This window comes from Christensenella intestinihominis, from assembly GCF_001678845.1.
GTDB classification, from domain to species: domain Bacteria; phylum Bacillota; class Clostridia; order Christensenellales; family Christensenellaceae; genus Christensenella; species Christensenella intestinihominis.
Genome location: NZ_MAIQ01000005.1, coordinates 120,267 through 228,849, shown reverse-complemented (window position 1 = coordinate 228,849; position 108,583 = coordinate 120,267). Strand labels below are relative to the sequence as shown.

Genomic DNA, 108,583 nt, shown 5'->3' with positions numbered 1-108,583 from the left:
TTCTCTATTCTACATCCCAACAGAGGTTTACACAATCCTTGAAACGGTCTCTAGAATATAACCGCTGCAGCCTTTTCTATGTTCCTGCTTTTACTTTTGGAGCGCTTTTGTGATTTCTGCGATATACAGCGTATGGTAATCCTTTTCAGGATACCATTTTCCATCCGATTCCCGGTCGATGAAACAGTCCGGGTCGTATTTCTGGGCATATAGCTTGCGGCATACAAGCACAAGGTCCGCCTCTTCAAAATACGGCGTTTTTCCGTCGTGCAGCACGGTCAGGCCGGAGGCCTTGATCTTGTCCTCATCCCGTCCCGAAACCGTTCCAAAATAATTCAGCGTCTTACGGTAGCTTTCATCCAGAAACGCAAGTGAAAATGTATCTGCCGCATCAACGAATTCCTTCGTATACCGGGTGGGACGAATGACGACAAACGTCACATTCTTTCCCCACATCACGCCCATGCCTCCCCACGAGGCTGTCATTGCGTTTACCTTTCCTTCCTTTTCACCTGTGACAAGCATCCAGTCCTTCCCAATCATCGTAAAAGGATTTCCTTCAAGCTTCATAAGCTCCACTTCTTTAAATTCCGGCATCTTCCTGTCCTCCTGTCAGCCAATTTTCCGCCGCGTGGGACCTTTTTTCGGTTCCGGCGGCAATTCGTCCATTACGTCGTCTATCACATCCTGCGGGGTAACCTCGGACTCTTCAAAAATTTCCTCCCGCTTTTCCTTACGCCGGAACAAGGGGCTTTTCTCTCTTTCCTGCGTTTTTCCAAGAAGCCTGCGCTGCGAGCGCGTCATTGGCTCTTCCGGCTCATCCGCATACTTTTCAAGGAAATCCATGGAAGGCTCAAGCGGCCTGCGTTCTTCTTCCATCGGCGCAACCACACGCGTTGGTTCCTCCTCCGCCCCCATTTCTTCCGGCGCTTCCCCATATGCCAACGGCCCGGAAACCGGCTCCGGTTCTTCGGCACGCCATAATTCTTCCCCGGCGTCCTCTTCCGTTTCCGGCACCTCCGGTTCTTCTTCGGCAACCGGTTCCGGCTTCGGCTGCGAATTTCCAAACACCGGCGTTTCGATCTGTTCCGTAACGACCTCAACCATTTTCCGCGGAAGCCTGCGCGGGATATCCGCTTCGCCGCCGCTTCCGTGCGCGGTATCGGCGGCAATATAGTCGACAACCATCGCATTCATTGCCTGGCCGATATGGTTTACGGTATCCATTGGCGTCATGGAGTATTCCCCCTCCTGCTGCGCCGCAAGCTCCCCTGCCATCCCGGCAATATAGACGCCGGTAAGCGCCGCCTCGTAAACGTCCTTGCCCTGCGCGAGCAGCCCGCCGATTACACCGGTGAGCACATCGCCGCTGCCGCCCTTGGCCATGCCCGGCGTGCCCACGCACAGGAGCGACGCATTCCCAAACTGGTCTGCGACGATCGTCGTGCTTCCTTTCAGGACAAGCGTTACGCCATACTCAACCGCAAAATTCACCGCGGCTTTTACCGGGTCTTTGAGGATTTCTTCTGTCGGCAGCCCCGAGAGCCGTGAAAACTCCTTTGGATGAGGGGTAAGGATTACCTCTCCCTGTTTATTTTCCAACAGGTCCAGATGCCCCGCAAGCGCGTTGAGGCCGTCTGCATCCACCACCTTGGGCAAACCGCATTCCATAATAAGGTTTCCCACCACTGCGGTCACGTCTTCATTTACGCCCAGGCCCGGGCCGACCGCAATTGCCGTTTTTCCCTGTACAAGCTTTTCCAGGGAAGGAATTGCTTCCTTTGTCAAAACGCCGTTTTCACCTGCGATTTCAAAGCATGTCGCTTCCGGCACATTCTGCTGCAGGACGCCGATCACATCCCCGCAGGACGCCGCCGTTACCAGGCCCGCACCCGCGCGGGACGCGGCGCGCGCGCTCAGCACTGCGGCGCCCGCCATGCCGTAGCTCCCCGCCACCAAAAGCAGTTTTCCATAGCTTCCCTTATTGGAATCGAGCGGCCGTTCCCCGAGGCACATATCCGGATCGTCACTTTCATATGCGCACACCGTAGATTGCAGCGGGATATCACAGCCGTCGTCGACGCCGATCCTGACGACCCGCAGCTCTCCCGCATATTCGCGGCCCGGATAGAGGAAATGGCCGATTTTCGGATATTGGAAGGTCACCGTGATATCCGCGCGGACCGCCGCCCCCATGACGGCCCCCGTTTCCGCGCTGATTCCCGACGGAATGTCTACGCTCACCACAAGCGCATCCTGTTCGCTTAGGAACTCTACCGCGCTGCGGTAAATTCCCTCCACATCCCGTGAAAGCCCCGTTCCGAAGATTGCGTCCACATAAATTTCCGCTTCGGGCAGCGCTTCAAATTCCTCTTTATTGGTGACAACCGTATAATATTCCTTTGTTTCCTTAAAAAACGCAAAATTTTCCGCCGCATCCCCCTGCAGGGAGGACGGATTCCCCATCAGCACAACCGTTACGTCATAGCCGTTTGCGAGCAGGATACGCGCGACCGCAAAGCCATCCCCCCCGTTGTTTCCGGTACCGCAGAACACCTGCACGCTGCACGGCTCCGTTTCTTCACGAATTGCTTCATATACGCTGTGCGCGGCGTTCTCCATGAGCAGGATTCCCGGAATTTTCATCCGTTCTATCATATAGCGGTCTACCGCCCCCATTTGTTTTGGTGTAAGCACTGTTCTCATTTTGCCTGTTTCTCCTTTTCCAGTATAGCGATTGCGCTGGCCGTTTCTTCCGTGTGCGTGATGCTGATATGCATGGACGCTTCCATCGCAAGCGAACCGTGCAGCACGGCATAGGGCGCGCCGTTTTCCTGATGCAAAATTTCGATATCTGTAAGTTTTGCGTCTATGATGCCAAGCGAGAGGGCCTTTAAAACCGCTTCCTTCGCACAGAACATTCCCGCCGCGCTTTGGGCGGCAAGCCTTTTTCCATCCAGGTAACGCCTTTCGTTTTCAGTAAATACCCGATTCAAAAAAGCCTCCCGCTTCATCGCATTTTCCATGCGCGCAATGCGGAGGCTGTCGATCCCTACGCCAACAATCATAACGTTTCCTCCACCGCAAGGACGCTGTTGATAACCGCCCGCCTTGTCGCTTCGATTGCGGCGGTAATCAATATATTCATATCCGCGGCCCGGCTTCCATAGGAAAGCGAGAATATTGTATCTCCATCCACCATGGTATGGATCGGATCAATCGATTTGGCAAGGCCGTCATGCGCAACCTGCGCGAGCTTTGCCGCCTCGTCCTTCGTCAGTTTTGCATTGGTTGCAACCACGCCGATCGTCGTATTGCGCCCCTTCATGAATTCCGTTTCCACTTTATTCTCAAGCATATATTTTGCCGTATTGATATGCGTGCCGTTTTTTTGCGCCCCGGCAAGCACCCTGCCATTTTCGATTACGTCGCCAAAGGCGTTTACCCCCACGAGCGCCGCAACAATTACCCCGCCGGGTAGCTGCAGGCTGGCGGTGCCTACGCCGCTTTTCTGCGCATGCTTCATGCCCAGGACCTTGCCCACCGTAGCGCCCATCCCGACGCCGACGCTGCCCTGGGGCACCTTGGTGCAGGCGTTGATGCACGCCGCATAGCCCATACCGGCATTCGGGCGGATATCGCTCCGGCCATAGCCAAGGTCATAAATGACAGCCGCCGGAATAATCGGCACGACTGCGTCTTCCGTCCGTACGCCCATCCCCTGCTGTTCGCAATAAATCATTACGCCGTCTGCCGCGGCAAGGCCAAAAGCGCTTCCCCCCGCAAGCAATACCGCATAGCATTCCTGTACAGCCTTGCCCTGGGACATAAACGCGGTTTCCCGCGTCCCCGGCGCGCTTCCGCGCACATCCACGCCGCATACCGCCCCATTGGGCGCAAGGATCACGGTGATCCCGGTATGCCCCGCGGTATCCTGCGCATGGCCGGCCAGAAGGCCCTGAATATTTGTAATACTTCCGCTGTACATAAAAAATCTCCGTTAAATATATTGTTCCATGCCGCGAACGGAAACCTCGCCCGCCATAAAAGCCTGCGTTTTCCCGTCAATATCAAGGAGCAGCTCTCCCTGCTTTGAAAAACCGCTGCAGACGCCCGTAACGGTTTTATTCCCGCTTAGAACTTTAATTTCTTTTCCTATTATAACACTATTTGCGCAATATTCATCAAAAATCGCGTCGATTCCCTGTAAAATATACCGTTCGCAATATGCGCGCACATCGTCGGCCATTGCGGCGGCAAGCCTTACCCGGTCCTGCTTTTTCCCCGACGCCATTCGCAGGGATATCGCTTTTTCCGCGACCTCCCCGTCAAACTCCCGCTGGTTGACATTGAGGCCCATACCGCAGACGATGTATTCCACACGGTCCATATCCGACGACATCTCCGTTAAAATCCCGCACAGCTTTTTCCCGCCGAACACAACGTCGTTCGGCCACTTGATTTTCGCCTCGATGCCGCAGGTCCGCCGGATCGCGCTGACCACGCCGAGCGCGGCGGCAAAGGTGACCGCGGGGGCTTTCGGCGGCTCAAATTCCGGGCGAAGAAGCATGCTCATCTGGATTGCGTCTCCCGGACAGGAGACCCAGCCCCGGCTGAGCCTGCCTTTTCCTTTTGTTTGCAGCTCCGCGATATAAATACTTCCATGCGGCGCGCCTTCCCGCGCCATTCGTTTGGCATACTCGTTTGTGGAATCCACTTCGCGGAGCCAGACAATATCGGCCGCCCGCTGCGTAAAAAAGCCGACATAATCCGGCTTCAGCAAATCCGGGAGCGCCACAAGGCGGTAACCCCGTTTGGTGTGCGCCTCGATTATGCCGCCTTCATCCTTAATCGCCTTGATATGCTTCCATACGGCGGCCCGTGAAATACCCAGGGTTTCGCTGATTTGTTCCCCGGACAAAAAATCATCCGCAGTAAACAGCAGTTTTAAAATTTCTTTTCTCATTCCTCTTCACACCTTTGGAGCGCGCGCCTGACTTCTTCGTATTCAAAGCCCCTGGCCATCAGTGCGCGTATCATTTTCTGTTTCGCTTTTCCCGGTTCTTCATTGCGGTACTTTTGTTTCAGCCTGGCGACATATCCGTCAAGCACCGACGCTTCCTGCCCGGCCCCTTTTGCCGCCTCTTCCGCGATATCGCGCGGGATTCCTTTTTGCATAAGCTTCTGCACCGCAACGCGCTGTCCGTATTTCCCGAGAAGTTCCTGCGCGTACAGCTCCGCAAATTCCCGGTCGTTGAGGTAGCCGATTTCTTTCAGCTTTTCTACCGCCCCTTCAATGCAGTCCTGCGGAACCTCTTTTTCGCGGAGCTTATCGCGCAGCTCCTTTTCCGTCCGCATCCGGTAGGAAAGGAATTTCATCGCGCACGCAAGCGCATATTTCGCCCCGTCTTCGCGCAGGATGCGCTCACGCTCTTCCCCGGAAATATCCGCGCCTATTTTGAGGTGGTTCGCAAGGGCCGTATCAATATAAACGGCAAACGCAAATTCATCGTCCACATAAATATTGATGCGGTCTTGATTGCGCTTTCCTTTTTGCATATCCGTAATTTTACCCATAGATTTATTATACTGGAAAGCCCCGGAATTTGAAACAAATTTGCATTTTTTCCCATTATTTTGTAAAATAGCGGTATGAAAAAATGGATTGGAATTTTACTCCTCGCCTGCTTTGTAATCACCCTTCCGGTTATTGCGGCGGCAGAAGGGGATTCGGCAATTAAACAGCACGCAACGGGCGACGAGGTGGCGCTGGTGCAGATGCGGCTGCGCGATCTTGGGTACCTGAACTACCGCCCTACCGGGAAGTTCAGCGACATGACGGTGGAGGCCGTTAAACGGTTCCAGACGCAAAGCGGCATTGCCCCGGACGGCCAGGTTGGCGACGCAACCTACCAGGCTTTGTTTTCCAGCGACGCAAAACGCGCGCCGATCAGTTCTTCCATAAAAAAGGTGTCCGGGCCCGCCTATACGGGTACGGTGCAAACAAAGGGAGAGCTTCTTTCCTGGGAAAACATCGATCCGCTGATTCCGGTAGAAACACAATTTTCCGTACAGGATTTCAATACCGGCAAGACCTTCCAGCTGATCCGTACGGGCGGGGTTAATTGCGCTTATGTGGCGACGCCTTCTCCGGCGGATTACGATACGTACCGCGCCATATTCGGAGGAGGCGATACATGGGAGCACCGTTCCGTTCTCGTCAGTGTGGACGGGCATACCTATGCGGCGTCCCTGTTTGGTATGCCTACAGGTGGAGACGACCTTTACGGAAGCGGAATGCAGGGGCATACGTTCCTGTATTTCAACAACAGCAAGACGGATGTTTCCGCACTCCCGGATGAAGAGCATATCCAGGCGGTGGTCCGCGCCGGGCAGTAGGCATGGGAAACAAGCAAGGACGGCCATAAAGGCCGTCCTTTTTTTACGCATTGCTGCTTTTCTTTTTTATTGCCGCAGCACCGGCGCCCAGACCGATACGCTGCCGTCCCCTGATGAAAAGGCGGCGTTTCCGTCTTCGCCGACGGTAACGACTCCCTTGCGGTTTCCAAGGACATCGTAAAACGTCCTGCCCGCAAACCGTTCCCCCACATACATCGTCTTTTCACCGCCGACCTCGTTGCTCATGACCACGGCAAGGCCCGAACCCGGATGGGCTTCGTCCCCTTCCCGCGTCCAGCCCACAAGGTGCGGGTCGTCAAAATAATCGTGCTGGGCTCCATACGCCAGCAGTTCCCGCGCCTTAACCATCGGGCGGAGCCATTGCCGTTTGGGCGCAATGCCGTGCGTCGGGATTCCGTAATAATCCCCGTAAAATACGCAGGGATATCCATCCTCCCGCAGCAAAATCAACGCATATGCCAGCGGCTTGAACCAATCCTGCACCCACGACTCCAGGGACTGCCCGGGCTGCGTATCGTGGTTATCCACGAACGGCACCGCCAGCAGCGGATTTTCCCGCACCAGCGTACGGTCAAAAACCGTGCGCATATCAAAGGCGCTCCCGGAATCCGCCGCATCGCGGAAACGGAAATGGAGCGGCACATCGAACAGGGAAAGGGTCCCCCCGGTAATATCGATATAATTAGAAAGCTTCCCTACGTCCCCGTTCCAGTATTCCCCGACCGCAAACAGCTCCCGGCCCGCCTCCTTGCGGAGCTCCGCAAGCCAATGGCTGTAAAAGGTAAACCGCATATGCTTTACCGCGTCGATCCGAAAGCCGTCGAGGGGAACTTCGCGGAGATACCATTTTCCCCATTCCGTAAGCTCCCGGACCACCTCTTCATTGCTCAGGTCGATGCTTGCGCCCATCAAATATTCAAAATTCCCGAATTCCTTATCGACTTCATCCTGCCACTGTTTTCCGCGAAACTGGAAAATGGAGGACCGTCCCGTTTTTTCGTCACGGTCAATTGCCGCAAAATGTTCGCTGTTCCACCTGAAACCGGAATAGGCTCCGTTCCTTCCCGGAAAATCAAATTTCGTCCACGCGGAAATCATTTCTTCCCCGCTGACCTGCTCATACCGGTTTTCCTGGGCGAACTCGCATGCGGAAACCTCCTCGAGGCCGTCCGCACCCATTTTATGGTCAAGTACAATATCGGCGTAAACCTGCAGGCCCGCCGCATGAAGCGCGTCTACCGCGCGCAGGTATTCTTCTTTGGTTCCGTATTTTGTGGCAACGGAGCCCTTTTGGTCGAACTCGCCAAGATCGTACAGGTCGTAGACGGCATAGCCGACGTCGTTCGCCCCGCCGCTGCCCTTGTAGGCGGGCGGAAGCCATACTGCGGTAATGCCGTCGTCCGCAAGCTCCCCGGCTTTTTCAGCCGCCTGTTTCCACAGGATTCCGGCGGGAAGCTCCCACTCGAAATACTGCATCATGGTTCCGTTTTTTTCGGTGTTCATACAAAAGTCCCTTCATACAAATCCCACCCGGTTATCTTTCTGATAAACAAAAACGGCGCATTGCTAACTTTTCTTATAGTACCACTCGTTCACCTGCGCAAATACCTGTCCCTGGCGCGGATTTTTAATATCCGTCAGGAGCTCGCTGCACACAATGGAATTCATCCGGTAGTAAAGGCCGATCTGCGGGACGCGTTCCGTAAGCAGCCTTTGCAGCTCGCTGTAATTGGCTTTGATATCCTCTTCCCTGAACGCGCCGCGCGCCGCATCGATCGCGGCTGTGATCTCGGCGCTGTCCACCCCGCCGTAATTTGCGGAACCGCCCGGCTTGAACATAAAGCCGACATCCGGGTCCTCATCCAGATAAAAGCTGCACAGCGCGAGGTCGAAGTTCTTGGCCTGCAGGCGGTCGTAATACTCCTGCTGGTTCAGTTCCTCCACCGTAACCTCGACGCCTACCTCTTCAAGCTGCTTTCTAATTGCTTTTGCAGCCTCTACCCTATAGTATATCTCCCGGTCGTCGGGCACGATGAGCGAAAGCTGGAGGATATTTCCCTCGCCCTCCATGCTGCTCCGGTACCCTGCTTCTTCAAGCAGGGCGCGCGCCGTTTTCAGGTTTTCATCCTGGTTATATTTGGAATCATACGCATAAAAATCCGGAGAAATGGGCATATTTGCCGGCACGCCATGACCCATGAGCACCGTTGAAATCAGCTCGCGCCTGTCAATTGCGTAGGAAAGCGCCTGCCGCACCCCCGTAATTCCCAGCGCCGGATTGCCGAGATTGGGCACCAGGCAGTCGTAGTAATTCGTCATATAATCGATTACCTGCGTTTTCCCCGCAATTTTATATTTCCCTGCGTACAGGACGTCCGTCGTGACGAAATCCAGGACGCTGGTCGATACCGCTTCCAGCTTTGCCGTACTGCCGGTCATCGGCTTTGCCACGATCGTCGGGATATTGGGCCTGCCGCCCCACCATGCTTCATTTGCCGTAAGCACCATTTCTGTGCTTGAATCGAAAGAATCGATCCGGTAGGGACCCGTTCCGGCCGTTTGCCCGTCGTCCCGGAGGAATTCGTTCATAACGGGAAACGACATGAAATAAAGCGCTTCCACGCCCGGCTTTGTCATCGTCAGCCTGACCGTGGCGCTGTCCACCATTTCGATGCTCTCGACCAGGGAATTATACTGCGCATAGCGGTTGGTCTGCGGGATTTCCACGACCGGCGATTCCTCCGGGCTTCCCGACGCGTCCGGCGAACCGGTGGGGCTGGCTTCGGGGGTGGGCGCCGTTCCATCCGGCTCGTTCGTTCCTTCCGGGTTGTCCGGCGCCTGCGTTCCCTCCGGGTTTGGTTCCTCTGGAACGGGAGCGTCAAACTGCGTGCCCGTAAGCCCGCCGACCTGCCCGGCGCTGTATACAATATCTTCAGCCGTGAGGGGCGTATTTCCGTCCGTAAACATAACGTTCTGGCGCACCTTGAAAGTATATACCCGGCCGCTTTCGTCCACCTCCCACGACTCGATCAGGCAGGCTTCCGGCTGCCCCTCCGCGCTGATGCGTATCGCCGGTTCATAGATCAGCGAGAGCAGGTTCACGAGGTCCTCGTCCGTCGCGGTAAGCGGATCGAGCGAGCCGGTGTCCGCCGGCATGGCAATAAAAAGGTCGCCGCCGGATTGCTGGCCTGCGCCCAGGACGGCGGAAGGAGCAGCGGACGACGACGCCTCTTCTTCCTTTGTTCCATTCGCCAAATTTCCGCACGCGCACAATGCAAGCGCCATGCAAACGAGCAGGAGCGCGATAAACTTCTTACCCAAGCTCGTACAGTTCCTTGTATTTCTCATATGCTTTCGTCACCTTTTTGACATAGTTGTCCGTTTCCCCATAGGGAATATTTGTCAGGTTCGTTCCGTCATCCGAATACCGGGGGTCCGCAAGCCATTCCTTGACCTTGTTGTGGCCCGCGTTATAGGCCGCCATTATGACCGGAAGCGTATCAAAACGTTCCTGCAAAAACTGAAGATACCAGCAGCCCATCTCTATATTTGTTTCCGGGTTCAAAAGGTCGTTCGCTGTAAAATTCTCCAGTCCGAGCTTCCCGGCGATCCATTCGCCTGTTTCCGGGACCACCTGCATCAGGCCCATAGCGCCCGCACCCGACACCGCTTCCGGATCAAAGCCGCTTTCCGTATGGATAATTGCGGCGACAAAATAGGGATCGAGCCCATACCGGTCCGAATATTTCTCAATCAGGTCCGCATATTCCAGCTTATATTGGTTCCGCTCAATTTGCGGCATCAGCACAAAGATGCAGGCCAGAACCACCACGGCCGCGACGGCGATACAGATGACGGCGACGACCGCTTTGTTCACGCCTTTGCGGCGCTTATAATCCATTCTTCCCATAAAAATATTCCTCAACCTGTTTTCTTAATTGTTCCAGTGTCCCGTCGTTTACCAGCACAACATCCGCATGCGCCAGCAATTCCTCTTCCCGGGACTGGCTTTTGAGGCGGTTTCCCGCATGCGTTTCGTCAATGCCGTCCCTGCTGCGGATGCGCTCCAGCTTTTGCGCATCCCCCGCGCGCACAAGCCAGATTTCATCGGCGTCACGCGAAAGCCCCGCGTCGACCAGCAGGGCGCAGTCGATCACCACCGTGTCTTTTTCGGACTCCCGCCTGCGCCGCCGCACCTCCTCGAGCACAAGCGGATGCAGAATCCCGTTCAGGCGCATGAGCTCTGCATGGTCGGCAAACACATGGGCCCCAAGTTTATGCCTGTCAAGCGCGCCGTCTTCCCGGAAAAACTCCGGTCCGAACGCTTTCCTGACCGCAAGGTAGCCCGCCTGCCCGGGATCGCATATCTCCCGCGAAATTTGATCCGCATCAATGACCTCTGCCCCGAGCTCCTTCAAATATTCCGCAACCGTGCTTTTCCCCGCGCCGCTGTTTCCCGTAAGGCCTATGGTACGTTTCATTTCGCTTCCGCCCACGTCTTTCCCTGCGCCACATTCACCCGGAGCGGTACGCTCAGTTCCATTGCATTCTCCATACAATCCCGCAGCAGCCCGGTGACGGCTTCCGCTTCGCTGTCCTTTGCGTAAAGGATCAGTTCGTCGTGTACCTGCAATACGAGTTTCGATTCATATTTTTGTTCTTTCAGCGCTTTTTCCACCCGGTTCATGGCAATCTTGATAATATCCGCGGCGCTTCCCTGGATGGGCGTATTGAGCGCCGCCCGCTCGCCAAAGGAACGAATATTGTAATTTCCCGAGGAAAGCTCCGGGATATACCGGATGCGTCCGCACAGCGTGCGCACAAAGCCATCCTCGTGCGCACGGGCAATGATTTCGTCCATGTATTTTCGGACCCCGCTGAATTCTTCAAAATACCGCGCGATGTAGTCCGCCGCCTGTTTGCGCGTAATGCCGAGGTTGCGCGCCAGGCCGAAATCGCTGATGCCGTATACGATGCCAAAATTAACCGCCTTGGCGCTTGCGCGTTCCGCGGGGGTCACCTCTTCAATTTCCTTGCCAAGCACCTCGGCCGCCGTCCGCGCGTGAATGTCCTGCCCCTTCATAAACGCGTCCTTCAGGTGCTTATCGTCCGCAATTGCGGCAAGGATGCGCAGCTCGATCTGGGAATAGTCCGCCGATACGATCTTATAGCCGTCCGGCGCCACAAACGCGCTGCGGATATCGTTTGCCATCGCGGATTTGATTGGGATGTTCTGCAGATTGGGTTCCGCGCTCGACAGCCTGCCCGTTGCGGTCGCCGTCTGTAAGAAGGTCGTGTGGATGACCCCGCCCCGGATCATGCCGATCAGGCCGTCGATATACGTGCCCTTAAGCTTGGTGAGCGCCCGGTATTCCACAATATAGGGAATGATCGGATGCTTGTTCTCCAGCTTTTCCAACACCTCGATATCCGTTGAGTAACCCGTTTTTGTCTTTTTCACAACGGGCAGCCCGAGTTTCTCAAACAAAATTTCCGCAAGCTGTTTGGTGGAACTGATGTTGAATTCCTGCCCCGCAAGCTCAAAAATTTTCGCGGTAAGCCCGCTGATTTCTTTATCGTATTTTTCCCCAAGCTTCGCAAGCTCGTCCCCGCTGACGCGGAAGCCTTCTTCCTCCATGTCGTAAAGCACCCGGAGAAGCGGTTCTTCAATTTCGTACATGACGTTTTCAAGCTCCGTGCGCTCGATCTCGTCCCGCTGGCGTTCCGAAAGCGCGAACAGCCCCGCCGCATTCTCTTCCATCTCCGCCCGCTTCATGACGCTGGCAAGATCGTATTTGGAATAAGAAGGATTTAACACCCACGCGCCGAGCATGGTGTCGTAAAATTCATGGAACAGGCTTCCCCATTCGTGCATCAGCGCCTTCACATCGTGCGCAATTACTTTTTTGTCCGCCAAAAAGGGCTTTAACCCACGCAGGACGTCGTTTAAGTCATATCCCTCGTCGAGCAGGGTTTGCTTTAAAGGAATTACATATTCCGTTTCCCCGTCGATCGCGAGGCGCACGCCGTCTTTTACGAGGAAAGCAAATTCATAGGCGTCGTCCAGGAGGCTCAATTCCTGCGGGGAAATTGTTTCCGTTTTTACCGTTTTTATTTTTTCGCTCCCGAGGTCAAACCGTTTCAGGAACGAAGTAAACCGGTATTGCTCGCTCACCGAACGGAGGCCGTCCATATTGAAACCGGCGAAGCGGAAATCATCGAGGCTTTTTTTAAGCGGCATATCCGTTTCAATCGTTGCCAGGTCCTTCGACATAAACGCGGACTCTTTTCCTTGGACAAGCTTTTCGTGCAGCTTGTTTTTGGGGAGTTCGTCGATGTTCCCGTAGAGCGCTTCAATGGTCGGATATTCGCGCAGCAGCTTCAGGGCCGTTTTTTCGCCGATTCCGGCAATCCCGGGGATATTATCCGAAGCATCCCCCATCAGCGCTTTCAGGTCCGGTATCTGCGCGGGCGTAAGGCCCATTTCCTCCATCAACGTTTCTTTCGTCATCAGCTTGGTTTCCGTAACGCCTTTTTTGGTGAGCACTACGCTGATATGGTCGTCAATCAGTTGAAGCTGGTCCTTATCCGCAGTAAAAATATAGGAAGGGATGTTCCTTCCTTCCGCCTGTACGGACAGCGCGCCGATAATATCGTCCGCTTCATAGCCTGCCTGGTCCACCCAAGGCACCCCTACGCGCCCGAGCGCGTCCTGGAGCATGGGAATTTGCGCAAGCAGCTCGTCCGGCGTTTTGCGCCTTCCCGCCTTATAATCCTCATATTTTTTATGCCGGAACGTTTTCTCGCTTCGGTCAAAGGCAACCGCAACATAAGTCGGGCGGTATTCCTCCACCACGTGGAAGAGCATTGTAAAAAAGCCGTACATTGCGTTCGTCGGCCTTCCCTCTTTATCCTGCATCGCCAATGGCAGCGCCCAATAGGCCCTGAAAACAAGGCTGTTCCCGTCAATTGCAAGCAATGTATCCGCCATGAAAATCCTCCTTAAATGCCGCATTGCGGCGCTAATATTCTATCATGTTCCAGGTCTAAAATCAAACTGCGCCCGGCCGTTTACGCCGGATATGCGCCATGATCCTGTAAAAACTTTTTAAACTTTTTCCATCTTTTGCTTCCATAAAAAAATGCCGCCTCTTCCATAGCTTTGGAAAGGGCGGCGGATATCCCCTTCGGGTTACATGATAATCATGGCGAAAAGAACCGTTAAAATCCCGGAAACGCCAATGGCAATGCCGCTCATGGCGCCCTCAACCTCCCCGATTTCGAGCGCCTTTGTGGTGCCGAGCGCATGGCTGCAGGTTCCGATGGCAACGCCCGCCGCGATGGAATTATCCACACGGAACAGCTTAATGAACGTCGGCGCGAGGATCGCCCCGACGATTCCCGTTACCACGACCGCCGCAACCGTAATGGAGGGTTCCCCGCCCAGTTGAATGGAAACATCCATTGCAATCGGCGTGGTGACCGATTTGGGGATCAGGGAATGCGTAAGCACTTCGTCAAGCCGGAAGAGGCTGCACAGCCCGTATACGCTTCCCATCGATACAAGCGAACCGACTGCGCTGCCTATGATGATGGGAAGGAAATTCCGTTTCAGCAGCCACACCTGCCGGTAAATGGACAGGGCGAGCGCCGCGGTTGCCGGAATCAGGAAAAACGCGATGAAATCCCCGCCCTTATTAAACGCTTCAAGCGGGATATGGAAGGCAAGCAATATTACAATAATGAGCGCAATCGCGATCATCAGCGGATTTGCAATGGGGGATTTCGTTTTGCGATTGATCCAGAGGCCTACCGCATAGGTCCCGACGCACAGCACGATGCCAAAGAAGGGAGAGCTTATGAGTTCATTCATACCGCTTGCCCTCCCGGATTTTTTTCTGCACCGCCATAACCGCCTTGACCGTATAGGCCGTTGCAAGGAAAGTAAGGACCGTCGTCACAAAGCAAATCAGCAAAAACGGCAGCAGGTAATTTTTCAGGAGGTCGAATTGCTCCATGATTGCCACTCCTGCAGGAATAAAGAAAAATGCCATGTTTTTCAGCAGGAAATCACCAAACCGTTCGATATGGCGGGGTTTGATACACTTCGTAAGCAGTAAGGCAAGCAGCAGGATCATGCTGATGACGCTTGTTGGAATTGCAATCGGGATCACTTCCGAGATCAACTCGCCCGCAAGGCAGACCGCGAGCACAATCCCTACCTGAAATAAACTTTTCACTGGCTTCCTCCCATGTTGCTAAAATAATCCCTATGGCATTATAGTCCTCTTTTACCCGGGGAACAACCCTTTTTTGGCGAAGTTTCCCCAAGGCGGAAACGGCAAAAAAATATCCCGCATATAAATGCGGGATATTTTCCTTTGCTATTTGATAATATAGGTTCCCGTAACCGTTGCGGAAACTTCAATTTCCTGCGGGCTGACAGGCGTCGCGCCGCCGGCCCTGGAGCCCGTATCCATTGCGGCGGCTTCCGCCGTCATATACGGCTCCGCGCTGTATCCGGCGCTGCCTTCCGTGATGGAAGCCGGACGGACAATGGCATAGCCGCCCGCCTGCGCTACCGCATTGGCCTTGTTTCCCACATTTTCCATCGCCTTGGCCAGTGCCTCCATATAAACGGAATCCCTGTCCGCAAGGTCGAACGAAAGCGAATAGGTGGAATTCGCGCCTGCCGCAACCGCAGCGTCGATTACCGCGCCTACGGTATCAATATCGCGTATTGTCACGCGATAGGTGTTTTCCACCACCGTCTGCTGCGGATTCTCATAATCTTCATAGACGTTCAGGCTTTGCGTTTCAAGGTCGTCTTCCGCCACTCCCTGTGCTTTCACCGCGCCAAGGAACGACTGTGTGATCCGCGCATTTTCTTCCTGCGCCGCCTGTGCCGTAGCGCCCGTCGTGCGCACGCCGATGCTGACATAGGCGATATCCGGCATTTTTTTTACGGATTCCGTCGCGCTGACCGTCAATGTGCTGTCAGTTGCTGCCGCGGCAGCGGACGCCGTATCCGTCATTGCCGGGGATTCGCTCGCAATATCCGGCGTTTCCGTGACCGCCGGAGCGGCGCTTTGTGTCGCCGCAGGCGTGGGCGTGGGTTCCGCGCCCGGCGTGACCGCGCTGCTGTCGCAGCCGGCTAAAACAAGGGCGCCTGTTAAAACCACCAGAACAACCAGTATCCATTGCTTTTTCATTGGCATTTAACCATCCTTTCCCGTGAGCCGCATTACCTGTTCGATTTCTTTTTTTGAACCGGCCATAATATAGAAACCGGCGCGGGTCGAGCTGTCTTCCACACTGGAAAGATTCTCCCGCTTTACCGGGCTTTCCTCAATGATACCCCGGGGACAATGCGCTTTAACAGCTTTTAGGGCCTCCACATCCTCCTGCGAAAACAAGAACCTGATTGCCGCCGCTTCATAATGCGGCCCTGCCGTCATATCAAGCGGTTTTCCAGCCGCGGCATCAATTACCATTCCAAGAAAGTCATATCCTGTCGAAAGGGGCACCAGGTGGGAACCGATACAGTCTCCGCCCATACGCGCCCCGATCTCAATGATATGCGCATCGCCGTCTTCGGATAACCGGAACTCCGCATGCGACGCACCCGTTGTAATCCGAAGCGCATCCAGCGCCTGGAAAATTTTCTCCCGGATTCCGTCCTGCCATTCAGGCGGAATATCCGCCGGCTCGGTATGCCCCGTCTCGATAAAATGCGGCGGCCCCGTCGTTTCCTTTTGGGTGAACGCCAGGAAGTGATGCTTTCCCCCCTCGGAAATACATTCACAGCTGTATTCCGGCCCGGAAATCAGTTCCTCCGCAATCGCTTTTTTTTCAAACGAATATTCAATTGCCGCGCGCGCCGCTTCCCTGGCCTGTGCTTCGGTATGTACCTCTGCAATTCCGCGGCTTCCGGAGCGGTCTGTCGGCTTTATAATAAAAGGAAACTCTAAATCAAGGCCAACGACGCTCTCCGGCGTTTCCAGCAGCGCGAATTCCGGTGTTTGCACGCCCGCTTTTTTCAGCGCTTTCCGCATTTGGTATTTGTTCGTGGAACATTCCGTGCATTTTTCGTCATTGCAGGGCAATCCAAGCTTTTGCGCGACATAGTTCACCGTATGCGTCGCCAGGTCGGAAGCAATGGTTACGACGGCATCCGGCGCGATATTCCGGCACTGCCGAAAAATGGCCTCTTTGTCCACAATGCTGACCGGATAGAAAAAATCCGCGGTACGTTCCCCGATATCTCCGCTTTTCCACGCAAATACATGCGTTTCATATCCCATTTCCTTCGCGCGCATAATCAGCGGATTTTGGAATTCCCCCGCGCCAATAACCACAATTTTTTTCATACAAGGGTCTCCCGGTTCCTGTAAAACTCGCGTATGGCGGAAACGACATAGTCAACATCGTCTTCCTGCAATTCGTAGTACATCGGAAGGCGCAGCAGCCGTTCGCTTTCGCGGGTCGTATACCGGTCTTCCCCGGCAAACACGCCGAACCGTTTCCCCGCCGGGGCGTTATGCAGGGGAATATAGTGGAAAGCCGTTTCTATATACCTGCTTTTCAGGAAGGAAATAAGCTCCGTACGTTCCTCAAGGTCTTTCGCCTTGATATAAAACATGTGGGCGTTGTGCGTGCAGCCTTCCGGGATCACCGGGAGCTCGATCAATCCTTCCTCCGCCAGCGGGAGCAGGCCGTTATAGTAACGCTCCCAGCTTTTCATGCGGTCGAGGAGGATTACGTCGGAAATTTCAAGCTGCCCCAGCAGAAAGGCGGCGTTGATGTCGCTGGGCAGGTAGGAGGACCCGCAGTCCATCCACGTATACTTATCAACCTGTCCGCGAAAAAATTTGCTGCGGTTTGTGCCTTTTTCACGGATGATTTCCGCCCGCTCCGTATACCGGGAGCCGTGGCACAGAAGCGCGCCGCCTTCACCCATACTGTAATTTTTTGTTTCATGGAAGCTGAAACACCCGAAATCCCCCAACGTTCCCAGCGGCTTCCCGTGGTATGTGGATTTTACGCCCTGTGCGGCGTCTTCCACAACCATGAGGTTATGGCGCCTGGCAATATCCGTAATAGCCTCCATTTCGCAGGCTACTCCCGCATAATGTACGGGCACGACGGCCTTCGTTTTTTCGGTAATCGCCTGTTCAACCAGCGTTTCATCAAGGTTCATGGTATCCGGCCGGATATCCACAAACACAATTTTCGCGCCGTGCAGTACGAATGCATTCGCGGTGGAAACAAAGGTATAGGCCGGCATAATCACCTCGTCGCCCGCTTCGATTCCGCACAGCATGGCCGCCATTTCAAGCGCGTGCGTGCACGAGGTCGTCAGGAATGCATTGGATATCTCACAATTAAGCTTGATCCACTGGCTGCACCGTTGGGTAAACTCCCCGTCGCCGCACGTATGCCTCCGGAACACGGCTTCCTTGATATACCTGAAACTATTGGGCCCGCACGGCGGGACATTGAAGCTTATCATTTCAAATTCCTTTCAATTTATGGATAAAGCGGCAGGTAAACGCCGATGAAGACGTAAAGCGTAATCGCCGTAAGCCCGGCTGCGAGGAAAATGGCCGGCACCGCCGCGCCCTTGCCCTTGAAAATCCATTTCAGTATTGTTTCAATCCCGATGGCAGTAAACAGCATCAGCGGAATCAGCATCGACATAACATACCTGCCCTGCGGCTGGAAATCGCTCGTATAGGAATAATATATGCTGAGCGCCACCGGGACGATCATGGTAAGAAGCATGCAAATACCCGCCAGCAATTTTTTCCCTCTGTTCGCATCACGTTTTCTCAGGACCTGGATAAAACGCGCGACACATCCAACCAATCCTGCCAGAAAGATAACTGCGTACACCTTATAAATCCATCCCGGAATCAATACGCTCATTGAGCCGAAAACGCCGATAAAGCTGTAATAGGTGGTCGCCGCCCATTCCATATTCCAAAGCATGCCGATCAGGGGAATCCCCTTCTCCTGAATGGTCAGCGCAGTGGATGGCTTCAGCTCGTCTATCGCATACAGTTCTTTGTAATGCTCCGTGATATTCAGTCCCAGGAAATCGCCGTTGTAAATGATATAGCTGCGAATAAACCACCATGCGGCGATGGCTGCAAACAGGCCCGCAACCACGTAAATTTTCGTGCGGAAACGACGGTCCCTCCATCGCGCGCGGTCCATCGCAAGATTGGAAATAAAAAACAAAACGACGCTTGCGAGAAGCCAGCCGTAGGCATTATAGTACGACATTGCGCACAGGCCCATGCCGACCCCGAGCAGGATGCAGCTTTTCATCGGCCATTTATATTTCAGCCCCAGCACCCACGCGTAGAACATAATCGCCGTTGAAAATACCGCAAAGCAGTCGTTGTTAATATAGCTGCCCAGGAACACAAACTGCGGAAGAAAGGCAACCAACGCCACAAACAGCCACCGGATCGCTCCCTTTAACAGTTCCCGGGAAATTTTTATGGAAATCCATACTGTTGCCGTCGCACTCAGCACGCTCACCATTCGGGCCGCCATGAGAAGTGCAAATTCGTTGGTTGTAAACAGGCTGGCGATCTTCATGAAGCCCGCGCCGATTATTTGCGGCAAAATTGGTGTGAAGCCATAAGAAATGCCCCACAGCGGGTCCCGAACCAAAGGGTCCGCGCCATGCGGCAATGTTCCGTATTGGTATATAAAAGCCGGGATTTTATAGCGCATTGTTTCATCCGGCGCCACATTTGGCGGTAAAACCAGGCTCCACAAATAATAGAACACGAAAACAAGCGCAATAAAAATCAAGTGCTCCTGCCTGACCACATCCCCAAACGAACGCTTCCGTGACGCCAGCTCATTCATGCCGCTTCACCTTTTCAACGATGAACACCGGCCGGTTCCGTGCCGCGTCAAAGGTACGCCACAGGTATCCGCCCAGGATTGCCATCGCCAGCATGGCCATGCCAAACAGCAGGAATAACAGCAGGATAACCACCGCAAGGCTTCCGGGCGGCGTTTTCGTAGCAAGGCTGTAAATCAAATAGCAAACCAGCCATACAAGCGAGACCGCAAACGATATGCCGCCCACAACGCTGATTGCCTTCAGCGGAACGGTCGAGAAACCCAGCAGGGAATCCGCCGTCAGCTTTACCTTTTTGGAAAAACTCCACCGGGACTTCCCTGCTTTACGCTCGAGCCGCGTATAACCCACCTGGGCGGTTTTAAACCCGCTCCACAATATCTGGCTCATCAACGACGTATTGAGCTCGTCCATGGAAACCAGGACATCGATCACCTTGCGGTCGATCAGGAAGCTGTCAAAACCGCCTTCCGGCATGCCCGGCAGCGCATATTTGCGCATCATGGACGCATACCGGTTGGAAAAAAAGCGCTGCATGGCAGGCTCGTTCCGGTCTTCCCGAACGGCCAGTACCACGTCGTTTCCTTCGTTATACTTTTCCAGCAGGCTAAGGATCAATTCCGCAGGCTCCTGCGCATCCGCCGATTTTTTGACGGCGCAATCCCCGGTGCACAGGTTAAGCCCGGCCAGAAGCGCCGCATGCTCGCCGAAATTCCGCGAAAGCTTTACAAGCGTGATACGGCTATCCTGCGCGGCAAGCTCTTCCATAATACCGTATGAGCCGTCCCCCGAGCCGTCGTCAACCATAACAATTTCGTATTCACAAGGCAGGATGCCAAGCACTTTTTCCTTCATGCCCGCATACATGTCCTTCAAATTTTCTTCATTGTAATAAACCGGAATAATTATCGATAATTTTTTCATAAAATATTCATTTGCTTTTCCGGGCAACAGAAAAAGCCCAAACTTCCCCCGTTTCGCATTAATCTTAAGACACATTTTTCTGCCGGGCCTTGTTTCAATCCCCTTGCCCTGTTTCTATTCTACCGCATTTTGGTGACAAAAAGCACCCCTATAATCTACTTTAATAAAAATTTAACAAATAGGGCCCGTTTGCTTTTTATTGGGTATTACCCCGCCTGTATTGTCCTGAAACCGGAGTTCGAAATTCCGGAACCAAAAAAGGCCGGGAAGAGGATTCTCCTGCCGGCCTTTTGAGCTTATTTCCCGGTGACCGCGCGGGTGATCTGGTCGTACACCCACTCCTTTTCCTTGCTTTGGATCGGGAGCTGTTCCCAATACTTATCGATCATGGAATAAAATGTATTCACAGACAGGAATTCATCCGTCAGTACGCGAACCGCCGTGTCGGCTGCCTGTGAGAAATAGGCGATGGCATTTTCCTTGACCCACAGGTTGACCTCCGGAAGGAAGGCCGTCGTGCCATAGGGCAGCAGCGCCACCTCCACGGTGGGGTTATTTTTAATTTCATCCATAAAAATTTTGATTTCCCGCGCAATATATTTGCTCGATATCTCCGCTTTCCTTCCAAGCAGGGACGAAAAAACCGGCGTTTCAACCTTATGCGACGGAAGCAGGGAATGGATATATTCCATGCTGAAAATAATACGGCTGAAATGGTTCTCCGACAGGAACTTCTTCGAATTTGCATTGCAGGTCCGGTAAAAACGCATTACCTTTCGTTCTTCCGCAGGCGTAAGCTCGAGCTCAAAAATAACGTTTTCAATCGTCTCTTTGCTGATTGTGATGAAGGGCGACGACGCGACATTGACATATTGGTTCATATCTTTTTTTAGGAACTCGGCTATTTCATTCTCCTTAAAATCATCACACAAATCCTTATGGCTGAGCTGTTTCATCAGCGGCTTAAAGCTCTTCAGGTGATTTTCCAGATAGAAATCAAACTGTGCCACCGTCATGGGATCGTCATACACCGCGGTATACATATCCGCCGTGTTGTCATTGTGATTGGTTCCCACCAGGGCGAGTTTTCCCTTGATTGCATAGATGTAGCAATAAAAAGGAACTTCTGTGTCGTACGTATAATATGCCTCCATCTGCGGCGATAACAACATGGGAAGCCAATAGGCCGACATATTGTAAATTTGCTCTGCCGGACGGTTCATATAGAACATTGTCTTGAGCTTATGTCCCTTCTTCTGCGCGTCCAGGAACAGCTTTTGGGAGGTTGAAGAATGATGCGAACCGGAGTAAAAGATATGCGAATCCGCATCATAGCCCCAGATGGTTTCGCCGCCCGGAAGGGAATCCGCCACCTTCAACAGGTACAGGATTGCCTCCCGCTTGCCCGAGGGACCCTTGTAAATTTTATAGGAAGCGTTATACAGGCTGTTCCCGTTATCCGGTTCCTTGAATTTTTTTTCAAAGTCTTTTGATACAAGCCAACGGGCAACATATTCGTACAGTTCATCCCTGCTGTTGATTTCCACATCGTCAATAGAGGAAAAAAAGCGCTCTAACGTTTTAATTCCCTGCTGTTCGTTGATATCCAGAATGGCATCCACAATGTCGCTGAAATACTGCGATTTCATATTGAGCTCTGTGCGCCCGTTTTTCCATCTGCTGATAATCGTCCGGTCTACATGGACAGCCTTTGCAAGTTGGGTTCCCTGGATATACAGCATATCCATTAAATACGCAAGTGGTGTTACCAGTTGTTTTGTCATGTTTGTTATTCCCTCTTTTAAAATTCACCTTTTCATTAATATATAAACCGGACTCCCGCAGTGAAATATTAAAAAATGAAAAAAGCGAAAAAAAACTCGTTTTATTATTGGCGGAACCGTGCTATTCGATCACTCCGAGCGATAATTTCCAGCACAATACGCGCCCTGCCGCCTCATCGATCCGCTCCCCGCTGATCGAGCCGTCTCCAAGCGCATCCAGCACCGCCTGGTACTGTTCCTCAAACTGCGAGCTTAAAATGAGGTCGTTTCCCGCCCGTACGGCCAGCACCGCCGCTTCGCCGACGCCATATTCGTCCCGGATGGCATCCATATAAAGGTCGTCTGTCATAATGACCCCCGAAAACCCGAGGTCGGAACGCAAAATATCGTGCGCCTTTTCCGACAGCGACGCCGGATATTCCCCGTCAATACATTCTACAATATTATGGCATACGAGTATACTGCCGGCATTTTCTTCAATACCCGCGGCAAAAGGCAGGAAATCGCTTTCCAGGAAGGAGCCGTAATCCCGCGTGTCGTGCGCGATGCCCGTATGGGTATCCGTATTGGAGCCATAGCCCGGAAAATGCTTGAGCGTACAGCCAATCCCGCTTTCATTCATCTGCCGGACAACCGCCGTCACATAGCCCGCGGTCTCTTCGGCATCTTTCCCGAAAGCCCGCTTATAGATAAAATCATCAGGATTTACGGATACGTCGCATACCGGGGCAAGGTTTACATTGATGCCGAGCCCTTTCAGCACCTCGGCCTTCCCGGCCGTGTCGCTGACGATGCGCTCCATTCCTCCCTCGCTGTAAAGCTCCTGGGGGGATAAAAACGGATCGCTGCACAATTCCTCATATTTACTGACGCGGTTTACCGTTCCGCCCTCTTCATCGACGCCGATCAGCATTCCAAGCCTGGAAACCTGCTGGCAGCTTTCGATGCTCCCGATTACCTCATCCCTGGATTTTCCTTTGAAATCGCGGTCGAACAGGATATATCCCGCCGGTTGGTATTCTTCGGCAACCGCGGCCGCATCCCCTTCCGGACAGCGGGCAAAAAACATCTGCCCCACCTTTTCCTCCGTGGTCATGCCCTGCAAAATTTCTTCCGCGCGGCCTGCGTATAAATTAAAAGGCGGGTTGGGCGCGTCCTGCGTAACCTCAACGTCCCGCACAATAGGCTTTGCGCCGCTTTCCATGTACGTTACCCGGACGGTATCCCCCGGCTTAACCGTACGTACCAGGGGCACGCCGGAATCCTCCCCGCTGAAGGAAAAGGACTGCCGCGCCCCGTTGTCATTTTCCAATGAAAACCCGGTATCATCCGCGGCCAGCACCGTTCCGGCAGCCGTCTTCGTTTCCGGCTCCTGTGGTTCCGGGGAAGGAGAAGGACCGGAGACGCTGTCCACGGGCGCGGAAACCACCGTTGGCGCCGCCGTTTCCTCTGCCTCCTGTACCGCACATCCCGCCATGATAAAAAGTCCGCACAGAAACACAGCCGTGATTGTCTTTTTCATTTCATATCCCCCACAAGTATGTGAATGCAAAAAAGCACATATTGCCTTACGAAATAACCGCCAAAGAGCCGCTCCCTCCGTGTCGTCCCGGCACGCCGTGGCGCGTTGGTGAGGACAACACAATAAATCGAAGGCACAGGGCCGGAAAGGCCGCCGGATGTTTTCCGTTTACCGGAAAACAAGAAGAAGCGGACTTTCCCCCGCCGCGGCCCCTTAAGGTTCAACAGATTCAGGCGGAACGGGGCCCCTGCAAGCCCGAATGGTTTGCCCATGGAAAAGAACAGCGGCGCCACAAAACAAACGGGCCATGCGTTTGCATGACCGTTGTTAACGCCGCTTGCCGCGCCCCCCGCCGAACTCGAATGGAGCGTTGGCGAAATAAGTTTAGCGGGAAAGAGGATGCCTGACGCTCTAAACGAGAAGCGTTTAGCAAGCGGAAGGTATGCACAGCAGGAGCAGCGCAGCAGACAAAAACCCCGCGCATTTGCGCGGGGTTTCGTCCGCGGAGCTTACTCCGACGTGGTGCCGAAGGTGGGAATCGAACCCACACGGTATTGCTACCACAGGATTTTGAGTCCAGCGCGTCTGCCAGTTCCACCACTTCGGCATGGAAAGTCGACCTACAAATAATAGCATGGCAAATGAAAAAAGTCAATTGGTCCGGCGGGCGATCTGTCCAAAACTTTTAGTCCTTCGTCACATGGACTTCATGCCGTTTTCACATAAAACTTCCATACTCAGAATATCGCAATAATGAAAAATCCAGGAGGCTTTCATGGGCACGAAAGAGAAAACAAGAAAAATGACGAAAAAGAAATGGATCATTGTGGCGGCTGTCGTTACTGCCGGCGTTTTGCTGGCGGTTTTCTTATTGCCGCAGTTCCTTTCCCGCGCGAATATGCAGTCAATAGCAGCCGCGGTGCGTACCGCAGCCGTGGAAAAAGGAACGATTGAAACCACCGTAGTCGGCTCGGGCAACCTTGCCGCGGACGACGCCGTAAGCATAAAGCTTCCCTCCGGCGTTACGGTGGAGTCCGTATTGGCGGAGGCCGGCGACACCGTAGCCGTGGGGGATACCCTCGCGACGTTAAACGCCGCTTCCCTCCAAAATGCAATCGTGAATGTCCAGGATAAGCTTTCTTCCCTCGACACGGAAATCGATGACGCCAAGGATGATACGGAATCCGAAACCATCACTTCCTCCGTCAGCGGACGCGTCAAGCAAATTTTTGCAGCGGAGGGCGGCAATACGGGCAGCATAATCGATGAGAACGGCTCGCTGGCCGTAATTTCCATCGACGGGAAAATGAAGGTTACATTTGTTCCTTCTTCCATGGACGGCCTCGGCGTGGGCACAGAGGTAGAGGTCACTCTGCCCGACGGCGGTACGGAAACAGGAACCGTGAGTTCCCTTTCCGCGGAATCCTGCACCGTTACCCTGACGGATAACGGCCCTGCCTACGGCGACAGCGTCACCGTATCCCTGGAGGACGTACCGCTCGGTTCGGGAACGCTGGAAATCAACGCGCCGATCACGGTCCTCGGCGGCTCCGGCACCGTGGAAAGCGTAGACGTTTCCCTCAATGAAAGCGTTGACAGCGGCGATACGCTGTTTACGCTCACGGAGGCTGCGGCAACCCGCGAATATCAAGCGCTGCTTACGGAACGCACGGAATATGAAGAAGCCCTGCGCATATTGCTTAAGTATGCGCAAACCAATTCCATCATAGCTGAAAACGCCGGGACGATCGGCGAGGTGTCCGTGAGCGCCTCCGGCGTTTCGTCGTCCCAGTCCTCCACAGGCACGCAATCCACCGCATCCGCCGCAAAGGCCGTATCCGCCCTTTCCGGGGATACGGACGGCTCTATACAGCTTCTTTCCGCCGCGCTTGCCGGGACAGATGATACTGTTCCCGCAAATTCGGGAACTGCTGCCGAACTTGGAGGAAGCATTGAAATTTTCATCAACAACCCGGTTATCGGCAGCACGCCGCAGAGCACAATCATGCCGGGAAGCGGGTATACCGGCACGATCTCCTGGGAACCTGCGGGGGCAAAATTTGAAGCGGGTACGGCCTATACGGCAAACGTAACGCTCACGGCCGCCTCCGGCTATCATTTTGCACCGGACGCCGCCGTAAACGTTACGGGCGCGGCCGTCGAAAACCTTAGTGTCAGTGCGGAAGCCGAGGGGAATACGCTCTCCTTCCGCGCAATATTTGCCGCAACGGAAGCGGCGGATGTGCAGCAGGAACAGCCGTCCGCCGCAGGCAGTGCCGTGCAGGACAATACCGGGCAGGAAGCTGTCGGCGGCAGTATGCCGTCCGGCTCTTCCTCCGGCGGCGCATCCACCGGCGTGTCCGGCTCCGGGACGGCGGCGGTGTCCACCGCTTCCTCAGCCGATTCGTCTTCCTCGGACAGTGAGGAAACGCTTCTCCAGACCGCGTTCACGATCCAGACCGGCGACGCCAATTCCCTCACCGTCAATGTGGACGAGCTCGATATCCTTACGATTACACCCGGACAGGAAGCGACGGTTGTTTTGGATGCGCTCCCGGATAATTCCTTCCACGGAACGGTAACCAAGGTTTCAACCGCGGGAACCGCGCAGTCGGGCGTGACCACCTATCCGGTGACGATCACGCTTGACGACATTTCCGGGTCCGGGGCGCTTGCGGGGATGAACGCGACCGCAACCATTTCCATCGCCACCAGTGAAGACGTACTGCTGATTCCCCTTGACGCGCTTCAGGAAATGGGCAGCGAGCAATTTGTATACATCGCCGGGGACGGCGAAGAGGGGCTTGGCGAACGGCGCGTGGTGGAAACCGGACTTTCCGACGGCACCAATGTTGAGATTACCTCCGGGCTTTCCGAGGGCGAGCAGGTGGTTTACACGGAAAACACCTCCGACGAATCCGCCCAGACGATGATGCAGGGCATGGGCGGAATGGGCGGCGCAATGCCGGACGGCGGCATGGGCGGCGGTATGCCTCCGGATGGCGGCGGAATGGGCATGGGCGGCGGACCCATGGGCTGAGGAAAGGAGGCTTTCATGATCCAGATGAAAAACGTTTCAAAAATATACACCATTGGAAATGAAGAGCTCTACGCGCTGAACCATGCGACTTTGACCATCCGCGACGGCGAGTTTGTAGCGATTATCGGCCCCTCGGGCAGCGGAAAATCCACATTGATGAACATCATTGGCTGCCTTGATACGGCGGACGGCGGGGAATATCTCCTCGACGGGCAGGCCATCGAGGATTATACGGAGGATGAATTGACGCGGGTACGCAATTTTAAAATCGGCTTCGTATTCCAGAATTTCAATTTACTGCCCAAAAATACGGCGCTCGAAAATGTGGAGCTGCCCCTGGTTTACCAGGGCGTTCCCCGGAAGGAATGCCGGGAACGCGCTGAAAAAGCGCTGATCCGCATGGGCCTTGCCGAGCGCATGGATCACCGCCCGTCCGAACTTTCGGGCGGGCAGCAACAGCGCGTGGCCATCGCGCGTGCCATCGTCACCGCTCCTTCGCTCATCCTCGCGGACGAGCCGACGGGAAACCTTGACCATAAAACAGGCGCGGAGATATTGGATTTATTCCATGAGCTGCACGCAAACGGCAACACTATTGTGCTCATCACCCACGACGACGGGATCGCCCGGAAGGCCGGGCGCCGCCTGCGCATCCTTGACGGACAGGTAATGGAGGACACCGCATCATGATCTTACAATCATTCCGCATGGCATTTGCCTCTATTGCGGCAAACAAAATGCGTTCCTTTCTTACGATGCTTGGCATTATCATCGGTATTATGGCCGTAGTGGTATTGGTGTCCATCGTTTCGAGCGCCACAAATTCCGTCCAGGGAGAGCTCGAGAGCCTGGGCGCGGAAACGCTTTCCGTTACCGTTACAAGCTCGCGTTACCAGCCGCTTTCCGTGGGCGATATCACAGGTCTTCCGGATGAATATGAAAGCATTGGCTATGCCGCGCCCACGGCAACGCAGAACGCCACGCTGAAAGCCGGCGACACAAGCACCACCGCCGCGGTCGTCGGGACCACTTCGGCCTATGCGGACATCAATGACCTGTCCCTCCAGTCCGGGCGTTTCATCAAGTCCCCGGATGTGAGCAACAATTCCGCAGTCGCCGTCGTGGGAAGCGATGTGGCGGAGGACCTTTTCGGGCGGACGGATGTTACGGGCGAAACGATTTCCGTAGACGGCCGCAGCTTCCTTGTCGTCGGTGTGCTTGCGGACGCGGGGGAGTCGCTGATGGGCAGTGAAAACAGCAACATCATCATTCCCTACACCACGGCGCAGCGCATGTTCTACATTTCCGGCGTGACCTCCTTTACAGCCGCCGCGCAGTCGAGCGAGCTGGTGAACACGGCGGAAGCAGACCTTACAAAAGAGCTTATGTCCCGGTTCAAGGACGAGGATGCGTTTTCTGTGATGAACCAATCCACTATCCTCGAATCCATGGATTCCATTACAAACACCATGGCCATGATGTTCGGTGGGATTGCCGGAATATCGCTGCTGGTCGGCGGGATCGGAATCATGAACATCATGCTGGTATCCGTAGCGGAGCGTACGCGGGAAATTGGTATCCGCAAGGCCATCGGCGCGGGTCGGAAGCGTATCCTGCTCCAGTTCCTGATCGAGGCGCTGGTTGTGAGCACACTCGGCGGCCTGGTTGGCCTCGGGCTTTCGTGGCTCCTGCTTTCCATCCTTTCCGCCGCGATGGATACGGCTTATACGATGTCCGCGGGCGTCGCCCTGCTCGCCGTTTTCTTCTCCATGGCAATCGGCGTGATCTTCGGTATCAACCCCGCGAACAAGGCCGCGAAAATGCCGCCGATTGAAGCGCTGCGGACCGAATAACGCCGCAACGCATTTCGACCCGGCTCCGTCAGGCCCGTACGGGGCCCTAAGAAGGGCTGCAGCGCACCTCGCTGCCACATGTAATATGAAAGGGGCCGGAATCCTGTTCCGGCCCCTTTGCTGTCTTATTCATCATACAAAATAGTAATTGGTATCCCACGCGGGAATACAGGGGAAATGCCTCAGGTATACTTGATAATCCGGCCGCAATGCGGTTACCAGCAGCGGAATGCGAAATATATCTTCATTCCTGTGATACGCGGAAACGAGCAGCTTCGGCTTTTGTTCCCGGATGATACGCTCCGTGCCTTTGAGGGCCGCTTCCTCCTCTCCCTCCACATCATACTTGATATAGGTGACGCGCTGCCCCGCAAGAAGGTTATCAAGGCTGTTCGCGGGAACGGCCCTCCCTTTCCCCGAAGCCGCGGAATTTCGCCCGCCGCGCTGGGCAAACAGGAGTTCGCCCTCTTTTTCATGGGCCGCCACATTCAGGCAGGTAACGCCTCCAATGCCCTCCGTCGCATTCCTGAGCCTGGCAAAATTCTTCGCGTCCGGTTCGATTGCAAAAATCTTTTCATAGCCGTCCACGGCCTCCAAAAAATCGCGTACCGTATCGCCCGTATAGGCCCCTGCGTCGACATAGCACTCGTCATCCCCCAGTTTCAGGATGGTTTCATATGCTTCACCGGGGCTGCTTTCGCAGCGGTACAGGTATTCCGGCTTTCCGCTCAGCTTATAATCGATCATATCCCGGAAAACTGCCCGGGAAGGATCGTCGGCCAGCATATCATAAACCTGTTGCAGCTCCCTTTCGTGTTCCCCATAATAGCGCATATCGAATACGCCGCCGCCATAAACGGGCACATCCGGCACATAGAGCTCCTGCTCCCGCGCGATTCTCCCGATCCTGTCCATTACCTCCGGAAGCTGCGTCCCGAAGGCGATAAGCACGACCATTTGGCCAAACCTGGCGCGCGCCTGTTCATAATTGACGACCGGGAAGCCGCGGAATACCTGCCCCCGGCAAAACCCGTCGCTCGCAAAAACACCCGCCGCTTTTATCCCGCGCCGCGTAAGCTCGTCCAGTATTTTGTCCGCACCGTTTCCCATGCCATAGAGCACAACCGGTTTTCCTGTCCGCTTAAGCCGCTCCCACAGGGAAATATTTTCTCTTAAATCCATAACTGCCTTCTGTGAAATTAATATGTCTATTTTACCATATTTCCCGGTTTTATGGTATAATGGACGGACTTGGGCAAAAAAGGAGCAAGCAATGATTACGGTTACAAATTTAAGTTTGAATTTCAGTGGAACGAACCTGTTTTCCGGGGTAAACCTCAAATTCACACCCGGAAACTGTTATGGAATTATCGGGGCGAACGGCGCGGGCAAATCTACTTTCCTGCGCATCCTGTCCGGCGACCTCGATTCCACCACGGGCGACGTGCATATCCAGGAGGGCGCGCGCATGTCCGTTTTGAAGCAGGACCACTTCGCATATAACGATCTTACGGTATTGGACACCATCGTCATGGGAAATCCGCGCCTGGCGGAGATTACCAAAGAAAAGGATGCGCTTTATGCGAAGCCGGATTTTTCCGAAGAGGACGGCATCCGCGCGGGCGAGCTTGAAGCGGAATTTGCGGAGCTCGACGGATGGGAAGCGGAAACCAATGCATCCAAGCTGATCCAGGGGCTGGGACTCTCCGAGGATATCCTTTACCAAACGATGTCTTCCCTGCCCGATAATGAGAAAATCAAGGTGCTGCTCGCGCAGTCTTTGTTTGGCAAACCTGATATTATACTGCTCGACGAGCCGACCAACCACCTCGATGTGGCAAGCGTGCATTGGCTGGAGGACTTCCTGCTCGATTATGAAGGGACGCTTATCATCGTATCGCACGACCGGCATTTTCTCAATACGGTATGTACGCATATGGTGGATATCGATTATGGAAAAATCAAAATGTATGTGGGCAATTACGAATTCTGGTACGAATCAAGCCAGCTGATCCAGAAAATGCTGCGCGAACAGAATAAGAAGAGCGAAGAAAAAGCCAAGGAGCTGCAAAGCTTTATCCAGCGTTTTTCGGCCAACAAATCAAAATCACGCCAGGCAACCTCGCGTAAAAAGCTGCTCGAAAAGCTGGAATTTGAAGAAATGCCCGCCTCTTCCCGCCGGTATCCGTTCGTAGGCTTTGCCCCGGACCGGGAGATTGGCAAGGAAGTGCTGGTTGTGGAGGGCCTGTCCAAGACAATCGACGGGGAAAAGGTATTGAACAATGTTTCCTTCCGCATGAACCGGGAGGATAAGATTGCGTTTCTCGGCGATACGGAAATTGCCGCAACCACGCTGTTCCAGATTTTGATGGGGGAAATGGAGCCGGACGAGGGCGCCTTCAAGTGGGGCGGCACCACCTCGCAATCTTATTTTCCAAAGGACAATTCGGCATTTTTTGACGGCTGTGACCTGAATATCCTCGATTGGCTCCGCCAGTATTCGAAGGATACGACGGAAACTTACCTGCGCGGCTTCTGTGGCCGGATGTTGTTTTCGGGCGAGGACGTCTTCAAGCGGGTGGATGTGCTTTCGGGAGGAGAACGCGTACGCTGTATGCTTTCGCGTATGATGATGTTTGGCTCGAACGTGCTTGTGCTGGACCAGCCGACCAACCACCTTGACCTCGAATCCATCACCGCGGTAAACAACGGCCTTACGGATTTCAAAGGCGCGGTGCTGTTTGCTTCGCACGATCATGAGTTTATAAACACCATTGCCAACCGTATTATCCGGTTCACGCCGGATGGGCTGATTGACCGGCTGGGAACTTATGATGAATTTATCGAGGAATACGGCGGCGGCGATATTTATTAAATTTCGGGCAAAAAAACAGACTCCCTCAAAATAAATGAGGGAGTCTTATTTTTCCGTACAATCAAGGGCTTTCCGCCTGCCTGCTTATCTTATTTTGCCATTCCTGCCACTTTCTTAATCGAAACCGCGGCGCCTGCAATTCCGAGGGCCATGATGATAAGGAGAAGCCCCTCACCTGCGCCGTTATCCGCTGTTTTAGGTGATTTCTGCGCCTGCTCCTGGGCCAGTTCCGCCGCTTCCTCCGGGGCTACGCCGCGCTGGATCAACGCCACATAATAAGAGAAGTAACCGATATCGTCGACCCAGATGTTCCACGAGCCGTCACTTTCATCGTAGGCCGCATCATACATATTGTACCATCCGCCGTCTTCGTCTTCCCAGGTCTGCATGATCTGTACGAGATCATAGGAATTAATGCTGTCATCCCAGAAGGTGAAATAGCCGCCGCCCGTATAGGTTTCCCAGCCAACCATCTCGCCGTTCTCGTCATACGTTCCAAGCCCGGCTTCCACGCCCACGACCGGTTTGATTTCGTCGGGTTCATCCACATCTTCATCTGCCTCTACAACGCCTTCCGCAATGCTGGTAAGCGCTTCGTCCGCCTCCGGCGTCAGTTCCTCATAGAAAACATCCAGGTTCGTTTCATCCGCGGGAATCGCAACATCCGGATTATCCGGGTCGGGAACATAAATGTCGAAGCTCGACCCATTCTCCAAATCCACAGGCTCTGCAAGAGCCGGTACTGCAAAAGCGAGAACCATTACCAAAACCAACATAATTCCTACAATTTTTTTCATTTCTTCTTCCCCTTTATTATTTCCGTTTACACGGAATTGATACGTATTTAATTATCCCCTGCGCCTTCCGGCGCTATGAACACCGCCTGGATGACAAAGCGGTTTTCATCTTCCCCGCGCACGCAGGTGGAAAGCGTCAAAAGCGAATCCCGGATCGATATGCCTGTCATATCAACCTGCGCGTCCGGCCCTTCCTTGGCCGCAATTTCATCCAGGAACTCCTGGTACAGCGTCGGGTTCCTGAGATTTCTCCCGCTTAAAAGGTGGCCGTCGTCATTTTTATACACTGCAAAAATCCGGTAATCCATTTCGCCTTCCGGCGTATAGACTTTGATAAGCGAATGTTCCTTTAGGAATTCTGGATCGCTGAATTTGTGCAGGTCCGCAAACATGGTGCCGTCCTTCATATTATGCCCGTAAAAAATACTGACAGGGTCCTCAAAGTTCAAATCGCAGGACACATCCATATAGATTGCCCCATGCTCACTTTTTTTCCCCAGAAAATCATAATGAAGATAATGGTCGTTGTCTGTTGTTGTCACAACCGGATAATCGATATTCGTTCCGGGGACCTCCAGCCATGCAACCGTATCAGGATTCTGCTCCGACAGCTCTGTGAAATTAATTTCACGTTCATTTTCTTTTTTTTGTTTTCCATAATAAATGGTCTTTTTGGACGGCGTGGAAGTCGCTGAGGCAGAGGCTTCGGGTTCCCCGGTCTTAGCCGACTTTGGCCGGACGGAGGACGGCGCCTCCCCCGCAAGTTCTTTTACCTGCTCATTCCGCTGCCTTTCCCGGCCTGCCTGCCCAAGCTGAAAACCGCACGCCACAATAACGGTAATACAAATTACCGCGATTACAATCCAAACAAAAAATTTTTTCTTTTTGGGAGCGCCCGGGGGCTGCGGTGTTTCGCTATGGGGCTCGGCATTCGAATTGGTGCTGCTGATTTGCTTGGCCATCTCTTCCTCAAATTCACGAATTTTCACGAATAACACTGCTGAATAATAGAAACCATCATACTGGTAATTCGATAATATGCAAAACCTTACTGGGATACATTTATTTTATTCCGGTAAAAAACGAAAGTCAAGGGTTACATATATTTCCAAGACTCTGTATGGAAATTTTTTATTTTACCTGCTCGAACTGGCTGTTATAAAGATTGGCGTAGAAGCCGTTTTGCATCATGAGTTCTTTATGGGTTCCCTGCTCCACAATATTGCCCTCGTTCATCACAAGGATGCAATCCGCCTCGCGGATGGTGGACAGGCGGTGCGCCACCACAAAGCTGGTGCGCCCCTTCATCAGCTTGCTAAACGCGCTCTGGATCATCATTTCCGTGCGCGTATCAATGCTGCTGGTCGCCTCGTCGAGAATCAGCATCGGCGGCCGCGTCAGCATGACGCGCGCGATGCACAGGAGCTGTTTTTGCCCCTGGGAAATGCCGCCGTCTTCGGCGATAATCGTATCATACCCATCCGGGAGCCTGCGGATAAAGCCATGCGCATGCGCCGCCTTTGCAGCCGCAATAATTTCTTCCTCTGTCGCGTCCGGCTTCCCGTACGCGATATTATCCCGGATGCTGCCTGCAAACAGCCACGTCTCCTGCAAAACCATGCCGTACAGGGCGCGCATTGAATTACGCGTTATCAGGCGGATATCCGTTCCGTCAACACGGATTGTTCCCTTATCCACATCATAAAAGCGCATCAGCAGGTTGATGATCGTCGTCTTTCCGCTGCCCGTCGGCCCCACAATGGCAATCCGCTGCCCCGGCTGTGCATAAACGTTAAGCCCCTCGATCAGCTTCCGGTCCGGCACATAGGAAAATGACACGTCCTCGATTTCTACCCTGCCGCCGCTGCTTTCCATTACGGCGGCACCCGGCGCATCCGGCGTTTCTGACGGTTCGTCCAAAACCTCGAATACCCGCCGGGCGGACGCAAACGCCGTCTGCAGCTCCGTTACCACGCCGGAAATCTCATTGAACGGCTTGGTGTATTGGTTTGCATAAATCAGGAAGCTCGAAAGCTGCCCGATCGTAATTCCCCCGCTGATTGCGGTAAGCGCACCCACGATTCCAACCGTCGCATATACGATTGCGTTCACAAAGCGCGTGCATGGATTCGTAAGCGAGGAAGCAAATTGTGATTTGACGCCGCTCGTTTGCAGCCTTTCGTTGATTTCTTCAAATTTCTTCTGCGCCTCTTTTTCATAGCCAAAGGCTTTTACTACCTTTTGGTTCCCCACCATTTCTTCCACATATCCGCTGAGCTCGCCGCGCACCGCGGCCTGTTCGCGGAACAGGTGGAAAGATTTTTTTGCGATGAATGCCGCCATCCCCAGGGATAACGGCGTGATGAGGACGACCACAAGCGTGATGTTTACGTTAATCGAAAGCATAAAAAGCAGCGTTCCCACAATGGTGACCACGCCGGTAAAAAGCTGTGCAAAGCCTTGCAGCAGGCCGTCCGATATCTGGTCGATATCGTTTACAACACGGCTGATGAGATCGCCGTGCGCATGGGAATCAACATATTTCAGGTGAACTGTTTTAAGCTTTTCAAATACGCGCACGCGCAGGTCGCGCACCGCGAAATAGGTTACATGGTTGGTGCACCGCGTCATAAGCCACTGGAATAATGCGGACAGCCCAATGGCCGCGCCGATTTTTATGAGGATCGACACAATCCCGGGAAAATCCACATTTCCCGGTCCGACGATGAGGTCTACGGCGCCGCCGATCAGCACCGGCGCCCACAGCGACATTGCAACGCTGATTACCGCGGAAGCAAGGGCGAGCACCAGGTAGCCGTAATATGGTTTAAGGAACCCGGCGAGGCGTTTTATCACGTTTTTATCCATGCCGCACCTCTCCTTCCGAAAGCTGGGAAAGACAAATTTCGCGGTAAACCGCGTTTGTCTCAAAAAGCTCTTCGTGCGTCCCCACGCCCACCACTTGCCCGTCGTCAAATACAATGATTTTATCCGCATTTTTAAGGGTAGTCGCCCGCTGGGACACCATAATGACGGTAATTTCCCTGCCGTATTCCCGGAGCGCTTCCCGCAGCGCTGCGTCGGTTGCGAAATCGAGCGCGGAGGCGCTGTCGTCAAGAATCAGTATCTCCGGCCTGCCCACGAGAGCGCGCGCAATGGTAAGGCGCTGGCGCTGCCCGCCGGAAAGATTTTTACCGCCCTGCAAAACAGGCGTATCCAGTTTTTGCGGGAATTTTTCAATAAACCCGCAGGCCTGCGCAGTCCGCAGCGCCGCCCAGATTTCGTCGTCCGTCGCGGAATCGTCCCGCCAGCGCATGTTCTCCCGTACCGTTCCCGAAAAGAGCACCGCTTGCTGGGGCACCATGCCGATCTGCCCGCGCAGCACGGAAAAGGGATATTCGCGTACGTCTTCGCCGTCGACGAGTATGCGTCCTTTGCTTGCATCGTAAAAACGCGGGATCAGGTTTACAAAGGTCGATTTTCCGGAACCCGTGCCCCCGATTACGCCGATGGTCTGCCCGCGCATAATTTTTACGGAAACATTTTCGAGGTCCATTTCATCCCCGCCGTAAGAAAACGATACGTTTTGAAACTCGATTTTGGGGATGTCCGCGCCTTTATCCGCATTTTCCGGGGCATTTTTCCCGTCTGCCACGCTCGCCTGCGTTTCGAGCACTTCGTTTACACGCGCGGCGGATGCGGAAGCCTTCGTGAAAATGACGACCAGGTTTGCAACGACAATCAGCGCAAGCAGTATCTGCGTCATATACTGCACGAGCGCGACAATCTGGCCTTGCTCGAGCGCGCCCGTATTGACCGCCCCGCCGCCGAACCAGATGATCGCAATAATGCCGGCATTAACGATCAGGTAGGTAAACGGATTCAGCAGGGCGGAAATTTTTCCCACGCGCACCGACGCCTTTTTCAGTTCGTCCGTTCCCTCGTCAAAACGCTCCTGCTCCTTTTCCTGTTTGGAAAATGCGCGGATGACCCGCACCCCCGCCAAATTTTCCCGCGTAACCAGCGAAATACGGTCCAGCAGCTTCTGGATCGCCCGGTAAAACGGCACGGACCGCGACATAACCAGGTACAGCACTACGGCAATCCCGGCCGCGGCGGCGACAAAGATAAGCGACATCTGGAAATCAATCATCATGGCCATCACGGTGGCGCCGATCACGAGGAAGGGCGCACGGATTACAAGGCGGATCAGCATTGCCACCGCCACCTGCAGCTGGTTCACGTCATTGGTGATGCGCGTAATCAGCGACGGCGTGCCCAGGGTATCGATTTCCGCATGCGAAAGCGAAGCAATATGGGAAAACATCTCGTTGCGCAGATTAGTGCCGAAGCCCTGCGACGCTTTGGCCGCGAAATATTGGCATATGAGCGCGCAGCAAAGCCCGACCGCTGCAATCAGGATCATCAGCCCGCCCATCCGCAGGATATAATCCGAATCGGAATTCCTGATTCCCACATCGATAATATTTGCCATAATAAGGGGCGCGATCAATTCCAGGATGGCCTCCGTAAGCTTAAAGGCCGGTCCCAGAATCACTTCTTTTTTGTAATGTTTCAGATATTTGGCAAGCTTCCACATAGGCATTTCCTTACTTTTTTCAAACAATACTATATTAGCACAAAATGCATACCTTGTAACATTTTTCTTCCGCTTCCGCTTTTTACCATATTAAATATAACCAATGCGCAACGCCCTGTTTGAGGTCTGCAAAACAAAGATTGATATTTATTTAACAAATAGTACAATGAAAATTGTGAGAAAAATGTATTCCGTGGTTACCAATACCACGGTAAGAATTTACAAAGTATAGAAAGGAAGTAATTTATTATGGCAAGATTTACACTCCCACGCGACCTTTATTTTGGACCCGACGCAATAAGCGAGCTTTCCTGCCTTAAGGGCTGCAAGAAGGCGATTATCGTAACGGGGGGAAGCTCGATGCAAAAATTCGGGTTTCTCGATAAGCTGCAAGACATCCTGCACGACACCGGACTCAAGACAAAGCTCTTTGAGGGCGTCGAGCCCGATCCGTCCGTAGAAACCGTTTACCGCGGCGCGGAAGCGATGCGGGAATTCGAGCCGGATGTAATTGTCGCCATCGGCGGCGGCTCCCCCATCGACGCGGCAAAGGCAATGTGGGTGTTCTATGAGCATCCGGAAAAAACGTTTGACGATATTAAGGACCCGTTCACAATGCCCAAGCTGCGCCAAAAGGCAATTTTCGTCGCCATCCCTTCCACCTCGGGCACTGCGACGGAGGTGACCGCGTTCTCCGTCATTACGGATTATAAAACATTAATTAAATATCCCCTGGCGGATTTTGAGATTACGCCGGATATCGCCATCCTCGACAGCAGCATCCCGCTCACCATGCCGAAATCATTGACGGCCGATACGGGCATGGATGCGCTTACGCACGCAATCGAGGCTTATGTCGCCGCGCTGCACAGCCCCATTTCCGACGCTCTGGCTTTAAAGGCGATCCAGATGATTTATGAAAACATTATTTCATCTGTAAACGGCGACGAGGAGGCCCGCGGTGAAATGCATATTGCGCAATGCATGGCCGGTATGGCGTTCTCGAACGCGCTTCTGGGAATTTGTCATTCCCTTGCCCATAAAACGGGCGCGCAATTTGAAATCCCGCACGGCCGCTGCAATGCAATCCTGCTGCCTTTCGTAATCGAATATAACGCAAAGGCTGTTCCGGAACGCTTTGCGGACATCGCAAGGGCGCTCGGCCTGCCGGGAGCAACGGACCGCCAGCTTATCAATTCCCTCGTGGACGCAATCAAAGCCCTGAATGCAAAGCTGGGAATCAGGCAGTCGTACCAGGAGAACGGAGTGACCGAGGAGGACTACAGGAAGGTCGCGGACTTTATTGCCGAAAACGCAACGACCGACCCGTGCACGGGCAGCAACCCGCGCGAAACGGACGTCGCCGCAATGCGCAAGGTTCTCGACTGCGCTTTCTATGGAAACGACGTGGAATTCTAAAAAAGAGAAATACCCTGCCGGATTATGGCAGGGTATTTTTTCACTTGTCCGGCTGAAAAAACGCCCCTTAAAGGGGCGTTTTTGATTATCTCCTGTTATCCGGCGGAATCTGCGGCGGATTCTGCCCCCCGCCGTAAGGCGGCTGCATGTTGCCGTTTTGCTGCGTAAAATTGGTATACGGGTCGCCATAGGTCCGCTGCATTTGCTGCGAATCCTTCCCGTCGCATACATTTTTGGCGTTTACGTAAACCTCGAACATATACGGGGTAGTGAAGGTTTGCAGGAAAATCCCGAGAACTGTAATCAGCAGCGTATAAAGCGGCATTATTGCCGTCAGCAGCGTGCTTGCATACGTAATATCCGAAAGCGTCGCACCCGGGGCCAGAATGGCCGAAAAATAAGGAATATAGAACGGCAGGATAACCGCCATTTCAATTCCTACGGTAATCAGCCCGATGATAAGCGTATGCCCGAGGTTCTTCCAGAAATTCCCCCGGAAAATATAACGGAAGGACTTAAACACCGCCTGGAAGCCGCTGGGGAATTCCATGCCGGGGATAAACTGGACAAAGCTGAGGCAGAACGTGTAGAACAGGATCAGCACAACCATTACGACCAGTGCGGGCATCATGGCCGAAAGCACCATAAGGGGGGCCATAGAACTGCCGTAAAAGTTTCCCGCGGATGAAAACACGGAGCCGACAATTGCAACGGACGAAATGAGCGCAATGATTAAAATCGCCGCGAACGAGATGACCACGGTCGCGAGCAGGGTCGTCATGTACCGCCCGTAATTGGCCTTTGCCGCCGCCCACGCGGTAGGCATTTTGGCGGGCGTACCCGTAAGGTGCCATGTGCGCAGGACGGATGTGATATATCCCATATAAAGCGGGGAAATAAAAATCACATACAAAAGCACGCATAGTTCCAGCCCCACCGCAAGGCCCGCGCCGGCCGCCACCGGCGGGAGCGACGTCGCAATCAGCGACAGCACCATCGTCGGAACCGTATAAACCAGAATTCCCACAAGCAGCGGTACAAAATTATTTTTTGTTGTGCTCCACGCCGAGCGGAACACTTCTCCTAACGATTTGTTCATGGTTTCCCCTTTTCAAGATCAGCCAAGCAGCGAGGCAAGATAAATATTCAAAATATCGCCTTTTGTGATCGGCTTTGTATTCTTTTTCCCGATTGCAGCCTGTGCGGAAATATCGGTATATTGTTCGAGCTCTTCCCTGCTGATTTCCAGTTTTCCGGGCAGCAGGCCGCGTATCATTTCCTGGAAGCCCTCTACTCCATTGACTTTGAGAAGCGTGCACATCCGGTCGATCTTCTCTTTTTTCGTATCGTAAGAAAACGCCACATACTCCCCGAGCGTAAACGCGCAGGCACGGCCATGCGGGATGCCCTTCCGGACGGTAAGCGGATAGCCGATGGTATGGACGGCGGACGTACCCGCCATGCTGATGACGATGCCGCCGAGCGTCGCCGTGAAAAGCATCAGCTCGAGTTCGTCCCCGGAGAAGGCACGTTTGTAAAGCGCGTCTTTGTAAGCTGCAAAATTGGCGAACGCACGTTCCGCGAACAGCTCCGTCGCCCAGGAATCCTGGATCAGGTAGCCCTCCACGCAATGCGAAAGCGCATCAAGCGCCGTATCTACCGCGACTTGCGCGGGCAGTGTTTCTAAATATTTCGCATCGAGCAAAGCCGCCGCAGGAAACAGGTCGGGGCTGAGGAAGGATTTCTTGGTATCGCCAACCTCGAGCACGGATATCGCCGTAACCTCGCTTCCCGTGCCGCATGTTGTGGGAACCGCAACAACCGGGAGCGGCTTTACCGCATAGCTTTTATCAAACAGGCCCATAGGCGGGAGGTCGTTTACCGCAAGGACGGCCACCCCTTTTGCCGCATCCATCGCGCTGCCCCCGCCGACCGCTATGATAAAATCAAAGCCCGGCGCATAGCCAAGCAGCGCCGCGACATCCTCCGGCGAAGGATTCGGCGGCACGTTACCGCACACATGGTAGGAAATTCCTTGTCCTTCGAGCGCCTTTACAACATCACTCAGCGCGCCGTTTTTTCCCGCCGATCCCGACTTGATAATTGCCGCACGTTTTCCAAACGACGAAAACAAAGCGCCATTCCTGCCGACGCAATCCTTTCCCACGATCACTTTTGTAGGAACCTGCAATTGGAATTCCATTACGCTTTCCTCCCTGCCGGACTTATTTGAATATCACGCCTTTTTTCAAAATAATATTTGAATACCCCTCGTATTCGCCCGTTGCGACGATTGCATAGCATTCCTTGGCGCGGTCGTAAAAATCAAAGCGCTCCATTTTTTCAAATCCGTGCTTAAAACCGCCTGCAAAATCGTTTTCGCGAATAATTTTTTCATATTTTCCCCATACCGCCGGTTCGTTCCCGACCGGGGCGTCCATCAGCACGCACGGCTTCTGCACAAAGGCATCCAGCGGAAAAAGCTGCAGCACCGCGTCCAGCAGCTCCGTGATTTTATGGCCGTCCGCGCGGATGACCCGCTGGCCCATGGAATCTGCCGGGAAATTTGCATCGCCAAAACAGATTTCATCGCCGTGACCCATACTCATGAGCGCATACATAAGCTCTGGTGAAATAATATCCGGAATATTCTTCAACATGATAACAACACTCCTTTTTTAATTTTCTTTATTTTGAGGTAAATGTTTCATTTTCCTGCGAACAGGTCGGTGGAAAGATAGCGTTCCCCGGTATCCGGAAGGATGACCACAATCTTCTTTCCCGCATTTTCCGGGCGTCCGGCAAGCCTTATTGCCGCGGCGAGCGCCGCGCCCGATGATACGCCGCACAGCACGCCTTCCTTTTTGGCAAGCATACGGGCCGTTTCATACGCCTCTTCCGCGCTTACCTGCATTACTTCGTCAATCAGCTCGCGCTTCAGGATTTTGGGGACAAAGCCCGCGCCAATTCCCTGGATTTTATGGGGCGCGGCCTTCCCACCGGAAAGCACGGGGCTTTCCGCCGGTTCAACCGCCACAATTTTTACATCCGACAGTTTTTCCTTAAATACTTCCGCGCAGCCCGTAATCGTCCCGCCGGTACCGACGCCCGCTACAAAAATATCGACGTCGTCCACCAGGTCGCGCATAATTTCGACAGCCGTGGTTTCGCGGTGCGCCTGCGGGTTGGCCGGGTTCTCGAACTGGCCGACCATATAGCCGTTTTCTTTTTCGCAAATTTCCCTGGCTTTTTTGATCGCGCCGCGCATTCCTTCCGCGGCGGGCGTAAGCACGAGCTCCGCACCCAGCGCCGCAAGCAGGTTCCTGCGCTCTACGCTCATGGATTCGGGCATGGTGATAATCAGCCGCAGGCCCATGCACGTGCAGATATACGCAAGCGCAATGCCCGTGTTTCCGCTCGTGGATTCCACAATTACCGTATCTTCCCGGATCAGCCCTTTTTCCATTCCGTCTTTTATCATATAATAGGCGGCGCGGTCTTTCACGCTTCCCTGCGGGTTGAAAGCTTCAAGCTTTGCCCAGATCGCCGGGTTGACATGATTCAGCTGCAAAAGCGGCGTATCCCCAATCAGTTCTGTGAGTTGTTTTGCCAATTTCATGTGTAATCACTCCTCGTTTTGAATTGCCTGGAGATCATATGGCGTCTCCTGATATACATAATAATTCAGCCAATTATTGAACAGCAGGTTGGCGTGCCCGCGCCAGCGCACAAGCGGCGGCTTTTTCGGGTCGTTGTCCGTGAAATAGTTGGCGGGCATGGGGACATCCAGGCCTTTTGCCAGGTCGCGCACATATTCCGTCTTCAGCGTATTCGCGTCGTATTCCGGATGCCCGGTCACAAAAATCTGCCGCCCCTTCCTGGCGGAAACAAGATAAAGCCCGTTTTCCCCGAATTCACATAATATGCTCAGCTCGGGATGCTCTTTTACATTTGACATCTTCACGTAGCTGTGGCGGGAATGCGGCGCCCAGAACACATCGTCAAACCCGCGCATGAGCGGGCTGTTGTTGTCCGTCCGCTTATGCAGGTAAATCCCCGAAAGCTTTTGCTCGAGGGGATGCTTCGGTATTCCGTAATAATAGTAGAGGCCGGCCTGCGCCGCCCAGCAGATATGCATTGTGGAATAAACGTTTTTGCGGCTCCAGTCCATGATTTCCTTGAGCTCGTCCCAATAGGTTACCTGTTCAAACGGAATTTGCTCCACCGGGGCCCCGGTGATAATCAGGCCGTCGAATTTCTGGTCCTTTACATCCTCAAACGTTTGGTAGAACGCATTCATATGTTCGATCGGCGTATTTTTGGGCACATGGGTCGCCGGGTGCAGCAGCACCACCTCAATCTGCAGCGGCGAATTCGCAAGCAGGCGCATCAGCTGCGTCTCCGTTTGTTCCTTGGTGGGCATAATGTTCAGGATCGCAATCCTCAGCGGACGAATGTCCTGTGTTTCCGCACGTTCGAAGGGCATCGTGAATATGCCCTCCTGCGCCAATATTTTTGCCGCGGGCAGCTGACTATTGATATTAATAGGCATATCCGCATACCTCCTTCTTTACGGTTTGGAAAAGTCTTTTGACATCTATTATACAACACCTTATACTATAAATACACTTTTTTATGAAAATGTAATCTCTTTTGCCGATGCCGGAAGGCCCGGTGTTCCACATATGGAGGGGAAAATGCTCAAGGACTTAAACGAACTGGCCGCGGGAGAGCTTGCCCGCGAAATCATTTCCATCAATGCGCACAACATTACCGGGGAAACGATCAGCGGATTCGGGATGAAACAAAAGGTCGCGGCGTTTATCAAGCTCACGCGCAGCGCAATGTTTCCCAATATTTACGACAATATGATTGTGAAGGAAGCGGACCTTGAAAAAATTGTGGAAAAGCGGCTCCAAGAGGCGGCGGTCCTCCTCGACTGCATTGTGGCGGAGGTTATGGTCAACCAGTGCCACCTGCAAAAGCGCGAACGCACGGATTGCGACAAATGCAGGGAGAACGCCCGCAGGATTACCCTTCATTTTATGAAACAGCTTCCGGATATTGCCTGCCTCCTGAACACAGATATCGAGGCGGCTTATTGCGGGGACCCGGCGGCAGTTTCCAACGAGGAAATCCTTCTATCTTACCCCGGGTTTGAGGCGGTGAGCATTTACCGGCTGGCGCACGCGTTATACGAGAGGCATATCCCGCTCTTGCCCCGCATTATGACGGAGCAGGCGCACAGCGCCACGGGCATCGACATCCATCCGGGCGCGCACATCGGCGAATATTTTTTCATCGACCACGGCACAGGCGTAGTGATCGGGGAGACGTGCACCATCGGCAAGCACGTGAAAATCTACCAGGGTGTGACGCTGGGCGCAAAGAGCTTTGAGCTGGACGACAACGGGAACCCCATAAAGGGCGTGAAGCGCCATCCCGATATCGGGGATAACGTCGTCATTTATTCGGGGGCGACGATTCTTGGCGGCGATACCGTGGTCGGCGAGGGCTCGGTAATCGGCGGAAATGTATGGCTTACCCATTCCATAGAACCGCATACCACGGTCTATAACTCCACGCCTTCGCCGATTATTTCAAAGTAGACAAAATTGAACGCGGACGCTGCGGTGAAAACAGCGTCCGCTTTTTTTGATTTTATTTCTTCCGCGCCGTAATTCCGACCGTAGCAAAATAATTTCCGTTTTCGATCCGCATCATTTCCACATCGTGCTTCGCATGGGGTTCGTCGCACGCCAGCCAGTCTGCCCATGCCGCGGCATGGGACTCCAGGGAAAAGCTGCGAACGTCCTTTACCATGTTTGATTTCTGCCACAATGATTTCCACCATGCACAGTCGTGGAAATTCATATCGCCCGTCCAGAACGGTTCCATTTCCTCCGGCACGGTTTCCAGTTCATGCCGGAGTCCGGGGACCGCAATCGCAAGCGTCCCCCCTTCCTTTACCAGCGGTGCGATATGCGCATCGAGGAATCCTTCTCCCGCCCCAAAATAATGGTAGGAATCGACGCTGACAACCGCGTCGAAAAAGCCGTCCGCATACGGCAGGGCGACGGCGTCCGCATGGATGGGAACCACCTTCTCCCCGAGCCCGCACGCGCGAAAGCGTTCAAAATTATCCGTAGCGGAAATCCACAGGTCGGTGGCGAACACCTGCACGTCGAATGTCTGCGCGAGATACATTGACGTAAGCCCCATTCCGCATCCAAGGTCGAGCACACGGCTGCCGGGTTCAAGCCGGAGCGTCGCGCCAAGCTCCGCAAGTATCCTGACTGCGTTCGGCCCCATCATCGCGCCCCTGAAAAATTCACTGTTATAATCAAATTCCATTTTTTATCCTTTCCCTCAAGACCAATCCCCCGCGGAAATTACCTTTTTGCTTACAAAAAAGCAGACTGCGCAAAAACGCAATCTGCCGGACCAGCCCAAGTCCGGTATCTGTCCGGCGTTTTCCGCAAGGCAAACCAAAACATACGGCATATGTTGCCGCACACTCCATACCTTACAGGACAATCGCCAAAAAGACACCACCTTCCGTTTTATTACAATGATTATAACAGGAAACGCGGCCTTGTCAACCGCAATGGGTTTCCACAGCGCTTTTTTCCCGTCCGTACCCTTCCGCCATTTTGAGGAAATAGCGGTGAATCCGTTCATCCCGGGAAAGCTCGGGGTGGAACGCCGTTACCAGCATATTTCCCTGCCGCGCCGCGACGATATGCCCGTCCACGCGGGCAAGGACCCGCACGTTCTTCCCTGCGCTTTCGATATACGGCCCGCGGACAAACACCATCGGAACCGTTCCGAGCCCGGCAAACGGCGCCTCCGTTTCAAAGCTGCCGAGCTGCCGCCCGTAGGCGTTCCGTTTGGCCGTAATATCCATGCAGGCGAAGCACGGCCTGCCGCCTTCCACCCTCCCGGCGAGCAGGATCAGCCCCGCGCACGTTCCCAGCACGGGAAGGCCGCCTGTAATTTCCCTGCGCAAAGGTTCAAACAATTTAAGGCCATGCAGCAGCTTGGTCATCACCGTGCTTTCGCCGCCGGGAACCACAAGTCCGTCCATCTCCTGCCCGTCGAGATCGGCCACTTTGCGTATCTCAAAGCACTCTGCTCCAATTCTTTGCAGCATTGCCGCATGTTCCGCAAACGCGCCCTGCAATGCCAGGATTCCGATCCTCATTTTCCCCGCTCCGCCATCAAAAGTTCTATTTCCTGTTCGTTGACGCCCACCATTGCTTCCCCAAGGTCCTCCGAAAGTTCGGCAAGAAGCTGTGCATCGTTATAGTTGGTTACGGCCTGCACGATCGCCGCAGCGCGTTTTGCCGGGTTGCCGGATTTGAAAATTCCGGAGCCAACAAACACCCCCTCCGCGCCAAGCTGCATCATAAGCGCGGCATCGGCAGGCGTTGCCACCCCGCCCGCCGCGAAATTCACCACGGGAAGCCGTCCGTTTTCGTGCACATATTCCAGCAGGCCGAGCGGCACCCGCATTTGCTTTGCCGCCTCGTAGAGCTCGTCCCCGGCGAGGCCCGCGACCCTGCGCATCTCGCTTGCCATCATCCGCATATGGCGCACGGCTTGCACGACGTCCCCCGTGCCCGGTTCGCCCTTCGTGCGGATCATGGAAGCGCCTTCGCCGATTCGCCGCAGCGCTTCCCCGAGGTCTTTGGCGCCGCAGACAAAGGGAACGTCAAATTTTGTTTTATCGATATGGTAAACGTCGTCCGCCGGGGACAGCACCTCGCTTTCATCGATATAATCGATTTCGATTGCCTGCAAAATCTGCGCTTCCGCAAAATGGCCGATCCGTACCTTGGCCATGACGGGAATACTCACCGCCTGCTGGATTCCGCGAATCATCTTAGGGTCGCTCATGCGCGATACGCCGCCCGCCGCGCGGATATCCGCCGGAATCCGTTCAAGCGCCATGACTGCGCATGCGCCCGCGCCCTCCGCAATTTTCGCCTGCTCGGGGGTGGTGACATCCATGATGACTCCGCCCTTGAGCATCTGCGCCAGGTTTTTGTTCAATTCATATCTTTCCTGTGTCATTTTCAAACCTTCCTTTCATTGACAGCCACTTGAATTACAGATATGATTATAAACAAAACTGATCTTGTTTCAACGGCCAGTTTTCGCTTTTTTAACAATGCCAGTTTAGCCTTGGAGGAAAAAATGCTTACGCCGATTTTAGATACAAACAGCAAAGCCCCTATTTATGAACAGCTCTACCGGTATCTTCGCACGGAAATCGAAACGGGCAGGCTGTCCGAAGGAATCCGCCTGCCATCCAAGCGGAAATTTTCCGCACACCTGAAAATCAGCCAGGGAACGGTGGAAACCGCCTATTCCCAGCTTTTGGCGGAGGGCTATATCTATTCCATGGAAAAACGGGGTTATTATGTAAACGCCGTGGAGCAGGGCTCCCTGCTCCACCGTGAAAAAAAGGCTGTTTCGGCGGTTCCCGCCCCCATGGAAAACGATTTTCGGTTCATCCTTTCGACCGGGCGTGTGGATACGGAGCATTTCCCGTTTTCAACGTGGGCGAAGCTCATGCGCGAGGTGTTGAGCATGGAGAGCGGCCACCTGCTGCGTCCGGTGGACCCGCAGGGCGATCCTTCCCTGCGCGCGGGCATTGTCCGTTACCTGCACGATTTCCGCGGAATCGAAGCGGAGCCGGAGCAAATTGTTCTGGGCGCGGGCTCGGAATACCTGCTCAGCCTTATTACGCAGCTCCTGCCCCGGGAGGGCCTGTATGCCCTCGAAGACCCCGGCTACCGGAAGACGGAGCATATCCTCCACGCAAACGGCATCCGCACCGTTCCCGTGCCGCTCAACGCCGCCGGCATGGACGCGGACGCTTTGGAAGCGTCGTGCGCGGATGTGGCGCACGTTACGCCCTCCCACCACTTTCCCCTCGGTATCGTAATGCCCGTTGGCAGGCGGCAAACGCTGCTTTCGTGGGCGGCGCGCGGAAACCGCTACATCATTGAAGACGACTACGACAGTGAATTCCGTTTTTCGGGAAGGCCGATTCCCGCCCTGCAAAGCCTCGATATGCGGGAACGGGTAATTTACCTGAATACATTTGCCAAGACGCTCGCTCCTTCCCTGCGGATCAGCTATATGGTCCTGCCCCCGCACCTGCTTCAAAGGTACCGGGAGACCCTGCTCTTCTATTCCTGTACGATCCCGAGCTTTGAGCAGCACACCCTTGCCCTGTTTCTCGGCCGCGGGCATTTTGAGCGCCACCTGCACCGCATGCGGAAAATTTACAAATCACGGCGCGACGCTTTTATAGACGGATTCCGCAGCCACCTCGATAAACTGGAAATTTCGGGAATCGATTCCGGTCCCCATCTTTTGCTGACCGTAAAAAACGGCATGCCCGAACGGGATTTGATTCGGGCGGCGGAGAAAAAAAGCGTGCGGCTTACCCCGCTTTCCTCTTACTATACGAATGGCAGGGCACCTTCCGCGGCTGTGGTTGCGGGCTATTCCGGATATCACGCGGAAGAGCTGCGCGAAGCCGCCGGACTGCTTTGCTCTGCGTGGTTTTAATGCTTGACAATAAAAAAAGCCTCTGTTAAACTGTACAATATTGTACTAATTGGTACGACATTGTACCATTTATGTGAGGTGTGAAATGCAGGGGAATCCCAGTGAAAACCAGTTCCTGCGGTACGTGCTTCCGTCTATGCTGGCGATGCTTTTAAGCGGTTTTTACGCAATTGTCGACGGTTTTTTCGTAGGCCATACCCTCGGCGACACGGGGCTTGCGGCGATTAACATCGCATGGCCCATCGCCTCTTTCCTGCTGGCTTCCGGAACGGGAATCGGCGCGGGAGGGTCTGTGGTGATGACCACGCGCCTCGGGGAGGGAAAGCCCGGAAAATCCCGGCAGGCGCTCGGCAACACGCTTTTTGTCCTGATTGTTTTCAGCGCCGTCATGACGGTTTGCCTTCTCTTATTTTACAGGCCAATCCTGCAATTCCTTGGCGCGGAAGGCGAGCTTCTTTCGGCGGCCGCCGAATACACTCGGATTGTGGCCCTTGGAAGCGCCTGCCAGATTCTCGGAACGGGTCTTGTTCCCCTGCTGCGCAACAAGGGGAGAACGATTTCCGCCATGGCGGCCATGGTATGCGGCCTCGTGACCAACATTATCCTGGACGCCCTGTTTATGATGGTATTCCATTGGGGAATGTTCGGCGCGGCATTCGCAACCGTAACGGCACAGGCGCTGGTTGCTGTTTTAAGCCTTTTCATGCTGTTCCGCAAAAAGGAGGACCGCCTCGGCAGGCGAGACCTCTTGCCCCATGGCAAAACCATTGCCAGGCTCGTGAAAATCGGCCTGTCGCCTTTTGGTATGACGTTTGCGCCGTCTGTTATCATTATCCTCGCCAATTGGCAATGCCTTGCATACGGCGGAAACCGCGTGGTGGCTGCTTACGCAGTCCTGATGTATTTCGTTGCGTCCGTACAGCTGCTCCTCCAGGGCGTCGGCGAGGGCGTCCAGCCGCTTTTGAGCTATTTCAGCGGCGCCGGGAAGCCCGGGAGCGTTCACCGCCTGCTGCGGAAATCATTTGTCCTCGTGCTTGCCCTCAGCGGAATTTTATGCGCGGCCGCAATCGTTTTCCGCGATACGATTCCCGCAATTTTCGGCTCGTCCGGCGAGACCGCCGCGCTTGTTTCCGGCGCGCTCCTGATTGCCGCATTTTCTTTTCCCATGACGGGAATCACGCGGCTTGCGTCTTCCTTTTTCTATGCGGTGCAAAAAACGCGCGATTCCGCTTTTATCATTTATGCCGACCCGCTCGTTCTTACGCCGCTGTTCCTGTACCTGCTTCCCCTTAACTTCGGCGTAACGGGCATATGGCTTTCCATTCCTGCCGCGCAGGGCGTATTGGCGGGGGCGGCGGGAATCCTGCTGGCAGTTTATTTCCGCAGGCACCGCAAAATGGTTCCGGACGATCAACACAACGGAGGTATAATCGGATGAAAGAAGATATCACGGCAGTTAAAAAGGATATCGACGCCTACTACGAAAGCTGGTTCCGTATTAACCAGGCTTACTCCGTATGGGCCCAGCAGCGCGGGACAACGGAGAATATTATTTTTGCCTTGTATGAAATTGATTCTTCGGAGGGGGGATGCACCCAGCAACAGCTCTGCCGGAAGCTTTTCCTTCCCAAGCAGACGGTCTCCTTCCTTCTTGCCAAGCTGGAAAAACAGGGCTATATCCGGCGCGGTGAAAGCCCGGGGGACCGGCGCAACAAGCTGGTATCTTTTACGGAAGAAGGCCGGGAATACGCGCAGGCGCTTCTCGCGGAGCTTAGCCATGCGGAGGCCCGCGCCTTCCTTGGCATGACGGCCGAAGAGCGGCGCAGCGTCACCGAGGGGCTTCGTTCGTTTGCGGAAGCAATTTCAAAAAGTTTTTCCGGGGATGCGAACGGGCCGTAAGGAAATTCCTACGGCCCGTTCGGTTTAGAAAACAAAGGAAAGAAGATTACTATTTTTTATAATATCTTCCGTATGTGACAGGAATGTGACAGGATTCTATTGCTTTCCTGAATTTTCCGGCTTTGGTTTGGCTTCCGTTTTGGAAACAAGCGCCCATTCCACCCGCCTGTCTTCCAGCTTTTCAACGCGGATATGGAGTCCGTACGCCTCCACCACGGGATGGCTGCCATCCACGGGAATCGTGCTCAAACGGCTGTATACAAGGCCGCCCAGCGTATCGAAATCTTCATCCTCCGGCAGCTTTACATCGAGCGCCTCCGCAATGCGGTCGATCTCCGCCGCGCCGGAGATGCGCCACAATCCGGGTTTTGCTTCGGTAATGTCCTGCTCGTCCTGCGGGTCAAACTCGTCGTAAATATTCCCGACGATCTCCTCCAGGAGGTCTTCCATCGTTACGATACCGCTCATCCCGCCGTATTCATCCACCACGACGGCAATATGGATTTTCTGCCGCTGCATCTCGCGGAACAGCACGTCCGTATGGACCGATTCGGGCACGCAATAGGCCGGATAGATGATTTCCTCGAGCGGCTTTGGCCGGTCGCTCTTTTCATTGAGCAGATAGGCGCGCGTAGACAGTATGCCGACGATATCGTCTATATCTTCGCCGTAGACCGGGAAGCGGGATAACCCGCTTTCACGGATCACTTTCAGGATTTCCTCCGGCGTTTCGTCTTTCCTGATCGCCGTCACATTCGTGCGGTGCATCATCACGTCCCTGGCCGTGGTATTGTTAAATTCAAAGATATTTTCGATCATTTCCTTTTCCGCAGGCTCGATCGCTCCTTTCTCCTCGCCGATGTCTACCATCAACCGGATTTCCTCTTCCGTAACAGCTTCCTCTTCTTCGTTCGGATTCATGCGCAAAAGGCGCATGACACCATTAGTCGAGGCTGAAAGCAGCCAGATAACCGGCCTCATGACGATGGAAAGAACCGTTATGACTCCCGCGGACGCACGCGCCACCTTGTCCGGTTTCTGCATGGCGATACGCTTTGGCACCAACTCCCCGAACACAAGGGTGAAGTAGGACAGGATCAGGGTAATCAGGATAACCGCAATGGTATTGAGCGTATCCGGCGGGATCGTAACCTTCTGTACGTTGACCATCCAGTCGGTCAGCCTGCCGGCAAAGTTATCCGCCGCAAACGCGCTCCCGAGGAAACCGGCGAGCGTAATGCCAACCTGTATCGTGGAGAGGAAGCCCGCGGGCACCTCCACCATCTTCAGCATCTGCTTCGCTTTTTTATCCCCTTCCTCCGCCATGCGGCGCACCTTGTTTGCGTTAAGGGAAATTACCGCGATTTCGGTGGACGCGAAAAAGGCGTTGACCGCAATCAAAACCACCTGCAAAAGAAGCTGCCATATTAAAGGGTCGTCCAAAGAAAACATCCTCCTTATCAAGAAAACATTGATTTATAATTAACGATATTATACCACAAGTCCTGCTTCTTCATATAAACACTTTCTAAACAAAAAAACCGGGGCACAGGGCGCCCCGGTTCCAAAACCGTACAGCTTAATACAGGTCGTCGTCCTCCGTATGCACGACTTCCTCGCGCCGGATATCCGCCCCCAGCTTCCGCATTTTGTCCTCGATGTGGTCGTAACCGCGGTCAATATACTTTACATTCTGGATTTCCGTCGTCCCGTCCGCCATCAGCCCGGCGACGATAAGGGCCGCCCCCGCACGTAGATCGGAAGCGCTTACCGGCGCGCCGGTAAGGCGTTCCACGCCTTCCACAACCGCGACGCGGTCTTCCGTCGTGATCTGCGCGCCCATGCGGCGGATTTCTTTGATGTGCTTAAAGCGCGATTCAAAAATGGTTTCCGTAATCATGCTGGTGCCCTTGGCCGTGGAAAGAAGCACCGTCGCAGGCTGCTGCAGGTCCGTCGGGAACCCCGGGTACGGCATCGTATTGATTTTAACCGCCTTTGGCCTCTTGTCGCAGGTTACGCGGATAAAATCCGCGCCTTCCTGGATGGTGACGCCCATTTCCTCAAGCTTGGCCGTGAGGGCCTCCATATGTGTCGGGATCACGTTCTTGATCGTCACGTCGCCGCGCGTCGCCGCAGCCGCAATCATGAAGGTTCCCGTCTCAATCTGGTCGGGAATGATCGAATAGTTGCACCCATGCAATTTTTCCACGCCGGTAATGCGGATTACATCCGTGCCCGCGCCCTTGATTTTCGCGCCCATGCACACCAGGAAGTTGGCCACATCCACAACATGCGGCTCTTTTGCCGCGTTGATGATGGACGTCTGCCCCTCCGCGCATACTGCCGCAAGCATCACATTGATCGTAGCGCCCACGGAAACCTTATCCATATAGATATCGCAACCGTGAAGCCCGTCCGGAGCAGTCGCGATTACCCGCCCGTATTCCGTTTTGACGTTTGCGCCAAGCGCCTGCATTCCTTTGATATGCAGGTCTATCGGACGTTCGCCGATGGTGCAGCCGCCCGGCAGGTTGATTTCCGCGTCGTTGAAACGCGAAAGCAGCGCGCCCAGCAGGTAGTAGGAGGCGCGCATTTTCTTAACAAGGTTCATCGTTACCTTGCTGGTATTGATATTGGTGGTGTCCACCGTCATTGTCCCGTTTTCAAACTCTACTTCCGCGCCGATTTCCGCCAGGATACGCTTGATAATCAGCACGTCCGCAATATTTGGAAGATTCTCGATCACGCACATCCCGCGCGCAAGAATCGTGGCAGGCAGAATCGCTACCGCTGCGTTTTTGGCACCCGTTACTTCAATCGTGCCTTTAAGCGGTACCCCGCCGTTGATCACAATTTTCTCTGTCATAAAATTGGATACTTCCTTTATTTCACAATTTCTGATTGCTGTTTTTGTTTTCCATTTTACCATCCGGCGCCGATTTTTTCAAGCAGGCTTTCCGGCATTGGGACGCGGCCTTCGTGATTCGCTGTGCATAGCTGTTCCCGCAAACAAAAGGCGCAGCCGGGAAGCCCCGCGGCTGCGCGAAATTTTATTTTTCGCCTGCTAAAACATCTTCTTCCTCCATAAAAACCAGGTCGCCACGCCCGTTCCGCCGAGCGCGATGACCGTTACCCACAGGAAACCAAACGGATTGTCGGCAAACGGAATTCCCCCGACGTTCATTCCCCACAGGCTTGCAAATACCGTCGGGATAGCAAGTATGATTGTCAGTGAGGTCAGGATTTTCATGACAATATTCAGGTTGTTCGAGATCACGCTGGCAAACGCGTCCATCGTTCCCGAAAGGATGTCCCTGTAGATCGTTCCCATTTCAATCGCCTGTTTATTTTCGATAATTACGTCCTCGAGCAGGTCGAGGTCGTCCGGGTAGCGCTGGATTACTTTTGATTTCAGCATCTTTTCCAGCACAATTTCATTCGATTTCAGGGAAGTTGAAAAATAAACGAGCGACTTCTCAAGCCGGAGCATCTGGATGAGCTCGCTGTTTTTCATCGATTTGTGCAGCGCATTTTCCACCTGCGTGGAGGCCTTGTCGATCTGTTTCAGGTATTGCAAATATTTCCCCGCGTTTTTATACAGGATTTGCAGCAGGAAGCGGGTTTTTTTGCAGGTGTCAAACCCTCCCCGCACATTTTTGTTCCAGAAGTCCTCCAGGATCGAGGTTTCTTCCAGGCAGACCGTGACAATATTATCCGCCGTAATGATGATGCCCATCGGGAGCGTCGTATACATAAACGAATTGCGCTCCGCACTGACAACCGGGATATCCACCAGCACCAGCGTCTGGTCGTCTTCCGCGTCGATACGCACCGTTTCTTCCTCGTCCAGCGCGGCACGAATAAACTCGTCTTCAATGTGCAGGGTGTCCCGCACCTGTACGAGTTCTTCCTCCGTGGGGTCAAGAAGATGCACCCACGCGCCGGGCTCCAGTTTGTCGATCTCTTTAAAATTATTGTTTTCCGCAGAGCTGAAAATTCTAATCAAATGCTTCACCTACTTCCAAAAGCAGGCAGCGGTTAACGGCGTAGAAATACTGCACGCATCCCGCTGTCCGTGTATTTTAAGTTCGTTCGTTTAGGGTCTGCGTCCACTTATTTCTCACCTCCTGTGAGTTGATAACACTAACCGTCCGTTTATCATTATAGCCCTTGCCAGCGGCTTGTGCAAGCCTCATTTTGCAGACTTTGTATGAAATTCCTCTAGGATTTTCCCCCGCCGTATAGTATAATAGATTGGATTGAGAATGGAACGGACCGGTATGGCAAAATGGCGGAGAAAATTTCGTGCGGCGATATTGTCGTCATGCAGAAAAAACATCCTTGCGGAAGCGACAGGTGGCAGGTTTTGCGGACCGGCGCCGATATCAAATTGAAATGCCTTGGCTGCGGGCATATTGTGATGCTCGATTACGCGGCATTTATAAAACGAGTGAAAAAGGTTTTAATAGATGAACAATAACAAAGACTATAACGGGCCGCGCCGGGTGGGGCAGCGGAATATTCCGCATGCGGACGCTCCTAGAAAATATGGGCGCAAGCTCAGCAATCCCTATGCGGAGCCCCGCGAATACGAATCCGATTCCGATGCGCTGGCTTCGGGAACGGGCCGTCATATTTTCCATCCCCATACAAACGCACAGCCGCAGTATGAAGACGAGCTCCAGGAGCCCTTAAGCGCCCATTTCGAGCCTGAGGCGCCCTTTGAAGAGCCTTATTATGAAGACGATTCGATACCGGAGCCATATGACGAACCGGAAGAATATTTTAATCCCAATAAGGCGCGCCGGAATCCGTTCCCGGAAATCGAGCCTTTGGACGACGACCTTGTGACCTATGACGAATTCGGGCGCAAGCGCAAGAAAAAGCGTATCCACGAAGAAAAACTGATGACAAAATCCCGCGCCATCTGGGGCTGGGTTATTTCCATCATTGCGGCGGTGGCCATCGCTTTTATCGTCCGCACCTTCTTTTTTGAAATTATCATGGTGGACGGCGAATCCATGCTCCCGACCCTGCAATCGGATGAAAAGCTGGCGGTGGAAAAGGTCAGCCGTTATTTTAACCTGCCCGAGCACGGGGATATCATTATTGTGCATTACCCCAACATGAGCGGGACCTATGTGAAGCGTGTCATTGCCCTGCCGGGCGAAACCGTTGAAGTAAAGGACAGCACCGTTTACCTGAACGGCGAGCCTTTATCCGAGCCGTATATCAACAGCGAAGAACCCTATATCGATATGGCCCCCGTAACGGTTCCCGAGGACACCGTCTTTGTAATGGGGGATAATCGTGCGCATTCCCTGGACAGCCGTACGTCCTATATCGGGCCGATTGCCCGGTCTGAAATCGTCGGGCACGCGACATATGTAATCTGGCCGCTGGATAACATTCATTCCGTGCAATAAGGGCGGATTGCGGCGGCATAAAAAAGCGCGGCCTGCTTTTCGGGTACCACGCTTTTTTATTTGAACCCGCGTTCATTTTTTTGGATTGGAGAGGCCATGAAAGCAATTTTATTCGATTTTAACGGCACCATGTTCTTCGACTCGGACAAGCATGACCGGGCATGGCAGACGTTTTTGCCAAAATTCGGCAGGAGCGACGTTTCGCTGGAAGCATTATTGGAATATAACCCGCACGGACGCAGCAACGAATCGATCATCAGGCACTATTTGGGCGACGGCCTTTCCGCGCAAAGGCTGTATGAGTTGTCCGAGGAAAAGGAAAGGATTTACCGCGGACTCTGCCTTGCCGACCGCGATTCCTTCCACTTTGTGGACGGCCTCACCGATTTTCTTGACCGCTTGAAGGAGCGTGAAATCCCGCGGAATATTGCGACTGCTTCCGAATGGTCCAACCTCGATTTTTATATCCGCGAATTTCACCTTGCCAATTGGTTTGACGTAGATAAAATTACATATATCGACGGAACGGTGCGCGGCAAGCCCGCGCCGGACCTCTACCTGAAGGCCGCGCAAAATATAGGCGTTGCCCCCGGGGACTGCATTGTGGTCGAGGACTCGCCCCTTGGCGCGGAATCCGCAAAAAGGGCGGGCGTCCCTGAGGTGTTCGCCATCGAAAAAACACCGGGAGCCTTCGGCGACCTTACCTATGCCGACCATGTGATCCCGGATTTTTATCCGATGCTTTCCCTGTTTTAAAAACTAAAAAAACAGAAGCACGGGAAAAGGTTTATCTCTGCCCATGCTTCCGTTTTCGTTTTCGCAGCCTTATTTGCTGTAATAGGAAAACCGGACCTGTGTTTCCCTGCGTTCCCCTGCGCCGATCACGAGGGTCTGCCCGGCCTCTTGCGCAGCCTTGAAATCCCCGGGCAGGCTGGACCACGGCTCCACCGCAAGGGTATATGCCCTGCCGAACCACGGCGCGCTTTGATGGCCGCCGTACATTCCCCATATCCACAGGTAAGGAAAAACCTCTTTATCCCAGTTCATACGGACCCCGATATTTTTCCGCGGGTTGAATATCCTGTATTCGCCCTCGGCAAGCCCGCTGGCCACACACTCAAAATATACCTTTTCCTGCATCCCTGCCGCCCTGCTCACATCCACCGGTTCCCCGTTTTTTCCGGCGAGCAGCGGCCATTTACCGCTTACCGCCCTGTCGAACGGGCAGTTTTCGCCAATCGTCTCCTGCGGCACGCTTACATCCGGCGTTCCCGCAAGCTCAACCGTGACGCCTTTTTCAATGAACGGAAACCCGAAGGCCGGATGATGCCCCCACATGAATTCGAGCGGCAGCGACCCGGTGTTGGTCACGCTTTGGCTGATCGAAAAACCATAGGAATCCATCTCGAGGGAAAAAATCTTTTCCAGGCGAAACGGCGAGCGCATCATTTCCGCCGTGCAGACGATGCTGACCTTCCGCACGCTGTCTTCCAGTACGCTGCACTCCCACGGATAGATGCACGCCTCTCCGTGGATGCCGATCTGCGCCCCGTAGTAATCCGCGGGCGCACCGTAGGTCGGGAAAAGCTCCTGCCAGCCCCCCGCATAGGCGTCGATAAAGCTTCCGCCTTCCGCCGCCTTCGTTTTCGGATATCCCGCGGGCCGCAGCTCGTTGAAGGAATGCCACATGCAGTCGATATCCTTTTCCTTATGCAGTATTTCCACGATGTCCGCGCCCTTCCCGAGTGCGATTACCAGCTTTATCCTGTTGTTTTCAAGCGACGCCATCTCAACGCCGTTTTGTATATAGCGCCGGATGCGGCATCCATAATTGCGCGTACGCGCTTCCTGCTCAAGCACTTTTTCCCTCCCGTTTCATTTGCCGAGGAGCTTTTTTGCGTTCCCGCCGAAAATTTGTCCGGCTACTTCCGCGCCAAGTCCCAGCTTGTCGATGGTATCCAGGATGTTGTTCACCTGTTCGTACACGTAAAACGTATATCCCGCCTCCGCTTCCCTGCCTTCGCGGTGCGTGTTCCACGCAAAATCCTCGCGCGCAAGGTTTTGGTAACCCGTCTTTGTCCACGTCCGTTTTCCGTGCCACAGGAAGATCGGTTCGTCCGTCCCGAAAAGGATACGCCCGGGGGACAGCGTTGTGAGCGCAAGCTCGTAAACCCCGGGGTTGAGCACCGCCGCCGTATCGAAATACAGCCAATGGATATCTTCTCCCATTTTTTCAATTGCCTGGCTGAAATGATAAGGCGTAAAACAGCGCCCGAAATGCGCGATACACAATTTAAGCTTTGGAAACTCGTTCCGTATCTCCTTAAGCTCGGCGATGTTGCGGTCGTCCGGCATGCGGCCCGCGCGCGGCAGGTGCATCATCACCACCATGCCAAGCTTTTCCGCCAATGCAAATTGTTCGCGCGTCATAAAGTCGAAAATGCCGACCTCTGCGCCTTTTTTCCCGGACACCATATCCGGGTAGGGCTTCACGCCGGAAAAGCCATGCTTCGTCAGCATTTCCTCCATATAATCCACGCTGTATTCCGGCTTGATGCACATAAAGCCGCTGCGTACCGCCTGTGTGCGGACGCATTGCGCGACATATTCGTTTGACGCTTCAATATCCGCTTCCCTGATCGGGAACGGAAAAGCGTTGATCTCATATTTGATCCCCGGGAACATCGTATCGAAATAATGCCGCGCGTCCTGCGCGCTCATCACATAGCCGCACTGGAACGCCCAGTCGTCCATGATACGTTCCTTGGGGACGTCTTTTACATGCTCCCATAGATTAACGTGCGTATGTACGTCAAATATCTCTTGCGGCAGGCGCGGGAGAAGTTTTTCCCCGTAAAACGCCTCATCCAGAGCGGTCTTTTCAAAATATTCGCAGCCCATGCAATCCTCCTATCGGTAAAAACGCTCGATGCAATCCCACATTTTCATATACCTGTCATATTTTCCGCTGTAATACGCGGCTTCTTTCGCGGCAGCCGGTTCCACCCGGTCCGCGCGCACCATTGCCGCTGCCGCCGTTTTATAGTCCGGATAGACGCCCGCGCCCACCGCGGCGATCATCGCCGCCCCAAGCGCGCAGGTGTCCGGCTCGCGCATCTGCGTGATGGGAATATCCGTCACCGCGGCGATGATCCTTTTCCATATCCCGCTTTTGGCCGCGCCGCCCATAATTTTAAGGCTGCGTACCGGACAGCCGTTCCGTTCAAAATCGGCAAGCGTTCGTTTCAACCCAAACGAAACGCCTTCCATGATTGCTTTTGCAAAATCGAACTTCCCGCTTGAAAGGTCAAAGCCGGTGAAGGTTCCCTTCGCCGACGGTTGCCAGACAGGATAGTTTGCCCCGGCAAGGTAGGGATAGAAAAACAGGTCGCTTTTCTCCGCGTAACGCTCTTCCACGCCCCGGTTGACCGCATCGAAATCCTCGTCAAGGAAGCGGTTTTTGTACCATTGCAGCGACGCGCCCGAGCACGCCAGCGACGCAATCGAACCATACAGCCCTTTTATGGGATGTATGCCCGGCGCGATGAAGGTATCCGTAAAAAGCGGCCTGTGCGCGATGCCCATCACAACCCATGTGGTCCCGGTGGAAAGCAGCATATCCCCGGCGCTGGTTGCGCCCGCGCCGATCGACGCGCAGTATTGGTCGTGCCCGCCGTTGTAAACGGGCGTACCTTCGGGAAGCCCCATTTCCTCCGCGGCCCTGCGCCGCAGTCCGCCGAGGAAGGCCCCTGTGGGAAGTATTTCCGGAAGCTCGCTTCGCCGTATGCCCGCCGCCTGCAAAATCGTATCGTCCCAATCGTTTTGCCGAATGTTGAACAACTGGCGCATTGCGGCGTTCGTCGGATCAACCGCCGCCCGTCCGGTCAGGAAATAATTCACATATTCGAGGGTCGTCAGGTATTTTTCGCCTGCCTGCCTCTCTTTTTTCATGCGCGGCACCTTTGCCGCGTCAAGCGCAGGATTCAGCTTCCAGCCGGTCGTCTGGTAGAAATACGTCTCTCCAAGCTGGTCTCCCAGCCGTTTCGCTTCTTCCTGCGCACGTCCGTCCATCCACGTCCATGCCATGCCAAGCGGGCGGAACCGCCCGTCCACGGCGACTGTACTGCCGCCCTGTGTGGAAAGGGAGATTGCCTCCACCGGCGCTTCCCCAAGGGCGCGGACGCATTCCTTCACCGCGAAGGCGCTCGCCCGGACCCACTCGTCCGCGTCCTGCTCCACCTGCCGCCCTTCCCCAAGAAGCGCATAGCCGCTGTAGCCTTTTGCGAGAATTGTCCCGTCCCCGGAAACCGCTATGGCCTTTGTCCCTGTTGTCCCGACATCGATTCCAATGACAGGCATTTCCAATCCCCCTTCGTTGTAAGCCAAGGCATCCGCCTTTTCCCTTTACAGTATAATTGCTTCCATTCCGCAGTATTCCGCAAAATATTCAAGGGCCTCCGGCGTTTCGCCATACACGATCACATTATGGTGCGTGCCGCCGTTTTTGCTGTACTCTTCCAGGAAATTCCCGAGCCCGCCTTCCGGTTTGAACCAGCCGTTTACAGCTTCGCCCAGCTTGTTTTCCCCGTCGATACGAATCATTTCCCCCGTTTTGATGAGAAGCAGGAACCTTCCGTTTTCAAGCGGCGCTAGGTTCACAAGGACCGCCTTGCCGCCCTTCATGGTGCTGTAGGCTACGGTCGGGTTTTCCGCATCCGTAAATTCAAATTCCTTTTCTGTCAGGAAGGGTTTCCCGGAAGCGACGTTATAATTGAATTCGCCCATATGGCTCATGAATACGCTGCCGTTTTTCCAGTCCGGGCAGAACATTTCCGAGAAGGTCACGCAGGGATTCGCGCTGAGGAGCGCGCCCACCAGCCCCGCTGTAATCACGTCGCCTTCCCCGGCGTAGCCGATTCCCGCAGTCATCGCCTTGCAGCACTCCACAAACGGCATGACCGGAAGCCCCGGCCGCGAGCCTGCGGTTGCAAGGAAGTTGATCGTAAATGCCGAAAGTTCCTCGTCGCGTACCCATTCGCGCACGCCAAGCCCCGTTCGCGCCGAGCGGTCGTAAACCTCCTTTTTAAGGCCCTTATCGACCTCAAAGTCCTGCACGTCTTTCTCAAATTCTTCGTCGATCTGCTCCTGGGATACTTCCCGCATGCGCTTCGCGCCCTGTTCCCAGTCGTACCGCACGGCCTCGATTCCCAAATGGTCGCGCATCTCGCGCTCCTGCACCTGGAAATCCCCCATGCCTTCAAACGGTTCTCCGATGATGCCCACCCGCGCCGTTTTAAACCTTTTGGCCGCTTTTGCCATATCCGCCGCTTTTTTGATGCGGGCGATCACGTCCGAATGTTCGATATGCCCCGCGAACACCGAATATACCTTATTATTGCGTTTCAAAAGATTGCACATATCCTGTACGCCGTGTATGCCGTGATTGAGCATGATCTGGGCTTCGTCCGTAGACTGGTCGAAGCAATAGCTCGGCGTCGTATCCAATATCAAGATCGGACAGTCCACGTTTTTCAGCGCGTCCTCCGATTCCAGCGACGGGGAATAGGCAAGGTGCAGCGTGACGATCGCGTCTACGTCCGCATCGGCAAATGCCTGTACCGCGCTTTGAAATTCTTTTTTCGTCCTGCACACACTGCTTGTGTGCACGGTAAGCTGCGCGCCCTTAAGCGCCCTGACCACTTTTTGGTGGAATTCGTCGATCTGCGGGCGCACCTGCGGCACCGTCTTGTCGTACAGCTCCACGTAAAGCGGCAGCAGCCCTATTCTGGTATCCCTCATAACGTTTCCTCATTGCGGGCATACGGCCCGTTTCCCGTATGCCCGCGCCATCCCATACAAATTTTGTGTTAAGCCGTCGTCTGGTATTCGTATTTCTTTTCAAACTGTTCTACATTGTCCTGCGTGATGATGATCGACCCGGAGTCCACATTCGGCGGAATCGGATTGATCCCCGCGCCGAGGTAATCTTCCACGACCTTGAAGTTCCCGTTCACATAGTCGTGCAGCCATTTGGTTGCAATGTAGCCTTCCACATAGGAATTCTGTGCAAAGGAAGCCGCGATTTCCCCGTTCTTAATCAGTTCCAAGGTCGCCGCGTCCCTGTCCCTGCACACGATTGTCACCTTGCCGCTGAGCCCCGCTTCGCGTACGGCTGTCGCCGCGCCTACGCCGGATACCGCATCTACGCCTACGATGCCCACTGCGTCGGGATTTGCCTGCAGCGCCGTGCCGATCGCCGTCGGTGCGATTGTCGAGTCTGCCTTATCGTCTACTTCCACAACCTTGATGTCCGGGTATTCAGCCAGCGCCGCAAGGCAGCCGTCCTGGTTGTCTTCCGCGGATTTCTGTCCGAGGGAAAGCGAGTTCGCAACGATTACCGTTCCTTTTCCGCCGACGCGCTCGGCGAGTTCCTTGCCCATGTTGTAACCGTTGTTATACGGTTCGCAGCCAATGAAGGAAAGCCGGTTTGACGTTACGTCGGAATTGACGATAATCACGGGCACGCCCGCCGCAATCGCCGCGTCCACCGAGGGGCCGGTTTCTTCAAACTGTCCGTGCAGGATAATGCCCGTAACACCCTTGGCAACCGCCTGGTCGATCGCTTCCGCCGTTTTATCCGGCTGCGCCTCCTGCGGCCCTGCAAAGTACCACTTTGCGCCCGTTTCCGCACACGCGTCGTTCACGCCGGCCTTAAGAGCATCAAAGAACTCGAGCTGGTTGAGGCTCATGATGACGGCATATTCCTCGTCCGCCCCGCTCGCCGCGCCGCCGGCCGATGCCGCTGCGCCGCTCTCGCCCGTGCCCTCGCTGGGTGTGGCGGCTCCGCCGTTTGCACAGCCCACCAGGACCAGCATTGCCATGATAAGGCACATTGCGACCAGGCCCATTGTCTTTTTCCGTTTCATAATCATTTCCTCCTTATTTTTTATATCTTAGGAAAATAGTTCTTATTCCTAGGAAAGTCCTGATACCAGCTTCATGATCGATTCCTCGCCGGCTTCCTTATTATCCAGTATGCCCGTAATTTTTCCTTCGAACATACATACGATCTTATCGCACGAGGCGATCAGCTCCGACATTTCCGACGACACCAGTATGATTGCCTTGCCGTCCACCGCCATTTTGCGGAGCAGCGCATGGATTTCCGCTTTCGCGCCTACGTCCACGCCGCGGGTCGGTTCGTCGATCATGATAATGTCCGGATTTGTGGTCATCCACATTGCAAGCAGCACCTTTTGCTGGTTGCCGCCCGATAGGTCCATCACGTTCTGGTTTATATCGCTGATTTTGATGGACATCGCATCCACATACTTTTCCGTATTTTTCCTGATGTCCTGGTACTGCACCATCCCGTTTTTACTGAACTGCTCCGTGCTTGCCGCCACAATGTTGCTGTTGACGCTCAGCCCCAGGAACAGCCCCAGTATTTTACGCTCCTTGGTGATATACGCCATTTTGCATTTTTTGGCTTCCATGGGGTTTTTGATCGTGCGCTTTTTGCCTTCGACCTCGATTTCCCCGCTTTCCGCCCGGTAGCATCCAAACAGCGTTTCCAAAAGCTCCGTCCTGCCCGAGCCTTCCAGCCCGGCGATTCCAAGTATCTCGCCCCTGTGAAGCTCGAGGTCGACGTCCCGTACCATTTTTCCCCTGTTCAGCTTGTTGGCGCGGAGTATCACTTCCCCGATTTCACTGGTTCCCACCTTGTAATCGTATTCCACATCGCGCCCGACCATATACCGCACCAGCTCTTCCTTGGTGGTCTGCGGCGTTTTTTCAAAGGTTGTTACGTGCTCCCCGTCCTTTAATACGGTAATTTCGTCGGCGAGGTATAATACTTCGTCCAGCTTGTGCGAAATATAAATGACCGTAACCCCCCGGGACTTGATGTCCGCGATGATCTCGAACAGCTTTTTCGTTTCCGTTTCCGTGAGGGCCGAGGTCGGCTCGTCAAGGATTACGATATCCGCGTTTTTGGAAACGATTCCCGCGATTTCGCACATCTGCTGCGCCCCCAGGCTCAGGTTGCTCATCGTGTCCTTCTCGCTGATGTGCGTAAGCCCGATGTTATCGAGTATTTCCCGCGCCTGCGCATACATTTTGTCGTAATTAATCATGCCGTGTTTCTGCGGCAGCCCGTGCGAAAGCACATTGCTGGCAACATCCAGGTGCATGAAGTTGTTCAGCTCCTGGTATACGATGCCGATGCCAAGCTCTGTCGCTACGATCGGGTTTGCAATATCCGCCTTTTTGCCGTCGACAAATATCTCGCCCGAGTCCGCGCGCTGTGCGCCGGACAGTATCTTCATCAGCGTGGATTTTCCGGCGCCGTTCTCGCCGATCAGCGCATGCACGCTTCCCTTTTTGATCGCAAAGCTCACGCCCTTCAGGGCCTGCACACCGGCGAATCCCTTTTTTATATCTTTCAGTTCGATTGCATTTGCCATAGTATCACCACCCTATGCGCGCGCCTTTGCACGCCGCCGCTTGTTGATCTGGTCGATACCGACCGACAGGACCAGAATCGCGCCGATGATAACCTCCGAATAGTTCGGATTGATCCCCGTCAGCACCAGCGCGTTGCTTATGATTTGCATCAGCAAGACGCCCATGCCGATCCCGATCATCGAACCTTCGCCGCCGTCCATCGAAAGGCCGCCCACGAGGAGCGCAACCACGATGCGGAACTCGAGGCCCGAGCCGATCGTCTGGCTTGCGGTGCCAAGCCTTGAAACCAGCACCATCCCTGCGAACGCCGCCAGGATACCCGTAATCATGTAGGAGACGTAAGTGAACTTCGTGATGTTGATGCCCGCGAGCCGTGCGGAATCTTTATTGCTGCCGATGAAGTAGGCGTTATGGAAGAAATTGACCTTTTTCAGCACGAATATTCCCACGACGAACACCGCGAGCATATAAATGATGCTGATCGGCACGCTTACGCCAAAGAAATTGAATTCCGTGCGGCCGAGCGCAAAAAAGTCTGACGGGAAATTTGCAATGGCATTTGCCGCAATAACCTTTTGCAGTCCTTTATATGCCATCCACGTGCCAAGCGTAGCCACGAGGGGGGTGACATGAAGGTGGCAGATCATGACCGCATTGATGATGCCCAACACCGCGCCTATGAGGAGCGCCGCCACGATCCCGGCCACCGCGTTTCCCGTTGCGTTGATAATCATGCCGCCAAGCACGCTGGCCAGCCCCATTGTGGAGCCGACAGAGAAGTCGATGTTCCCCGCGATCAGCGATATGCCCATCGGCACGGCGATGATGAGGTCGGACGTCATTCCCAGAAGCAGCACCCTGACGTTTGCCGGATTGGCAAAATCCTTTGTTGTAACCGAGAGCAATACGATAATCGCCAGTAATAAAACCGCCAGCGTGAATTCCCTTGCCTCCATGCATTTTTTAAAACCGCTTTTTTTGATCTGTAATGTGTTTTCTGCTCCTTGCCTGCTCATGTTTCCTTTTTTATATGGCTACCGGTCCTGTGCCATATTCCCCTTTCTTATTATTTAGGCAGCCTGAACTTGTACCGCCCGCAGAAACTTTATTTTTGCACTCGAGTGCATTTTTTATCAAAAAAACACGCCCCCGAACGCATTACTTTTTTTAATTATAGAGAGAGTCCGTTAAAGCATTCGCTTGTGAGAATTGACAAATCCGTATGAATGATTTTTTTCACCGGCTGTTCGTTGTTATAGAGATACCGGAACATCGTTTCCAGGGCCGCATACGAAAAAAGTTTTGGCTTCTGGTCTATGATTACGTCGATATATTCCTGTTTCATCAGCTCGATCGCCTCCGCTGAAAGGTCGAAGCCGACCAGCTTTACGTCCTTTTTCCTTGTCTCGCGTATCATTTCGCCGATCAGGTATGTATTCGCGTCTGTACAAAAGATTCCGGAAAAATCATCGTTTTCCTTTAAAAAATTGTGGACTGTATCCACATAAAGGCCGGAATCGTCCGCTATCGTAAGCTCGGATATACTGATTTTGGGGCAATGCTCCTGCAGGTAATCGGTAAAGCCATGCTTGCGGTAGATCGTCTGCATATGCTCGATTGTCTGCATCACCACGCATACGTTTCCCTTTTTCCCGATGTAATTCGCAAGCAGCTGCCCGCCGATGCGCCCGGCCCGGTAAGCGTCCGGCCCCACATAACAGATGCGGTCGCTCGCCGGGGCGTCCGCCCCGAAGGTAATTACAGGCTTGCCATTGGCGGTAAGCTCGTGGATGATGTCGTTGAGCTTTGTCGTGTTGGTCGGCTGCAGGATAACCCCGTCGATATCCTCCCTGCAAAGCAGTTTCTCCAATACCTGGTATTGGTATTGCCATCCCTTCACAGGAATCTCAGATATTTCTATCGATAACCCAAAGTCTTTAAACTCTTCCGTAAACTGTAAAAAACCTTCCTTGATTTCCGGGAAATATGTCTTTGTCACCTTTGAATAAACGATAGCGACCTTTACGCTTTTTTGCTGTGCCAGCGCGCTTGCCAGGCGGTTCTTTTTGTAATTCAGCTCGTTTGCGGCCCGGAGTACGGCCTCACGGGTTTTCTCCCGGACGCTTGTGTCGCCGTTCATTACTTTTTTTACCGTTCTCAACGCGTAACCGGAACGAAGTGCAACATCCTTAAGCGTTGCGGCAGGCTTGCTCATTTCACTCATATCTGGCCATCCATTACTTCAGTTTATTCAATTTGCACTCGTGGGTATCTTTGTATCTAACTTACCACCTCATGTTTCATCTGTCAATAGCTTTTTCAAAAAAAAAGCCGTTTTTCAAATTTTTCTTTTCCTTCCGCTAAACTGCCTTATGCTTTGCGGTGATGGCGCCCGCACACCTGTGCAAGGGTCCGCGTACATAAAAAGGACCGGCTTCACACATTTCGGTGAAACCGGCCTTTGGCTGTTTTAAAGTATTCTGTCTGTCCTTAATCCAGCACGGCTTTGATCCTGCGCACGCCCGCGCTGCTGCTCTGTTCCTTCTTGATCTTGAAATGCCCCAGCTCCGACGTATTCTTTGCGTGCGGACCGCCGCAGATTTCCTTGGAATATCCCGGAATCGTATATACCTTTACAAGGTCGCCGTATTTGGAATCAAACACGCCCATTGCTCCCTGCTTTTTCGCTTCCTCCACGGACATTTCCTCCTCGATCACATCGAGCCCGGCGTCGATCGCCTCGTTCACGTATGCTTCCAGCTGGTCGAGCTCATCGCGCTCCACCTTGCGCGGGAAGTTGAAATCAAACCGCAAGCGCTCCGCCGTGATATTGGAGCCCTTCTGCACGATATCTTCGCTCAGGATTTTGCGCAGCGCCGCATTGAGAAGGTGGGTCGCCGTGTGCAGGCGCGCCGTCTGCTCGCTGGTGTCTGCAAGGCCGCCTTTAAAGCGCTGTTCCGCCCCTGCATGGGAAAGTTCCTGGTGATGCTCGAAAGCCTTGTCGAAGCCTTCCTTATCCACCTTGAGGCCGCGTTCCGCGGCAAGCTCGAGCGTGAACTCAATCGGGAATCCAAACGTATCGTACAGCCGGAAGGCGCTTTTCCCGTCTATGGTGTCGCCTTCAAGGCGTTCAACCGTCTTTTCAAACTCCTTCAGGCCCTGCGTGATCGTCTTTTGGAAGCGTTCCTCTTCCTTGGCAATCTCCGTCAGTATCTTATTTTCATTGGTTTTCAGTTCCCCGTATGCATGCGCATACTTTTCGATAACGACCTTTGCGATTTCGGGCAGGCTGCCTTCCGCAATCCCCAGCTTTCCGGAAAACCGGATCGCCCGGCGCAGGAGCCGCCGCAATACATAGCCCTGGTCTACATTGGAAGGGGTAATTCCCCGCTCGTCGCCGATCATGAAGGTTGCGCAGCGCATATGGTCCGCAACAATGCGGAACGCTTTCCTTGTGTCTTCGTCCGCGCCCTCGTATTTTTTGCCGGAAAGTTCCTCGATTTTAGCAATGATGGGAGCAAAGACATCCGTCTCATAAACGGAGCCTTTTCCCTGCAAAATTGCAATCGTACGGTCGAGCCCCATGCCCGTATCCACGTTCTTCTGCTCGAGGGGCACATAAGTCCCATCCGCCTGTTTGTTATATTCCATGAATACGTCGTTCCAGATTTCGAGATATTTCCCGCAATCGCACGCCGGGCTGCAATCCGGCCCGCAAGCCGGTTTCCCCGTATCGATAAACATTTCGGTATCCGGTCCGCACGGCCCGGTGATGCCTGCCGGCCCCCACCAGTTATTTTCCTTGGGCAGGAAAAAAATGTGGTCTTCCGCAACGCCAAGGGAACGCCACGTATCATATGCCACCGTATCGCGCGGGGCGTCGCCGTCCCCGGCAAAGCAGCTGAAATACAGTTTATCCTTATCGATCCCAAGATACTTTTCATCCGTCAGGAATTCAAAGCTCCACGTGATCGCCTCTTTTTTAAAATAGTCCCCGAGCGACCAGTTGCCCAGCATTTCAAAAAACGTGCAGTGGCTTTCGTCGCCCACTTCATCAATATCGCCGGTACGCACGCACTTTTGTACGTCTGTAAGCCGCGTTCCCGCCGGATGGGTCTCCCCCAGCAGGTATGGAACGAGCGGATGCATTCCCGCCGTTGTAAAGAGCACCGTCGGATCGTTCTCCGGGATCAGGGACGCGCTTTTAATTACCGCATGCCCCTTGCTCTTGAAAAAATCCAGATACATTTGTCTCAGTTCGTCACTTGTCAAGCACTTCATCCAAAAACTCCCCTGTCGTCATTTCTATTTGCACAGCACCAAAATGGCGTTGGCAATGATATCCGCCGTTTTCAGCAGCGAATCGATTTCAATATATTCGTCGGCCTGGTGCTCCGTCCCCTGCTGTCCCGGGAACAGCGCCCCGAAGGCGACGGAATTCGGAAAGGCGCGCGCATAGGTCGCCCCGCCCATCGTCATGCAATAGGCTTTCTCGCCCGTCACTTCCTCGTACGCCTGCTTGAGCCCTGCGACAAGCGGCGAATCCTCGGGCACATAATGCGGCGGACGTGAAAAAACCTCTTCCACCGAAAGCTCTTTCATCCGGCTGCGAATCGCATCCATAACCGTTTCCTTTTTCGTATGGATCGGATAGCGGATATCGATTCCCGCTTCAACGCCTTCCTCCGTTGTCTTGAAATAACCGAGATTCAGCGAAAGCGCGCCGGATTCATCCTTTGCGGCAATTCCAAGGTGCGTGCCGTCCGTTTGCATCCCGATATACTCCGCCAGCTCGTAAACCGCATCGGAAACCGCGTTCTTTTTGAGGGGCAGCGTATTCAGAAACAGGATCATAAACGCAAGCGCATTTTTCCCGTCCTCCGGCTTTGAGCCGTGTGCGGAAACGCCGTGCGCGGTCAGGAGCAGGCCATCTGCCGCTTCCTCCGCAGCGATCTTTACGGGGGAATCTTCATTGAACAGGTCCATCATTTGCCGGACCGCTTTGGTATTGCCTGTGATTTTGCAGGTGCATACCGCGGGCACGACGTTCACGCGCTCGCCTGCCTGCAGGGATTCCACGGCAAGGCCGTCTCCCTCCCCGTGATATGCCTTCTTTACCGCCTTAAGCTGCAGCAGCCCCTTTTCGGCATTGATAATGGGGAATTCCGCATCCGGCGAAATCGCCATATTGGGAATTTCGCCTCCGTTCGCCTTATAAAAATCCATATCCGACCAGCCGCTTTCCTCATCGCACCCGAAAATAATGCGTACGCGTTTATTGAGGCTGATACAATTTTCTTTTATCGCGGAAAGCGCAAACAGCGCGGCAATCGCCGGGCCTTTGTCGTCAATTGCCCCGCGTCCGTAGATGCGGCCGTCCTTTACCGTTCCCTCAAAGGGCGGGAAAGTCCATCCGTCCCCCGCGGGCACGACGTCGAGGTGCGTCACGATTCCAAAGAGCTCGTCTCCGTCGCCATATTCCACATATCCAAGATGGGAGTAGAAATTCACACTGTCAAAATCGAGTTTTTCCGCAATGTTAAGGGTTTTGATGAGCGCATCAAACACACCCTTCCCGTAGGGCATATTTCCCTGCGGCGCGCTTTTCACACTTTCAATGGAAAGTATTTTGCACAAGGCTTCTATCATTTCATCTTTGCGCGGTGCCAGTGAAAACTCGAGCATTGTTTTCCTCTCCTTTATCTATCTTTGCAACATAAAAAGAAACATGATATATTATAACAGATTTTATAGCGGATATACACCGTTTTTTTCTTTTTTAACCGTATGCGCCGCACGACAAGGAATCGCCGGAGTCCGCGGCGAATTAATTATTTGAAAGATTTTCCAGTGAGGTGAGCGGCATTTCCATTCATGACGGACATCGCGAACGGCTCAGAAACCGGTTCCTGGGGCACGGCCTCGATTCCTTTGAGGAGCACGAGGCGCTCGAGCTCCTGCTTTTTTATGCGCTTCCCCGCCGTGACACCAATGCCCTCGCGCACGAACTTTTAGACCGTTTCGGAAGCCTGCGGAATGTGTTTGACGCGGACCCCGCGGACTTGGCGCAAACCGCGGGAATCGGCGAAAGCGCGGCGGTGCTCATAAAGCTCCAGTCGGAGCTTGCCCGGAAATACTGGCTCAAGGATATGGAAGAGCAGGCCGCCCTTTCCTCGGTCCAGGCCGCAATCGACTATGCGTGCCTCCTGTTCCGGGGAAAAATGAAGGAAGAGCTTTATATCGTATGCCTCGATCCGCGTTTCCGCGTCCGGCACACCGAGCGCCTTTCCCGCGGTAGTGCAACCGAGGCCCCCGTTTCCATCCGGCAGGTTATGGAAGTCGTGGTGCGCACCGGCGCCGAAAAAATCCTGCTTGCGCACAATCATCCCGGCGGCAGCGCACAGCCGAGTAAAAAAGATATCGCCATGACGCGGCAGGTTGCGGCGGCGATGGATACGGTGTCCGTCACCCTGCTCGACCATATTATTATCGGTGAAAAAGACGCGTTCAGCTTTTCGGAGAAAATGCTGTCGCCCGCGGATGCGGTTCATGCCGCACAATACCCCCCGCCGGATTCCCAGCCGCCCTTGCCGGGTAAATCAGGGGAATAGGACGCTGCGCTTGCAATATACGAGGTTTTTGGGTATAATTCTTTTGTATCAGAGAATTTTAGCGTGCATTTTCTGCGCAACCGGAGGATAAAGGAATGGCAATCGAATATTTTCATATAAAAGAACGGGATTTTGATTTGGTGGAACAGTTGATCCAGATCGAAAATTCTTCCTACGACAGCGGCGCCCTCGACGTCTTTGACCTGATTGCGATGCTGCGCCATGCGCGCGTTTATGTCGCTGTGGAATATGACGAAATTCTCGGCGCGGTTTATTTTATGCGCAATTTTGACAATCCGGACAAGGTGTTCCTGCACAGCATCAACATCATTGATCCGCAGGCATACCCGAACCTCGGGACATCCCTGCTGAATATTGCCTTTGCGGATATGCGCGCGTTCGGCATCCGGCTTGTGGAGGTTAACGTCGATCCTTCCAACTACCGCGCGCTTAAGGTTTACCGCGAGCAGCTCGGCTTCGTCGCAAGCGACAGCATGCAAAGCGAAATCCTGAACGGTGAAGAAATCCTTATGCTGCAAAAGGAACTGTAACAGATTTTCAAGGCCGCAGTTATGCGGCTTTTTTAATGGGGTGGTTTTGTGAATACATTGCGAGGAGGAAAAAACATGTGGATTGTATTCGCGCTCCTTTCTGCGGTTTTCGCCGCCGCCACTGCAATTCTTGCCAAAATCGGCATCCAGGATATGAATTCCAACCTCGCCACCGCAATCCGTACGGTTGTCGTCCTCATAATGGCTTGGGGCATTGTATTTGTAACGGGTTCGCAGTGCCAGATTCCAAATATTACGGCAAAATCCTGGATTTTCCTGATCCTGTCCGGAATTGCAACCGGCCTTTCCTGGCTTTTTTACTTTAAGGCGCTCCAGCTTGGGGATGCTTCAAAGGTTGTGCCTATCGACAAATTCAGCGTTGTAATCAGTATGGTGCTCGCTTTTATCATCCTGAAGGAAGCGGTCACCGCCAAAACGGTAATCGGCGGAATCCTGATTACGCTGGGTACCCTTGTTATGGTTCTTTAACCGGAACACAGCCCCTCCCTGCCTGCGCAGGGCTTTTTTTATACCAGTTTCCATGCGTTCCCGCTTTTGACCCCCTTGCGCTTTAAGTAAAAAAAACTTCTTGACAGATTTTGTTTTCGCCTTTATAGTTAATTACATAAGTAACTAACTAATTAAGGAGACAGCCATGAAGCTCGATTTTGAAAACGGGATTCCCATTTACCTTCAAATCGCGGATCAAATTGAAGACTCTATCCTTTCGGGCGTGTTTCCCGAGGATACGCAGGTTCCGTCCACCACTGAAATTTCGACGCTTTATAAGATTAACCCGGCGACGGTGCTGAAGGGCATGACGCTCCTTGTGGACGGCGGTATCCTTTATAAAAGGCGCGGCGTCGGCATGTTTGTCAGGGAGGGCGCAAAGGAAAAAGTCCGCGCCAAAAGAAGGCGGGCTTTTTTCGATGATTACGTCTGCGCACTTTTGGCGGAAGCGAAAAAGCTGGAAATCACCCCGGATGAGATTATACGCATGATAACGGAAGGAGCAGGAAAATGATCGAAGCAAAAAATATTACCAAAAAATTCAGGCATGTTACCGCGCTTAAAAGGCTTAACGTAAGCTTTGGGGAAAACCGTATTTACGGCCTCCTCGGGCGGAACGGAGCCGGGAAATCGACCCTTTTGAACCTGATTACGAACCGCCTTATCCCGTCGGAGGGTTTTTTGTATGTGGACGGCATGCCCGCGATGGAAAACGACACGGCGCTCGGGCGCATTTCTTACATGAGCGAAGATACCCTGTATGAGCCTTCCGTACGGGTTCGGCGCATGTTTGAATGGTCGAAGCTTTTCAATCCCGGTTTTGATACGGATTACGCAAACGGGCTCGCGGCAAAATTCGGGCTCGACCCCGGGAAGAAATTCGGCCAGCTTTCCACAGGTTACCGTTCCATTGCCAAGCTGGTTGCGACGCTTGCATCGGGCGCGGAATACCTCCTGTTCGACGAACCGGTTTTGGGGCTGGATGCAAACCACCGGCAGCTTTTCTATGAAGAACTTCTCGCGCGCTATGCGGAAAAGCCCTGCACTGTGATCCTCTCCACACATCTGATCGAAGAGGTGTCTGCCCTTATCGGGCATGTCGTCATCATCAAGGACGGCACGATCCTCCTTGACCGGCCCGCCGAGGAAATCCAGGATATGGGATTTACGGTATCCGGCAGGAAAGAGGACGTCCTTGCCTGGTCTTCGGGAAAAAACATACTGGGCACCCAGGAAATCGGCGGACTGATGCTAGCGCATATACTCGGCGACCGCGGTGCAGTGCCGGAAAACCTTACGGTTACCCCGCTTGATTTGCAGCAGCTCTTCATCCACCTGACAAACGCGTAAGAAAGAGAGGAAAACAATATGAAACTCAAACAGATGACCCTGTGGCAATTGAAGGCAAATTCAACCGCATTCCTGATATTTTACGGCATTCTCCTGGCGCTGGCCGTCACCCTAACGATCGTCTTTTTCTCCCTGGCGGGGTCGGGCTATACTGGTACGTTTAATTTCGGGGCCGCGGCCATCGGCGCCTTTTTCCTCTTCGTCGTCGGCTGTTCCTCCTTTTCGGAGAACCTGCATATCGCCTTTGCAAACGGCGTGTCCCGCAGGACGCATTTCCTCAGCTTCCTGCTTCTTTCCGTGATTGCCAGCGCCGTAACAGCGGCCTTCGGCGTCGCGGTGGACGCGATTCCCAGTCTGTCCCCCGCCACATGGCAGCCCTTGTTTACAGAAAGCCCGTGGGCGCAGTTCCTGTTCTTCCTTGCGCTCAACATGGCGTTGATGGCGCTTGGATATTTCATTGCCGGGGCATATTACAGGATGAACAAGGCGGCGAGGTGGATCGTCTCTATCTGCATTCCGGCCGGGCTGATCGTGCTTGCGGTCTTTACCGTGAGCGCCGCCGAGGTTCCCGGCATGCCACTTTCCGCCTTTGCGCAAATCTTTATATGGATGGCTTCCAGTCTCATGAACGCCGCCCTCTTCTGGATCGTTTTCGCCGCCCTTTTCTTCCTGTTCGGCTGGCTCGTCACCCGGCGCGCAGGCGTCAGGCAGCAGCAGGCCGCGGCTTAAAACCGTACAAAAAATGGCGAATGCACCGCATTCGCCATTTTTATTTAATTGACGGACAGCAATTTCCGGTATTCCTCCGCCGGCATCGGCCTGCCGAACAGGAAGCCCTGCGCCCCCGTGCATTTCAACTCCTGCAAAATCCGGAACTGTTCTTCCGTTTCAACGCCTTCCGCGATAAACTGTATTCCCATTTCCGCGCAAAACTGCACCACAGAGCCAATCAGGCTGCATGTTTTTTTCTGTTCCCCAATGTTTACAAGCATGCTCCGGTCAAGCTTCAGCGTATCGATATCCACATTCTTAAGCAACGCAAGATTCGCATACTTTACGCCAAAGTCGTCGATGGAAACGGAGAACCCCGCTTTCTTGATCTCGCGGATAATCCATTCCATATATTCTTCGCCCACATCCTCGACGCTCTCCGTGATTTCAATCTCAATCATTTCCTGCGAGATGGCGTGCCTCTTCCACGTTTCGCTTATTTTTCCCACAAAATCTTTTTCGAGCAGCGTATATCTCGAAAAATTGACGGACACCGGCGGAACCCGATAGCCATTTTCCAGCCATTCCGAGACCATTTCACAGGTTTTGTCCAAGACAAAAAGATCGATATTGCTGATTAGCCGTGCGTTTTCAAGCACCGGGATGAAATGGTCGGGCTCTTCAATTTTTCCGCTGTGGCCCAGATACCGGACAAGCGCTTCCGCCCCGATCAGGCTGCGGTCTTCCACGCTGACCTTGGGCTGGAAGTAGACAATAAACCTGTTTTCTTTCAGCGCACGAACCAGCGCCTCGCCCTTTTTCAATTCGAGCGTATCGTCGGTATAGCAGCGGTAACGGCCAACGGACTGGTTGTGGTAATACTTTTTTTTGTTCTCATACATGAGTTCTTCGGTTTCCGTTATAAGGCGGCATACGTCGACAGCGCCTTCCGCCCACTTGCTTCCCACCGAGGCGCTGCATTCCGTGCTCAGAAGCAGTCCGTTTCTAAGCTCAAACACTTTGTGTTCAAATTCCCCTTCGCTTCCGTCCGGGCAGCAAACCACAAATTCATCCCCGCCGATGCGGTAGGCGTTTTCTTCCGGGAAAACAGAGCGGATCAATTCCGCCGTTTTTTTGAGCCGTTCATCGCCTGCGGCGTGGCCCTGCCTGTCATTTACTGTTTTCAGGCCGTTGATATCAAGGTATACGACGCCCATGGAGCGAACTTCCTGCGCCTGCAGCTTATCAATATCGCGGATAAACCTGTGCCGGTTATTGAGGCCGGTCAGGACGTCCTCAAAGCTCAGCTTCTCCAGCATGATATCCGCGCGAACCCGGTCTATACTGGAGGCCAGAAAATAGCCGAGGGTTCCCAGCACCGGTTCGATGCGGCTGCCGGGTTCCGCTCCCGGGTTATCCACCCCGATATACCCCATGAGGCGCCCGTTAGAATTGAGCGGCGCCACCACAAGGCTTTTAATTTCCTGCGCTTTCAGGGGAGCGTATTCTTCCGGATATTGGTTTTTGATTTCCTCAATATCCTCAATATAAATGCATTTGTTCTCTTTGAACGCCTCGATCCAGCGCCTTACCACCGACACCGGCATATTTTTGAGATTCTCTATTTGCGGAACCACAAGGGGCGCGCACCATTCATAGGTGTTGGTCATTTTTTTGCCCGCGAATTCAAAAATATAAACGCGGTCGGCCTGCAGGGCGGTTCCGATCCGCTCCATGATGCAGCCGATTGCCTCGTTCACATGCTTTATTTCGTGCAAGCTTTTTACGCACGAAAGAATCAGGTTTTCGGTCTCAAGGGCTTCTTCCAGCCGGATGCGCTGCTCTTCCTTTTCCGTGACGTCAAGCGCGATTTCCATACGCGCCATTTTTCCCTGCCACGGAATCAGCTTATCCTTCACAAGGTAATGCCTGCCCACAACCGGATTATAATGGTCCCATACATAAAATTCATCTTCCGACAGCTTGCCGTTGGTACAAAATTCACAGGGCTTATCCCTTCCCTGCAGAACCTCATAACATTTTTTCCCGGAAATATCGGAAAGCCCAAACACCTTCCTGCCCGCCTGGTTCAGGTACAGCAATTCATAGGTCCCGGGGTCGCTGACATAAAGCAGTTCTGAAATTTCATCGATTAGATCGAACATACGGTTTCCCTTCCGCCAGATGCCCTGCAGGCCTGCTTTTTCCAGGAGCATAGAGTACATTTTTGCCCCGGAAAGTTTCGCCGTCATTTTTCCCGGTATATTCTAAAGTATACCTTTATGTACGGCCTTTTTGGGGGTCATCCTATCTGCCGTTTCCATTGAGGAAGCGGTTTTCCTATGATTTATTATAAACAAAACATTAAATATTACAAGTATTCTAAGGTATACTTTTAAATTCCCGCATTTCTGGCATCGGAAATATGACCGGGCAAAGGCGGCAGGCGTTCCGCTTAAGCGATATAATGCCGGACACGGAAATGAGCGCCGATATCCTCCGCAATTTTACGGCAGGTTTCGATATCCTCCGGGCTGATGACGTCCACCACCGAAAGTGTGGTTTTGATACCGTATTTCACGCAATCCCTGGCAAAATTGAGCATATAGCGAAATCCGTCTTCCCCATAACGGCTGTGTACAACCTTTTCATATTTCTTTGCATCCGCTTCATTGAGGCTGATCGACACCTCGTCAATCAGGCCCACAAGCTCTTTTGCAATATCCCGTCCGTGATAGACGCTCGCATGCCCGTTCGTATTGATCCGCGTATGTCCGCCGTAATTTTTAACATATGCGGCAATTTCTTTTAACTCGTCGATTTTGATTGTCGGTTCGCCATAGCCGCAAAACACAACGTCTGTCCGGTCCTTGTCCAGCAGGTCGATAATATCCTGCGCCGTAGGCTCCTTCTCCATCCAGAGTTCATATCCCGCGACCCCTTTTTCCGTCCTGCGCACGCAGAACTCACAATCATTGGTACACCGGTTCGTCAGGTTAATATAATTTTTGTCCCCTATTTTGTAAATATACGTATCCAAAACTATTTTCCATTTCCGCACGTACACAACGCGCAAATTGTTTTTCTTTCCTTTTTACGATAAACCTTATGCAAGCCCGAAAAACCGTTTTGCGTTTTCCTCTGTGACACGAACGATTTCTTCCACCGGCACTTCCTTTACCTCCGCAAGCTTCTCCGCCGCATACCTCACATAGGCCGGCTCGTTTCGCTTGCCCCGGAAGGGGACGGGCGTCATATAGGGGCAGTCCGTCTCGACCAGCAAACGCTCCGTCGGAACGGCCCGCGCCGCCTCAATCGTTTTCCGGGCGTTTTTAAAGGTCAACGCCCCGCCGAACGCAATATAAAAGCCCATTTTCACCAGCTCCACGGCTGTTTCCGCGCTCCCTGAAAAACAGTGCAGTTCCCCCCGTACACCCGGGTATTTTTTCAGGATTTCCAGCGTGTCCGCCGTTGCTTCGCGGCTGTGCACCACAATGGGCATATCCACATCCAGCGCAAGGCGTATCTGCTTTTCAAATACCTCTTTTTGCTTTTCACGCGGTGAGAAATCGTAATGATAATCAAGCCCGATTTCCCCGACCGCAACCACCTTGGGCTCCTGCAGCAGGGTCCGCAGTTCTTCTTCCGTATGCCCGTCCCATTCCCCGGCGCTGTGCGGATGGATTCCCACCGCCGCATGCACAATATCGTGCTCCCGCGCGAACGCCGCGGCGCAGACGCTGTTTTCGAGGTCGGAGGACGCTTCCACCACGTTCCCCACTCCGTGCCCTGTAAGCTGGGCGACAACCTCTTCCCGGTCGCCGTCAAAGCGTTCGTCCAGGAGATGGACGTGCGTATCAAAAAGCATTTCCTTCTTATCCAACGATCATTCCATCCTTTGCATCGGCCGTCACAAGTGCGATCTCCGGATTATCCCCCACGGCGAGGATCATTCCCTCCGAAAGCGTGCCGCGCAGCTTTGCGGGCTTCAGGTTGGCGACAATCACAACCGTTTTCCCGACCATTTCCCCCGCGGTAAAGCTTTCCCGGATTCCGGAAACGATAGTCCTGGTCTCTTCCCCGCATTTCACCGTCAGTTTTAAAAGCTTATCCGATCCCTCGAGGTTTTCACATGCCGTCACAAGAGCGGTTTTCAGCTGTATCTTCTTAAACTCGTCGATCGTAATCTGCGGCGTTTCCTCTTTCTGTTCCGGCTCTTTTTCCGTTTGCGCCGCAGCCATCAGCTTATCCAGCTCCGCAAGCTCTTTTTCGATATCGATCCGCGGGAAAATTGCCTCTCCCTTTTCCACATGTGTTCCCGCCGGAAGCCGGCCATAGCTGCCGACGCTTTCCCAGTTCGTAAGCTCCGGCCTTCCCTCCACACCGAGCTGCCTCCTCATTTTCACGGCCGTCTGCGGCATAACGCTTTCGATGAGCACGCTTACGATGCGAAGCCCCTCCGCCAGATGATACATTACGCTTCCAAGGCGCTCCTTTTTCGTTTCGTCCTTCGCAAGCGCCCACGGCATTGTAATATCAATGTATTTATTCAGCATACCGATATACTGCCAGATTTCGGTCAGGGCCTCGGACACCCTCCATTCGCTCACGAGCCCATCCACCTTTGCGGGCAACGCTTCGGCAAAACCAACCAGTTCCCTGTCTTCGGGCTCTTCCCCGCCCGCCTGCGGCACTTCCCCGCCAAAATACTTGCCGACCATCGCCACCGTGCGCGAGAGCAGGTTGCCGAGGTCGTTTGCGAGATCGGCGTTGATCCGCGAAAGCAGGAGCTCATTCGAGAACATGAGGTCGCTGCCGAGCGGCGCCTCCCTCATCAGGAAATAACGAATGGCGTCCACGCCATAGCGTCCTACGAGCACCACCGGGTCTACCACGTTTCCGCGGCTCTTGCTCATTTTCCCGCCTTGCAGGGTGAGCCATCCGTGGCCGTAAACCCGCTTCGGAAGCGGCAGCCCCAGCGCCATCAGGATCGTCGGCCAGGTGATCGTATGGAAACGCACGATTTCCTTCCCCACCAAATGCAAATCCGCCGGCCAATACTTTTGGAATTTGCTGTCGTCGTCCGAAAGGTATCCGAGCGCGGAAATATAGTTGGACAGCGCGTCGATCCAGACATACATCACGTGCTCCTTGTCAAACGGAACGGGGATGCCCCATTTGAAGGATGAGCGGGATACGCACAGGTCTTCGAGCCCGGGGCGCAGGAAATTGTTGAGCATTTCATTTTTACGGGATTCGGGCTGGATAAATTCCGGGTTATCCTCGATATACCGGATCAGCCGGTCCGCATATTTCGACGCACGGAAAAAATAGCTTTCCTCTTTTACTTTATGGACCTCGCGCCCGCAATCCGGGCATTTCCCGTCCACAAGCTGGCGGTCCGTCCAAAACGCCTCGCACGGCGTACAATACCAGCTTTCATATTCGCTTTTATAGATATCGCCCTGGTCATAGAGCTTTTGGAAAATTTTCTGCACGCATTCCTCGTGGCGCTTATCCGTCGTGCGGATGAAATCGTCGTTTGTGATATCCATCAGCTTCCACAAATCCTTGATCTGCGCCACCACGCCGTCCACATATTCTTTGGGCGACATGCCTTTTTCGGTTGCAATCTTTTCAATTTTCTGGCCGTGCTCGTCCGTCCCCGTGAGGAACATAACGTCATAACCCGTCTGGCGCTTGAAGCGCGCAATGCTGTCTGCGGCCGTTGTGCAGTATGCATGCCCGATATGCAGCTTATCGCTCGGGTAATAAATCGGTGTGGTAATATAAAATTTTTCGCTCATTTCCGTGGCTCCTTTTTTCAGCATAGTTTTCATTATAGCTTTTTGCGGCATTCTTTTCAATACGGCGCCCCGCTTTTCACGCGGCGGAAGCGCACGCCGTGAACAGAAAAGGCACAGCCCATGCAGACTGTGCCCTGGAATTTCTTCCGGCCGGGTTACCCTTTGATGATAACTCCTTCCTGGTATACCGGAACGACATCGAACATATCCTCCCGCGTGCAATACTCCAGATCGTCATACAGCTTAAGCTGTTTCAGATATTCAAACTGCGTACTGCCCTCCAGCGCGCCGAGGATATCGTGGTTTGCGTCGTGGTATAATTTCAGGGCGACTCTTCCCATATCATCAAGCTCGAGCGTATCGTCGAGCTTCAGCATTCGGTCGAGAATGCAGCCCATTGCAATAATGTCGTCCATCGAGAATTTCCGTTTTGTGCCCGCGCAAACCAAGGTAATATCATTTTCGAGGGACAACGCCTTTTTTGCAACCGCCTGCGCGTTGATAAACGTGCCGACCAGGATATCGGACGCAGCCGCCAATTCTTTGACGGCAACGGAACCATTGGAGGTGGAATACAGGATAACCATATCCTGTACAACGTTCTGCGTATATTCCAGCGGCGAGTTTCCAAGGTCAAACCCGCCCACCTTCTGCGCCGCAATTTCGCCGCACAAAAGAACGTTGCCTTCCGAAATCTTTTTGATCGCGGCGGCTTCATTCGCTTCGCTGGTGGGAACCACCCTGTCACACCCGTTTGAAATTGCCGTAATGATGGTCGCGGACGCGCGAAGCGCATCTACCATTACAGCCGTCCTGTCTTGCAATTCATGGATTGGAAGGTCCCGAAAGACCGCCGAACATACTACTTTCATAATTACCCCTTGCCTATGTTGTATGATGCCTTATTTTACTATATTTTCGAGTGAAATACAAGTGTACTGCTCACGAAAATGCGTTTCTTATGCGATTTTCATGAAATCCACCCCTTTCGCACTGATTTATCCGCGTTTTCCGCTTTCGAGCGCAATTCCGTAAACTTTGTTTTTGGGAAGCCCATATTCCGCGGCCACAGCCGCCGCCGCGGATTTTTTCGTCATTCCGTTTTTGATCCTCTGTTCCACTTCCCGCGCGATTTGTTCTTCCGAAAGGCTTTCCCCGGAGGCGGCCGGAGGATAAAAAACCACCGCAAACTCCCCTTTTATGGCCTCCCGCCGCCCAAGCGCGGCCCATGCCTCCTTCGCGGTCATGCGCAGGCTTTCCTCGTGGAGTTTCGTAAGTTCGCGGCATACGCACACGGGCGTATCTTCCCCGCACACATCGCACATATCCGCAAGCAGCTTCAGGATGCGGTTGGGGCTTTCATAGACAACGCAGGGGACGCCTTTTTCCCGTATTTCCTCTAATTCCCTCCGGCGAGCCGCCTGCTTTTGATTCAGGAACCCCCAGAACATAAAACGCGAGCAGTCCATCCCGGAAAGCGTCACCGCCGTAATCGCGGCGCACGCCCCCGGGATACTTTCCACTTCAATTCCCTTTGCGATGCACCGCCGGACAAGTTCGTATCCGGGATCGGAAATAACGGGCGTTCCCGCATCCGAAACGAGAGCTACATTTTTCCCCCCGGTCAGAAAGCCGATAATTTCCTCAAAGCGCGCTTCTTTGCTGTATTCGTGAAAGCTCACCAATTTGTTTTTGATCCCGTAATGGTTCAGCAGCTTTACCGTCCGCCGGGTGTCTTCCGCCGCAATCACGTCCGCCTGCCGCAGCGCCTCGAGAGCGCGCAATGTAATATCCCCGAGGTTCCCAATTGGAGTCGCCACAAGCGCCAGTTTTCCACAATTCATTTTAAATTCCATCCCGATGGTATATTTTCCTGATTTCTTCCGTCTCGCTTCCGTCCCTGCCGTACACAATCAGCGGCGGAAGAACCTCGATTCCTTCATTTCCGTCCTTTACCGCCGAAATCAAAACCTGGGCGGCAGGCCGATCCGCAAAGCTATGGACAAACCGGAGTTCCTTGGGCTCCAGCCTGCTTTCGCGCAGCACGGCAAGAAGCTCCGCCACGCGCGACGCCCGGTGGATGCAATAAAACCGCCCTCCCGAGCGCAGGAGCGCGCGCGCCGAAATACAAAGCTGCGGAAACGTAACGGCAACTTCGAACCGCGCAAGCCGGTGGGACTGCGTTTTGCTGCCGATACCCGCATTTTCCTTTTCGTACGGCGGGTTTGAAACCACTGCGTCAAAGTCGCCCGTAAGCAGGCCGCGCGCTTCCTTAATATCCCCGTGGATAATTTTGATCCGGGCCGTAAGGCCGTTCCTTTCCACACTGCGGCGCGCGAGGGCGCAAAGGGGTTCCTGCAGCTCGAGCGCCTGCACGGAAATATCCTCCCTGCGCCCGTACAAAAGCAAGGGAATAATCCCCGTGCCCGTGCCGAGGTCGGCCACGCGCGCATTCTTTTTCAGGCGCACAAAATCCGCCAGCAGCACCGCATCCGTCCCGAAGCAAAACAGCTCCGGGTCCTGTATGATGGAAAGGCCTTTCAGTTGAAGGTCGTCAATTCGTTCCATGTGTGTATTATACCATACCCGTTTCCCCTTCCGGGGAAAACCCGCAAAAAAAAGACCCGCAAAAGCAGGTCTCTTTTATTTGGTGTTGTCTACTTTCGCTTACGCCTCGGAAATCGCTTCCACAGGGCACGTAGCAGCACAAGCGCCGCAATCGATGCACTCATCGGCATTGATTTGATACTGATCGCCGCCGTCGGAAATCGCGTTTACCGGGCAATCTGCCGCGCAAGCTCCGCAAGAGATGCAAGCGTCCGAAATTTTGTATGCCATGTCCTTTCACCTCCATACTTAATACAACTCTATTCTACCTATCCACCCATAAAAAAGCAATAGTTTTATTTGCCTTCCGGCGATTTTATTTCCTCATTCGCGCCGGAGTCTTTCCCTTCCTTCTTTTTGCCTTTTCTGGGCCCCGCGTCCTTCACGCGAATCTCGGAATAATCATAACTTACATATTCAAATGTCCCGTCTTCAAGGGGCATTTTCACCTTTACTTTTCCGGTAAGCGCGTTCGTATCCGCCACTTCGCCCTGCCCGTCCGGGGTTTTTACGGTATGGCCGGTACGCGGCAGCCTGCGGCACATATCATGGTAATGCTCCTGCTCGTAATTAAGGCAGCACATCAGCCTGCCGCACAGCCCGCTGATTTTCGTCGGGGAAAGGGACAGCCCCTGTTCCTTTGCCATCTTGATTGAAACCGGCTGGAAATCCCCTAAAAACGCGCTGCAGCAGCACGGGCGGCCGCACGGCCCGAGGCCGCCTATTTTCTTTGCTTCGTCGCGCACGCCGATTTGCCGGAGCTCGATCCGCGTTTTGAAAACCGAGGCCAAATCCTTCACAAGCTCCCGGAAATCAACCCGGCCCTCCGCGGTAAAATAGAAGATGATTTTGTTGCCGTCAAACGTGTATTCAACGTCGATCAGCTTCATATCCATCTTATGCTTTGCAATCTGTTCGTTGCAGGTCCGGAAGGCTTCCCGCTCTTTTTGCCGGTTTGTCTCGATTTTCCGGATATCCTTTTCATCCGCCTTGCGCAATACCTTTTTGAGCGGCTTTGTGACCTGGCTCTCCTCCACCTCGCGCGGCGCGAGGACTACCTCGCCAAATTCCATGCCCCGTGCGGTTTCAACGATAACTTTATCATTTAATTGTAGTTCCAGCTTGCCTGGATCGAAATAATATATCTTTCCTACTTCGGCAAACCTTACGCCGATAATGAAACTCATAAAATAACCTCCAATATATGAAAAAGCATACTTTCGAGCGCAAGCTTTGTATTGAGCCCCGCGCACTGCGCACGCTTTACCATGCAGTCAAACAATATTTGCTGCGTATTTACCAATACAAAATCACGCAGCTTTGCATGCCGGGCAACCTCCCCCGGCTTATCCTCATTCACCAAAACCTCCCCCGTATGCTTATAAAGCAGCACGTCGGCAAGGTACTGGAGCGCCGCCTGCAGGCACAGTTCGATTGCGCCGTCATGCTTTGTGAAAAGCTCGAGCGTGGCGCTTGTCGCCATATTTTTTGCTGTAAACAGGCGGTTTAAGGCGAGGATCATATCGTCCCTTATCTCGAAAAAACCTTTTTCGAGATACGACACCGCCAAATGATAATCTCCTTTTGCGGCGCCGGCGAGAACGCGTGCACGCAGCGTTGGCAAATTTTGCTCTTCGTGCAGCAATTTTTCCGTTTCCCCGCGGGAAAATGACGTCTTTAAAATTATACACCGCGAAAGTATGGTAGGCAATATATTTTTGGTGTTTTGGGCCCCCAGCATAAACACGGTATGGGCCGGCGGCTCTTCTATCACCTTCAAAAGCGCGTTCTGGGCCTGGGGCGTCATTGCATCCGCATGGGCGATCACAACCGCCTGGTATCCGCCTTCATACGGTTTTTTGGCGACCGCCGCCGGAATCCCGCGTACATCGCCGATGCTGATGGTGCTTTTCGCCGGTTCAATAATAAACAGGTCCGCATGGTTCCTGTGCAGATATTTCAGGCAGCCCGGGCAGGTCTTGCAGCCCGTTCCGTCCTTGCAGAACACGCGCAGCAAAAATTCGTCGATCTGTTCCTGCGTCGCCTCGGGAGACGATCCCGCAATCAGGTAAGCCCCTGCAATATTTCCTGTCCTGAGCGCATTTTCCAGTATTTCATTCATTGCAAAAGCCATTTTCCCTGAGAATTTCTTCCATCCGGGAACGCACAATATCCTGCGTGGTATATTTATCGCCCGACGCGTCAATGCGGACAATGCGGTCCGGGTACATTTCCGAAAATTTTACAAACCCGTTATAGAGCATAATATAAAATTCTTCTTCCTGCGTCTCGAGCCTGTCGTGCACGCGCTTTTTGCTCATCCGTTCGAAGGCGAGGTGCGGCGGGAAATCGAGGAAAAACGTCTTGTCCGGCATTACGTCGCCCATGGCAAAACGGTTGATATCCATCACAGCCTCGATGCCGAGGCCCCGGCCCACTCCCTGGTATGCAAGCGACGAATCGATAAAACGGTCGCACAGGACAACCTGCCCCTCCCGCACGGCAGGGGCGATCACTTCCTCCACATGCTGCGCACGCGCGGCGGCATAAAGGAGCGCCTCCGTCCGGTCGCCCATCTCTTTGTTTTCAATATCGAGTACGAGGTCCCGAATCTTTTCAGAGATATTGCAGCCGCCCGGCTCGCGCGTGAGGACCGGCTCGATTCCCCATTCCTCCATCAGGTATTCCGATAAAAGGCGCATCTGCGTGCTTTTGCCGCAGCCGTCCACGCCTTCAAATGTAATAAACAGTCCCTTCAAACCTTATATGTCCTTTCCTAAACACAAGCAATCTCTATATTATTCTGGTAAACGCCGAAAAGTCCGTACCCCCGGTTCCTCAGCAATATCAGGTAATCCACCATGTCTTCCGTGATTTTTTGACCGGGCAGGATAACGGGTACGCCGGGCGGATAGGCCCCGGCAGGCGCCGCCGCAATGCATCCGACGCTTTCCTCAAGCGGCATACTGCGCCGTTCCGCAAAAAAGGCCTTGCGCATGGGCACCGAAACCTGCGGCAGGTATACCTGCTTTAAATCCTCGGCCGTCATCATGCGGCGGATTTTATAGTTCGAGCCCTTGATTTCCCCAAGCGCCGCCTTCAGCAGTTCAAAGTCCTCCGCCGTATCCGCGGCAGTACAGATCAACACAATATTTACAATATCCGCCGTTTCCACGGCGATTCCCTTTTCCTGCAGGAAACGCGCCGCGCCAAAACCGCTTACGCCGCGGTCCGTCACATCAATCACGAGCCGCAGGATATCCCGGTCAAAGGCCCCCGTCTGTTTCGGAACGTCCTGGAAAACGCACCGGTAGCCCCCCAGCGCCTCGATCCGGCGCATGTTTTCCTCCACAAGCTGGATCACCGTGTGAAGCTTTTGCTTCCCTTCGCCGCGCATAAATCCCAGCGCATCGTCGGCCGATGCGAGCAAAAGGTAGGAAGGGCTCGTCGTCTGGAGCATATTGAGCCGCGACTGTACCACCTCCGGCTGCAGGCCCGCTTCCATCCCTACATTCAATACGGCGCACTGGTTCATTGCGCCAAGCGTCTTATGCAGGCTGCACGTCCAGATATCGCATCCTGCATGCGCGGGCGCCGTAGGCAGCAGCTCCGAAAAATCAAAGGCGGCGGCATGGGCGGCATCGCAAATCACCTTCATTCCCGCATTGTGCGCTACCGCGCAAATACCGTTCAGGTCCGCGCACAGCCCGTAATAATTCGGGTAGGTCAGGTAGACCGCTTTCGCCTTCCTGTGCAGCGCCACCGCCGAGGCAATGTCCTGCACGCTCACCACGCCGGGCACATCCGTTTCCCGCGCGGACGGATAGACAAAAACCGGCTTTACATCCGCCATAATAAAGGCATTGACCGCGGAAAGGTGGATATCCCGCGCAACGATCACCGTATCTCCCGGCTCCAAGACCGAAAGCACCGACGCCTGCACGCCGCACGAGCTTCCGTTTACCAAAAAATGGCTTTCCCGCGCGCCCGTATATTCCGCGTGCAGCTTCTGGGCCTCCCTGATGGCGCTTTGGGGATGATAAAGGTTATCCGCGCCTGGAAGCTCCGTAATATCGAGGGCGTTCACCGACGCGGGCAAAAAGCCCGCCTTTCCCTTATGGCCGGGCATACAAAAGCGCGACCGCGCCTCCCGGGAAACGCGCTCCAGCATTTCTACGATCGGTGTTTCCATCGCGCCGGCCTCCTTTTACCGCTCTTTCAGCTTTTCCTTCAGTTCTTCCGAGGGGCTGAACAAAATCGCAATATCCCCGCAGTCGATGGCATAGCTGTCCGCCTTTTTGCGGAAGGTATATTTATATTTTTTCCGTCCGGCAATCTCGTTTTCCATCGCCGGATAGGCGCCCATCTTCCTGATATTGCGGAGCGGAATCGTGGACAGTTCCTTTTCCCGCGCCCCGATCCTGCGCCCGAAAAGAATTTTGCCTTCCCCGATTATATATACATAATCGGTCATGTAGCGCTTGACCACGACAAAGCCCGCAAGCACGACGATTACGAAGGCAAAAAGCTGCAGCCACGGAAGGTTCAGCAAAAAACCGATAAAAGACAGGACAAACATCGTTGCCAAAATTGCCGCGACAATCGCGAGCGTGATGAATATTCCTGCAAGAGTCCCTATTTTTTTATGGGCCATTTCTTCGCGGTACATATGAAACTCCCTTCAATTCCTACCGTACATCATATCAAAAAACCGCCCCTTCCGCAAGCCGGGCAAACGGCTCCCTGCCGCTTAGTTTTTTAGCTTTTTGATGGTCTCCAGAGGGAGCATGGCCTCTACATATACGCCGTCCGGCCGGTAATCCATGGAGATATCTTTTCCGTCGCGGTTCACGAGCGCAAGGAGGTCTCCGCGGTCGTAACCGAGCGTCCCGCGGTACGTCATAAGCCGCGGCGCAAGTTTCTCCGTAACAAGCGAAAGCAGTGTTTCAAGCCCTTCCCCCGTTTTTGCGGAGATGTAGACGGTGTCTTTCCCCGCTTCGGGCACCTCGCCGAGCCTGTCCATCTTGTTCATTACCACGATTGCCGGCGTTTCATTGGCGTGTAGGGAGGAGAGCAGCCCGCGCACAACCTCCATCTGCCCGTCCGCATCCGGGCTGCTTGCATCCGTTACAAGGAGCAGTAAATCCGCGCGGGTCACCTCTTCAAGTGTGGAACGGAATGCGCTCACAAGGTCGTGCGGCAGCTTTTCAATGAAGCCGACCGTATCCGTAAACACCGTTTCCCCGACGTCAGGCAAACCGACCCGCCGCGTTACGGGATCAAGGGTTGCAAAAAGCTTATCCTCCGCCCGCACACCGGCGTTTGTAAGGGCGTTCAGCAGGCTTGACTTTCCCGCGTTGGTATACCCGACGAGCGCGACTTCCTTCACGTCGTTTTCCCGCCTTGCCGCGCGGCGGAGCTCCCGCTGCTCCGCGACCTTGCCCAATTCCTGCTGTAATTCAAAAATCCGGCGGCGAATCCGGCGGCGGTCGATTTCAATCTTTTTTTCCCCCGGGCCGCGCGTGCCGATCCCGCCGCCAAGGCGCGACAATGACACGCCCTCGCCCGCAAGCCGCGGAAGCGTATATTGAAGCTGGGCAAGCTCTACCTGCAGCCGCCCCTCGCGCGTGCGGGCATGCGCCGCAAAAATGTCGAGGATCAGCATCGTCCGGTCCACTACCTTTACGCCCAGCGTTTCCTCGAGGTTACGGGTTTCAAGCGGCGAAAGCTCGTCGTTCACAATTGCGATATCCGCATCCATGGCGGACATTTGCAGGGAAAGCTCCTGCGCCTTTCCCTTACCGATATAATAGGCCCGGTCGCGGTCCCTGTTTTGCGTGAGGCTCCCGACGACCTCCGCGCCCGCCGTCTCCGCAAGGCGCGCAAGCTCTTCCATGCTTTGCCGCGGGGCATTGAGGCCCACAAGGACAGCCTTTTCCGGCGCATCCTCCGTTTCGTGCATGCGCACAAGCCTCTGGACCCGTTCCGTCGCCACAGCGATTTCATGCATAAGCGCCTGCTGCGGAATACGTCCCGGGCGGAAGGGCCCCGTAATTTTCGTCTCGCCGAGCGCATCGCCGATAAATCCGACGCACATGGCGGTTGCCTTTCCATCTTTTACGGAAACTGCCGCCATCGCATCAAAACGGCTGGAAATGAGCGAGCCGACGTCCACATCCGAAAGCATCGGGCTTCCGCCCGGATGCGTGTGGACCGCGCGGATTCCGGATACGCCCGCGGCGCCCCGTCTCACACGCATATACGGCAGCTTTACGCTTTTATCCGTGCCGACCGAAACGTCGAGCACCCGGCCGCTCCGCGACAGGAACACGGAAATTTCCCTGCCCGTGGCCTCCGTTCCCCGCGCCATGCCGGCAAGCAATTCCCCCGAAACAAATTCCTGCGGGGAAAGCTTTATTTCATACAACTCTTTCAATTCTTCTACGACGCGGGATTTCAGCCCCGCCGTATTTCCATGTATTTCATCCATATTATTGATTATACCAGAAACAGGCGCCATTTTGCGGCCTTCCGGGATTTTTTTGCGAATGAACAAAAGCAGCGCTTTCCCGCCGCCCGCAACCAGGCCCGAATGGGATTATTTCCGCAAAAAAGCCTTCGGATATCCCGAAGGCCTGATGTTTCCATATTCCGGGCGCCTTCCCGTGTTCCGCGGACAGACGCCGCCATTCTGTCCGGCGCTTTCTATTTCAACAGCTCTTTCGCTTTTTCACAGATCGTCTCTGCCTGCGGAACGGCCTGGGCTTCCAGGCCGGGGGAATAAGGAATGGGAATATTTTCTCCGCCGAACCGCCGGACCGGCCCCTTTAAGCGGAAAAACGCTTCGCTGTCCGCAATAAGGGAGGCAACCTCCGCGCCGACGCCGAAATTTTGAACGCTCTCGTGGGCAATCAGTACCCTGCCCGTCTTTTTGGCCGAGCCTATGATTGCGTCCGCATCCAGCGGCGAAAGGGTCCGCAGGTCGAGCACCTCCGCATCGATTCCGTCTTTTTCAAGCATTTCCGCCGCGCGCAGCGCCTTTTGCAGGGTCATGGAATAGCTGATGATCGTCAGGTCCTTCCCTTCCCGCTTTACGTCCGCTTTTCCGATCGGAAGCACATAATCCCCGTCGGGCACTTCCCCTTCTGTCGCATAGAGGAGCTTATGCTCAAAAAACAGGATCGGATTGTTCTCCCGGATTGCCGCCTTCAGGAGCCCCTTGGCGTCATATGGCGTAGAGGGCATGATTACTTTCAGCCCCGGGACATGGCAAAACCACGCCTCCAGGCTTTGCGAATGCTGCGCCGCCGCCCCGGTTCCGCACCCTGCCGGTGCGCGCACCACAAGCGGCATATTCACCTGCCCGCCAAGCATAAACCGCTGCTTTGCCGCCTGGTTACAGATCAGGTCCATCGCGCAGGTGACAAAATCGGAATACATTAATTCCACAACCGGGCGGTAGCCCGCCATCGCGGCGCCCACCGCAACGCCCATAAATCCGCCCTCGGAAATCGGAGTATCCATAATGCGTTCCGGGCCGAATTCCTCCAAAAAGCCGCGCGTTACGCCAAAGCAGCCTCCGTAAACACCCATGTCTTCCCCGAGGAGGAACACCTTCCCGTCCCGATGAAGTTCTTCCCGCAATGCGTCTGAAACCGCCTGGGCATATGTAATCTCACTCATTTGCATTCCTCCGCCGCAAACACCAGCTCTTTTGCTTCCTCCATGGTCAGCGGTTCCGCCGCCTGCGCATACCGCACCGCTTCTTCGCACTCCCGTTTCACCTTGTCTTCGATTTCATCGATCTCCCGCCGCCCGAAACCATGTTCCATCATATATCGGGCAAAGGAAACGATCGCATCCCTTTTCTTCCATTCCTCTTCTTCCTCCCGCGTACGGTAGGCCCGTTTGTCGCTTTTGGAATGCCCGAGATAACGGTACGTCTTCGCCTCGATCAACGTGGGGCCCTCCCCGCGCCGCGCGCGGCCCGCCGCCTCGCCTACCGCTTCCATGACCGCAAGCACGTCCATCCCGTCGACAATGACGCCCGGAATACCGTATGCCTTTGCGCGGATTGCGATATCGGGCACGGAAACGCTTTTCGATACCGGGGTCGACATCCCGTATAAATTATTTTCACATAAATATACGATGGGCAGCTTCCACAGCGCCGCCATATTCAGCGCCTCGTGGAAAAGACCGGAATTCGAGGTTCCATCCCCGAAATAATCCAGAATCACTTTTCCGCTTTTTTCCTTTTTGATGGCAAGCGCCACGCCCGTCGCCATGGGAATGGACGGGCCCATCACGCCGTTGGCCCCAAAATTCCCTGTGGAAATATCCACGATGTGCATAGAACCGCCAAGCCCTTTACAGAACCCGTCCCGCTTTCCAAGAAGCTCGCACATCATCCGTTTCATATCCGCGCCTTTTGCGATGCAGTGCGCATGGCCGCGATGGCAGCTCATGATATAGTCGTCCGGATGCAGCGCGTTGATCCCGCCGGCGGCCGTCGCCTCTTCCCCGACCGCAAAGTGCGCCGTCCCGTGTATCATTCCCTGCATAAACATTTCGTTCACGCGTTCCTCAAACGTCCTGGAACTGAACATTTGGTAGTATATCCTTTGCATTTGTTCTTTGGTCAGGTTCATAATTGTCCATCCTCATTTGTTTTTTCGCATGCCGGATGCGGAAGCAGTCCGCTTTTCCCGCGCAGTTCCATACATTCGGCCAGAATTTCAAGAATACACATTTCGGCCGTACGTTTTGATGTGTTTTCCCCGTAAATCAACTCTGAAAATACCGCCGTCAAAAGCACAATATCGGATATTCGCGCAAGGGGCGACGCCGGGAAATTTGTGATACTGATTACCTGTGCGCCGCGCGTTTTTGCGTACCGCGCCATCCGCAGCGTCGGGTCTGATTTTCCGGAGTGGGACACGGCAAAAAAAATGTCGTTTTCGCCGAGCTGGAGCGCCATTGTCGCGGTAAAAGCCACGTCCTCCGCAAACTGGATCGGAATTCCAAGCCTGGCAAATTTATATTGTATCGCCCGCGCGACCACACTCGAATCTCCTACGCCGTACACAAGGCATGTGCGCGCGCCGATGAGCGCGTCCGCGGCGCTTTCTATTTTTTCCCCGCTCAATGTTTTCGCGGTGTCTTCAAGGCCCTGGGCGGCGGAATGAAACACCTTTTTAATGATTTCATCCGTGGAGTCGCCTTTCTGGACCCCGTCGTAAAAAGCAAAATCGCGCGCGCCGTCCGCTTTGCCGAGTTCGTGCTTCAATTCAGGGAAACCGGTATAGTCCAATTTTTTTGCGAGGCGCGAAAAGGTGGGCTCGCTGCATTGCGCGCGCTGTGCAACCTTGACAATGCTGGAGGTGCGGACAAATTCCGGGTCCTCGATCAGCAGGTCCGCCGCCTTTTTTTCAGCTGATTTCAGCGTATCGTAAACCGAAAAAAGCCGAACGACACAATCATGCGGGATAATCTCCAGGCTCTTTTTACTGATTTGCATGAACGGCCCCCCCTTCCTCTCAATTTTATAGCCGCGTTTCTAAAATGCGCATAGGCTGAATTACATTTCCATATGCATCTTTTTGTAATTATAGGAAAACCGCATTCCCTTGTCAAGCAATGCTTTTTGTTGTGGAATTCTCTGTCCAAATGCCGTTTTTGCTGTTTTATTCACACATTCCACGATAAATCCGCCCGGCTTATAATTTTCAAATACGTATTTTTATAAATGTAAATATATTATGAATTTTCCCTCCGTTTCGCCATTTTTCCTTCCTTTCCGCCGGTGAAAACCTTTCCTTCTACGGATTATTTTACATTTCGTTTTCCACAAATGAGCCGCGGCGTTATAAGGGATATAATGATTGTGCTTTTTGTCCGGGATTTGTATAATACAATTATCAGGAAAAAAGGAACTATTGTTATGAATGCGCAGATTATTCTGGAACAGACGCTTGCATCGATTCGGGAGGCGGGTACAAAGCCTTCCCTGCTGCTGCACGCCTGCTGTGCGCCCTGCTCCAGCTATGTGTTAGAATACCTTTCCCCTTATTTTGATATTTCCATCCTTTTTTTCAATCCGAACATCTATCCGCCGCAGGAATATTACCGCCGCCTGGAAGAATTGCGCCGCATGCTCAGGGATATGAACCACCCGGCAGCGCTGATTGAAGGAGCCTATGAGCCGCACATTTTTTCCGAAATTGCCCGGGGGCATGAAGCCGATGCCGAACGCGGGCCGCGGTGCGCGCGCTGTTATGAATTCAGGCTGGCGGAAGCGGCAAAATGCGCCGCCAAAGGCGGCTTCGACTATTTTTCCACTACCCTCAGCATCAGCCCGCATAAGGACGCCGCAAAATTAAATGAAACAGGCCTCGCGCTCTCCGTGGAATATGGGGTGGAATACCTGGTCTCCGATTTCAAAAAAAAGAACGGATACCTCCGTTCACTGGAGCTTTCCCGCCAATACGGCCTCTACCGCCAGGAATACTGCGGATGCAGGTTTTCCATGCGGGAACAAAAACAACAATAGAAAATGGAAAATCCGGCCGCGCCCTGTCAGGCTTGGCCGGATTTTTTTGTGTCTCAGAAGGTCGGATTATTCGCCGAATACATATTCCGGTTGATTCATCGGCATCGGTTCCGGCCTTTCAAACGTGCTTTCCATCTCATGGTACTTTCCGCTTTCGGCAGCGTCATGGATTCCCTGCATAATTTCAAGCGCGTGCAAGGCCATATTTCCGTTGGCCCGGTGCATCCTTCCCGAATCAATTGCCGCGCACATATCCGCAAGGCCAAGGATACGGCTGTTTTCGTTATAACCAAACGCGGTTGGTATTTCCCTCCACGCGGTTGCTTCTTTCCTCGGCAGGGCGCTTGGGAAGTCGTTCCAGTCGGCTTCGTCGTTCCTCCTGAGGAGAATCGGGCCTTCAAAAAGATTCGGACCTGCAAGCGGGTCGGCGTCCGGAAGGGTAAGCGTGCCTTCCGTTCCGTAAATTTCCAACCGCGGAAGATGCGAATCCCAGATATCAAAGCTGGTAATTATTGTTGCAATTGCCCCGATATCAAATTCCACCGTTCCGGCGATATGCGTAGGCACTTCGACGTCGACAATCTCGCCAAAGCATGGTTCGCTTGTAATGCGCCTCTGCTCAAATGTTTTCTGCACAGAACCGCACACCCTTTTTGCAGGCCCCAGCAACGCAAGCAGCGCCGTCACATAATACGGTCCCATATCAAACATCGGACCGGCGCCAATTTTGTAATAAAACTGCGGGCCGGGATGCCATATTTCATGGCCGTGGCAGGTCATAAACGCCGTCGCCGCAATCGGTTTCCCGATCCATCCCTCATCGATCAATTTACGGCAGGTCTGCAGCCTTCCGCCCAGAAACGTATCGGGCGCGGCGCCGACGCGCAGGCCTTTTTCCTTTGCCAGCGCAACAATTTCCTTTCCTTCCTGCGTCGTAATGGCAAGCGATTTTTCCGTATATACATGTTTCCCGGCTTCGAGCGCCATCATATTGACCGGATAGTGTGCGTTCGGGTTTGTAAGGTTGAGTATGACCTCGACCTCCGGGTCTGCCATAATATCCGCTACATTGCCGTATATCCTTCCGATTCCATACTTTTCAGCCTGGGATTCCGCCCGCCCCCGAAGCTGGTCGCAAACAGCGACGACCTCGAGCACATCGTATTTTTTGCTATTCGTTAAATAGATATCGCTGATATTGCCGCACCCGACAACACCAACCTTTACTTTTTTCATTTTTTCTTACCTCGTTATTATTTTGCCGCCCAAAGCAGCGCCCTTCTCGTAACCTCCAGGTTCGGCTCCTCCATGAAATGGCCGATGGAATGGCCGCACGAATTATAGAAGACCCTGCCTTTTCCAAAATATTTCGTCCACATAACGGGCATATCGAACACCCCATTTGTAATATGCGGCCCGGCCGCTTCCATCGAATCGTTAAATTCATTTTCATCGAAATTCCACACGCCATATGTCGAATCCAAATCAATGGAGGTATCGCCTATATTTGTGAACGCTCCCTTGCCAACCGGCATCCGGGTCGTCGCAAGCACATGCACCGCCGGATCGACAAGCAGGTAGTAGTGTTCGGAAACCGTTTCAAAATCTTCCAGTCCCTGTGTGATCGGATGCGTTTTATCCACATAATGCACCTGGAACCGTACATGCTGTCCGTTGGGATGGGCAACCCACTGGCCTCCCGTCATGAGCTGCCAGTCCATACAATCATGGAAGGAATCACACATTCCGCCGTGGCACCCTGCAATTCCCACGCCGCTTGCAACGGCCTTGATAACCGGCCCGTGCTGCTGCGGCGTGATCTCGCCGTGGCTCCAGCACGGAACGATAATGCTGAGGCCCATCAGTTTTTCTTCATCTTCAAAGGCGGAAAGCGTATCCGCCATTTCTACGTCAAAATTCTCCGATTCAAGAATATCCTTATATGCGTTTGCAACCTGCTGCGGATCGTGGCCGTCCCAGCCGCCCCACACGATCAAAGCTTTCTTTTTCATGCTTATATCTCCTATCTGTTTCGCTCAATATTTGAGGTTCTTTTATTCTCAGGCTCCAGCGTAATAAGCAACCAAGTAATTCTATTTTTACGCTGAAATTATTCTATATAGTCGTCAACATTATCAATGGTTACCAGTTGGAACGGAACGTAGGTCTCCGCTTCGACTTTTTCACCGTTTACCATCTTATACGCCATTTCAACCGCCATTGTCGCCTGGCCGTAAGCATCCTGGAATACGGTGGCGTCCAGCCTGCCGTCCTTTATCGCCTGGAGCGCGTCAGGGATTGCGTCTACCCCTACAATAATCATATTTTCTTTCATATTGTTGTTTTCCGCGGCTTTCAGCGCGCCCATCACCATTTCGTCATTCTGCGAGAAAATAGCGTTGATTTGATCCCCGTACGATTGAATCCAGTTCTCCGTAAGGGCCATCGCCTCTTCCCTCGACCAATGGGCGGTATCTTCGGCAAGGAGCGTCATATCCGGATATTTCTCAAGCACCGAATAAGCCCCGTCGCTTCTCTTGATTTCAGCGGATTGGCCCGGATTGCCGTGAATCATGCAGATATTTCCTTTGCTTCCCAGTTTTTCGGCAATAAATTCAATTGCCAGTTCCGAAGATTCTTCATCCCGCGATCCGACAAATACATCCGGCGCGGTTGTCGTAACCGAATTTACATTAATGATCGGAATCCCCGCTTCCTGGGCTTTCGTAATTGCAGGCGAGCTTGCATCCGCATCGCACGGGTCCATAATGATTGCGTCGACGCCCTGGGCAATAAACGATTCCACCTGGGAAATCTGCTTGTTTGCATCCATATCCGGATCATTACAAATCACTTCGATACCAAGCTCGGCGCATTTATCCTCAATCCCTTTCTGGATTTTTACCATAAACTCGTTTGAATTTGTTATGGTCGTAAAGCCAAACACCAGGCCTTCCCCCGCTTCCCCGGCAGGCTCCGCCGCTTCCGCCGAGGCGCTTTCTGTCGCCGCTGCGCCTTCCGTTGCAGTTTCCGGCTGCGCCGCGGGCGCCGCGCATGCCACGCATCCTATTACTGCAAATACAACAGCCATCATGAACACTACTATTTTTTTCATAATTATCCTCCACTATTTTTATTGAGTTGTTTTGGCTACTTGGATTGCTTATCATAAATTTGAAACATTAATTTTTTACTTATCTTTTTTGCTTTGTTTTCACATCAAGCAAAACCGCGCCGATAATAATCAGCCCTTTGATAATTTGCTGGTAGTACGACGATACGTTGAGCAAATCCAGCCCGTTGTTGATAAAGCCGATAATCAACGCGCCAATCAAGGTCCCAACGACAGTTCCAACCCCGCCGGAAAGGCTTGTCCCGCCTATTACTACTGCGGCGATGGCGTCCAGCTCATAGCCAACGCCGATGCTTGGCTGGCCCACCTCTATACGCGCCGCCTGCATCACGCCGGCAAGGCCTGCAAGCCCGCTGCAGATTACATAGACCGACATTTTCACACGGTCAACCTTAACGCCCGACGCATATGCCGCGTCTTCGTTTCCGCCGATCGCGTATACGTACCTGCCGTATTTCGTTTTATTCAGGATGAACCAGACAATCAGGAACACCGCCAGCATAATCAATATCATGACCGGAAAACCGATTTGCCCTTCGGCTCCACCGATCTCCCCATTGCCGATCCAGTTGAACGCGGGATCAAGGTTTGAAACCGGGCGTCCGTCTGCAATCAGCAGGGCTCCGCCCCGCGCAATCGTCGTTACTCCCAGCGTTACAATAAAGGAGGCGACATTTGCTTTGGCAACAATTACGCCAATAAAAAGTCCGAATAAAACGCCTACGCCGATGCCGACCAGGACCGGCACAACCGTCGGATATTCGCCCGGGTGCGCAAAGATTGCGGCAGATACACCGGTAATTGCAACAACCGCCCCCAGCGAAAGGTCGATCCCCCCCGTCAGCACAACGAAGGTCGCCCCGATCGCCAGGACTGCACTAATCGAGATTTGCCTGAATACATTCAGGAAATTCTTTACTTGCAAAAAATTAGGCGTCGCAATGGATAAAACCACGATAAGCACGACAAGCGCGATCAGTATTCCATATTTTGACAGCAGGCTTTTTGCATCATTTCTTTTCAACATATTGCTCTTGGCATCTAAATTCTGAAACATTTTTTATCCTTTCGTCTTATTACAAGATTTTTATTACTGGGCAAACGCCCACTTCATGAGCGTTTCCTGATCGAAGTCTTCCCGCCGGACCTCACCCATCATTTTCCCTTCATGTAAAACGATGATCCTGTCACACAGCCCCAGTAGTTCGGGCATTTCAGAGGAAACGACAATAACCGCTTTTCCATCCTCCGCCAGTTCACAGATCAGCTTATAAATTTCTGATTTCGCGCCGACGTCGATTCCCCTCGTCGGTTCGTCCATAATGAGTATTTCCGCTTCATCGAGAAGCAGCTTGCCCAGAACCACCTTTTGCTGGTTTCCGCCCGAAAGATTTTTGACAAGCTGTTCTTTTGACGGCGCTTTGATGGCCAGCAGCTTTATCATCCTGTCCGCGAGTTCCGCTTCCTTTTTCTTTCCGACTACAATTCCATTGAAATATTTATTCAGGTTCGACAGGGTAAGGTTATTCTTGATTGACATCGGCAGTACGAGGCCCACTCCTTTCCGGTCCTCGTTCACCAGCCCGATCCTGTTCCTAATCGCATCTCCCGGATTCCTGATAACGGTCCTCTTTCCGTGAATATAAATTTCTCCCCCGTCCAGCTTGTCGATCCCGTAAACCGCGCGCATGATTTCCGTCCTTCCCGCGCCCATCAGGCCCGCGAATCCAAGGATTTCGCCTTCCCTCAGCGAAAATGAAATATCATGGAATACTCCATCCCGTTTAAGGTTTTTTACCTCGAAAATCTGTTCGCCGATTTTATTATGCTTTTCAGGATATACCTGGGACAATTCCCGGCCGACCATCGCAACGATAATCTTGTCAATATCGATATTTTTTGTTGAAAAGGTGTCTATGAAGCTCCCGTCCCTCAAAATTGTGACTTCATCCGATATTTTTAAGACTTCATCCATCTTATGGGATATATAGATGATCGCCACTCCTTTTGCTTTGAGATCATTCAGGACTGAAAAAAGCCGTTCCACCTCTTTATCCGTTATTGCGGAGGTCGGTTCGTCCATAATCACAATCTGCGCGTTATACGAAACACATTTTGCAATTTCGACCATTTGCCTTTCGGAAACGCTGAGGTCCTTCATAAGCAATCTGGGGTCCAGGCCAACGCCGACCCGCGCAAGCAGCTCCCCCGCTTTTTCGCACATAGCGTTTTTATCGACCACCCCATTTTTCAGTATTTCCCGTCCAAGGAACATGTTCTCCGCAACTGTCATGTAGGGTATGTACGACAATTCCTGGTGCACCATGGTAATTCCCATTTCGATTGCCTGTCCCTGGGTATATTTGGATATTTCCCTGCCGTCATAGACTACCCTTCCGCTATCCGGTACATACATTCCCATGAGAACCTTCATAAGCGTAGACTTCCCCGCGCCGTTCTCGCCCATCAGGGCATGGACTGTTCCGCGTTTCAGTTTCAGGTTCACATTTTCAAGTGCCTTTACTCCCGGAAATGATTTGCAGATATCGGTCATTTCCAAAATATATTCATTATTCAATTTAATTTACACACCACCTTTAATTAAGAATTTTATACATTTGAAATGTCTCGATATGTTTTTAAATGCTTTTTAATATGTTTCCAATTGTAGCATCTATTTCCCAGTTCGTCAAGTCACTTTTTAAAGTATCTTTAATTAAATGTCAAAAAAAAATCTCCCCGCCGGAGGGAGATTTGAAAAAAAGTCAATAAACTTTTTCCACTTCCATAAAAAGATTCAGCGGGATGATGGCAGCACCCATAACAGAAGCGTTCATTCCCACCTCGGACACGACAATCCTGACGTCTTTTTCAGAAAAAAGCTTCTCCTCGTTAAAGGTCCGTACCTTTACCGTTTCGATAAACCTTCCTGCATAGTTTGCCATATCTCCGCCAAGCACAATATAACGCGGATCAAAAATCAGTATAATATTCTTCAGTCCGGCACATAAAAACTCGATATATTCATCCAATACTTTAATTGCCGTTTCGTCCTTCCGGTCATACATCTCAAAAAACGCACGCACCGAGGCAACCGACTTTCCGGATTTTTTGCAGTATAATTCAAGCAGGGCGCGTTCGGAAATATAAGCATTCCAGCATCCCTTGTCCCCGCAGACGCACACCGCCCCATCCTTCACAATTATCATATGGCCCAATTCGCCCGCCCGTTTGTTGTAACCCTTATATACCTTATTTCGCGAGATAATCCCCGCGCCAATTCCTTCATTGATGGAAATATAAACCATGTCATTCCTGTTGTGGCACACGCCGATCTTATACTCCGCAATCGCCGCGGCATTGGATTCGTTTTCAACATAAATCGGGAAATCAAACAGCTTCTCATATTTGGTAAAATTGATATTATCAACCTTTAAATTGGCGGCAAACTCAAGAATTTTTTCTTTTTCATTTACCGTACCCGGAAGCGATATCCCCATGCCGATAATCCGCGAAGAATCAATATTCATTATCTTCAGCATCTCATCTATTTCGCATTTGACATCCTCCATCATTTTATCCATATCACGAAGGATATCGAATTCTATGAGCCGGTCGCAAATAATTTCATAGTTCATGTTAATCAGCACGAAGCGAATCTTTCCAATCTGAAAATCCACGCCAATCGAATATTTGGCATCCTTGACAAATTCAACAATGGTTGGACGCCGCCCCCCCGTAGAACTTGCGACTCCCGCTTCCTTCAGGACGCCGATTTCAATCAGTTCATTTACATTTGAAATTACCGTAGGCAGGCTGACATTGATCGCTTTTCCCAATTCGCTTTTCGTCATTTTCTTTTTCCGCCGCAGCAAACTCATAATTTTTCTTCTGTTAATGTCTTTGATAACGCTTTGATCTACTTTCAAGCACCCAGCCCTCCAATTTCAATTATTAATATTCTATAATAGCCAATCCATTTTTTCAAGGCATTTAAGTAAGTTGTTTTAAAAACATTCACGAATTATTATGCCGGGAACCATACTGCGATTTACAGTTCCCGGCATCTTTGCCGCAGCTTCTTTAAAAACTCACCCGCTTCATAATTTTCATATATCAAAAAGAGGCGGGAGCTCCCGCCTCTTTTGATACGCAGTGTGAATGTATTGCCTTTATTCAGCCACCAGCGTTAATGCCCGTGGCCGCTGCCTTGATTATGGGTTTCGTTATCGTCCGCCCCATGCTCTTCTGTTCCATGGCCTTGCACTTCATGATCTTCCGCTTCGCGATCATCTTCCTCATGGTTCGCCTCATGGTCCTGCGAGCATTCATCGATCTTGCTCTTCATATCGTGCATACTCATATGGTGGCTGTCTTCTATTGTTACCGTGGGATCAACCTCCTGTAAATCAAGGAAGGTCTGGTATTTACCGGGCGACATCCCGTGGTGATGCGCCTCTTCCCTGGTTTCCGCGCTAACCGACATACACTCCGTCTGGGCATTGCCGTGATGTGTCTCGGCGCACTGCTGCGTTCCTTCCATCAGCTCCTGCTCCTGCGAAGGATCGTCGCTTTGTATCGCAAACACAACATAGGCGTCGTCCCCCAGGTAGCCGGCCTCAAATTCCTTATCCATAATACGGTCGATCGCATCTTCATAATAGTCCCCCTCCAGCTCGAGGCTGCTCAGGATATTTTCACCATCGCGGTTATGCGCGCGGGCACCCACAACCTTATTGGCTTTGTTCAGGGCGAGCTCGATACTCGGATTCACATCCACACTGATATATGCCGAGGGCTGCATATACATGCCATAGCCGCCGACCGCAAGTACAAACACCGCTGCGACGGCCGCCACCGCCAGCATAAGGCGCGGTTTTTTCTTTGCCGGTTTCGCTGCTTTCAGGGCGGCGGAAAGAGCTGTTTGCTTCAATTCATCCGAAGCCGAAACTACTTCAAATGCGTCTTTTATATCTTTATCGCGCATACGCTTCACCCTCCAGCCTTTCCTTCAGCATATCCCGCGCCCGACCGAGCCATGTGTATACCGTATTTGTGTTTTTGCGTATCAGTTTTCCGATTTCGGGGGCCGTATATCCCTCGTAATAGTGCAGGTAAACAACCGTCCTGTAGTCCTCCGGCAGCAGGGTGACCGCTTCAAGCACCTCGCGCCTGCCGTCGGTTTCCTCAAGCGCCAGCCCGTAAATTTCTTCCAGCGGGCGGTCCCGCCGTGCGGAACGCTTTAACCAGTCCTTGCACCGGTTGATACTTACACGGAGAATCCACGCCTTTAAATGGCCGCTGTCCTCGAAGCGCTTTGTGGATGTTGCGTATTTTATAAAAACATCCTGGAAAATATCCTCACAGTCCTCATGGTTTTTCAAATACACGAAGCAGACCCGCCGAACCATATCCGAATAGCATTCCACCGTGTCCCGTATTTCATCCTCGCTTTTCATGCGCCGCCCCAGTCTGGTTTAGTGATGCCTTCCGCCGTGATGCTGCCCATCTCCATTGTGGTCTTCATTATGCCCCGCGTCGTGGCCCGTATCGTGGTCTTCATTATGCCCCGCGTCATGGCCCGTATCATGGTCTTCATTATGATCTATATCGTGGTCTTTGGCATCGCCCGCATCATGGTCTTCATTGTGGCCGTTAACATGGTCTTCCTCGTGGCCGGTATCGTGAACCTCGTCATGATTTACTCCATGATCCACATCATGATCTGCGTCATGGTATTCCTCATGATCCGCACTGTGGTCTTCATCATGATATCCGTTCCCCGTCGGGGCACTGCCGCCGTTGCTGCCGTTATGGCAATATCCATCGTGCTTCGGGCATGTTCCCGTGCTGCTGTCATACCAACTACATCCGGCGCCGTCATGGGACCACATACAATCGTCGGGGCAATCCGTTCCGTGATACGGGCATCCGCCGTTTTCCGTTTGTCCGGCTGCCGTTCCGCTTTCCCATGTACAGCCCGACGGACAATTGCCGCCATGCTCCGGACAGGAAACGCCGCTTGCGGAAGCTGCCTGCGGCGCTGCTGCCGTTTCCTCCTTCGGCAGTTCCTGCGGGGAAGGCTCGCTTGCCGACTTCTGTTCCACCGTCGGCCGGGCGCTTTCTTTTATCGCCTGCGGACGGTAATCCACCCGTTTCGGTCCTGCCGCCATTGCGGTTCCCGTAACCATTACAACCGCAGCGACCGCCGCTGCCACTACCGATACAATCCATCTTTTTTTCATTTTTTCTTCCCTCCTGAATTTGTTTTCACTACGAATACGATTCAGGTCCCGGAATCCATTCAGGAATTTTTAAAAAAACAAAAAAAAAATTTACCCCGGAATACGGGGGCAGGAAATCATTGCCCTTATCCTTTGCCCCATCGTTATACATTTTCAGAATGGCCCGGCTATTACAGGCCGGTTCTTCTTGAAGGATATAAAAGCCCTTTGCCGATTCCCTTTTCGGCATCCGGCATCTACATTTTTTTGTACTCCGTAATGTCAAAGCAGGTGAGCAGATAGGCGTCGTTGTCTCCCCATTTCATGGGCGCAACGCGCACCCTCGTCCAGACCCCGTACCGCGGATTGTAAATCTCCCCGGCTCCTCCGGACAGCGGGCAATTCTCACAGGGTGTGTTTTTCCCGAAAAATGCGCTGTGGCACGTCATTCCAAGTTCTGCTTCCGGGTCCAGTTCCTTTGTTTTGTGGTTAATATAAAGCAGCTGGTAGCTTTCCCGGTCAATCGCATAGATATATGCGTCCTGCACGTCAAGAATTGTATTAAGCCGGACCGCCAGTTGGTAATCACGCTCCGCGATCCGGTTTTTCTGTAAAAATGTAACCAGCAGCTGGGAAACCAGGGAGAGCATACCGATCTCTTCCTTCGTCCATAGCCGCGTACCGGTGCATTCGTCAAACCCGACGAAACCGTGGAATTTTTCATCCTCGCGGATTGCACACTGGAGGGTGGAACAAATTCCCTGGCTTTCAAACAATGCGACCTGCTCCGGCTTCAATGCATGGATATCACGGCAGTAAAAAACGGAATCGTCCTTAAACAGGGCCTCATAGTCGTCCATCCCCTCATAGGGAAAATTCTGCAGGTTTTCTTTTTGCGGCACAATCCCCTCGTTACACCACTCATAGGTATTACTCGTATATTTTCCGTCCTCGCTGTTTTCAAAAATGTATGCACGGCTGACATCGAACCGTTTCCCCACAATTTCCAAAATAAGCTGGATCGCATTTCTTATGTCCCCGGTATCATAGAGGATTTGGAACACATAGCTGACCAGGTCTCCGGGCACGCCGGAGTTCCGTTGGTCCGAATCAATCGCCGAGCCCAGGGAAGAATAGCCCGCCATTCCCGCCGCCAGCGTCTTGTCGGATTCAAAAAACACATACCGGTTTTTTCCCCGGCTTTTCGCCTCATAAAGCGCCAGGTCGGCGCTGCGGTACAGGGACTGGAACGTCTCGCCGTCGTCCGGATAAATTGCCGCGCCAATACTGCACGTAACCGCAACGGCCTGTTTTTCATCCAGAAACAAATTCCGGAACATATCCACCAGCTTTTTCGCCTTATCCTCCGCCGCTTCCCTGGAAGGAATATCCTTGACCAGAATCATAAACTCGTCCCCGCCAATCCTGCCCGCTACGTCGTTTCGGCGCGTTATCTTTTTCATACCCGCCGCGAGTTCCGACAGGACCGCATCCCCAAAAAGGTGACCCTGGCCGTCATTAATCAGTTTGAAATTATCAGTATCGATGATGTACAGTGCGCAGCGTTCATTTGGCGCATTCTCCAGATGGCCGCGGATTTGCCGTTCCGTTTCTTCCCGGTTGTATAATCCTGTCAGCGCATCCTTTTCCGCCCTTTTTCGGAGGTCGTCAATCATCCGTTTTTCTTCGTCAATATCCGTAATGATGCCGACTACCTTCACAGGCTTTCCGGCAGCATCATATTGATTGGTCGTCCTGACCCGGCACCAGAAATAATCGCCGTTCCCATTTTGGAAACGGCTTTCAGCGGCCGCATAGGCCGCACCGGCCTTCATATTTTCCATCAGCTCAAGCAGGGCGGGCACGTCCTCCGGATGGATGTGGCGGAGCAGCATCGGTTGATGGCTCAGCCCGCTGCGAAGGGGGGTATACCCAAACTTCTTTTCCCAATTTGCGGAACATATCACCGTGTCTTCCACAATATTCCACTCAAAAATAATATCCTTCGCCTGGTCCATGACAATCTGGTAACGTTCCAGCGACATGCGCATCTTTTCACGTTTATTTACGGGGCCGGTAATATCCAACAGCACGCAAAAAATCCGTTTCCTCCCGTCTCCGGTGCAAGCCAGGCGCCCGCTTTCCATCACCCATTTATAAGTTTCGTCTTTGCAGATCACACGGTATTGAAGGGTTGCCTTATTTCCTGTTGCCAGCTGTTCTGCTATTTCTTCACGGATTTTCTCCCGGTCGTCAGGATGGATCATTTCGGAAAAACGGTTGCAAAACCTGCCGGAAATTTCCTCCCGGGTGAACCCGACCATCTCTAAAAATTCCTGATTGACCTCTTCTATGGTAAAATCTTCGTCATTTTGGCGCAGCTGCGCCCCGCCCGGAATATGTTCCAAAATAGTTTTATAATCAAAGCCGTATCGCTTATCCATGCTTCATATCCTCCGCCGGATATATCCTGTAGAGCCCATTCGCCTGTTTCCTATATCCTTACAGAATATTCCCGTGAAAACATTTGCGAATCTTGCTCATAATATACCAGCTTTTTATGAAGTATAACAAACCGTGCCGCAAATATCAACTCGATAACAATGAAAACCGAGACATTGGACGGGTTAAGCACATATCTGTCACACTCCCGATTTCATCTGTTTTATGCGGGTTTTCAAAAATGCACCCTGTATTGTCGGGTATATTGTCCGCCAAGCCGTCAAGCCTGCGGCAGCGTGACGGTAAAGACCGTTCCTTCCCCCGGTTTGCTCTGTACCTCGATTTCGCCGTGGTGCCGTTCCAGAATCATCTTCACCACGGACAGCCCGAGGCCGGAGCCCGGGATGCGCTGGGAACGGGACGGGTCTGCGCGGTAGAACGGCTCGAAAATATGCCGCAATTCTTCCGCCCCTATGCCGGGCCCCGTATCTTCGATCCGGACGGCGGCCTTGCCGCCCTGCCGCTCCAGCGTCACCTTAACCGTTCCGCCCGGGCGGTTGTATTTGACGGCATTCTCGACCAGGTTATAAAACGCGCGGTAAAGGAGGTTCGGATTGCCACGCACCGTCATATCCTCCCCTTCTAAAACGGATAAGGATACCCCGCTTTCCTTTGCCTGTGCGGAAAGTTCGCCTGCTGCCTGGCTTAGCAGCGGGCGCAGCGCAACCGCTTCGTCCGCGGAGCCCGCGTCCGGCGTCGCCAGCGCAAGCAGGCCGTCCACCGTTTTGATAATGCGCTCAAGGCTTTCCTTCGTATCCTGCATAAATTCGCGGTAATCCCCTTCCCCCGGGCGCGGGTTCATTTCCAGCACTTGCAAAGAGGATTTGATGACCGCAAGGGGCGTCTTTAATTCATGGGCCGCATTGGACGCAAAATTCTTTTGGATCAGGAACGCGTCCTCCAGCCGCCCCAGCATGCGGTTGAAGGATTCTTCCAGCGCCAGCACTTCGCCCTGCGCCCCGGGAAGCTCCAGCCGTTCATGCAGGTTCCGGTCGTCCACCTTTCCCACGGAGCCCGTAAGCTCCCGCAGCGGCTTCATCGTGCGGCCGGTGACCCAATAGGTGATTGCCACCGCCGCGATTGCGATCAACACCAGCCCCAGGACGGACTGGCCGGAAAACTTATCGGTAGCCTCCCTGTAGCCTTCGTTCGCCTCTGAAACCACCAATTCCGACCCGCCGCCGGGCGCGGCAGAATCGACTTCAATAAGCCCGGCCTCCATCATGGCCGCGTAATCCCCATAATAGGTGTTCGCGGCAAACAGCGAATTTGCCGTGAGCAATATGCACGCCGCCGCGAGAATCACGCCCACGATCAGGGTGATCCGGGCCTGTAATGTCCACTTTTTCATCGTTTTTCCTCCGGATTTTGGATGCGGTAGCCCTGTCCGCGCTGGGTCACAATATAGTCTCCCGCACCCGCCGCTTCCAGCTTTTTGCGCAGGGAATGGATGTGGAAGCGAAAGGAATTGGAAAACAGGTCCTTTTCGCTATCCCACGCGTGCTCAATCAGCTCTTCCGCGCTCACGACGCGCCCCGCATGCGTCATCAGGTATTCCAGCAGCGCATATTCCTTACGCGTCAGTTCAATCTCTTTCCCTCCGCAAAGCACGCGGCGCGCGGCGGTATCCATGCTGAGGGCTCCACAGCGCAGCGTGGTATCCCGCGTAGTGAAATCCCTGCGCAGCAGGCTGCGGATGCGCGCTTCCAGCTCCGCGAATTCAAACGGCTTGGTCAGGTAGTCGTTGCTGCCGCTGTCAAGGCCGGTTATTTTATCGTCCAGCGAGTTGCGCGCCGACAGGATCAGGATGCGGAAGTCCGCGTCCTGTGCGCGGATACGCCGAAGCACCTCCATCCCATCCAGCTTTGGAAGGTTGAGGTCGAGGATCATCAGGTCGTATTCATTGAGCTCGTACAAATAAAGCGCCTCCTCGCCGTCGTAGGCGCAATCCACCGCGTATCCCAGCATCGTAAGCCCCTTGGCAATCGATTTGGACAGCAGCTTTTCATCTTCCACCAGAAGTAGTTTCATGCGTGTTCCCCCCGCCTTTTTGGCGTTTGAAATTATGTGATTTCGTTCGGCACGTCGAAAGCTGCCCTCTTAGCTCCCATTTCCCGCTACGCAGGAAATTTACGCATACCGGGCGCTTCCTCCTTTTCCCCACGGAACTCGAACGAAGTGAGTTTCGTGGGGGAAGAGACGGGGCCGCCTGTCAAACGCAGTTCTGCACGAAGAGCAGAACAAGTAAAAAGGCGTGCTCCCGGCGACTACGCCTCGGCATCAATCTTCCACGCCTTTTCGTTCCAGTGGCGCTTGATCCGGCGGAATTATGCGGTGGCAGGACGACCAGTGCAGCGGGAGGGGCTGATTGCCGGGTTGCGAGTTTAGCCGAAGGCTGCCTGTCTGAGCAAGAGGCAACTGCGCCTTTCGCTGCGCCCCATGGCTAATGGCCAGTAGCCTTGAACGAAATCACATACCTTCCATTATTCTAAGCGTAACGGACTGCACGCCGCTTGTCAACGGCAAAGGGCCGGTTGCTTCCCCGGCCCCGCTGCCCATCTTGTTTTACCAGATTTCGATCCGGTCTTCGGGGGCGACATACATCCCGTCGTCCTGCCCGATCCCGTAGGTGTCCGCAAACTCCTGGAAGTTCGCAAGCACCCTGTTTGTCCTCAAATTGTTGGGCGCGTGCACGTCGCCCTCCGCGATATCCGCGAGCGCCGCATGATTTGCCGCCCGCGTCCACTGCCGTGCATAGCTGCGGAAAAATGCGTCGTAGTCCGGGTTTTCCATGCCCGCGAGGATTTCCAGCCCGCATGCGATCCCGCCGATATCCGAGATATTCTCGCTCAGGGTTTCCTTTCCGTCGGTCGGAATCCCCGGCGCGGCTTCGCGTCCGTCGTAGAACGCTTCCGCTTTTTTGCACAGTTCCCGGAAGTGTTCATAGTCTTCCTTGGACCACCAGTCGGTTACATTGCCGTTCGCGTCGTATTGCGCGCCGCCGTCGTCAAACATGTGCGTGATCTCGTGGGCGATCGTCGAGCCGATCGCCGCCAGGTTTTCCTCAAACGAAGCGTTTTTATCGTAGAAGGGCGCCTGCAGGATACCCGCCGGGAAAACGATCGTATTGGTGTTCCTGCTCGCCGCCGCGTTCACGGTGTACGCCGAGAGCGCAAACCTGCGCGGATCGACCGGTTCATCCAGAGACGCAACCATTTTTTCCCATTTCTTTACTTCGGTTGCGGCCGTGTTTGCAAAATAACTGCCGCCCTCCTGCGTGCCTTTGATCTCCGCGTCGTTGAACTCCCATTCGTCCGGGTACCCGATGAGCACCGTAATGGAATCCAGCTTTTTCAAGGCCTCCTTCTTCGTGTTCTCGTCCATCCAATCAAGCCGGTTCACGCGCGCCTTGAACGCGTCGATCATTTGACCCACCATCTTTTCAACCTCCGCCTTGGATTCCGGCGGGAAATATTTTGCTACGTACATCTGGCCGAGCTCGTCGGACAGCAGGCTTTGCACCGCCTCGTTCGCCGCCTCCTCCGGCGACTGCGCCTGTTCCGGCCCGTAAATGCTTTCTTCCAGCCCCGGACTTAAGGATTTGCAGTACCCTGACACAAGCGCCATCTTCTGCATGGATTTGAACAGCTCCAGGTTCTCGTCCGTGAAGTATTTGGCATAAGCCTCAAACAGCCCTGCGTCATAGGCCAGCATTTGCGCGTCCGGCGGGAGGCCAATCGCGGACAGCAGTCCCGACGGCTTTGCCTGCGGCATCAGCCCGTCCAGGTCCTGCGGCGTATAGTAGCTGCCGGCATTCTTGAGGTCCGCCGCCTCTTCCGCGCCCATCATGCTGGGGACGAGTTCCCGTTCCAGCCGGAGAAGCTCGTCCGCATGACGCTGCGCGTCTGCTTCGCTTTCCCCCGCCGCCACCAGCTGTTTGACCATGGTTTCCCGATAGCTTTTCAGCGTTTCGTTTTCCGGGTCATCGTATTCCTCCTGGGAGGTCAGCAGCGGCGTGGCCGTCATCAGCTGCATGACCCGTTTCGTGCTGTCGTTTGCGTCCGTCACGGGGATCATGGGGAAGATGCCGTTCCCGAAGTTGCCCAGCTCACCGACCGCCTGCGCGATCGCCGCATACAATTCCTCCATGCTTTGCGCGGCGTCCGCCGCGTCCAGGTATTCGCGCAGCGGTTCGATCCCCGCGCTTTCGCGCTTTTCCGCATCAAGAACGTTGTTGTAAAGGTCGCGTATCTTCTGCTCCGGGCTTCCCTTGGGATAATCCTCGCCGCTGTTCACGATCCCCAGGATCAGGTCGTGAAGCTGCTTATCCGTGTTCGCCGCGACGCTGCTCGACCCGCCGGCAACCTCCTCCCCGCCCGCTTTAAGCGCGTCGAGCTCGTTTTTATTGACTGCCGTGTAAAAATCATCCCTCAGATTCGTGCCATATGCCGCGAATATCCTCGCCGCAAGGATTTCCGCATCCTTCATTGTGACAGGATCGTCCATTTTGTGCGCCTCCCCTGCCTTGCCCT

Annotated in this window: 96 protein-coding genes and 1 tRNA gene (1 of these 97 running past the window's edge); 20 read left to right on the top strand and 77 right to left on the bottom strand. The window is 53.5% G+C overall.

From position 1 onward, the window contains the following. Positions 1-90: 90 nt before the first annotated feature. From BBD38_RS08925 to BBD38_RS08900, 6 genes are read right to left on the bottom strand one after another with little or no spacing between them, the layout of a single operon-like run. Positions 91-597 carry a flavin reductase family protein gene (locus BBD38_RS08925; RefSeq protein ID WP_066686996.1) on the bottom strand — a complete coding sequence of 169 codons (507 nt, stop codon included), beginning with the start codon at positions 595-597 and terminating at the stop codon, positions 91-93. A gap of 15 nt (positions 598-612) precedes the next feature. Further along, positions 613-2,706, bottom strand: a complete 2,094-nt coding sequence (locus BBD38_RS08920; RefSeq protein ID WP_066686994.1) for a bifunctional ADP-dependent NAD(P)H-hydrate dehydratase/NAD(P)H-hydrate epimerase — start codon at positions 2,704-2,706, stop codon at positions 613-615. Next, complete coding sequence (gene acpS, locus BBD38_RS08915) at positions 2,703-3,068, bottom strand: holo-ACP synthase (RefSeq protein ID WP_066686992.1); 366 nt, start codon at positions 3,066-3,068, stop codon at positions 2,703-2,705. The genes BBD38_RS08920 and acpS overlap by 4 nt, the downstream gene beginning before the upstream one ends. Beyond that, entirely contained in the window at positions 3,065-3,988 is a 924-nt protein-coding gene (locus tag BBD38_RS08910) for a P1 family peptidase (protein ID WP_066686989.1), read from the bottom strand. Before BBD38_RS08910 ends, acpS begins: the two co-directional genes overlap by 4 nt. A 12-nt stretch (positions 3,989-4,000) precedes the next feature. Next, positions 4,001-4,966: a biotin--[acetyl-CoA-carboxylase] ligase gene (locus tag BBD38_RS08905; protein WP_066686986.1), complete on the bottom strand. Its 966-nt coding sequence runs from the start codon at positions 4,964-4,966 to the stop codon at positions 4,001-4,003. Then, positions 4,963-5,577 (bottom strand): RecX family transcriptional regulator, encoded by a 615-nt coding sequence (locus BBD38_RS08900; protein ID WP_066686983.1) that lies wholly within the window; start codon positions 5,575-5,577, stop codon positions 4,963-4,965. Before BBD38_RS08900 ends, BBD38_RS08905 begins: the two co-directional genes overlap by 4 nt. 75 nt (positions 5,578-5,652) lie before the next feature. Between BBD38_RS08900 and BBD38_RS08895 the strand changes: the two genes are divergently transcribed. Then, entirely contained in the window at positions 5,653-6,399 is a 747-nt protein-coding gene (locus tag BBD38_RS08895) for a peptidoglycan-binding domain-containing protein (RefSeq protein ID WP_066686980.1), read from the top strand. A gap of 66 nt (positions 6,400-6,465) precedes the next feature. Here the strand turns inward: BBD38_RS08895 and BBD38_RS08890 are convergent, their stop codons facing one another. From BBD38_RS08890 to BBD38_RS08815, 15 genes are all read right to left on the bottom strand, one after another. Continuing rightward, complete coding sequence (locus BBD38_RS08890) at positions 6,466-7,923, bottom strand: alpha-amylase (RefSeq protein WP_066686977.1); 1,458 nt, start codon at positions 7,921-7,923, stop codon at positions 6,466-6,468. 63 nt (positions 7,924-7,986) lie between these two features. Then, positions 7,987-9,768, bottom strand: a complete 1,782-nt coding sequence (locus BBD38_RS08885) for an ABC transporter substrate-binding protein (protein ID WP_082989577.1) — start codon at positions 9,766-9,768, stop codon at positions 7,987-7,989. Continuing rightward, positions 9,734-10,330 carry a lytic transglycosylase domain-containing protein gene (locus BBD38_RS08880; RefSeq protein WP_066686971.1) on the bottom strand — a complete coding sequence of 199 codons (597 nt, stop codon included), beginning with the start codon at positions 10,328-10,330 and terminating at the stop codon, positions 9,734-9,736. The genes BBD38_RS08885 and BBD38_RS08880 overlap by 35 nt, the downstream gene beginning before the upstream one ends. Continuing rightward, positions 10,311-10,901 (bottom strand): dephospho-CoA kinase, encoded by a 591-nt coding sequence (coaE, locus tag BBD38_RS08875; protein WP_066686967.1) that lies wholly within the window; start codon positions 10,899-10,901, stop codon positions 10,311-10,313. The genes BBD38_RS08880 and coaE overlap by 20 nt, the downstream gene beginning before the upstream one ends. Continuing rightward, the gene (gene polA / locus BBD38_RS08870) at positions 10,898-13,411 is read right to left on the bottom strand and encodes a DNA polymerase I (RefSeq protein WP_066686964.1); all 2,514 of its coding nucleotides are present in this window, start codon (positions 13,409-13,411) and stop codon (positions 10,898-10,900) included. Before polA ends, coaE begins: the two co-directional genes overlap by 4 nt. A 201-nt stretch (positions 13,412-13,612) precedes the next feature. Then, positions 13,613-14,293 carry an LrgB family protein gene (locus tag BBD38_RS08865; protein WP_066686961.1) on the bottom strand — a complete coding sequence of 227 codons (681 nt, stop codon included), beginning with the start codon at positions 14,291-14,293 and terminating at the stop codon, positions 13,613-13,615. Continuing rightward, a complete protein-coding gene (locus tag BBD38_RS08860) occupies positions 14,286-14,660 on the bottom strand; it encodes a CidA/LrgA family protein (RefSeq protein ID WP_066686958.1) in 375 nt (124 codons plus the stop codon). Before BBD38_RS08860 ends, BBD38_RS08865 begins: the two co-directional genes overlap by 8 nt. Positions 14,661-14,804: 144 nt before the next feature. Then, positions 14,805-15,632, bottom strand: a complete 828-nt coding sequence (locus BBD38_RS08855; RefSeq protein WP_172807808.1) for an SIMPL domain-containing protein — start codon at positions 15,630-15,632, stop codon at positions 14,805-14,807. Between the two features lie 6 nt (positions 15,633-15,638). Next, complete coding sequence (locus tag BBD38_RS08850) at positions 15,639-16,790, bottom strand: ATP-grasp domain-containing protein (protein ID WP_066686952.1); 1,152 nt, start codon at positions 16,788-16,790, stop codon at positions 15,639-15,641. Further along, entirely contained in the window at positions 16,787-17,932 is a 1,146-nt protein-coding gene (gene rffA, locus BBD38_RS08845; protein WP_066686949.1) for a dTDP-4-amino-4,6-dideoxygalactose transaminase, read from the bottom strand. Before rffA ends, BBD38_RS08850 begins: the two co-directional genes overlap by 4 nt. 17 nt (positions 17,933-17,949) lie before the next feature. After that, a complete protein-coding gene (locus BBD38_RS08840; RefSeq protein WP_066686945.1) occupies positions 17,950-19,305 on the bottom strand; it encodes an ArnT family glycosyltransferase in 1,356 nt (451 codons plus the stop codon). Next, complete coding sequence (locus BBD38_RS08835) at positions 19,298-20,227, bottom strand: glycosyltransferase family 2 protein (protein WP_066687067.1); 930 nt, start codon at positions 20,225-20,227, stop codon at positions 19,298-19,300. The genes BBD38_RS08840 and BBD38_RS08835 overlap by 8 nt, the downstream gene beginning before the upstream one ends. 296 nt (positions 20,228-20,523) lie before the next feature. Next, a complete protein-coding gene (locus BBD38_RS08830) occupies positions 20,524-22,011 on the bottom strand; it encodes a hypothetical protein (RefSeq protein ID WP_066686943.1) in 1,488 nt (495 codons plus the stop codon). A gap of 121 nt (positions 22,012-22,132) precedes the next feature. Then, on the bottom strand, positions 22,133-23,533 hold the full coding sequence (locus BBD38_RS08825) for a glycoside hydrolase family 3 N-terminal domain-containing protein (protein WP_082989575.1): 1,401 nt from the start codon (positions 23,531-23,533) through the stop codon (positions 22,133-22,135). Positions 23,534-24,053: 520 nt separating this feature from the next. Further along, positions 24,054-24,140: transfer RNA gene (locus BBD38_RS08815), tRNA-Leu, on the bottom strand. A 168-nt stretch (positions 24,141-24,308) separates the two neighbouring features. Between BBD38_RS08815 and BBD38_RS08810 the strand changes: the two genes are divergently transcribed. From BBD38_RS08810 to BBD38_RS08800, 3 genes are read left to right on the top strand one after another with little or no spacing between them, the layout of a single operon-like run. Next, a complete protein-coding gene (locus BBD38_RS08810; RefSeq protein WP_066686938.1) occupies positions 24,309-26,573 on the top strand; it encodes an efflux RND transporter periplasmic adaptor subunit in 2,265 nt (754 codons plus the stop codon). A 15-nt stretch (positions 26,574-26,588) separates the two neighbouring features. Then, positions 26,589-27,263 (top strand): ABC transporter ATP-binding protein, encoded by a 675-nt coding sequence (locus BBD38_RS08805; RefSeq protein WP_066686936.1) that lies wholly within the window; start codon positions 26,589-26,591, stop codon positions 27,261-27,263. Next, on the top strand, positions 27,260-28,426 hold the full coding sequence (locus BBD38_RS08800; RefSeq protein WP_066686934.1) for an ABC transporter permease: 1,167 nt from the start codon (positions 27,260-27,262) through the stop codon (positions 28,424-28,426). Before BBD38_RS08805 ends, BBD38_RS08800 begins: the two co-directional genes overlap by 4 nt. A 132-nt stretch (positions 28,427-28,558) precedes the next feature. Here BBD38_RS08800 and BBD38_RS08795 read toward each other — a convergent pair whose 3' ends face one another. Continuing rightward, positions 28,559-29,608, bottom strand: coding sequence for an FkbM family methyltransferase (locus BBD38_RS08795; RefSeq protein ID WP_066686931.1), 1,050 nt, complete (start codon positions 29,606-29,608; stop codon positions 28,559-28,561). A 91-nt stretch (positions 29,609-29,699) separates the two neighbouring features. Here BBD38_RS08795 and BBD38_RS08790 point away from each other — a divergent pair, with 91 nt between their 5' ends. Next, positions 29,700-31,301: an ABC-F family ATP-binding cassette domain-containing protein gene (locus tag BBD38_RS08790; protein ID WP_066686929.1), complete on the top strand. Its 1,602-nt coding sequence runs from the start codon at positions 29,700-29,702 to the stop codon at positions 31,299-31,301. Positions 31,302-31,390: 89 nt separating this feature from the next. Here the strand turns inward: BBD38_RS08790 and BBD38_RS08785 are convergent, their stop codons facing one another. From BBD38_RS08785 to BBD38_RS08770, 4 genes are all read right to left on the bottom strand, one after another. Continuing rightward, positions 31,391-32,098, bottom strand: a complete 708-nt coding sequence (locus BBD38_RS08785; protein WP_066686926.1) for a hypothetical protein — start codon at positions 32,096-32,098, stop codon at positions 31,391-31,393. A 47-nt stretch (positions 32,099-32,145) separates the two neighbouring features. Beyond that, positions 32,146-33,087, bottom strand: coding sequence for a class B sortase (srtB, locus tag BBD38_RS08780; protein WP_147568125.1), 942 nt, complete (start codon positions 33,085-33,087; stop codon positions 32,146-32,148). A 142-nt stretch (positions 33,088-33,229) separates the two neighbouring features. Then, positions 33,230-34,966 carry an ABC transporter ATP-binding protein gene (locus BBD38_RS08775; RefSeq protein ID WP_066686920.1) on the bottom strand — a complete coding sequence of 579 codons (1,737 nt, stop codon included), beginning with the start codon at positions 34,964-34,966 and terminating at the stop codon, positions 33,230-33,232. Next, positions 34,959-36,698, bottom strand: coding sequence for an ABC transporter ATP-binding protein (locus tag BBD38_RS08770; RefSeq protein WP_066686912.1), 1,740 nt, complete (start codon positions 36,696-36,698; stop codon positions 34,959-34,961). Before BBD38_RS08770 ends, BBD38_RS08775 begins: the two co-directional genes overlap by 8 nt. Positions 36,699-36,947: 249 nt before the next feature. Here BBD38_RS08770 and BBD38_RS08765 point away from each other — a divergent pair, with 249 nt between their 5' ends. Continuing rightward, positions 36,948-38,117, top strand: a complete 1,170-nt coding sequence (locus tag BBD38_RS08765; RefSeq protein WP_066686909.1) for an iron-containing alcohol dehydrogenase — start codon at positions 36,948-36,950, stop codon at positions 38,115-38,117. Between the two features lie 85 nt (positions 38,118-38,202). On the opposite strand, the gene BBD38_RS08760 is transcribed toward BBD38_RS08765, so the two are convergent. The 5 genes from BBD38_RS08760 to metA are packed head-to-tail and all read right to left on the bottom strand — an operon-like array spanning position 38,203 to position 42,669. Then, the gene (locus BBD38_RS08760) at positions 38,203-39,216 is read right to left on the bottom strand and encodes a hypothetical protein (protein WP_066686907.1); all 1,014 of its coding nucleotides are present in this window, start codon (positions 39,214-39,216) and stop codon (positions 38,203-38,205) included. An 18-nt stretch (positions 39,217-39,234) separates the two neighbouring features. Beyond that, positions 39,235-40,320, bottom strand: a complete 1,086-nt coding sequence (locus BBD38_RS08755; protein ID WP_066686905.1) for an iron-containing alcohol dehydrogenase — start codon at positions 40,318-40,320, stop codon at positions 39,235-39,237. A 22-nt stretch (positions 40,321-40,342) separates the two neighbouring features. Continuing rightward, positions 40,343-40,777 carry an RbsD/FucU family protein gene (locus tag BBD38_RS08750; protein ID WP_066686903.1) on the bottom strand — a complete coding sequence of 145 codons (435 nt, stop codon included), beginning with the start codon at positions 40,775-40,777 and terminating at the stop codon, positions 40,343-40,345. A 47-nt stretch (positions 40,778-40,824) separates the two neighbouring features. Continuing rightward, positions 40,825-41,736: a cysteine synthase A gene (cysK, locus tag BBD38_RS08745; protein ID WP_066686901.1), complete on the bottom strand. Its 912-nt coding sequence runs from the start codon at positions 41,734-41,736 to the stop codon at positions 40,825-40,827. A 6-nt stretch (positions 41,737-41,742) separates the two neighbouring features. Continuing rightward, complete coding sequence (metA, locus tag BBD38_RS08740; protein ID WP_066686899.1) at positions 41,743-42,669, bottom strand: homoserine O-acetyltransferase MetA; 927 nt, start codon at positions 42,667-42,669, stop codon at positions 41,743-41,745. Between the two features lie 145 nt (positions 42,670-42,814). Here metA and epsC point away from each other — a divergent pair, with 145 nt between their 5' ends. After that, positions 42,815-43,726 (top strand): serine O-acetyltransferase EpsC, encoded by a 912-nt coding sequence (gene epsC / locus BBD38_RS08735; protein ID WP_066686896.1) that lies wholly within the window; start codon positions 42,815-42,817, stop codon positions 43,724-43,726. A 52-nt stretch (positions 43,727-43,778) separates the two neighbouring features. Here the strand turns inward: epsC and BBD38_RS08730 are convergent, their stop codons facing one another. The 3 genes from BBD38_RS08730 to pdxS all read right to left on the bottom strand — a co-directional run bounded on the left by BBD38_RS08730 (position 43,779) and on the right by pdxS (position 46,193). Next, the gene (locus BBD38_RS08730; protein ID WP_066686894.1) at positions 43,779-44,471 is read right to left on the bottom strand and encodes an SAM-dependent methyltransferase; all 693 of its coding nucleotides are present in this window, start codon (positions 44,469-44,471) and stop codon (positions 43,779-43,781) included. Between the two features lie 244 nt (positions 44,472-44,715). After that, positions 44,716-45,321, bottom strand: a complete 606-nt coding sequence (gene pdxT, locus BBD38_RS08725; RefSeq protein WP_066686892.1) for a pyridoxal 5'-phosphate synthase glutaminase subunit PdxT — start codon at positions 45,319-45,321, stop codon at positions 44,716-44,718. Beyond that, positions 45,318-46,193 (bottom strand): pyridoxal 5'-phosphate synthase lyase subunit PdxS, encoded by an 876-nt coding sequence (gene pdxS, locus BBD38_RS08720; RefSeq protein WP_066686890.1) that lies wholly within the window; start codon positions 46,191-46,193, stop codon positions 45,318-45,320. The genes pdxT and pdxS overlap by 4 nt, the downstream gene beginning before the upstream one ends. Positions 46,194-46,304: 111 nt before the next feature. Between pdxS and pdxR the strand changes: the two genes are divergently transcribed. The 3 genes from pdxR to BBD38_RS08705 all read left to right on the top strand — a co-directional run bounded on the left by pdxR (position 46,305) and on the right by BBD38_RS08705 (position 49,601). Further along, positions 46,305-47,702, top strand: a complete 1,398-nt coding sequence (pdxR, locus tag BBD38_RS08715) for a MocR-like pyridoxine biosynthesis transcription factor PdxR (protein WP_172807806.1) — start codon at positions 46,305-46,307, stop codon at positions 47,700-47,702. An 85-nt stretch (positions 47,703-47,787) separates the two neighbouring features. After that, positions 47,788-49,140 carry an MATE family efflux transporter gene (locus BBD38_RS08710; RefSeq protein ID WP_066686886.1) on the top strand — a complete coding sequence of 451 codons (1,353 nt, stop codon included), beginning with the start codon at positions 47,788-47,790 and terminating at the stop codon, positions 49,138-49,140. After that, entirely contained in the window at positions 49,137-49,601 is a 465-nt protein-coding gene (locus BBD38_RS08705) for a MarR family winged helix-turn-helix transcriptional regulator (RefSeq protein WP_066686884.1), read from the top strand. Before BBD38_RS08710 ends, BBD38_RS08705 begins: the two co-directional genes overlap by 4 nt. A gap of 96 nt (positions 49,602-49,697) precedes the next feature. Here the strand turns inward: BBD38_RS08705 and BBD38_RS08700 are convergent, their stop codons facing one another. The 3 genes from BBD38_RS08700 to BBD38_RS08690 all read right to left on the bottom strand — a co-directional run bounded on the left by BBD38_RS08700 (position 49,698) and on the right by BBD38_RS08690 (position 53,607). Next, on the bottom strand, positions 49,698-51,044 hold the full coding sequence (locus BBD38_RS08700) for a hemolysin family protein (RefSeq protein ID WP_235829119.1): 1,347 nt from the start codon (positions 51,042-51,044) through the stop codon (positions 49,698-49,700). 136 nt (positions 51,045-51,180) lie between these two features. Beyond that, complete coding sequence (locus BBD38_RS08695) at positions 51,181-52,467, bottom strand: UDP-N-acetylglucosamine 1-carboxyvinyltransferase (RefSeq protein ID WP_066687062.1); 1,287 nt, start codon at positions 52,465-52,467, stop codon at positions 51,181-51,183. Positions 52,468-52,665: 198 nt separating this feature from the next. Then, on the bottom strand, positions 52,666-53,607 hold the full coding sequence (locus BBD38_RS08690; RefSeq protein WP_066686880.1) for a magnesium transporter CorA family protein: 942 nt from the start codon (positions 53,605-53,607) through the stop codon (positions 52,666-52,668). Positions 53,608-53,889: 282 nt separating this feature from the next. Between BBD38_RS08690 and BBD38_RS08685 the strand changes: the two genes are divergently transcribed. The 3 genes from BBD38_RS08685 (at position 53,890) to BBD38_RS08675 (ending at position 55,783) form a co-directional block, all read left to right on the top strand. Continuing rightward, a complete protein-coding gene (locus tag BBD38_RS08685) occupies positions 53,890-54,081 on the top strand; it encodes a DUF951 domain-containing protein (RefSeq protein WP_066686877.1) in 192 nt (63 codons plus the stop codon). Beyond that, positions 54,071-55,027, top strand: a complete 957-nt coding sequence (gene lepB / locus BBD38_RS14945) for a signal peptidase I (protein WP_082989573.1) — start codon at positions 54,071-54,073, stop codon at positions 55,025-55,027. Before BBD38_RS08685 ends, lepB begins: the two co-directional genes overlap by 11 nt. Before the next feature lie 96 nt (positions 55,028-55,123). After that, complete coding sequence (locus BBD38_RS08675) at positions 55,124-55,783, top strand: HAD family hydrolase (protein WP_066686874.1); 660 nt, start codon at positions 55,124-55,126, stop codon at positions 55,781-55,783. Between the two features lie 69 nt (positions 55,784-55,852). Here the strand turns inward: BBD38_RS08675 and BBD38_RS08670 are convergent, their stop codons facing one another. The 10 genes from BBD38_RS08670 to pepV all read right to left on the bottom strand — a co-directional run bounded on the left by BBD38_RS08670 (position 55,853) and on the right by pepV (position 69,178). Then, on the bottom strand, positions 55,853-56,887 hold the full coding sequence (locus tag BBD38_RS08670; protein WP_066686871.1) for a DUF4432 family protein: 1,035 nt from the start codon (positions 56,885-56,887) through the stop codon (positions 55,853-55,855). 15 nt (positions 56,888-56,902) lie between these two features. After that, positions 56,903-57,928 (bottom strand): amidohydrolase family protein, encoded by a 1,026-nt coding sequence (locus tag BBD38_RS08665; protein ID WP_066686867.1) that lies wholly within the window; start codon positions 57,926-57,928, stop codon positions 56,903-56,905. 9 nt (positions 57,929-57,937) lie between these two features. Continuing rightward, a complete protein-coding gene (locus BBD38_RS08660) occupies positions 57,938-59,386 on the bottom strand; it encodes an FGGY-family carbohydrate kinase (RefSeq protein WP_066686858.1) in 1,449 nt (482 codons plus the stop codon). 45 nt (positions 59,387-59,431) lie between these two features. Next, entirely contained in the window at positions 59,432-60,826 is a 1,395-nt protein-coding gene (locus BBD38_RS08655) for an L-arabinose isomerase family protein (RefSeq protein ID WP_066686855.1), read from the bottom strand. Between the two features lie 68 nt (positions 60,827-60,894). Continuing rightward, positions 60,895-61,953 carry a substrate-binding domain-containing protein gene (locus tag BBD38_RS08650; protein ID WP_066686852.1) on the bottom strand — a complete coding sequence of 353 codons (1,059 nt, stop codon included), beginning with the start codon at positions 61,951-61,953 and terminating at the stop codon, positions 60,895-60,897. A 48-nt stretch (positions 61,954-62,001) separates the two neighbouring features. Further along, a complete protein-coding gene (locus tag BBD38_RS08645; protein WP_066686848.1) occupies positions 62,002-63,492 on the bottom strand; it encodes a sugar ABC transporter ATP-binding protein in 1,491 nt (496 codons plus the stop codon). Between the two features lie 12 nt (positions 63,493-63,504). Beyond that, positions 63,505-64,509, bottom strand: coding sequence for an ABC transporter permease (locus BBD38_RS08640; protein WP_066686844.1), 1,005 nt, complete (start codon positions 64,507-64,509; stop codon positions 63,505-63,507). A 155-nt stretch (positions 64,510-64,664) separates the two neighbouring features. Beyond that, complete coding sequence (locus tag BBD38_RS08635) at positions 64,665-65,717, bottom strand: LacI family DNA-binding transcriptional regulator (protein ID WP_066686840.1); 1,053 nt, start codon at positions 65,715-65,717, stop codon at positions 64,665-64,667. 266 nt (positions 65,718-65,983) lie between these two features. Continuing rightward, on the bottom strand, positions 65,984-67,774 hold the full coding sequence (locus tag BBD38_RS08630) for an alanine--tRNA ligase (protein ID WP_066686837.1): 1,791 nt from the start codon (positions 67,772-67,774) through the stop codon (positions 65,984-65,986). Between the two features lie 24 nt (positions 67,775-67,798). Beyond that, entirely contained in the window at positions 67,799-69,178 is a 1,380-nt protein-coding gene (pepV, locus tag BBD38_RS08625; RefSeq protein WP_066686834.1) for a dipeptidase PepV, read from the bottom strand. Between the two features lie 170 nt (positions 69,179-69,348). On the opposite strand from pepV, the gene radC reads away from it, so the two are divergent. The 6 genes from radC (at position 69,349) to BBD38_RS08595 (ending at position 73,244) form a co-directional block, all read left to right on the top strand. Continuing rightward, the gene (gene radC, locus BBD38_RS08620; RefSeq protein WP_066686831.1) at positions 69,349-70,104 is read left to right on the top strand and encodes a RadC family protein; all 756 of its coding nucleotides are present in this window, start codon (positions 69,349-69,351) and stop codon (positions 70,102-70,104) included. A gap of 95 nt (positions 70,105-70,199) precedes the next feature. Next, a complete protein-coding gene (locus BBD38_RS08615) occupies positions 70,200-70,655 on the top strand; it encodes a GNAT family N-acetyltransferase (protein WP_066686829.1) in 456 nt (151 codons plus the stop codon). Positions 70,656-70,730: 75 nt separating this feature from the next. Beyond that, positions 70,731-71,144 carry an EamA family transporter gene (locus BBD38_RS08610; protein WP_066686827.1) on the top strand — a complete coding sequence of 138 codons (414 nt, stop codon included), beginning with the start codon at positions 70,731-70,733 and terminating at the stop codon, positions 71,142-71,144. Between the two features lie 166 nt (positions 71,145-71,310). Beyond that, complete coding sequence (locus BBD38_RS08605) at positions 71,311-71,679, top strand: GntR family transcriptional regulator (protein ID WP_066686825.1); 369 nt, start codon at positions 71,311-71,313, stop codon at positions 71,677-71,679. After that, positions 71,676-72,515: an ATP-binding cassette domain-containing protein gene (locus BBD38_RS08600; RefSeq protein WP_066686822.1), complete on the top strand. Its 840-nt coding sequence runs from the start codon at positions 71,676-71,678 to the stop codon at positions 72,513-72,515. The genes BBD38_RS08605 and BBD38_RS08600 overlap by 4 nt, the downstream gene beginning before the upstream one ends. Before the next feature lie 18 nt (positions 72,516-72,533). Continuing rightward, positions 72,534-73,244 carry a hypothetical protein gene (locus tag BBD38_RS08595; protein WP_066686819.1) on the top strand — a complete coding sequence of 237 codons (711 nt, stop codon included), beginning with the start codon at positions 72,534-72,536 and terminating at the stop codon, positions 73,242-73,244. 44 nt (positions 73,245-73,288) lie between these two features. Here BBD38_RS08595 and BBD38_RS08590 read toward each other — a convergent pair whose 3' ends face one another. The 17 genes from BBD38_RS08590 to BBD38_RS08505 all read right to left on the bottom strand — a co-directional run bounded on the left by BBD38_RS08590 (position 73,289) and on the right by BBD38_RS08505 (position 91,160). Further along, positions 73,289-75,478 carry a sensor domain-containing phosphodiesterase gene (locus tag BBD38_RS08590; RefSeq protein WP_082989571.1) on the bottom strand — a complete coding sequence of 730 codons (2,190 nt, stop codon included), beginning with the start codon at positions 75,476-75,478 and terminating at the stop codon, positions 73,289-73,291. Between the two features lie 203 nt (positions 75,479-75,681). Beyond that, entirely contained in the window at positions 75,682-76,266 is a 585-nt protein-coding gene (locus BBD38_RS08585) for a TatD family nuclease-associated radical SAM protein (protein ID WP_066687055.1), read from the bottom strand. A gap of 66 nt (positions 76,267-76,332) precedes the next feature. Continuing rightward, on the bottom strand, positions 76,333-77,109 hold the full coding sequence (locus BBD38_RS08580) for a TatD family hydrolase (RefSeq protein ID WP_235829118.1): 777 nt from the start codon (positions 77,107-77,109) through the stop codon (positions 76,333-76,335). Continuing rightward, complete coding sequence (gene metG, locus BBD38_RS08575) at positions 77,102-79,033, bottom strand: methionine--tRNA ligase (protein ID WP_066686817.1); 1,932 nt, start codon at positions 79,031-79,033, stop codon at positions 77,102-77,104. The genes BBD38_RS08580 and metG overlap by 8 nt, the downstream gene beginning before the upstream one ends. A 155-nt stretch (positions 79,034-79,188) precedes the next feature. Next, on the bottom strand, positions 79,189-79,905 hold the full coding sequence (locus BBD38_RS08570; protein ID WP_066686813.1) for a 2-phosphosulfolactate phosphatase: 717 nt from the start codon (positions 79,903-79,905) through the stop codon (positions 79,189-79,191). A gap of 126 nt (positions 79,906-80,031) precedes the next feature. Beyond that, positions 80,032-80,877, bottom strand: coding sequence for a 16S rRNA (cytidine(1402)-2'-O)-methyltransferase (gene rsmI, locus BBD38_RS08565; protein ID WP_172807805.1), 846 nt, complete (start codon positions 80,875-80,877; stop codon positions 80,032-80,034). A gap of 1 nt (position 80,878) precedes the next feature. Continuing rightward, positions 80,879-81,601 (bottom strand): tRNA1(Val) (adenine(37)-N6)-methyltransferase, encoded by a 723-nt coding sequence (locus tag BBD38_RS08560; RefSeq protein ID WP_066686808.1) that lies wholly within the window; start codon positions 81,599-81,601, stop codon positions 80,879-80,881. 99 nt (positions 81,602-81,700) lie between these two features. Continuing rightward, positions 81,701-81,871, bottom strand: coding sequence for a DUF362 domain-containing protein (locus tag BBD38_RS08555; protein WP_066517968.1), 171 nt, complete (start codon positions 81,869-81,871; stop codon positions 81,701-81,703). Positions 81,872-81,936: 65 nt separating this feature from the next. Then, positions 81,937-82,827, bottom strand: a complete 891-nt coding sequence (locus tag BBD38_RS08550; RefSeq protein WP_066686803.1) for a PSP1 domain-containing protein — start codon at positions 82,825-82,827, stop codon at positions 81,937-81,939. After that, positions 82,824-83,762: a DNA polymerase III subunit gene (locus BBD38_RS08545; RefSeq protein ID WP_172807804.1), complete on the bottom strand. Its 939-nt coding sequence runs from the start codon at positions 83,760-83,762 to the stop codon at positions 82,824-82,826. Before BBD38_RS08545 ends, BBD38_RS08550 begins: the two co-directional genes overlap by 4 nt. Beyond that, positions 83,755-84,399: a dTMP kinase gene (gene tmk, locus BBD38_RS08540; protein WP_066686796.1), complete on the bottom strand. Its 645-nt coding sequence runs from the start codon at positions 84,397-84,399 to the stop codon at positions 83,755-83,757. The genes BBD38_RS08545 and tmk overlap by 8 nt, the downstream gene beginning before the upstream one ends. A gap of 17 nt (positions 84,400-84,416) precedes the next feature. Continuing rightward, positions 84,417-85,832 carry an aminotransferase class I/II-fold pyridoxal phosphate-dependent enzyme gene (locus tag BBD38_RS08535; protein WP_066686789.1) on the bottom strand — a complete coding sequence of 472 codons (1,416 nt, stop codon included), beginning with the start codon at positions 85,830-85,832 and terminating at the stop codon, positions 84,417-84,419. Positions 85,833-85,847: 15 nt separating this feature from the next. Further along, positions 85,848-86,309, bottom strand: coding sequence for a hypothetical protein (locus BBD38_RS08530; RefSeq protein WP_066686785.1), 462 nt, complete (start codon positions 86,307-86,309; stop codon positions 85,848-85,850). Between the two features lie 81 nt (positions 86,310-86,390). Continuing rightward, positions 86,391-88,130 carry a GTPase HflX gene (hflX, locus tag BBD38_RS08525; RefSeq protein ID WP_066687051.1) on the bottom strand — a complete coding sequence of 580 codons (1,740 nt, stop codon included), beginning with the start codon at positions 88,128-88,130 and terminating at the stop codon, positions 86,391-86,393. A gap of 215 nt (positions 88,131-88,345) precedes the next feature. Then, positions 88,346-89,323: an alpha-ketoacid dehydrogenase subunit beta gene (locus tag BBD38_RS08515; protein WP_066686779.1), complete on the bottom strand. Its 978-nt coding sequence runs from the start codon at positions 89,321-89,323 to the stop codon at positions 88,346-88,348. Further along, on the bottom strand, positions 89,320-90,291 hold the full coding sequence (locus BBD38_RS08510; RefSeq protein WP_066686776.1) for a thiamine pyrophosphate-dependent dehydrogenase E1 component subunit alpha: 972 nt from the start codon (positions 90,289-90,291) through the stop codon (positions 89,320-89,322). Before BBD38_RS08510 ends, BBD38_RS08515 begins: the two co-directional genes overlap by 4 nt. Continuing rightward, positions 90,288-91,160, bottom strand: coding sequence for a MurR/RpiR family transcriptional regulator (locus tag BBD38_RS08505; RefSeq protein WP_066686773.1), 873 nt, complete (start codon positions 91,158-91,160; stop codon positions 90,288-90,290). Before BBD38_RS08505 ends, BBD38_RS08510 begins: the two co-directional genes overlap by 4 nt. A gap of 423 nt (positions 91,161-91,583) precedes the next feature. Here BBD38_RS08505 and BBD38_RS08500 point away from each other — a divergent pair, with 423 nt between their 5' ends. Further along, positions 91,584-92,192, top strand: coding sequence for an epoxyqueuosine reductase QueH (locus BBD38_RS08500; RefSeq protein ID WP_066687048.1), 609 nt, complete (start codon positions 91,584-91,586; stop codon positions 92,190-92,192). Positions 92,193-92,258: 66 nt separating this feature from the next. Here BBD38_RS08500 and BBD38_RS08495 read toward each other — a convergent pair whose 3' ends face one another. The 13 genes from BBD38_RS08495 to BBD38_RS08430 all read right to left on the bottom strand — a co-directional run. After that, a complete protein-coding gene (locus BBD38_RS08495) occupies positions 92,259-93,428 on the bottom strand; it encodes a Gfo/Idh/MocA family protein (protein WP_066686770.1) in 1,170 nt (389 codons plus the stop codon). 17 nt (positions 93,429-93,445) lie between these two features. Further along, the gene (locus BBD38_RS08490; RefSeq protein ID WP_066686766.1) at positions 93,446-94,204 is read right to left on the bottom strand and encodes a ThuA domain-containing protein; all 759 of its coding nucleotides are present in this window, start codon (positions 94,202-94,204) and stop codon (positions 93,446-93,448) included. A gap of 98 nt (positions 94,205-94,302) precedes the next feature. Further along, positions 94,303-95,307, bottom strand: a complete 1,005-nt coding sequence (locus BBD38_RS08485; RefSeq protein ID WP_207644643.1) for a sugar ABC transporter substrate-binding protein — start codon at positions 95,305-95,307, stop codon at positions 94,303-94,305. Positions 95,308-95,386: 79 nt separating this feature from the next. Then, positions 95,387-96,352, bottom strand: a complete 966-nt coding sequence (locus BBD38_RS08480) for an ABC transporter permease (protein WP_147568127.1) — start codon at positions 96,350-96,352, stop codon at positions 95,387-95,389. Between the two features lie 63 nt (positions 96,353-96,415). After that, positions 96,416-97,903: a sugar ABC transporter ATP-binding protein gene (locus tag BBD38_RS08475; RefSeq protein ID WP_066686751.1), complete on the bottom strand. Its 1,488-nt coding sequence runs from the start codon at positions 97,901-97,903 to the stop codon at positions 96,416-96,418. 187 nt (positions 97,904-98,090) lie between these two features. After that, a complete protein-coding gene (locus BBD38_RS08470) occupies positions 98,091-99,254 on the bottom strand; it encodes an ROK family transcriptional regulator (protein WP_082989569.1) in 1,164 nt (387 codons plus the stop codon). A gap of 260 nt (positions 99,255-99,514) precedes the next feature. After that, positions 99,515-100,312 carry an anti-sigma-I factor RsgI family protein gene (locus BBD38_RS08465; RefSeq protein WP_066686749.1) on the bottom strand — a complete coding sequence of 266 codons (798 nt, stop codon included), beginning with the start codon at positions 100,310-100,312 and terminating at the stop codon, positions 99,515-99,517. Beyond that, complete coding sequence (locus BBD38_RS08460; protein ID WP_066686747.1) at positions 100,302-100,784, bottom strand: RNA polymerase sigma factor; 483 nt, start codon at positions 100,782-100,784, stop codon at positions 100,302-100,304. The genes BBD38_RS08465 and BBD38_RS08460 overlap by 11 nt, the downstream gene beginning before the upstream one ends. Positions 100,785-100,802: 18 nt before the next feature. Then, positions 100,803-101,570: a hypothetical protein gene (locus BBD38_RS08455; RefSeq protein ID WP_066686745.1), complete on the bottom strand. Its 768-nt coding sequence runs from the start codon at positions 101,568-101,570 to the stop codon at positions 100,803-100,805. Positions 101,571-101,806: 236 nt separating this feature from the next. Then, on the bottom strand, positions 101,807-103,993 hold the full coding sequence (locus BBD38_RS08445; RefSeq protein ID WP_066686742.1) for a diguanylate cyclase domain-containing protein: 2,187 nt from the start codon (positions 103,991-103,993) through the stop codon (positions 101,807-101,809). Between the two features lie 278 nt (positions 103,994-104,271). Beyond that, a complete protein-coding gene (locus tag BBD38_RS08440; RefSeq protein WP_066686741.1) occupies positions 104,272-105,402 on the bottom strand; it encodes a sensor histidine kinase in 1,131 nt (376 codons plus the stop codon). Then, positions 105,399-106,082: a response regulator transcription factor gene (locus BBD38_RS08435; RefSeq protein WP_066686740.1), complete on the bottom strand. Its 684-nt coding sequence runs from the start codon at positions 106,080-106,082 to the stop codon at positions 105,399-105,401. The genes BBD38_RS08440 and BBD38_RS08435 overlap by 4 nt, the downstream gene beginning before the upstream one ends. A 534-nt stretch (positions 106,083-106,616) precedes the next feature. Then, a protein-coding gene (locus BBD38_RS08430; protein WP_066686738.1) for a M13-type metalloendopeptidase crosses the window boundary here: on the bottom strand, positions 106,617-108,583 show its 3' portion. It continues 913 nt past the right edge of the window; the window shows 1,967 of its 2,880 coding nt (coding positions 914-2,880); its start codon lies off the right edge, out of view; its stop codon occupies positions 106,617-106,619.

Bases quoted from the DNA above. Each gene is read 5' to 3' on its own strand.
- BBD38_RS08925 (WP_066686996.1), bottom strand. From the start codon at position 597: ATGCCGGAATTTAAAGAAGTGGAGCTTATGAAGCTTGAAGGAAATCCT.
- BBD38_RS08920 (WP_066686994.1), bottom strand. From the start codon at position 2,706: ATGAGAACAGTGCTTACACCAAAACAAATGGGGGCGGTAGACCGCTAT.
- acpS (WP_066686992.1), bottom strand. From the start codon at position 3,068: ATGATTGTTGGCGTAGGGATCGACAGCCTCCGCATTGCGCGCATGGAA.
- BBD38_RS08910 (WP_066686989.1), bottom strand. From the start codon at position 3,988: ATGTACAGCGGAAGTATTACAAATATTCAGGGCCTTCTGGCCGGCCAT.
- BBD38_RS08905 (WP_066686986.1), bottom strand. From the start codon at position 4,966: ATGAGAAAAGAAATTTTAAAACTGCTGTTTACTGCGGATGATTTTTTG.
- BBD38_RS08900 (WP_066686983.1), bottom strand. From the start codon at position 5,577: ATGGGTAAAATTACGGATATGCAAAAAGGAAAGCGCAATCAAGACCGC.
- BBD38_RS08895 (WP_066686980.1), top strand. From the start codon at position 5,653: ATGAAAAAATGGATTGGAATTTTACTCCTCGCCTGCTTTGTAATCACC.
- BBD38_RS08890 (WP_066686977.1), bottom strand. From the start codon at position 7,923: ATGAACACCGAAAAAAACGGAACCATGATGCAGTATTTCGAGTGGGAG.
- BBD38_RS08885 (WP_082989577.1), bottom strand. From the start codon at position 9,768: ATGAGAAATACAAGGAACTGTACGAGCTTGGGTAAGAAGTTTATCGCG.
- BBD38_RS08880 (WP_066686971.1), bottom strand. From the start codon at position 10,330: ATGGGAAGAATGGATTATAAGCGCCGCAAAGGCGTGAACAAAGCGGTC.
- coaE (WP_066686967.1), bottom strand. From the start codon at position 10,901: ATGAAACGTACCATAGGCCTTACGGGAAACAGCGGCGCGGGGAAAAGC.
- polA (WP_066686964.1), bottom strand. From the start codon at position 13,411: ATGGCGGATACATTGCTTGCAATTGACGGGAACAGCCTTGTTTTCAGG.
- BBD38_RS08865 (WP_066686961.1), bottom strand. From the start codon at position 14,293: ATGAATGAACTCATAAGCTCTCCCTTCTTTGGCATCGTGCTGTGCGTC.
- BBD38_RS08855 (WP_172807808.1), bottom strand. From the start codon at position 15,632: ATGAAAAAGCAATGGATACTGGTTGTTCTGGTGGTTTTAACAGGCGCC.
- BBD38_RS08850 (WP_066686952.1), bottom strand. From the start codon at position 16,790: ATGAAAAAAATTGTGGTTATTGGCGCGGGGGAATTCCAAAATCCGCTG.
- rffA (WP_066686949.1), bottom strand. From the start codon at position 17,932: ATGATAAGCTTCAATGTCCCGCCGTGCGGGCCCAATAGTTTCAGGTAT.
- BBD38_RS08840 (WP_066686945.1), bottom strand. From the start codon at position 19,305: ATGAATGAGCTGGCGTCACGGAAGCGTTCGTTTGGGGATGTGGTCAGG.
- BBD38_RS08835 (WP_066687067.1), bottom strand. From the start codon at position 20,227: ATGAAAAAATTATCGATAATTATTCCGGTTTATTACAATGAAGAAAAT.
- BBD38_RS08830 (WP_066686943.1), bottom strand. From the start codon at position 22,011: ATGACAAAACAACTGGTAACACCACTTGCGTATTTAATGGATATGCTG.
- BBD38_RS08825 (WP_082989575.1), bottom strand. From the start codon at position 23,533: ATGAAAAAGACAATCACGGCTGTGTTTCTGTGCGGACTTTTTATCATG.
- BBD38_RS08810 (WP_066686938.1), top strand. From the start codon at position 24,309: ATGGGCACGAAAGAGAAAACAAGAAAAATGACGAAAAAGAAATGGATC.
- BBD38_RS08805 (WP_066686936.1), top strand. From the start codon at position 26,589: ATGATCCAGATGAAAAACGTTTCAAAAATATACACCATTGGAAATGAA.
- BBD38_RS08800 (WP_066686934.1), top strand. From the start codon at position 27,260: ATGATCTTACAATCATTCCGCATGGCATTTGCCTCTATTGCGGCAAAC.
- BBD38_RS08795 (WP_066686931.1), bottom strand. From the start codon at position 29,608: ATGGATTTAAGAGAAAATATTTCCCTGTGGGAGCGGCTTAAGCGGACA.
- BBD38_RS08790 (WP_066686929.1), top strand. From the start codon at position 29,700: ATGATTACGGTTACAAATTTAAGTTTGAATTTCAGTGGAACGAACCTG.
- BBD38_RS08785 (WP_066686926.1), bottom strand. From the start codon at position 32,098: ATGAAAAAAATTGTAGGAATTATGTTGGTTTTGGTAATGGTTCTCGCT.
- BBD38_RS08775 (WP_066686920.1), bottom strand. From the start codon at position 34,966: ATGGATAAAAACGTGATAAAACGCCTCGCCGGGTTCCTTAAACCATAT.
- BBD38_RS08770 (WP_066686912.1), bottom strand. From the start codon at position 36,698: ATGTGGAAGCTTGCCAAATATCTGAAACATTACAAAAAAGAAGTGATT.
- BBD38_RS08765 (WP_066686909.1), top strand. From the start codon at position 36,948: ATGGCAAGATTTACACTCCCACGCGACCTTTATTTTGGACCCGACGCA.
- BBD38_RS08760 (WP_066686907.1), bottom strand. From the start codon at position 39,216: ATGAACAAATCGTTAGGAGAAGTGTTCCGCTCGGCGTGGAGCACAACA.
- BBD38_RS08755 (WP_066686905.1), bottom strand. From the start codon at position 40,320: ATGGAATTCCAATTGCAGGTTCCTACAAAAGTGATCGTGGGAAAGGAT.
- BBD38_RS08750 (WP_066686903.1), bottom strand. From the start codon at position 40,777: ATGTTGAAGAATATTCCGGATATTATTTCACCAGAGCTTATGTATGCG.
- cysK (WP_066686901.1), bottom strand. From the start codon at position 41,736: ATGAAATTGGCAAAACAACTCACAGAACTGATTGGGGATACGCCGCTT.
- metA (WP_066686899.1), bottom strand. From the start codon at position 42,669: ATGCCTATTAATATCAATAGTCAGCTGCCCGCGGCAAAAATATTGGCG.
- epsC (WP_066686896.1), top strand. From the start codon at position 42,815: ATGCTCAAGGACTTAAACGAACTGGCCGCGGGAGAGCTTGCCCGCGAA.
- BBD38_RS08730 (WP_066686894.1), bottom strand. From the start codon at position 44,471: ATGGAATTTGATTATAACAGTGAATTTTTCAGGGGCGCGATGATGGGG.
- pdxT (WP_066686892.1), bottom strand. From the start codon at position 45,321: ATGAGGATCGGAATCCTGGCATTGCAGGGCGCGTTTGCGGAACATGCG.
- pdxS (WP_066686890.1), bottom strand. From the start codon at position 46,193: ATGACACAGGAAAGATATGAATTGAACAAAAACCTGGCGCAGATGCTC.
- BBD38_RS08710 (WP_066686886.1), top strand. From the start codon at position 47,788: ATGCAGGGGAATCCCAGTGAAAACCAGTTCCTGCGGTACGTGCTTCCG.
- BBD38_RS08705 (WP_066686884.1), top strand. From the start codon at position 49,137: ATGAAAGAAGATATCACGGCAGTTAAAAAGGATATCGACGCCTACTAC.
- BBD38_RS08695 (WP_066687062.1), bottom strand. From the start codon at position 52,467: ATGACAGAGAAAATTGTGATCAACGGCGGGGTACCGCTTAAAGGCACG.
- BBD38_RS08685 (WP_066686877.1), top strand. From the start codon at position 53,890: ATGGCGGAGAAAATTTCGTGCGGCGATATTGTCGTCATGCAGAAAAAA.
- lepB (WP_082989573.1), top strand. From the start codon at position 54,071: ATGAACAATAACAAAGACTATAACGGGCCGCGCCGGGTGGGGCAGCGG.
- BBD38_RS08675 (WP_066686874.1), top strand. From the start codon at position 55,124: ATGAAAGCAATTTTATTCGATTTTAACGGCACCATGTTCTTCGACTCG.
- BBD38_RS08665 (WP_066686867.1), bottom strand. From the start codon at position 57,928: ATGGGCTGCGAATATTTTGAAAAGACCGCTCTGGATGAGGCGTTTTAC.
- BBD38_RS08660 (WP_066686858.1), bottom strand. From the start codon at position 59,386: ATGCCTGTCATTGGAATCGATGTCGGGACAACAGGGACAAAGGCCATA.
- BBD38_RS08655 (WP_066686855.1), bottom strand. From the start codon at position 60,826: ATGAGGGATACCAGAATAGGGCTGCTGCCGCTTTACGTGGAGCTGTAC.
- BBD38_RS08650 (WP_066686852.1), bottom strand. From the start codon at position 61,953: ATGAAACGGAAAAAGACAATGGGCCTGGTCGCAATGTGCCTTATCATG.
- BBD38_RS08645 (WP_066686848.1), bottom strand. From the start codon at position 63,492: ATGGCAAATGCAATCGAACTGAAAGATATAAAAAAGGGATTCGCCGGT.
- BBD38_RS08640 (WP_066686844.1), bottom strand. From the start codon at position 64,509: ATGAGCAGGCAAGGAGCAGAAAACACATTACAGATCAAAAAAAGCGGT.
- BBD38_RS08635 (WP_066686840.1), bottom strand. From the start codon at position 65,717: ATGAGTGAAATGAGCAAGCCTGCCGCAACGCTTAAGGATGTTGCACTT.
- BBD38_RS08630 (WP_066686837.1), bottom strand. From the start codon at position 67,774: ATGAAGTGCTTGACAAGTGACGAACTGAGACAAATGTATCTGGATTTT.
- pepV (WP_066686834.1), bottom strand. From the start codon at position 69,178: ATGCTCGAGTTTTCACTGGCACCGCGCAAAGATGAAATGATAGAAGCC.
- BBD38_RS08615 (WP_066686829.1), top strand. From the start codon at position 70,200: ATGGCAATCGAATATTTTCATATAAAAGAACGGGATTTTGATTTGGTG.
- BBD38_RS08610 (WP_066686827.1), top strand. From the start codon at position 70,731: ATGTGGATTGTATTCGCGCTCCTTTCTGCGGTTTTCGCCGCCGCCACT.
- BBD38_RS08605 (WP_066686825.1), top strand. From the start codon at position 71,311: ATGAAGCTCGATTTTGAAAACGGGATTCCCATTTACCTTCAAATCGCG.
- BBD38_RS08600 (WP_066686822.1), top strand. From the start codon at position 71,676: ATGATCGAAGCAAAAAATATTACCAAAAAATTCAGGCATGTTACCGCG.
- BBD38_RS08595 (WP_066686819.1), top strand. From the start codon at position 72,534: ATGAAACTCAAACAGATGACCCTGTGGCAATTGAAGGCAAATTCAACC.
- BBD38_RS08590 (WP_082989571.1), bottom strand. From the start codon at position 75,478: ATGACGGCGAAACTTTCCGGGGCAAAAATGTACTCTATGCTCCTGGAA.
- metG (WP_066686817.1), bottom strand. From the start codon at position 79,033: ATGAGCGAAAAATTTTATATTACCACACCGATTTATTACCCGAGCGAT.
- BBD38_RS08570 (WP_066686813.1), bottom strand. From the start codon at position 79,905: ATGAAAGTAGTATGTTCGGCGGTCTTTCGGGACCTTCCAATCCATGAA.
- rsmI (WP_172807805.1), bottom strand. From the start codon at position 80,877: ATGAATTGTGGAAAACTGGCGCTTGTGGCGACTCCAATTGGGAACCTC.
- BBD38_RS08560 (WP_066686808.1), bottom strand. From the start codon at position 81,601: ATGGAACGAATTGACGACCTTCAACTGAAAGGCCTTTCCATCATACAG.
- BBD38_RS08555 (WP_066517968.1), bottom strand. From the start codon at position 81,871: ATGGCATACAAAATTTCGGACGCTTGCATCTCTTGCGGAGCTTGCGCG.
- BBD38_RS08550 (WP_066686803.1), bottom strand. From the start codon at position 82,827: ATGAGTTTCATTATCGGCGTAAGGTTTGCCGAAGTAGGAAAGATATAT.
- BBD38_RS08545 (WP_172807804.1), bottom strand. From the start codon at position 83,762: ATGAATGAAATACTGGAAAATGCGCTCAGGACAGGAAATATTGCAGGG.
- BBD38_RS08535 (WP_066686789.1), bottom strand. From the start codon at position 85,832: ATGGAAACACCGATCGTAGAAATGCTGGAGCGCGTTTCCCGGGAGGCG.
- BBD38_RS08530 (WP_066686785.1), bottom strand. From the start codon at position 86,309: ATGTACCGCGAAGAAATGGCCCATAAAAAAATAGGGACTCTTGCAGGA.
- hflX (WP_066687051.1), bottom strand. From the start codon at position 88,130: ATGGATGAAATACATGGAAATACGGCGGGGCTGAAATCCCGCGTCGTA.
- BBD38_RS08515 (WP_066686779.1), bottom strand. From the start codon at position 89,323: ATGAGTGAGATTACATATGCCCAGGCGGTTTCAGACGCATTGCGGGAA.
- BBD38_RS08510 (WP_066686776.1), bottom strand. From the start codon at position 90,291: ATGAACCTGACCAAAGAACAAATGCAAAGGATATACTACCAAATGTTC.
- BBD38_RS08505 (WP_066686773.1), bottom strand. From the start codon at position 91,160: ATGCAAATCAGTAAAAAGAGCCTGGAGATTATCCCGCATGATTGTGTC.
- BBD38_RS08500 (WP_066687048.1), top strand. From the start codon at position 91,584: ATGAATGCGCAGATTATTCTGGAACAGACGCTTGCATCGATTCGGGAG.
- BBD38_RS08495 (WP_066686770.1), bottom strand. From the start codon at position 93,428: ATGAAAAAAGTAAAGGTTGGTGTTGTCGGGTGCGGCAATATCAGCGAT.
- BBD38_RS08490 (WP_066686766.1), bottom strand. From the start codon at position 94,204: ATGAAAAAGAAAGCTTTGATCGTGTGGGGCGGCTGGGACGGCCACGAT.
- BBD38_RS08485 (WP_207644643.1), bottom strand. From the start codon at position 95,307: ATGAAAAAAATAGTAGTGTTCATGATGGCTGTTGTATTTGCAGTAATA.
- BBD38_RS08480 (WP_147568127.1), bottom strand. From the start codon at position 96,352: ATGTTGAAAAGAAATGATGCAAAAAGCCTGCTGTCAAAATATGGAATA.
- BBD38_RS08465 (WP_066686749.1), bottom strand. From the start codon at position 100,312: ATGCGCGATAAAGATATAAAAGACGCATTTGAAGTAGTTTCGGCTTCG.
- BBD38_RS08460 (WP_066686747.1), bottom strand. From the start codon at position 100,784: ATGAAAAGCGAGGATGAAATACGGGACACGGTGGAATGCTATTCGGAT.
- BBD38_RS08455 (WP_066686745.1), bottom strand. From the start codon at position 101,570: ATGAAAAAAAGATGGATTGTATCGGTAGTGGCAGCGGCGGTCGCTGCG.
- BBD38_RS08445 (WP_066686742.1), bottom strand. From the start codon at position 103,993: ATGGATAAGCGATACGGCTTTGATTATAAAACTATTTTGGAACATATT.
- BBD38_RS08440 (WP_066686741.1), bottom strand. From the start codon at position 105,402: ATGAAAAAGTGGACATTACAGGCCCGGATCACCCTGATCGTGGGCGTG.
- BBD38_RS08435 (WP_066686740.1), bottom strand. From the start codon at position 106,082: ATGAAACTACTTCTGGTGGAAGATGAAAAGCTGCTGTCCAAATCGATT.